This window comes from Modicisalibacter sp. 'Wilcox' (genome assembly GCF_010993675.1).
In the GTDB taxonomy this organism is placed as follows: Bacteria; Pseudomonadota; Gammaproteobacteria; order Pseudomonadales; family Halomonadaceae; genus Modicisalibacter; species Modicisalibacter tunisiensis.
Window position 1 is genome coordinate 1 of sequence record NZ_WNXF01000006.1, and the last position, 113,852, is coordinate 113,852.

A 113,852-nucleotide genomic window follows, 5' to 3' on the forward strand; every position below is an offset into this window, starting at 1 on the left:
CGCTGAGGTGCTCAAGAAATCCGTCGCCGGTCCGAGCACCCTTCAATAGCGTTGCACTTGGAACTTGAGACCGCCGATTCCGCAGTTCCAAATAATGGAATTTCCACGTGAATTGGTGGAGTTGCGGATATCTAGCCAAAGCCAGTCCTGCTGTCCCAGGATCAGCAAACGTATGCTCGCGGGCACGAGCCCTGAGCGATGAAGCTAAACCAGAATAAACATGCTGTAGATTCCAGTAGACGGGCCTCTGCGCTTCGTACCTTGCTGCTCTTTTCGATATGTCGTAATTCTTCACAGGAACTTCGACACCGTCTTTTAAGCGATTATAGGTTTCTTGCCAGAGCGAACACTTGACGAGCACTTCCAGTGGCGCATCGGTAGACAACGAATACCACCCTGGCTCTGTCGGGATATCTGCTTCCACCATCCACTGAGAGCTGGTGAAGTCGACCAAAACTTGCTTGTATGGTCCATCTAGATAATTCAGCAATCGTTCCATATCAAATCTAACGCCAGCAATAAACGGCGCCCTGACAAGGGCGCCCGGTGGAGGCCCATCGGGCCAGAACGAATTTAATCGCCTTGTTAAAGTAGTTCACGGTTTGCCCTGAATTTTAGACCACACTGCTGGCCCAAAAACGAACGCCAATGCAATGGTTACCATTGCGTGTACGATATGGCTCTGCGCGACAATTCCCAGCGCAATTAGAATGACAGCAAGGAACTGACTAACCATGAGCAAGATGACCAACCCACCAAGAGTTGGAAATAGATTTGGGTAGGTTTTATGGAGCCACATTCCTAGGCCGCCAATACCGAACAGAATCACCACCCCGAATAGTACGCTTGGATCACCGCCAACTCCGCCCCGCGCGTATGCATTACCGCTGAAGCCAACGACAAGAAGACCCAAAATGTTCGCCAAGTACATACTCAACGCCCCTGAGACTTTAACAGGTATTAGATAGCACGCTCGCTTTACCAATTGAATGAGCAGGCGCGTTCAACAATCTTATCTAGCCAACCTTCTTGCTCATAAGTTTTTGATTTTAAGAAACACTAAGAAAAGTTCGGCGCGTTATGCAGAATTCGCGTGCCTGCTGCTTTTGTCGGCTCAGTCACCTTGAACCAACACGATCCCCTGCCCCACTACCGCTTCCCCACGCTACCGCCAGGCGAAGCACTGAGCACTCCACCGTCTGTGTCATCAGGTTGTATCGGCAATCTCTAAACAGACTTAACCTATCGCGAATCAGCGCCGAGTGACATGGCGTTACACGAAAGACGTACACACAAGAACGCCCGCGCCGTCTGGCGGCGCGGGCGTGGGCTCAGCCGGTGGTGGGGCTTACGAGGGGAAGTTGAACTGGGCGCTTTCCTGGGCGCTGCGCCTGGGCCAGCGCTGGGAGATGGCCTTGCGCCGGGTGTAGAAGCGCACGGCGTCGGGGCCGTAGGCGTGCAGGTCGCCGAACAGCGAGTCCTTCCAGCCGCCGAAGCTGTGGAAGGCGACCGGCACCGGCAGCGGCACGTTGATGCCGACCATGCCGACTTCGATGGCGTCGGCGAAGCGGCGCCCGGCCTCGCCGTCGCGGGTGAACACGCAGGTGCCGTTGCCGTACTGGTGGGCGTTGATCAGGGCGATAGCCTCGTCGAAGCTCTCGACACGCACCACGCACAGCACCGGGCCGAAGATCTCGTCGCGGTAGATGCTCATGTCCGTCGTGACACGGTCGAACAGCGTGGCGCCGAGGAAGTATCCCGGCGAGCCGTCCACCAGCGGATGCTCGCGGCCGTCGACCACCAGCTCGGCACCAGCGGCGGCGCCCTGCTCGATGTAGCCGGCGACCTTGTCGCGCTGGCCGGCGTTGATCAGCGCGCCCATGTCGAGGCCCTTCTCGGTGCCCGCGCCGATCTTGAGTTCGCGGGCCTGAGGCGCCAGACGCTCGATCAGGGCGTCGGCGGTGGCATCACCCACGCACACGGCCACGGAGATCGCCATGCAGCGCTCGCCGGCACTGCCGAACGCCGCACCGATCAGCGTGTTGGCGGCGTTGTCGAGGTCGGCGTCGGGCAGGACCACGGCATGGTTCTTGGCGCCGCCGAGGGCCTGCACGCGCTTGCCCTGCCGGGTGCCGCCCTCGTAGATCTTGCGCGCCACGGGGGTGGAGCCGACGAACGACAGCGCCCGCACCTCGGGCGCCTCGATCAGCGCCTCGACGGCCTCGCGGTCACCGTGGACGACGCTGAACAGCCCGCGGGGCAGCCCGGCCTCGTCGAGCAGCTCGGCCATCTTCACGGCGGCCGAGGGCGCCTGTTCGGAGGGCTTCAGGATGAAGGCGTTGCCGCAGGCCAGCGCCATCGGGTACATCCACAGCGGCACCATGGCCGGGAAGTTGAACGGCGTGATGCCGGCGACGACACCCAGCGGCTGATGGTTGGACCAGGTGTCGATGGCCGGCCCGGCGTTGTGGGAGTACTCACCCTTGAGGAGTTCCGGCACGCCACAGGCGTACTCGACGTTCTCGATGCCGCGCTTGAGTTCGCCCATGGCGTCCTCGAGCACCTTGCCGTGCTCCTCGCTGATCAGCGCGCAGATCTCGTCGGCGTCGCGTTCGAGCAGGGTCTTGAAGCGATACATCACCTGAGCGCGCTTGGCCGGCGGCATGTCGCGCCAGGCGGGCTGGGCCTCGCGGGCGGCGTCGATGGCGCGCTGCACGGTGGCGGTGTCGGCCATCGACAGGCGGCGTACCGGCTCGGCGGTGGCCGGGTTGATCACGTCGATGGTGCGCTGGCCCGCCAGGCGCTCGCCGGCGATCCAGTGGTATACGTCTGTCATAGCGTCTCTTTTCTCGCGAATATGGTCGTCAGTCAGGGGTAGGGGCCTGGAACACCTTTCATAACCGGAGAACGGGATGGGCTTTCCCGGGGGCAAGCCTTCGCGAGGGCGCTGTAAACCCTTCCATGGGCGCTACCTTTGCTATCTGACCGCCATGGATGGCGGAAATGCCGGAATGGAAAGGAACACTTTCCGGCCATGGCAAAGGACCCTCGCTTCGCCTTGCCCCCGGCGCCCATCGTTCATTCCGAGCGTTTGGAAAGAATCTCTTAAAGCTCTCTTCCAAGCAGGGCTTCATCGAACGGATAGCGCGAGAGCTTTTCGATGCCGGTCTCGGTGACCAGCACTTCCTCCTCGAGCTTGACCCCGTCGGCGGCGCCGACCTCGCCGATGTAGCTCTCCACCGAGACCACCATGCCCGGCTCGAGGATGCCGTCCTTGGAGAAGCGGTCGAAGTCCATGTGGTGGGCGACCAGCGGCGTCTCGCCGTGCATGCCCACGCCATGGATGATCGACGGGTAGCGACGGTCGAGGAAGCGCTCGGGAATCTTCCAGGCGCGCTCGGCGATCTCGCGATAGCTCATGCCCGGCTTGAGGATCGCCATGTTGTGGTGGACCTGATCAAAGGCCATCCGGTAGAGGCTCTGCTGGTAGCCGGTGGGCCGGCCGGGGCCGACGTGGAAGGTCCGCGAGAAGTCGGAATAGTAGCCGTGGCAGCCTATGGTGTCGGTATCCAGCGCCACCAGCTCCCCGGCACGGATCACCCGGCTGCTGGCCTCGTTGAACCAGGGGTTGGTGCGCGGACCCGAAGACAACAGGCGCGTCTCGATGAACTCGCCGCCCTGCTCGATCACGTTGCCGTAGAGAATGGCGAACAGCTGGTTCTCGGTGACGCCCGGCTTGATCGCCGCTTCCACCTCGGCCACGGCGGCTTCGCTGCCGGCCATCGACTGGGCCAGGCAGGCGACCTCCTCGGGGGTCTTGATGCGCCGGCAGTGCAGGGTGTCCTGCATGCAGTCGAACACCTCGAGCCCCTGCGCCTCCAGCGAGCGCGCCAAGTTCAGCGCGCAGCGGTCCAGGCCGACCTTCTTGTTGCCCTTGCCGTGTGCCTCGATCAGCTCGGCGATCTCGACGCCGAAGGGGTCGGCGGAGAGGTTGTCGCGCTGGTTGACCGCCGACCACACCACCTTGGAGGTGCGCGACTCGTCGATGGTCTCGAGCCAGGTCGAGACGTGGGCGCTGCCGGGATATTCGAAGAGGATCACCGGCCCTTCCAGCGGCACGTAGATGTAGCGCGTGGAGTTGCGCAGGAAGTAGCCGAACATGTTGCGCGAGCCGGTGGCGTAGCGCTGGTTGTAGGGGTCGAACAGCACCACGGCGGCGTAGCCCTGCTCGGCCATCATGGCGCGCAGGCGCTGGAGGCGACCGGCCCGCAGCTGCTTGGGATCGAAGGCGGTGGGGATGCTGTCGCCGTTGGCCATCGGCGCGGAGGGAATGACCGGAATCTGATCCGGTTCACTGTCGGTCAGACGATCGGATTCGATGGAATTCATGAAAGAGTCCTTGCTGGGCCCGGCGTCCCGTGACGCCGGGCCATGACGTGACGGAGATTCAGTCGGCGAGGCTGTCGCTGCGCCGGGTGCGGCCTTCACCGAGCATGCGCTCGTGAACCGGTGCCATGCGGCCGAAGATGCGCCGGGCGCGTTCCGGCTGACCGATGAAGCCCGGCTCCTTGGCATAGGCGAAGATCACCGTGTGCCGCTCGCGCTGGCCCTCCACCGGGGTCACCCGGTGCAGCGAATAGCGGCCGAAGAAGATCTGCAGGTCGCCCGGTTTCAGGTCCAGCGACTTCAGGCGGCTGCGGTCACCGTCGAGTACTTCCTGCACACCCTCGAAGTTCTCGCCCTCGGGGCTGCGGATGCCGGGCGCGTACTCGAAGCGTCCGCCGCCTTCCGACTGACGGGTCATCATGGTGACGATGAACTCGTTGGTGTCGTAGTGCCACGGGTGCTGGCAGCCCTCGCGCAGCACGTTGACCACCAGGTCGGCGAGCGGGTCGGCGTACTGGTGGATCTCGTCGACGCCCACCACGGTGGCGATGAAGCGCTGGAAATCCGGGTGACGGTAGATCTGACGGATGATCGTCGAGTCATCGATGCGATCGCCGGCGACGAAGCCGTTGGTGCGATCGTCGAAGCGGTTGCGCGGATGCGAATCCGGCAGGCTCGGGTCGCCCGACGAGTTGTAGGGATTGGTCTCGTTCTGGTTGTAGTGCGCCTCGGGGGACAGGCGCTCCGTCTCGCGCTCGAGACGCGCCAGCGCCTCTTCCGGCACGAACCGCTCGAGGACGACGCAGCCATCCTCGGCAAGCTGCCGGCGGCAGGCATCGATCAGCGCCTGGCCGGCGTCGCCCGAGAGCTGGGTGATGGGGTAACGCTGAAGATCGACGATGCCCTGCAGGGCCGACGTGGTGTCCCCGGCTTCGGCGGCGTTGGCGTGCATGCGGTAAGCTCCTCTGGCCTTCGATAACGCCTGGACAGCCTAGAGCCGCCGACTCCATAATAAAAATGAATGATTAAGATAAGATTGATTTGGGAGCCTTATAGACCATGGATACCGACTTGCTGCGATCCTTCGTGACCGTGGCGGAATGCGAGGGGTTCAGTGCGGCGGGAAAGATCCTCTGCCGCACCCAGTCGGCGGTGAGTCTGCAGATCAAGCGCCTGGAAGACCGGATGGGCGAGAGCCTGTTCGAGCGGACCAGCCGCAGCGTGCTGCTGACCCCGGCCGGCGGGCGATTGCTGCCCTATGCGCGCCAGATGCTCAAGCTGGAGGACGAAGCCAAGCGCATGATGGGCGCCGACCGGCAGGGCGAGACGATCCGTCTGGGGATTTCCGAGGAGCAGGCCGGCGCCTACCTGCCCGAGCTGCTGCCGACCTTCGCCCGGGAGCACCCCGAGGTACGCCTCGAGCTCGTCTGCGACATCAGCGCCAGCCTGATCGAGCGCTTTCAGGAAGGGCTGCTCGACGTGGTGCTCGCGGTGCGCCACGGCCCCACGCATACCGGGGAGCTGCTGGGCCGGGAGCCGATGGTCTGGGCGGTGGCCGACTCCGTCGATCTGGCGGAGTGGACGCACCTGCCGCTGGCCCTCAATCCGGAAGGCTGCATCTTCCGGGCCCATGCCTTCGCCGCCCTGGGGCGGGCATCGCGCAGCTGGGACGTGCGCTACACCAGCCCCTCGCCCACCGGCGTCAACGTGGCGGTGCAGTCCGGGCTGGCGCTGACCGTGAAGACGCCGCGCAGCGTGCCGGCCGGCTGCCGTATCGTCGACGCCGGCGAGGGCCTGCCCGAGCTCGGCCATGTGGAGATAGAAATTCACCGCAGCCCCGGGCAGATGGGCGAAGCCTTCGACGCCTTCTGCACCGCGCTGAGCCGCACGGTCACCGAGACCGAGAGCGTGGAAAGCGCCGAGATCCTCGGCGAGTCGAGTGCGGCCTGTGCCGCCCTGCCCGGCACGGCAAGTACCGCACGCCGGTGATCGGCCGGCGATCCCGTCAGCCATCGCCCGCCAGCCGGGGAATCCCGGTCTCCGCGGCCCGTTCCAGATAGATCCGCAGCCAGGGGGTGAACGCCCGCGGATTCGCGGCCACCTCCTGCCTGAGGGCCGCCACATCGACCCAGCGGCATTCGGCGACCTCCGCGGGGTCCGGGGCGAGCGTCGCCGCCGGGTCCCAGTCCGCCGCAAAGACCTGCACATGCTCGTGCTCGATCAGCCCGCCGCTCACCTCGGCCCGGTAGTCGAGGCGGCCGGCAGGCGCCAGCACCAGCACCAGCCCCAGCTCCTCCTCGAGCCGGCGCGCGGCACAGGCCTCGACGGTTTCGCCCCAGTCGGGATGCGAGCAGCAGGCGTTGGCCCACTGCCCGGGCGAGTGATACTTGCCCGCGGCACGCCGCTGCAGCAGCGTCTCGCGCCCGCGAAAGACGAACACCGAGATCGCCAGGTGGCGGGTGCCCCGGCGGTGCGCCTCGAGCTTGCCGATGGGGCGAACGCACCCCAGGTCATCGAGGGCGGTAATGCGACGGTCGCTCACGAACTCTCTCCCGTTGGAACCCGGCGAGTATACCCGATGGCCCCGCCCCGTATCGCTGGATGACACGAATCGCGAACGCTAGGCTGAGACTGACAGGAGAATCACCATGCGCCACGACATCCGCTGCAAGCGTATCTACGCCGAGGCTGCTGACGACGACGGTGCCCGGGTACTGGTCGACCGCCTGTGGCCCCGCGGCAAGCGCCGCGACACCCTGGCGCTGACGCAGTGGTACCGGGATGCCTCGCCCTCCCCGGTGCTGCGTCGCCAGAAGCATCGCGGCGAGATCGACGACGACACCTTTGCCGGTCGCTATCGCGACGAGATCGACCGCGACCCGGACTGCCTGCTGCCGTTGATGCGCCTGGCCCGCCAGGGCCGCCTGACACTGCTGAGTGCGGCACGGGATCTGGAACACTCCCACGTGCCGGTGCTGCGCCAGGCGGTGCTGGATGCTCTGGACGCCGAGGATCGCGACTGCGAGGACCTGCCGGCGTCCGCGCCCTGCTACGCTACCTACAACGAACAGCGCGACTGACGCCGCCTCACCCAAAAGGCGACGGCGCCGAACTCGGCGCCGTCGTCATTACTGTCGCGGATAATATCGGACGCTTAGCCGATGCGCTCAAACACCGTGGCCACGCCCTGGCCCATGCCGATGCACATGGTCGCCAGGCCCAGCGAGGTGTCCTGCTGGCGCATCACGTTGAGCAGGGTGGTGCAGATGCGCGCCCCGGAGCAGCCCAGCGGATGGCCGAGGGCGATGGCCCCGCCGTGCAGGTTGACGGCGTCGTCGAGGCGGTCGATCAGCTTGAGATCCTTGAGCACCGGCAACGACTGGGCCGCGAAGGCCTCGTTGAGCTCGACGGTCTGGATGTCGTCGATCGTCAGGCCCGCCGCCTTGAGCGCCTTGTGGGTGGCCGGCACGGGGCCGTAGCCCATGATCGAGGCATCGCAGCCCGCCACGCCGGTGGAGCGCACGCGCGCCAGCGGCTCGACGCCCAGCGCCTGCGCCCGCTCGTAGCTCATCACCGCCAGCGCCGAGGCGCCCACGGAGAGCGCCGAGGAGGTACCGGCGGTCACCGTGCCGTTGCGCGGGTCGAACGCCGGCTTGAGCCTGGCCATGTCGTCCAGGTTGGCGTCTTCGCGCACCACTTCGTCGCGCTGCACCCGGCAGCGCCGCCCCCGGGCATCGTGCCCCTCGACGCCGATGATCTCGTTGTCGAAGTAGCCCTTCTCGTTGGCGAGCAGCGCCCGCTGGTGGGAGCGCACCCCGAAGCGATCCTGCTCCTCGCGGGTGATGCCGTGCATCTTGCCCAGCAGCTCGGCGGTCAGGCCCATCATCATCGCCGCCTTGGCGACATGCCGGCTGGCCCCGGGATTGATGTCGACGCCGTGCATCATCGACACGTGCTCCATGTGCTCGACGCCGCCGATGATGTAGAAATCGCCCATGCCCGCCCGGATGTTGGCGGCGGCGATATGCAGGGCGCTCATCGAGGAGCCGCATAGCCGGTTGATGGTCTGGCCCGGCACGGTGCGCGGCATGTCGGTAAGAATCGCCGCGTTGCGGGCGATGTTGTAGCCCTGCTCCAGGGTCTGGTTGACGCAGCCCCAGATCACGTCGTCCACGCTGGCCGGATCGAGCCGGTCGTTGCGGTCGAACAGGGCCTGCATCACCTCGGCGGACAGGGTCTCGGCGCGGACGTGACGGAAGGCCCCGTGCTTGGCCTTGGCCATGGCGGTACGAACGGCATCGACCACCACGATATCGCGAGGGTTCAAGGACATGATGACAACTCTCCTGAAAGTGGTGGTTCAGCGGGCGGCGGAGTCGCCGGTGGCCGGATAGAAACGTTCGCCATTGGCGGCCATCTCGCGCAGCCGCTCGGTGGGGCGATACAGCGCGCCGTGCTCCTCGGCGAGACGATCGGCCAGCACCACGAAGGCCTCCAGGCCCATGACGTCGATGTAGCGCAGCGCCCCGCCACGGAACGGCGGGAAACCGATGCCGTAGATCAGCGCCGTGTCGGCCTCGGCGGGCGTGCCGACGATGTCGTCCTCCAGACAGCGCACCGTCTCCAGGCACAGCGGCACCATCAGGTGCGCGATGATGGCCTCGTCATCCAGCTCGCGGGTGTCCTGAACGCTCTCGGCGACCAGGGCGCGCGCCTCCTCGTCGCGGACCTTGCGCGGCTTGCCCTTGCGGTCCTCCTCGTAGCGATAGAAGCCGCGCGAGTTCTTCTGGCCGAGGCGGCCGTCGTCGACCAGCCGTGCGACCACGGAGCCGTCCTGCTGGGCCATGCGATCGGGGAAGCCCTCGGCGAGCACCTCGGCCGCGTGCCGCGCGGTGTCGAGCCCTACTACATCGAGCAGGTACGCCGGCCCCATCGGCCAGCCGAAGCCCTCCATCACCTTGTCGACGTGCTCGTAGTCGGCGCCCTGCGCCAGCAGCCGCTCGAAGCCGCCGAAATAGGGGAACAGCACCCGGTTGACCAGAAAGCCCGGGCAATCATTGACCACGATCGGCGTCTTGCCCATGCGCCGGGCATAGGCCACCGTGGCGGCTACCGCCTCGTCGCCGGTGTGCTCGCCGCGGATCACCTCGACCAGCGGCATGCGATGCACCGGGTTGAAGAAGTGCATGCCGCAGAACTTCTCGGGGCGCTTCAGGGCCTTCGCCAGGCGCGAGATGGAGATGGTGGAGGTGTTGCTGGCCAGGATCGTGCCCTCGCCGACCGCCGCCTCGACCTCGCCGAGCACCGCCGTCTTCACGTCGGGGTTCTCGACCACCGCCTCGACCACCAGGTCCACCGTGCCGAAATCGCCGTAGGACAGCGTCGGGCGGATGCCGGTGAGGCGTTCCGCCATGGTCGCCGTATCCAGCTTGCCACGCTCGACCTGCTTGACGAACAGCTTGCGGGCTTCCTTGAGCCCCAGCTGAATCGCCTCCTCGCGGATGTCCTTCATCAGGATCGGCACGCCCTTCGACGCGCTCTGGTAGGCGATGCCGCCCCCCATGATCCCCGCGCCCAGCACCGCGGTGTGGTTCAGCTCGGGGGCCTGCTTCTCGTAGGCACCGGCCTTCTTCTTGACCTGCTGGTCGTTGAGGAACAGCCCCACCAGGTTGTAGCAGACATCGGTCAACGCCAGTTTCGCGAAGGCCTTCGCCTCGATGGCCTGGGCGCGCTCCCGGGACTCGCCGGCGCCCTTCTGGACCACCTTGACGGCCTCGACCGGCGCCGGATAGTGCCGCCCGGCCTTGCCGGCCACATAGCCCTTGGCCGTCTCGAAGGCCATCATCTGTTCGACGCCGTTGAGCCCCAGCGGGCCGGTCTTCATCGCCCGGCGCGCCTGGTGGTCGAGTTCGCCCCGCTTGGCGCGCTGCAGGATGTCGCGGGCGGCCTCCAGCAATTCCTCGGCGGGCAGCACGGCGTCCACCGCGCCGATGCGCAGTGCCTCGGCGGCCTTGTTCTGGGTACCGCCGGCGATCCACTCGATGGCATTGTCGGCACCCACCAGACGCGGCAGCCGCACGCATCCACCCCAGCCCGGCAGGATGCCCAGCCGGGTCTCGGGCAGGCCGACCTCGGCGCGCTCCGCCATGACCCGGAAGTCGGTGGTCAGGGTGATCTCGAAGCCGCCGCCCAGCGCCAGGCCGTTGATCGCCGAGACGGTGGGAAACGGCAAGTCCTCCAGACGGTTGAACAGCGCATGCACGGTCTGGTTCATCTCGACCAGATAGTCCTCGCCCTTGGCGAACAGGCCGTGAAACTCGGTGATGTCGGCACCGACGATGAAGGCGGACTTGGCGCTGGCCAGGATCAGGCCGGTCAGGTCCGTCGCCGCCTCGATGGCACCGACGGCGTCCTGCAGCTCGCCGATCACCCGGCTGGAAAGGGTGTTGACCGACTCGCCCTCCCGATCGAATGTCAGGGTGGCGATGCCGTCGCCATCCGTCGTCACCGATAACGCACTGCCTTGATAGAGCATGGACCGATCTCCGCGGTTGGAAGGAAAGGCATTCATACAAGCGTTTGAATACGTCCTAGCTTGGCGTACGCGCCGTGGCCGCGTCAAGCCTCGCCCGCCACACCGGCCCGAGCGTCGCCATCGAGCGACTCCCGGTGAGCGGGCACACCTGCTAGGATGCGCGCCTCATGCATCATGACTCGAATACACTGGCCCCGTCATGACCCCAGCCGCACCTTCACGTCTACTGCGCCTGCACCAGTTCACCGAACAGGCGGTGCGTCACCTGCGCCCCTATGCCTGGCTCTGGCCACCCATCGCCTTTCTGATCGGCGCGCTGAGTTTCTTTCTGGTCGATCGGCAGCAGTCCCTGGGAGCCTTCCTGGCGCTGGGACTGCTGCTGGCCTGGGTGCTGCTGCTGTCGGAAAGCCTCATCGGCCGGCTGCTGGCACGCCGAGGCTACCCGACCCTGCCCCGCGGCGTGACCACCTTCATCGCGCAGATGATTCATCAGGAGACATTGTTCTTCACCCTGCCCTTCCTGCTGGCCACCACGGTGTGGCGCAGTGGTCAGGCCCTGTTCACCCTCGCCATGGTCGGCTGCGGGGTGCTGTCGATCCTCGACCCGCTCTACTTTCGTCTCGCCGAGCGCCACCGCTGGCTGTATTTCGCCTTTCACGCCCTGTGTGTCTTTCTAGTGATCCTGGTGACGCTGCCCATCATGCTGCACCTGACCACCGGGGAAACGCTGCTGCTCGCCGTGCTGGCCACCATGGTGTTCAGCCTGCCGAGTCTGGTGCACCTGCTGCAGCCGCGCGGCCTGCTGCGCTGGCTGGCGATGCTGGGGCTGGCCATGCTGCTGGGCGCCGGCGCCTGGGCCGGACGTGCCTGGATCCCGCCGGCGACCCTGTGGATCACCGGCAGCGCCCTGTCTCCCGGTTTCGATGCCGGGCAGCGCCGCCCCGTGGAGTCCATGGCGCTGACCGAAGCCAACCTGCAGCAACGCGGGCTTTACGCCTACACCGCCATTCGCGCCCCGCGCGGGCTCCGCGAGAAGGTCTACCATGTCTGGCGTCATGAGGGAGAGATCATCGACCGCATTCCGCTGATCATTCACGGCGGCCGTGACGGGGGGTATCGCGCCTGGACCCACAAGCAGCACTTTCCCGAGGCGTCCGCCGGCCACTGGCGGATCGACGTGATGACCGCCACCGGGCAGCGCCTGGGGGTCATTCGCTTCTCGGTCGCCGAGGAGGCGCGCCGGGCCGACCGGGCCGACGGCCGTATCCGCTCCCCGGCAGGCGTGCCGGGGCTCGACCTGCGCCAGCTGATTCCCGGCGCGGACTGACACTGAATCGCTCCGGGGGGTTGCATTACCCGGCAGTACCCGGAAAATCAAGCATGAAATTAGCCTGCGAAACGACAACTCCAATGCCTGAAACTATCGGATTCAAGCTCACACGCCTGCCGCGCCTCTGGCGCGCCATTCTCGACGAACGGCTGGCGCCGCTGGATTTGACCCAGACGCGCTGGGTGACGCTCTACCATCTCTGGCAGATGGGTGACGGCCAGCCGCAGTGCGACCTGGCCCGCGCCATCGGCGTCGAGGCGCCCTCGCTGGTGCGCACGCTCGACCAGCTGGCCGAACAGGGGCTGGTCGAGCGCCGCCCGTCTCCCGAGGACCGCCGCACCAAGCAAGTCTTTCTCACGCAGCAGGCCACGCCGCTGCTGGAGCAGATCGACACCATCGTCACCCAGGCGCGTACCGAGATGCTGGCCGGCATCGCCCAGCAGGACCTGGAAGTCCTCGACGAACTGCTGACTCGCGTCGAAAGCAATGCCCTGCGCCTGCAGACCCGCAAGCCGGGCAGCGACGACTGCTGACACCCGCGCGGCCCGCCTCCCGGGGCCGCCGCTCTAGCACGGCGCGCCGGGCGGCCCCCGGCGCGCCTCATTGCCGGCCAGGGCATCACGCAGCGTGCCCAGCCGTGCATCGAGTGCCTCGAACGCCGTCGCCGTCTGCGATTCCCGCCACCACAGCCACAGGAAGTCGCGGGTCGACTCCAGCACCAGGGCATCCCCGGGCAGCTGCACCAGCACCGCCTCCAGCGCCACACGTTGCTCCTGCGTGAGCGGCCGCAGTGGCTCGATCCGCCAGCGCCAGCCCTCGGCGCACGGCTTGAGCGCCTCGCTGGCGTGGGAGTCCCGCACGGCGACACAGCGCGGCCCGGGAGTCGTCTGCGGATAGCGCCAGCGATAGGCGACCAGCCCCCCTTCCGGCTGGTGCAGCGGCGGCTTGCCGAAATGCACCGACACGCCCGCCTCGCGCGCCGCTTCGCGCAGCCCCACGAGGCGCCGCTCGCGCGGCGAGGGACGCAGCCACACCACCGGCGACAGCATCGCCAGCAGCGCCAGTCCCAGGACCAGCCAGAAGGTCATCGAAATCTCCTAAAACGTTGATATGGGTCGTTGTGAAGCACAAAACGACGCCGTAGAGTGAAGTCGACCATTCGTCGACAAGGGAGGGCTTCCCATGAGCAATGAATACCATCACGTCCTGGTGGCGGTGGACCTCACCAAGGATTCCCACAGGGTTCTCGAGCGCGCCATTCCCATCGCGCGCCGCAACAACGCCAAGCTGTCGGTGATTCACACCCTGGAGCCGCTGGGCTTCGCCTACGGCGGCGACATCCCCATGGACCTGACCAGCATCCAGGATCAGCTCGACGAGCACGCCAAGAGCCGCCTGGCCGAGGTCGCCGACCCCCATGACGTCCCCCGCGAGGATCAGCATGTGGTGGTGGGCATGCCGGACACCGAAATCCATCGCTTCTCCAAGGAGAACGAGGTCGACCTGATCGTGGTCGGCTCCCACGGCCGTCACGGCTTCGCGCTGCTGCTGGGCTCCACTTCCACCGGCGTTCTGCACGGCGCCGAGTGCGATGTGCTGGCCGTGCGCGTCGGCAAGGAAGGCGAGGATACCGAAGAGTGATCCTCGGGCCCCGGCGGCAGCCGCCGGGGCCGCCTCAGGATTCGCCGTCGGCCATCGCCTCGAGTTCCATCCAGCGTTCCATCGCCGCATCGAGTTCCGCCTGCTTGGCGGTCATCGCCTCCAGCGTCGCGGTCACCGCGGTCGCCTCCTGCTGATAGAACCCCGGGTCCCCCACCTTGGCTTCGAAGTCGGCAATGTCCGCTTCTAGCGCCTCGATGGTGGCCGGCAGCGCATCCAGCTCCCGTTGCAGCTTGTAGGACAGCTTGGCCGGGCGCCTTGCGGGGCGAGCGGGCGTCTCGGGTGCAGCGGCTTCGGTGGAAGGTACCGCCGCACTGGCGGGCCCGGCCGTACGTCGGGCGGTGTCGAAGACCCAGGGTGCCGGCGGCAACTTGCCGCCCTGGCGGATCCAGTCACTGTAGCCGCCGACATAGGCCCTGACCCGGCCGTCGCCCTCGAAAGCCAGCACGTCGGTGACCACGTTGTCCATGAATTCCCGGTCGTGGGAGACCAGCAGCAGCGTGCCCGGGAAGTCGAGCAGCAGCTCCTCGAGCAGCTCCAGCGTCTCGACGTCGAGATCGTTGGTCGGCTCGTCGAGCACCAGCACGTTGGCCGGCTGGGTGAACAGCTTGGCCAGCAGCAGCCGGTTGGACTCGCCGCCCGACAGCGCCTTGACCGGCTGGCGAGCGCGCTCGGGGGTGAACAGGAAGTCCTGCAGGTAGCTGATGACGTGGCGATCCTTGCCGCCGATCGTCACCCGATCGCGCCCCTGGGCGACGTTGTCGTAGACGCTCTTCTCGAGTTCGAGGCCGGCGCGCAGCTGGTCGAAGTACGCCACCTGCAGGTTGGTGCCCAGGCGTACCTGCCCCTCGGTGGGCTCGAGCTCGCCGAGCAGGATCTTGAGCAGCGTCGTCTTGCCGGCGCCGTTGCGCCCGATCAGCCCCACCCGGTCGCCGCGCTGGATCTCCAGGTTCAGGTCACGGATGATCCAGTCGTCGCCATAGCGCTGGCTGACGCCGGTCAGCTCGACGACCCGCTTGCCGCTGCGCTCGCCGGTGTCGACGCGAATCGTCGCCCGTCCCTGACGCTCGCGCCGCTCGGCGCGCTCCTGGCGCATCGCCTGAAGCGCGCGCACGCGCCCCTCGTTGCGGGTCCGGCGGGCCTTGATCCCCTGGCGGATCCAGGCTTCCTCCTGGGCCAGCTTCTTGTCGAATTCGGCGTTCTCGCGCGCCTCGACCTCCAGCTCGTGGGTCTTCTGCGCCTGATAGCGCGCATAGTCGCCCGGGTAGCGCCCCAGCCGCCCGCGATCGAGCTCGAGGATGGCGGTGGCCAGGCGCGACAGGAAGGCCCGGTCGTGGGTGATGAACAGCACGGCGCCCGGGAAGGCAGCCAGCTGTTCCTCGAGCCAGGTGATGGTGTCCAGGTCGAGGTGGTTGGTGGGCTCGTCGAGCAGCAGCAGGTCGGGTTCGGCGACCAGCGCCCGGGCCAGCGCCACGCGCCGACGCCAGCCGCCCGAGAGCTCGGACATGGGCGCGTCCTCGGGCAGGCCCAGGCGCGTCAGCACGGTGTCGATGCGCTGATGGAACGACCAGCCGTCGATCGACTCGAGCTCGGTCTGCAGCTGCGCCAGGCGTGCCATGTCCGGCTCGGCCGACTGCACCAGATGATGGTACTCGGCCAGCAACGCCCCGGCCCGGGGCAGCCCCTGGGCCACCACATCGAAGATCGTCTCGCCGCTGGCCGCGGGCAGGTCCTGGGCCAGCACGCCGACGCGCAGCCCGGGAGCTCGCCAGACCTGGCCGTCATCGGGAAGAATCTCGCCGCTGATCAGCTTGAGCAGGGTCGACTTGCCGGTGCCGTTGCGGCCGACCAGCGCCAGACGCTCGCCCTTTTCCAGGACCAGGTCGGCGCCGTCGAGCAGCACATGCGGCCCGTAGGCCAGATGCAACTGTTCCAGACGTAGCAGTGTCACGCACTACCTCACTTCGGGGGATGTCAGAAACGCCCAGTGTAACGCACCCGGCCCCCGCTGTGGCGGGACCGGCCATCGCGTTACAATGCGCGCCACAGTGACTCAAGGAGCGGCGCATGCCCGACACGCCCGATACCCGCGACGATTCTCCCCTGCCGGAAGCGCTGCGCTTTCAGGCCCCGGCCCCGCTGGTGGACATCGGCGCCAACCTCACCCACGACAGCTTCGGCCGCGACCGCGAGGCGGTGATCGAGCGCGCCCGGGCGGCCGGCGTCGAGACGCTGATCGTCACCGGCACCGACCTGCGCCACGCCCGCCAGGCGATCGAGCTCGCCGAGCATCACGCCGGGCTGTATGCCACCGCCGGCATTCACCCCCATGAAGCCAGCCAGTGGAACACCGAGCTGGCCGCGGGCTTCGCCGAGCTGCATCGGCATCCGGCGGTGGTCGCCGTGGGCGAATGCGGCCTCGACTTCAACCGCAACTTCTCGACCCCCGCCGAGCAGGAGCGCGCCTTCGAGGCCCAGCTCACCCTGGCCGCCGAGAACGGACTGCCGCTGTTTCTTCACGAACGCGATGCCGGGCGACGCATGCTCGAGATGCTCACCAGCTGGCGCGACGACATCCGCGATGCGGTGGTGCACTGCTTCACCGGCGAGCGCGAGGTGCTGCACGGCTACCTGGATCTCGACCTGCATGTGGGGCTGACCGGCTGGCTGTGCGACGAGCGGCGCGGCCATCACCTGCGCGAGCTGCTCGCCGACATCCCGCTGAACCGGCTGATGGTCGAGACCGACTGCCCCTACCTGCTGCCGCGCAACCTGCCGGCCAGGCCCCGGGCGCGCCGCCACGAACCGGCGCTGCTGCCGTGGATCGTCGCGGAGATCGCCCACTGGCGCGGCGACGCGGCAGCGACGGTCGCCCGCGAGACCACCGCCACCGCCCGCCGTTTCTTTCAGCTCGAGGAGAACGCCCGATGAGCGACTTTCCCGGCTTCATCGCCGTCGAGACCGGCGAGGAAGACGCCCTGCCGCTGGCCATCGCCTGGGCGCTGCCCGACGGCCAGATCAAGCATACCCTGATCCAGCCCGACGACGACTGGCTCGGCGAGGAGCTGGCCGCGCTCGGCGACTACAGCCTGGACGAGCTGCGCACCTTCGGGGTCAGCCCGCTCGACGTGCTCAAGGAGCTCGAGGGCGACCACTTCAGCGCCACGCTCTACACCACCGGCATCAGCGACGACGAGGCGGCGCTGTCACGGATTTTCGACACCTTCGGCGTCGACCCCTTCGTGGAGCTGGCGCCGGTGACGAGTCTCTACCCCGACCTGCAGCCGGGCGAATGGGAGCGGGCGCGCAATGACCTGTTCGGCGAACTCGGCCTCGAGCCGCTGCGCGCCGACCACGAGGTGCAGGTCATGCTCTATCTGCACCAGCGCCTGATCGACAGCGTCTCGTGAGCGGCGGCCGGGTTACCACCAGTGGAGCGGGTAGCGGCGGTGCCGCGCCAGGTTGTTGACCAGCACGGCGACACTCAGCATCAGCAGGCAGCCCACCCCGACCGGCACGAAGGCGTACTGCCAGGTCAGAGCATGCAACTGGCCCGAGCCGATCACCGCGATCAGCGCCGTGGCCCCGCCGGGCGGATGGAGGGTATGGGTGAGCTGCATGACCAGGATCGCGGTGGACACCGCCACCGCGCCGGCCAGCCAGGTGTCGCCCAGCCATTGCCAGCAGGCGACACCGATCAGCGCCGAGAGAACATTACCGCCCAGCACGTTGCGCGGCTGGGCCAGCGGGCTCTCGGGGGCGGCATAGAGCAATACCGAGGTAGCGCCGAACGAGCCGATCATCAGCAGCGGCTGTGCCGAAATCGAGTGCTCGCTGATCGCGCCCACCCCCGCCATGCCCAGGAAGGCGCCCAGCCAGGACCACAGCGCGTCGCGCCACGGCGGACGCGGCCTGACGGCCGGCGCGCCGCGCATCTTTCCCAGGTAGTATCGAACCATGCGGCTTTCGCTCCCTCGACGTGACAAAGCGCGCTATCTTGCCAAGCCGGGAGCATTCCCGGGAAATATCATTCGGTCATGGTGTTAGACCAACGTCTGACCGAGTCTCCCGGTCATGCCGGCACCCCCTCGAGCACCTCGCGACCGGCGGCGATGGCCGTCGCCAGATCGGCGCCCTGCCCGTAGCGAGCCTCCAGCGCCGCCCGGAAGCTCGCCGCGCGCCGCGCCAGCCCCTGCGCCTCGTAGCGTGCCGCCCGCGCCTCGACCCGCGCCCGAAAGGCGTCGCGGTCCACGGCCACGTCCCCGAGGTTGTCGACGCTGACGTGAAAGCGGCGTCGGCAGGCCCGGGTGAACAGCAGCTCGAGCGCCTGGGGCGCCACCTCCACGGCCTCGAAGTCGGCCTGCTGCTGGGCGTCGCGGCCGTCGGGCAGGTACCAGTAGCCGTAGTCCTCCAGGCGCCGGCGGCGCTCGCCGGCGATGCACCAGTGGCTGATCTCGTGCAGGGCACTGGCGAAGAAGCCCCGCGCGAAGATCACCCGATGCCAGGCACACTCGGCATCGGCGGGCAGGTAGAGGGGCTCGTCGCCGCCGCGGACCAGCCGGGTCCGGAAGGTCTCGGCGAACAGGCCGTCGAACACGGCGATGAGGTCCGCGACGGCGTGGGGGTGCAGGGGTTGGTCGCTCATGGCGGCGCATTATACGGCGCCCGGCGCGGCGCGAAAATGCGCGCCGCGCGGGCAGACATCCCGGCGCCGCTTGCCTAGACTGGCGGATTCGTTCCACCGACTCTTGCCCGGAGACAGGCTCGACATGGCACACCCGGCCCGGCATGCCCGCCGGCAATCCGCGCTTCAGGAGTCCCGCGACCTGCTGCGGCTGGCGCTGCCGATCTGCGGCGCCCAGCTGGCCCAGTCGGGCATGAGCGTGGCCGACGTGATCATGGCCGGCCGGGCCAGTGCCCGCGACCTGGCGGCGGTGTCGGTGGGCGCCAGCCTGTGGTTGCCGCTGATGCTGTTCATGACCGGCACGTTGATGGGCCTGACCCCGATCGTCGCCCAGCTGGTCGGCGCCGGCCGCCTGCCGGCGATTCGCGCGCCCGTGCACCAGACCCTGTGGCTGGCGCTGGTATCCGGCGTGCTGGCCAGTCTGGCTCTGGTGTTCGGCGTCGCGCCGGTGTTCACCCTGCTGGGCGTGCCCGAGGGGGTGGCGACCCTGTCCGCCGACTACCTGCGCATGGTCGCCATCGGCATGCCCGGCGTGGCGCTCTACCAGGCCCTGCGCGCCTTCGCCGACGGCATGAATCACACCCGGCCGACACTCTGGATCAGCCTGGCGGGCCTGGCCGCCAACATCCCCAGCAACTACGTGCTGATCTACGGCGGCGCCGGCATCGAGGCCGTGCTCGGCGGCGCCACCCCCGGCTGGCTGTCCGGCCTACCCGCACTCGGTGCCCGGGGATGCGGGCTGGCCACGGCCATCGCCATGTGGACGATGTGCCTGGCGATGTTCGCCTGCACGCGCCGCAGCCGGGTGCTCGCCCCGGTACGGCTGTGGCAGACGCTCTGCCCACCGCGGCGCCAGCCGCTGGCCGAGCTGCTCCGGGTCGGCGTGCCGATCGGCGTGGCGATCTTCGTCGAGGTCACGCTGTTCACCCTGATCGCGCTGCTGGTCGCCCGGCTCGGCGAGATCACGGTGGCCGCGCACCAGGTGGCGCTCAACTACACCTCGATCCTGTTCATGCTGCCGCTGTCGCTGGCCATGGCGCTGACGGTGCGCGTCGGCAACACCCTGGGACGCGGCGCGCCCGAGCGTGCCCGCTTCGTCGCCCTCGTGGGCCTGGGCGTCGGCCTCCTCGCGGCGCTGCTCAACGACCTGCTGATGTGGCTGACCGCCGGCCCGGTGGTCGCGCTCTACAGTCCCAATCCCGAGGTGCAGTCGCTGGCCCTGTCGCTGATCGGCCTGGCGCTGCTCTATCAGGTGTCGGACTGCCTGCAGGTGACGCTGGCCGGGGCGCTGCGCGGTTACAAGGACACCCGCATCATCATGGCCATCACGCTCGTCGCCTACTGGTTGGTGGGGCTGGGCGGCGGCTGGCTGCTGGCCACCGGGGCCTGGGCGGGACTCGCCCCGCTGGGGGTGCAGGGCTACTGGCTCGGCCTGATCGCCGGACTGAGCGTCGCCGCCGCTCTGCTGGGCTGGCGCCTGCACGTCATCAGCCGCCCGCCGCGTCGCGCCGAAGCGCATGGGCACTGAGCGCCGCCGGGCCTGGCGCCGGCCGGGCAGCGTGCTGGTCGGCCTGCTCATCATGGCGCTGAGCGGCTGCGGCGACCCGGCCGCCGAGCAACGCCTCGCCGCCTGGCAGGCCGGGCTCGCACAGGCGCTGGAGGTCCCGCCGCCGGCCACCCTCTCGCCGCCCAATATCGGTGCCTTTCCCGAGCGCGACGCCCGCCTGTTTCCCATCGCGGAGACGCGAGAGGGCCTGCTGGACGTCTACGCCCTGCGCCGCTGCGACATCGTCAAGCTGGTCGCCCGACGCAACAGCCAGCTGGGCAAGGTGGCACCCGCCAGCCAGCGCTGGCTCTACGAACTGACCCTCTGGCGACGCCTGCAGGCCTGCTGGAACAGCCCGGCCGCCCAGGCGCTCGCCGCCGAGGATCGCCAGCGGCTCGGCCGCCTGCTCGAACGCAAGACCCGCCAACTGCCGCGAGCCGGCTGGAACGCCCTGTTCGACGCCGAGGAATGGGTCGGCACCTTCTCGCGCGCCAGTTCGCCCCTGCCCCCCGATGCCGACCTGCGGGACGCCCTGGCCGCCCTGGCCTATCTGCGTCGGATGGTGGTACATCAGTTCGATCCCCGCTGGACGCCCACCTCGGCCCACCTGGAGGGCCACCTCAAGGCCCTCCGCCAGGCACCCTACACCGCCGAGGTCCTGCGTGGGCTGCTGCTGGCCACCCGCCGCCTCGAGGATCTGGACCGGCAGCTGGCACGGGCTGCCTGCTCGCCAGACAATGCCGCCGCCCTGAACGCGGCTCTGACCTCACCGGCGGTCCGGCGGGGGCAGGCCTATCTCGACCGCCTGGCCGAACAGGGGCGGCACTGGCTGACGGCGGTGAACGCCCTGCTCAATGCCTATCCGGTGACACGACCGGCCATCGCTCGCTATCGCCGACGCTGGCTGTCGCTCGACACCCTCGCCGCTCCCTGGCCACGGTTTCGCGATGCCCTCGAGCGCCACGCCGCACGAATCGCCACCCTGCGCCGGGACTGCGCCACACCCGGCGCCTCCGGCACGTTGACGGCCGACGGGGCTTAACTTTCGATGTCCGGCTGTGCTAATAGTGAAGCGTGGCCCAGGCCGACACATTGCCGCTGAGGAGGGTAGCCATGGGTATCCCGACGTCCCCCCGTTCCGCCCAGGTCATCGATCTGGACACCGCCCGCCACCGGCTGAGGGCCAGACGCCGGCTGATCCGCCTGGCGCCGGAGCTGGATGGCCTGGAAATGGTCTATCACCTGGCCTCGGACCCGGACACCCTGTACGGGATGCCGATTCTTGCCTGGGGGCTGCGCGAGGATGGCGAAGTGGTGGGCATGGTGCCCTGGATGGAAGCCCTGACCCCCTGCCATGAACTCGACGATCCCGAGCACGGCCATTTCGTCGGCTATCGCGACCCGGAAACCGAGGACATCTTCCTCTCCGCGCCCGAGCACAAGGTGCTCGAGCTCGAGCATGCCGCCGCCTACTTCGACTACGAGGACAGCACGGAAACCACCCTGCTCCAGCAGCTGCCCGAAACGCTGGGCACACACGCGCTGTGCCTCGACGACAGCCAGGCGAGCTGGCAGCTCAAGCTGGTGTTCGGCTGGCGGCTCTACAGCAACGGCGAGGTCGAGGCGCTGCTGGTCGACGAGAGCCGCGTGGAATCGACGCCCGTGGTGGCCGGCGATGCCTGCCTGTACGCCGGCCACAGCCGCCACGCGGTGGTGTACTTCTTCCAGCGGGCGATCGCCAACCGCATCCGCCAGGAGGACCCGGACACGCTGGAGGCGCTGGCCTGCATGGTCGGCCAGGACGGGTAGTCAGGCCCGCCTCATCCCCCCAGCCGAATGAAGTAGAGGTAGGTCTCGCCGCCGGTGTCCTGCGTTACCAGCTCGTGCCCGAGGAAATTGCAGAACTTGGGAATGTCGCGGGTGGTCGCCGGGTCGGTGGCGACCACCTTGAGGACCTCGCCGGGCTGCATGTCGCGCACCTTGTTGTGCATCAGCATGACCGGCTCGGGGCAGTAGAGCCCGCTGGTGTCGAGCTCGGCATCGAAATCGGGTGTTGCGTCCATCACTCCTCCATAGCGAACGACCGGGAACCCCGGCGGGTCAGTCCAGCCTGACATGCACCGTGACTTCCTCGCGGTCATGATAGAGCTGCTTGCAGGCGATCTCGGCCTGCACGCCGGCCCGTTCCAGCGACGCAGCCAGGCGTGACAGGCACCGCTCCACCTCGGCCCAGCGCTGCTTCATCGGCAGCTTGAGATTGAACACCGCCTCGTGGCACCAGCGCCGGATCAGCCAGCGTTCCACCATGTCGATCACCCGCATGGGCTTGTCGACGATATCACAGACCAGCCAGTCGAGCCGGTACGGCGGCTCCCAGGTGAAGCCGTCCTCGCGGAGATGCTCGACCAGGCCGGTGGCCATCAGATGGCGATCCATCGGCCCGTTATCGATGGCATAGGTGTGCATCCCGCGCCGCACCAGCTGATAGGTCCAGCCGCCCGGCGCCGCCCCCAGATCGGCCGCCTGCATGCCCTCATGCAGACGCTCCGGCCATTCATCGCGCGGCACGAAGACGTGCCAGGCCTCCTCGAGCTTCAGGGTCGAGCGGCTGGGCGCCTCCCGCGGGAAACGCAGGCGCCGGATGCCGCCGGGCTGCTCGCTGCGGTTGCCGGGAAAGCTCATCGCCACCTGGACCCGGTCACCGGCACTCCAGAACAGGTGCAGGCGCCGCCCCTGGGCCTTGCGGCGCAACGCGCCCCGCTTGCGCAGAGCGGCCTCGAGCGGGCGCTGCAGGGCCTTGGTCAACCCGGCCAGCGCCTTGGCCTCGTTGCTGTCGGGGGTTTCCTGCCACAGCGACTCGAAGCTCCAGCCGCTGGCCATCACCTGCTCGATGATCGGCGTCAGGCGATCCTCGCGGGACAGCGCCTCGAGCACCGGCAGCGCCACCAGCGACTGGCGCGCAAACACCAGCGCCTCCAGCGGCAACTGGCGATGCAGGGCGTTGGCCGGCTCTTCGTCGAGCGTCACGAAGCGCACCTGGGCAGCGCCCGGCTCGGCGACGGGATAACCCGCCCAGCCCAGGGCGGCGGCCTTGTCCTGAATCTCGGCACTCAGGTCCCGCTCGAAGCCGGCCCGGCAGTAGAAGAGCAGCTCGCGAGGCACGAGTTGCGCGGATTGTGTCATGTCATCTCCCCTGAAAGGCCCAGCAGTCTAGCGAGCCGCCCGGGCAGCGACAAGCCGCCCCCTCGTGCCGCCGGGACGGCTGGCGTACACTGGCCGCTTTTGCGCCACGAAACCCGGTCCCATGCTCGACAATATCCGCATCGTCCTCGTCCAGACCTTTCATCCCGGCAACATCGGCCAGGCGGCCCGCGCCATGAAGACCATGGGCCTGACGCAGCTGACGCTGGTCAACCCGCGTGCCTTCCCTGACGACGAGGCGACTCGCCTGGCCGCCGGGGCCGACGACGTGGTGGCCGCGGCGCGGGTCGTCGACAGCCTGGAAGCGGCGGTCGGCGACTGCGTGCAGGTCATCGGCGCCAGCGCCCGGCTGCGCAGCCTGCCGCTGCCCCACTACGACGAGCCCGATGCCATGGCCGGCGAGGTCATCGCGCACGCCGCCCAGGGGCCGGTGGCGCTGGTCTTCGGGCGCGAGCGCTTCGGCCTGACCAACGACGAGATTCGTCACTGCACGCATCAGGTCAGCATCCCCGCCAATCCCGACTACGGCGTGCTCAACCTGTCCCAGGCCGTGCAGGTGCTGGCCTACGACGTCTATCGCGCCTGGCGTCGGCAGGCGGGCCGCACGGCGCCGCAGCCCGGCCGCGGCCCCCTGCCCGACCAGGCCCAGCTGCAGCACTTCCACGCCCATCTCGAGCGGGTCATGAACGCCAGCGGCTTTCTCAACCAGCCCCATGCCCGTACCAGCGAGCACCTGCATGCCCTGTTCGCCCGGGCCCAACCCAGCCGCAAGGAGCTCTCGCTGCTGCGCGGCCTGCTGAGCGCCCTGGAGTCGCACCTGCCCGAGTCCCGCTGAGCGGCGCCCGACCCGCCAGCGCCCCACAAACAAAAACCGCGGCCCGAGGGCCGCGGTTTCGATCAGCACGCCGGAATGGCGTCAGGCGCTTAGTCCTGACCCATCTGCTGCTTGATCAGGTCGCCGATGGTGGTCGGACCACCGGTCTCGACTTCCTGCTCGCGCAGGCGGCTCATGTTGCGGCGGGTGTCCGCCTGGTCCTTGGCCTTGACCGACAGGTTGATCGCGCGGTTCTTGCGATCCACGCCGACGATCCGGGCTTCGACGCTGTCGCCTTCGTTGAGCACGTTACGTGCATCCTCGACGCGATCGGCGCTGATCTCGGAGGCCTTGAGGATGCCGATGACGTCGGTCGCCAGCTCCACGTGGGCTTCCTTGGCATCGACCTCGACGACGCGACCGGTGACGATCGAGCCCTTGTCGTTGACGGCCAGGAACTCGGAAACCGGATCGGTCTCGAGCTGCTTGATGCCCAGCGAGATGCGCTCACGCTCCGGGTCGATGGAGAGGATGACGGCTTCCGCCTCGTCGCCCTTCTTGAACTGGCGCACCGCTTCCTCGCCGGTCTCGGACCAGGAGATGTCGGACAGGTGAACCAGGCCGTCGATGCCGCCTTCCAGACCGATGAAGATACCGAAGTCGGTGATCGACTTGATGGTGCCGGAAACGCGGTCGCCCTTGTTGTAGCGCGCGTTGAAGTCTTCCCACGGGTTGGTGGTGCACTGCTTGATACCCAGGGAGATACGACGACGTTCCTCGTCGATATCCAGCACCATGACCTGAACTTCGTCGCCGACCTGAACGACCTTGGACGGATGGATGTTCTTGTTGGTCCAGTCCATCTCGGAGACGTGGACCAGACCCTCGACACCCTCTTCCAGCTCGGCGAAGCAGCCGTAGTCGGTGAGGTTGGTGACGCGGGCATTGACCTTGGTGCCTTCCGGGTAACGATCCTTGATGTTGACCCAGGGATCCTCGCCCAGCTGCTTGAGGCCCAGCGAGACGCGGTTGCGCTCGCGGTCGAACTTCAGCACCTTGACGTTGATCTCGTCGCCCACGGCCACGATCTCGGACGGGTGCTTGATGCGCTTCCACGCCATGTCGGTGATGTGCAGCAGGCCATCGACGCCGCCCAGGTCGACGAACGCACCGTAGTCGGTGAGGTTCTTGACGATACCCTGGATCTGCTGACCTTCCTGGAGGGTCGCCAGCAGGGCTTCACGCTCGGCGCTGTTCTCGGCTTCGAGAACGGCACGGCGGGAAACGACCACGTTGTTGCGCTTCGGGTCGAGCTTGATGACCTTGAAGTCGAGTTCCTTGTTCTCCAGGTGCGTGGTGTCGCGCACCGGACGGACGTCGACCAGGGAACCCGGCAGGAAGGCACGGATGGAGGACACGTCGACCGTGAAACCGCCCTTGACCTTGCCGTTGATCACGCCCTTGACGATCTCGTCCTTCTCGAAGGCCGCTTCCAGCTCTTTCCACGCTTCGGCGCGCTTGGCCTTCTCGCGGGACAGGCGGGTCTCGCCGAAACCGTCCTCGACGGCTTCCAGGGCGACCTTGACTTCGTCGCCGACGCCGATGGTCAGCTCGCCGTTCTCGTCGCGGAACTGGGCGGCGGGGATCTGTCCTTCGGATTTCAGACCGGCGTTGACGGTGATCCAGTCACCCTCGATGTCCACCACGGTCGCCATGACGATGGCACCGGGTTCCATGTTGATGTCTTGAAGTGACTGTTCGAACAGTTCAGCAAAGCTTTCGCTCATGAGCATCCTACGTGATCAACGTTGATGGCGGTTTTCGCCCTCTCCGCACCACCAGCGAGTGCGGGCCTTCTCTACATATCCCCGGGGACGTTGGCGCTGGTTCGACCTGGTCCGGCTCTCGGCATCACTCTCAGGTTGCCGGGCCACGTCATCACGTCGGGCCGGGGGCGCCGGAAGCGTTATCGCATCGGGACGTCAAAGCTGGGACACGAGGCCCCGATCTTCAATCAGCCGCAGAATGTGATCCACCACATCCGGTATCGTCAGCTCGGTGGTGTCCAGCTCGACGGCGTCGTGCGCCGGTCTCAGCGGGGCCACACTGCGCTGCATGTCGCGCGCGTCCCGAGCCTGAATCTCTTCCAAAAGACTCGATAGACTAGCATCCACTCCCGCATCCTGCAACTGACGGTAGCGCCGTCGCGCCCGTTCCTCCGCGGAGGCGGTGAGGAAGATCTTGAGCGGCGCCTCGGGAAAGACCACCGTGCCCATGTCGCGCCCGTCGGCCACCAGCCCCGGAGCCTGGCGGAACTCGCGCTGGCGCGCCAGCAGCGCCTCGCGCACCGCGGGCACCGCCGCCACGCGCGAGGCGTTCTCGCCCATGGTCTCGGTACGGATCGCCCGGGTGACGTCCTCGCCCTCGAGCAGCACCCGGGCCTCGCCCGCCTCGGCGAGAAAGGCCACGTCCAGGGCCGCCGCCAGTTGCGCCAGCCCGACGGCATCGTCGAGCGCCACCCCGTGCTTGAGCGCGGCCTGCGCGGTCAGCCGGTACAGGGCACCGGAATCCAGCAGGTGCCAGCCCAGACGCGCGGCGACCAGCCGGCTCACCGTGCCCTTGCCGGCCCCGCCGGGCCCGTCGATGGCCAGCACCGCCACCAGAGACCCGTCCGCCGTCATGACGCCTCCTCCTCGAGCGTCAGGCCGACCCGACGCGCCAGGTCGACGAAGCCGGGGAAGGAGGTCGCGACGTTCTTGCAGTCGTCGATGACGATCGGCTCGCGGGCCCGCAACGCGGCGATGGCGAAGGCCATGGCGATGCGGTGGTCGCCGAGGCTGTCGATGCGCCCGCCGCCGTAGCTCGGCCCCTCGCCGCCCTGCCCGTCGCGGCGACCGACGATGTCGATGCCGTCCTCGTGCAGAGTGTTCTCGACGCCCAGCACGGAAAGGCCGTCGGCCATGGCCGCCAGCCGGTCGGACTCCTTGACCCGCAGCTCGGCGGCGCCGCGCAGCCGCGTCACGCCCTCGGCGCTGGCGGCAGCGATGAACAGCGCCGGGAACTCGTCGATGGCCAGCGGGACCTGATCCTCGGGGATCGTGATGCCCTTGAGCGGGGTGTAGCGCACCCGAAGGTCGGCCACCGGTTCACCGCCCACCTCGTGCTCGTTGTCGATGCGGATATCCGCGCCCATCGCCTGGAGGATGTTGATCACGCCGATCCGCGTCGGGTTGATGCCGACATGCTCGAGCGTCAGGTCGGCGCCCGGCGTGATCGCCGCCGCCACCAGGAAGAAGGTCGCCGAGGAGATGTCGGCGGGCACATCGATCGGCGCCGCCGTCAGCCGGCCGCCGCCCTCGAGCCAGGCCAGGTCGCCGTCGCGGTGCACCGGGTAGCCGAAGCCGCTGAGCATGCGTTCGGTATGGTCGCGGGTCGGCGCCGGCTCGCGCACCCGCGTGGTGCCCTCGGCATAGAGCCCGGCCAGCAGCAGGCAGGACTTCACCTGGGCGCTGGCCATCGGCATGGCGTAGTCGATGCCCTTCAGGCGCTGCCCGCCGCGGATGGTCAGCGGCGGCCGCCCGCCCTCGGCGGTCTCGATCACCGCACCCATCTCGCGCAGCGGATCGGCGACGCGGCCCATCGGGCGCTTGGTCAGCGACTCGTCGCCGGTCAGTTCGGTGTCGAAGGCCTGGCCGGCCAGCAGTCCGGCGAACAGCCGCATGGCGGTCCCCGCGTTGCCGACGTAGAGCGGCCCGGCGGGCGCCTTGAGGCCATGCAGGCCGACGCCGTGAATGGTCACCCGGCCCTGATGCGGCCCCTCGATGGCCACGCCCATCTCGCGGAAGGCCTGCAGGGTGGCCAGGCTGTCCTCGCCTTCCAGGAAGCCCGAGACCTCGGTGACCCCGTCGGCGAGTGCGCCGAGCATGATCGAGCGGTGCGAGATCGACTTGTCCCCGGGCACTCGGATCGTGCCACGGACGCCGCCGCCGGGGCTGACCCGGTAACGGATATTGCGTTGTTCCATCGCCTGATATCTCGTCTTGTTCAATAGCGTGTCGAAATAGTGTCGGGCATGGCTGGCCCGGTCCAGCGTCGCCAGCATGGCATCGTCGTCGCCCGTGACGATCGCCCGTCGCAGGCGGGCCACCCCCGCCTCGAAGTCGTCCAGCGCGGCGATCACCGCCTCCTTGTTGGCGGTGAAGATGTCGCGCCACATCACCGGGTCGCTGCCGGCGATGCGCGTGAAGTCGCGAAAGCCGCCCGCCGCGTAGCGGAAGATCTCGAGGCGTTCATCCTGGCGCGCCAGGGTGTCGACCAGCGAGAAGGCCAGCAGATGCGGCAGATGGCTGGTACGCGCCAGCACCTGATCATGGCGTTCGATCGCCATGTCCACCACCTCGGCGCCGCAGGCCTGCCACATGGCCCGCACCTGCGCCAGGGCCGCGGGGTCGCTGTCCGCCCCGGGGGTCAGGATCACCTTGTGGCGGCGATAGAGATCGGGATTGGCCGCCGCCACGCCGCTCTTCTCGGACCCGGCGATCGGGTGCCCCGGAATGAAGCGCGCCGGCAGCGCACCGAACACCCGCTCGGCGGCGGCGCGGATCGCCAGCTTGGTGCTGCCCACGTCGGTGATCACCTGACCGTCGAGCAGCGGCGCCAGGCGTGCCAGCACCGACTCCATCGCCAGCACCGGCACGGCCAGCACGACGAGCTGGCTGTCGGCGACCCAGTCCGCCAGCTCGGTGCCGCCGGCATCGATCACCCCGAGCGCCAGTCCGCGGGCGATCTCGTCCGGGTCCCGGTCACAGGCCACGACACGGCCGGCAAAGCCGCCGGCCTTGAGCGCCGCGGCCAGCGAGCCGCCGATCATCCCCAGCCCGACGATCAGTACCCGGGGCGCCTGCGCGTCCGTCATCTACAGCACACCCTGCGGATAGGAGCCCAGCACCTTCATTTCCGCCGAGCGCAGGCTGACCTCATCGAGCACCGCGGCCACTTCCGGCTGGTCGACATGCCCCTTGAAGTCGATGAAGAACACGTAGTTCCACACCCCGGAGCGGGATGGCCGGGTCTCCAGCCGCGTCAGGTCGATCTGGTGACGATGGAACGGCTCGAGCAGGTCGTGCAGCGCGCCGGGCTGGTTGCGCATCGCCACCACCAGCGAGGTCTTGTCGTCGCCGCACATCGGCACCGACTCGTGGCCGATGATCAGAAAGCGCGTGGAATTGTCGGGACGGTCCTCGATCTTCTCGGCGATCTTCTCCAGCTCGTAGAGCTTGGCGGCCATGTCGCCGGCGATGGCCGCGCTGTGCCATTCGCTCTTGATCAGCCGCGCCGCCTCGGCGTTGGAGGACACCGGCACCCGCTCGGCATGCGGATAGTGGGCATCGAGCCACTTGCGGCACTGGGCGAACGACTGCGGGTGCGAGTAGATCCGCGAGATCTTGTCGCGGCGCGTGGTGCTCGCCACCAGCAGGTGATGGTGGATGCGCAGCACCACCTCGCCGCAGATGTGCATCGACGAGTCCATGAAGGAGTCGAGGGTATGGTTGACCACCCCCTCGGTGGAGTTCTCCACCGGCACCACGCCGTAGTTGACGGCACCGGCCTCGACCTCGCGGAACACCTCGTCGATCGCCGCCATCGGCAGGCTCACGGCGCTCTCGCCGAAGTGCTTGAGGGCCGCCTGCTGGGTGAAGGTGCCCTCGGGACCGAGATAGGCCACCTTGACCGGCTGCTCCAGCGCCAGGCAGGCCGACATGATCTCGCGGAACAGCCGCCCCACCTCCTCGGCGTCCAGCGGCCCCTGGTTGAGCGCCATGATGCGGCGCAGCACCTGGGACTCGCGCTCCGGCCGGTAGAACACCGCCCCGGCATCCTCGGCCAGCTTGACCCGCGCCACCTGCTGGGCACACTCGGCTCGCTCGCTGATCAGGCGCAGGATCTCGCCGTCGATCTGGTCGATGCGTTGGCGCAGTTCATCGAGATTGATCGGTATGTCGCTCATGTGCTCCCCCGCACTCAACCGTGACGCCGTTCGAAGTCGGCCATGAAGTCCACCAGCGCATCCACCGCCGCCTCGGGGACGGCGTTGTAGAGACTGGCCCGCATGCCGCCGACGCTGCGATGCCCCTTGAGGTTGAGCAGCCCCGCTGTCTCGGCCTCGCGCAGAAAGTCGCCGTTGAGCGCATCATCGGCCAGCACGAACGGCACGTTCATCCGCGAGCGATTGCGCGGCGCGATCGGATTGCTGTAGAAGCCGCTGGCGTCGATGGCGCCGTAGAGCGTCTCGGCCTTGCGCGCATTGATGGCATCCATCGCCGCCAGGCCACCGATGTCCTGCTTGAGCCACTCGAACACCAGACCCGCCAGGTACCAGGCGTAGGTCGGCGGCGTGTTGTACATCGAGCCGTGCTCCGCCATGACCCGGTAGTTGAACATGGTCGGGGTATCGGGCCGTGCGCGGTCGAGCAGGTCGTCGCGCACGATGACCAGCGTCAGCCCGGCCGGGCCGATGTTCTTCTGGGCGCCGGCGTAGATGACCCCGAAGCGCGAGACATCCAGCGGCGCCGAGAGGATCGACGAGGACATGTCGCAGACCAGCGGCACCTCGACCTCGGGGATGTAGTCGAAGGCCAGGCCGCCGATGGTCTCGTTGTCGGTGTAGTGCAGGTAGGCGGCGTCCGATGACAGCGCGATGGCCTCGGGGCGCGGCACCTCGCGCAGGCCGTTGTCCTCGCTCGACGCGGCGATGTGCGCGCCGGCGACGTGACGAGCCTCGGCGATCGCCTTCTTGCCCCAGATGCCGGTGTACAGATAGTTGGGCGTGCCGCCGCGGCCCAGCAGGTTGTAGGGGACCATGGCGAACTGCGAGGAGGCGCCGCCCTGCAGGAACAGCACCCGGTAGTTGTCGGGGATCGCCAGCAGCTCGCGCAGGGTGGCCTCGGCGGCCTCGGCGATCGCCGTGAAGTCGGCGCTGCGATGGCTCATCTCCATCACCGACAGGCCACGACCGTGATAGTCGAGCAGCTCTTCCTGGGCGCGTTGCAGAACCGGGGTCGGCAGCGCGGCCGGCCCGGCACAGAAGTTGTAAAGGCGTGTCATCAGCGTTGCGTCTCACAAGTCCGTGAAAGACGACCGCCGTGATCGCGGCGGTCGCGGGGGATCAGGCGCTCACTCGGCGTCATCCGGGGTGCCCGGCGCGGCCGCGTCGGATGCGGTTTCATCGCCTGACTCGGCCGCACCGTCCTCGGCCATCTCGTCGACGCCCTCCTCCTCGTCGCTGGGCTCGTCGACGCGTACCGTCTTGACCAGCGACTCGGCCTCGCCCAGACGAATCAGCATCACGCCCTGGGTGTTGCGCGAGGTCACCGAGACCTCCTCGACCCGGGTACGCACCAGGGTGCCGCGATCGGTGATCAGCATCATCTCGTCGCTGCCGTGCACCTGGATGGCCGAGACCAGGTCGCCGTTGCGGTTGCTGGTCTGCATGGCGATGACCCCCTGGCCGCCGCGACCGCGCAGCGGAAACTCCTCCAGCCGGGTGCGCTTGCCGTAGCCGTGCTCGGAGGCGGTGAGGATATAGGCCTGCTCCGCTTCGGTCGCCGCCGCGGCATCGCCGGCACCCGTGTCTTCGGCAGCGGCCTCCTCGCTGTCGATCCGGGTCGAACGCGGAATGATCAGGCTGATCACCTCGGCGTCGTCGGCCAGGCGCATGCCACGCACGCCGCGGGCGGTGCGCCCCATGGCCCGCACGTCGCCCTCGTCGAAGCGGATCGCCTTGCCGTTGGAGGACAGCAGCATGACGTGATCCGAGCCGCCGGTGATGGACGCGCCGACCAGGCGATCGCCCTCGTCGAGGTCGATGGCGATCAGGCCGACGCTGCGCGGCCGCGAGAACTGCTCGAGCGAAGTGCGCTTGACGGTGCCCCGGGCGGTGGCGAAGAAGATGTAGCTGTCCTCGCGGTACTCGCGCACCGGCAGCATGGCGTTGATCGCCTCGTCGTCGTCCAGCGGCAGCAGGTTGACCAGCGGCTTGCCCCGCGAGCCGCGGCTGGCGGCGGGAATCTCGTAGACCTTCAGCCAGTAGACCTTGCCCTTGTTGGAGAACAGCAGCACGGTGTCGTGGGTCGAGGCCACCAGCAGGTGCTCGATGACGTCCTCGTTCTTCATGCTGGTCGCCGACTTGCCGCGGCCGCCGCGGCGCTGGGCCCGGTAGTCGCTGATCGGCTGGCTCTTGGCATAGCCCGAGCGCGAGATGGTGACCACCATGTCCTCTTCGCTGATCAGGTCCTCGATGGTCAGGTCGAGCCGGCTGGTCTGGATCTCGGTCTTGCGCGCATCGCCGTACTGATCGCGCACGGCGCTCAGCTCCTCGCGAATCACCTCCAGCAGGCGATCCGCGGAGGCCAGGATGGCGGACAGCTCGGCGATCCGCTCGAGAATGCCCGAGTATTCGTTGAGCAGCTTCTCGGTCTCGAGCCCGGTCAGGCGATGCAGGCGCAACTCGAGGATCGCCTGGGCCTGGGCCGGCGACAGGCGATACTCGCTGCGATCGACGGACAGCCCGAAGCCTTCCTCCAGTGCCTCGGGGCGACAGGACTCGGCCCCCGCGCGGGACAGCATGTCGAGCACCTGCCCCGGCCGCCAGGAGCGCTCGATCAGCTTGTCCTTGGCCTCGGCCGCCGACGGCGACGCCTTGATCAGCTCGATCACCTTGTCGATGTTGGAAATCGCGACCGTCAGGCCCTCGAGGATATGGCCCCGCTCGCGGGCCTTCTTGAGCTCGAACAGCGTGCGCCGGGTGACCACCTCGCGGCGGTGGCGCACGAAGGCCTCGAGCATTTCCTTGAGGTTGAGCGTCTTGGGCTGGCCGTTGTCCAGCGCCACCATGTTGATGCCGAACACCGTCTCGAGCTGGGTGTGGGCGAACAGGTTGTTGACCACCACCTCGCCGGACTCGCCGCGCTTGACCTCGATCACCACGCGCAGGCCTTCCTTGTCGGATTCGTCGCGCAGCTCGGCGATGCCCTCGATGCGCTTGTCCTTGACCAGCTCGGCGATCTTCTCGATCAGTCGCGCCTTGTTGACCTGATAGGGCAGCTCGGTGATGACGATGTGGTCGCGACCGCTCTTGTCGTCATGCTCGATGGTGTGGCGCGCCCGCACGTAGATGCGCCCGCGACCGGTGCGGTAGGCGTCGAGGATGCCGGCCCGGCCGTTGATGATGCCGCTGGTGGGGAAGTCCGGCCCCGGAATGTACTCCATCAGGTCGTCGACCGAGAGCGTGTAGTCGTCGATCAGCGCCAGGCAGCCGTCGACCACCTCTCTCATGTTGTGGGGCGGGATGTTGGTGGCCATGCCCACCGCGATGCCCGAGCCGCCGTTGACCAGCAGGTTGGGCACCCGGGTCGGCAGCACGTCGGGGATGCGCTCGGTGCCGTCGTAGTTGTCGACCCAGTCGACGGTGTCCTTCTCCAGGTCGGCGAGCAGCTCGTGGGCGAGCCGCGCCATGCGCACCTCGGTGTAACGCATCGCCGCCGCGCTGTCGCCGTCGATCGAGCCGAAGTTGCCCTGGCCGTCGACCAGCACGTAGCGCATCGAGAAGTCCTGGGCCATGCGCACGATGGTGTCGTAGACCGCGCTGTCGCCGTGCGGGTGGTACTTACCGATGACATCGCCGACCACACGGGCGGACTTCTTGTACGGCTTGTTCCAGTCATTGCCCAGCTCGTGCATGGCATACAGCACACGCCGGTGAACGGGCTTGAGCCCGTCGCGCACGTCAGGCAGTGCACGACCGATGATCACGCTCATCGCGTAATCGAGATACGACTGCTTGAGCTCGTCCTCGATATTGACTGGCAGAATCTCTCTGGCGATGTCACCCATGTATCGTCAAATCCTTTGCACTGCGACTGATGAACGCTGGCCGGACAGCCAGCAAGCGGTCCCCGTGACCCGACGGACCGCGGAGCCCCCGGCGAGCCGATGGACGCCGATAATCGAGCGATTATACCATCCGCCCCGCCGTTAAGCAGCGGCGGATCAGGCGCGATCGGCCGCCGGACTCAGCACGTAGGGCGTCAGGGTGTCGCGCAGTTCGCCCTCGATGGCCATGGCGCGCCCGGTATGGGTGTCGAGCAGCACGAAGGTGAAGTCGGCATCGGCGATGCGCTTGCCGTCGGCAACGCGATTGATCTCCTGATGGATGATCGCGCTGCGATGATTGAGCCCGGCCAGCGAGGTGAGCACCTCGAGCTCGTCATGAATCACCGCGGCCCGGCGGTAGTTGATGTTGAGGTTGACCGCCACGGCCGCCAGCCCCCGATTGAACAGCTCGGCCAGGTCGAACTGCTGCTCGAAATAGGCCCAGCGCCCCTCCTCGAGAAATTCCAGGTAACGCGCATTGTTGACATGGGCGTACCCGTCGAGATGAAAGCCGCGCACGCGAAGGGTCGAACGAGCGATACGGTTATCCATGAGTCGGCAATCCTTGAGCATCAAAAAAGAGAAATGCTCTCGATTCTAGTCAGCCCCACACCGGGGAACAAACGGTAGTTTGAAACTGGCGACAAGTGCTTGCTGCATTCGACGTCGCCGCGCGACGACTGGTACCTGCCAGGTCAATTCGCCATAATGTGTCTCCTTTGCAACGGGACGACGCCATGTGGTTCAAGCACTTGCACCTGTATCGCCTGCACGACGCGCCGTCGCTGACCGCCGATGACCTGCTGGCGGCCCTCGATGAGCAGGCCTTTCGCCCGCTCGGCGAGAGCGAAGCCAAACGCCTGGGCTGGCAGGCGCCGGCCGGCCAGGGGGGATCCCGCCGCCTGCATGAACTCCAGGGGCAGCGCCTTCTGACCGTGGCCCGCCAGGAGCGCCTGCTGCCCGCCTCGGTGGTGCGCGAGGCCGTCGAGAGCCGCGCTGCCGAGCGCGAGGCCGCCGAGGGCCGGCCGCTGCGCCGTCCGGAAAAGCAAGCGCTCAAGGAGCAGGTCTACGAGGAGTTCCTGCCGCGCGCCTTCGTGCGCACCCAGCGCATCGACCTGTGGTGGGACACCCGCAACGCCCTGATCGGCGTCAACGCCTCGAGCCGGGCCCGCGCCGAGGATGCCCTCGACCTGCTGCGCCAGACGCTGGGCTCGCTCAAGGTCACGCCGCTGGCCACGAAGGTGACGCCGACCCGCGCCATGACCGAATGGCTCTCGCAGCCCAGCGCCCGGCCCGCCGGGCTGGAGCTCGGCGACCAGGTGGAACTCAAGTCGACCACCGGCGACGACAGCGTGCTGCGCGGCCGTCAGGTCGACCTGGACGGCGACGACATCCAGACCGCGCTGGACAGCGGCCGCCAGGCCACCCGGCTGGCCTTCACCATTCAGGACGCCGTGTCGCTGGTGCTGCACGACGACCTGGCGCTGAAGTCGCTGCGCTTCGCCGACGCGGTCCTCGACGAAGCCGCCGACAACGAGACCGGCGACGACCCGGAGCTGCGCCTGGAAACCGACTTCCTGCTGATGAGCCAGGTCCTGGCCCGCTCCATCGAACAACTCATCGACTGGCTGGGCGGCGAAGCCTCCCCGGCTGCACCGACACCATGACACAACTGCTTTCCCCCGACGCCTTCGAAAAGATTCGCCCCTACCACGACGACGAGGTCGCCGGCGTGCTCGACCGCCTGGCCCACGACCGGGAGTTCCTCGACGCCATCACCCGCTACCGGCTGCCCCGCCTGTCGCGCCATGCGCCCTGGCTCGCCCGCCGGCTGGCCGCCTTCGCCCTGCAGCGGCAGATGCGCGGCGTGGCCAGCGTCGCCGACTTCCAGTCCCACATCGCCGCCTACATGCGGCGCATGCTGGCCACCACCACCGATGCCTTCACCGTCGAGGGCATCGACAAGCTCGACCCCGAGCGGGCCTACCTGTTCATCGGCAACCACCGCGACATCGCCCTCGACCCGGCCTTCGTCAACTACGCGCTCTACCAGGCCGGGCGCAACACCGTGCGCATCGCCATCGGCGACAACCTGCTGCAGAAGCCCTTCGTCACCGACCTGATGCGCCTCAACAAGAGCTTCATCGTGCCGCGCAGCGCCAAGGGCAAGCGCGCCATGCTCGCCGCCTACCAGACCCTGTCGAGCTATATCCGTCATTCGATCACCGTCGACAACCATCCGGTCTGGCTGGCCCAGCGCGAGGGCCGCGCCAAGGACGGCATCGACCGCGCCGACAGCGCCATCGTCAAGATGCTGACCATGGCCCGCCGCCAGGAAGACAAGCACGCCGACTTCGCCGAGGCGATCCGCGAGCTGCGCCTGGTGCCGGTGTCAATCAGCTACGAGTACGACCCCTGCGACCTGCAGAAGGCCCGCGAGCTGCACGCAGTGCACACCGAAGGCCGCTACGAGAAGGTCGAGTTCGAGGATATCCGCTCCATCGTCGCCGGCATCACCGGCTACAAGGGACGCATCAAGCTGACCTTCGGCACCCCGCTGGAAGGCGGCTTTGCCACCCCCGACGCGGTGGCCGAGGAGATCGACCGCCAGGTGCTGGCGGGCTACCACCTGTTCCCCAGCCACTATCTGGCGCTCGAGGCCAGCGGCCTGGCCCCGGACCTCGTGGATCTCAGCGAGGTCACCGCGGCCGACCGCCAGCGCTTCGAGGCCCGCCTGGCGACAGTGCCGGAGCACCTGCGGGCGTGGTGGCTGGCGCAGTACGCCAACCCGGTGCTCAATCGCGCCGGCAGAATCGAGGCGGAATAGCGCCGGGCTGCGGGCTGCGGGCTGCGGGCTGCGGGCTGCGGGCTGCGGGCTGCGGGCTGCGGGCTGCGGGCTGCGGCAGATTTTAGCTCGTAGCTCGCCGCCCGCGACTCGCCGCTTATTTCCGCCAGAACATCGGCGTCAACAGCACCAGCACCGTCAGGATCTCCAGCCGCCCCATCAGCATGCCCACACACAGCAGCCACTTCGCCGCGTCGGGCAGCGTGGAGAAGTTGCCCGCCGGGCCGATGATCTCGCCCAGCCCCGGGCCGACGTTGGCCACCGCGGTGGCCGCCCCCGACAGCGCCGTGACCAGGTCGAGCCCCAGCATCGACAGCCCCAGCGCCAGCCCGGCCACGGTCAGGAAGAAGAAGAAGGAAAACGCCACCACGCCACGCCCGATCTCATCGCTGAGGATGCTGTCGTTGTAGCGCTGGGCGAACACCCCGTTGCTGTGAATCAGGAAACGCAGCTGGTTGCGCAGCATCAGCAGCGCAATCTGGAAGCGGAAGATCTTCATGCCGCCGCTGGTGGAACCGCTGCAGCCGCCGACGAACGTCAGGTAGAAGAACGCCACGATTGCCAGCGCGCCCCACTGGGTGTAATCGTCGGACGCGTACCCGGTGGTGGTCACCACCGAGACGACATTGAACGTCACCTGGCTCAGCGACTCGAAGACCGGCAGCCCACCGAGCACGCGATAGGCGGTCAGCACGCCGATCGCCAGCGCCAGCAGCACCAGCATGCCGCGCACCTGCTGGTCGCGCCACAGCACGCCCGGCGTGCCGCGCATCGCGCGGATGTAGAGCACGAACGGCAAGGCGCCGCTGAGCATGAACAGCGAGCCCAGCCACAGCAGCACCGGCTGGTGGGCATAGGCGCTGAAGGAGGCGTCGGAATTGGCGAAGCCGCCGGTGGACAGCGAGGTCATCGCCAGCACCACCGCATCCAGCGGCAGCATGCCCGCCAGCCAGTAGCACAGGGTGGCCAGTGCCGTCAGGCCCAGGTAGATGCTCATGGTGGCCTTGGCGATGCCGTCGGTGCGCGGCATCACCTTGTCGGACCAGTCCGAGGACTCGGTATGGAACAGCCGCATGCCGCCGACCTTGAGGAACGGCAGAATGGCGATCGCCATGACGATGATGCCGATGCCGCCCAGCCACTGCATCATGCCCCGCCACAGCTTGAGCCCGTCGGAGAGGCGCTCGATGCCCACCAGGATGGTCGACCCCGTGGTGGTGATCGCCGACACAGACTCGAAGACGGCATCGGTGAACGACAGCTGCGGCGCCCCCAGCACCAGCGGCAGGCTGGCGAAGCCGCTCACCGTCAGCCAGCTCAGGGTGGTCAGAACGAACATCTGGCGCGGCTTGAGGGCGATGGGCACATGGCGGGTCAGCAGCAGCACGCTTGCCACCGTCGCCAGCACGATCGCCATCGACAGCGCGAAGGCGTGGGCATCCGGGTCCCCCTCGGCCAGCAGCACCAGCCACGGCAGGATCATGAAGGCGGCCAGCACCAGCCACAGCACGGCCAGTACCTTGAAGACCGGTGCCCACGAGCTGAGCGACAGCCGCGGCATCACGAGTGAAGCCATTGCGTTCGTTCCCTTGCGTCCCTGTATGCGGGCGAGGACTATAACGTACAACTGAACTCGCTTCCCGGAAAACACCGCATGACACAAGCCTTTACTCGCGCCGAAGAGACCCGTCTCGCCCATCGCGTCACCATCATCGGCGCCGTCCTGGACACCCTGCTGGGCATCGCCAAGATCCTCGTCGGGCTCGCCGTGGGCTCCGCCGCGCTGGTCGCCGACGGCATCCACTCCTTCTCCGACCTGCTGACCGACGTCTTCGTGGTCGTCGCCACCCACTTCGGCCGCCAGGAGCCCGATCACAACCACCCCTACGGCCACGGCCGCATCGAGACCCTCGGCACCCTGCTGCTGGGCAGCGTGCTGCTGTTCGTCGCCGGCGGCATCGCCTGGGCCAGCCTCAGCCGGCTGCTGGCCGGCACCCCGGTGCCCCCGGCCGGCCCCTGGGCCATCGGCCTGGCGGTGGTCGCCCTGCTCGGCAAGGAGTGGATCTTCCGCTATACCCTGAAGGCGGCACGGCGCATCCGTTCGCGCCTGCTCGAGGCCAACGCCTGGCATTCACGCAGCGATGCCCTGTCCACGGTGGCGGTGCTGGTCGGCCTGATCGGCAGCGAGCTGGGCGCCGGCTGGCTGGACGCGGTCGCCGCGGTGGTGGTCGGCCTGCTGGTGGGCAAGATCGGCGTCGAGCTGCTTTGGGAGGCGGGCCGCGAGCTGGTCGACACCGCCCTGCCCGAGGCGGACCAGCGGCGCATGCGCGAGCTGGCCATGGCGGTGCCCGGCGTGCGCGACGTGCACCAGCTGCGCACCCGTACCGTTGCCGAGCAGGTGCTGCTCGACCTGCACCTGGTGGTGGCGCCGCGGCTGACCGTCTCCGAGGCCCACGAGATCGGCAACCAGGTCTGCCGCGAGCTGTATGCCGCCTTTCCGCGGCTGGAGGACATCACCTTCCACGTCGACCCCGAGGACGACTCCCACGACGCCCGTCCCGATGCCGACGACGGCCTGCCGCTGCGCGCCGACGTGGAGGACGCCCTGGAACAGGCCTGGGGGCGGCTGGACTGCTGGCAGTCCCGCGTGGCGCTGGACCTGCACTACCTGGACAACCGCATCGACGTCTCGCTGTATATCGACGAGCGCCTCGCGCCCCACGACCTGAACCACCAGGCCGAGCGCCTGCGCCATGCCGGCGAGACCCTGCCCTGGCTGGGCCAGCTTCGCGTGTGGCGCGGGCCGGGGCGCGCCTGAGTCTGCGCTCGCTTCAATGTGCAGATTAGCGGCAGCATCACTCGGGCTTCGCCGGCGGTAGGTCTCCAGGGGCGCTATGAACCCCTCCCTGGGCGCTACTTTGGCCATCCATGGCCAAAAACCCCCTCTCGACCTACCGCCGGGCGCCCTCGTCATCGCCAACCGCGATTGTCCTGGAGCCACTCACTCTGGCCTGACGCATCGCCTGGCTCGTGGTATCTTGCGCGGTAACGTTATCCGTCGACGGGGAGAAAACCGCCATGGCCAGCTCGGAAATGCAGAAAGTCCGTGTCATCAACGAACTGCGGGATTTCATCAAGAAGCTGCTGCAGGATCCGGCGATCCTCGAGCAATCGCTCGCCGTGGCCCGCCAGCGCCTGGATCAGGACAGCGGCCCGGCGGCCCTGGCGCAGATCGCCAACGAGATCAGCGACACCACCAGCATCCATATACCGGACGATCCGGAGTCTTATTCGGAAGCGGACAAGCTGTTCCTGGAGTTGCTGAAGGAAGTGGTGAGTGAGGAGAAGGCACTTTATTAATATTAAAACTTATGGGCTGCTCGAAATTCTAAGCAGCCCATAAGGATTTTTTTCAATTTTAAGGCTTAAAGGGTCGGATCAGAGCAGTTATTTGGAATTGCCTGTTCCGGAATATTGGCAGTGGTACAAGTCCAGACTCCGTCAGCATCACGCGTAAGAGTTACTGTTGAATTGGCCGGCAAAACAGACTCGCCATCAAAAGTAAAAGTTAAAGTCCCAGCACCAGTATCTGCATCAGTTACATTCGCCGCCACCGTACCCAGAGAACTTGCACCCGACTGCATTCCAAGATCGGTCACAGCCGTAATCGTATCTGAAGAAAATATAGCTGCATCGTAAGGGGTTTGTAACGACCTGATGGTCGAGTAGCCAGCTGAAGCTTCTGACCGTTCAACATAATTTTGGTACTGGGGAACAGCAATCGCTGCTAAAACCCCAATAATCGCTACAACAACCAGCAACTCGATCAGCGTAAAACCGCCCTGCCCCCGGGCCGTCCGGGTCATCGTCTTCATCATTTCCAGCTCCCTCGAATCCATGCGTACCGTGTCGGCCCGTTGCCGACGCCCTCCGACGCTATCACAGCCCGGAAGGCCTCGTGGACCCTCGCGCGTCAACGCGGCATGAGGCAAAGGCCCCGCTCACCTTGACAATCGTCATGCGCGCGGTGGCAGGCCTGCACCACCGGCGTTGAAATAGACTACATTATTTTACACCAGAAACGCCCTGCCGAGAGTACCGTATTTCATGGTGGCTCGGGTCGGCATCCTGGCTGATCGGTGCCCCACGCAGGAACGCGACCGCAACGAGAGGCAGAACGCCCGACGCCATGTCTTCCTACCAGCCCCCCTACGCCCCCGATACCGATGACACGCCGCCAGCATCGACGGACGATGCGCCGGTAGCCGGCTCGCCTCTGGCCCGCGCCTCGGCGGGGCATTCGGACGGGCTGCGCGGCCTGTCCCGGCGGCTGATCGCCGAGGGGCGGGTCAGCGAGGCGGCGATGCACCAGGCGGAGGAAGAGGCCCGGGCCAATGAAACCTCGCTGCTCAAGCACATCATCGATACCGGCCTGGTCACCGCCCGGGATGCCACCCAGGCGGCCGCCCGCGAGTACGGGCTGCCGGTGGTCGACCTCAACGCCCTGCGCCGCGACCGCTTCCCGCCGTCGCGGGGCATGCCGGAAAACGTCCTGCGCCGGCATCACATCCTGCCGCTGATGCGGGTCGAGCACCGTCTCACCGTGGCGGTGCCCTTCCCCTCTACCCTGGCCGCCCTGGACGAGCTGCAGTTCGCCACCGGGCTGTCGGTGGACGGCGTGCTGGCCCCCATCGACCAGCTCGAGCCCGCCGTCGAGAACTACCTGGCCCAGGGCAACGCCGACAGCATGCTCGAGGCGCTGGACGATGCCACCGGCCTCGACGAGCTCGAGGCCGAGGCGATTCCGCTCGACGAGGAGCCCACCCTCGACGCCAGCACCGCCGGCGACGATGCCCCGGTGGTCAGGTACGTCAACAAGATCCTGCTCGACGCCATCCGCCGCGGCGCCTCGGACATCCACTTCGAGCCCTACGAGAGCACCTACCGGATTCGCTATCGCATCGACGGCATGCTGCTCGAGGTCGCCCAGCCGCCCTTCAACCTGCGTACGCGCATCGCCGCGCGCCTGAAGATCATGGCGCGGCTGGACATCTCCGAGCGCCGGCTGCCCCAGGACGGCGCCATCAAGCTGCGCCTGTCGCGCAACCGCTCGATCGACTTCCGCGTCAACTCGCTGCCCACCGTCTACGGCGAGAAGATCGTCCTGCGCCTGCTGGACCCCACCTCGGCGAAGCTGGGCATCGACGCCCTGGGCTTCACGCCCGAGCAGCGGGCGATGTACGAGAGCGCGCTGGCCGCCCCCCAGGGCATGATCCTGGTCACCGGCCCCACCGGCAGCGGCAAGACGGTGACGCTCTACACTGGGCTCAACCAGCTCAATACCGCCGAGCGCAACATCTCCACCGCCGAGGACCCGGTCGAGATCAAGCTGCCGGGGGTCAACCAGGTCAACGTGCTGCCCCGGATCGGCCTGGACTTCGCCACCGCCCTGCGCGCCTTCCTGCGCCAGGACCCGGACGTGATCATGGTCGGCGAGATCCGCGACCTGGAAACCGCGGAGGTCGCCGTCAAGGCTGCGCAGACCGGCCACCTGGTGCTGTCGACGCTGCACACCAACTCCGCCGCCGAGACCCTGACCCGGCTGCGCAACATGGGGCTGGCCCCCTACAATATCGCCAGCTCGGTCTCGCTGATCATCGCCCAGCGGCTGGCCCGCAAGCTCTGCCGCCACTGCCGCGAGCCCGCGGACATTCCCCGGCAGGTGCTGATCGAGGCCGGCTTCACCGAGGACGAGATCGCCGGCGCCCGGCTCTATCGGCCGGTGGGCTGCCAGCAGTGCACGCTGGGCTACAGTGGCCGGATCGGGATCTACGAGGTGGTCCCGGTCGACGACGAGATCGACCGCCTGATCCTGGCCGAGGCCAGCGCCATGGACATCGCCGCCGTCGCTCGCCGGCAGGGTTACCCGGACCTGCGGCACAGTGGCCTGCGCAAGGTGCTCGACGGCACCACCAGCCTCGAGGAGATCAGCCGCGTCACCAAGGATTGACAGACAGGAATTGCAAAACAGTCCCCGCAGAGGGATGACGAATGGCCGCCACGGCGGCCCTGACGGTACGCAACGCAAGTCGCCCCCCGGGACGCAGGGAACCAGCCATGGCCACGACAACGACGTACGGCTCTCGCCGTGACAAATCGCGCAAGGGACGCAAGCCGCACGAGCGCACCCCCCTCTACCGGTGGCGCTGGACCGGCAAGAACAACAAGGGCAAGAAGGTCGACGGCGAACTGGTCGCCGGCCATCGCGGCGAGGTCGAACGCGAACTGGCCCGACAGGGCATCATCGTCAAGACCATCCGCCGCAAGAGCAGCCTGTTCGGCGGCGTGGGGCGCATCAAGCCGCGGGACGTGATGCTCTTCTCGCGCCAGATGGCGACCATGATCCGCGCCGGCGTGCCGGTGCTGCAGGCGTTCAGCGTGGTCATCGAAAGCCTCAAGAACCCGGCGATGCGCAACCTGGTGCAGAAGCTGGCCGACGACGTGGCGGCCGGCTCGAGCTTCTCGGACGCGCTGCGCCAGTACCCGCGCCATTTCGACCGCCTGTTCACCAACATGGTGGAGGCCGGCGAGCAGTCCGGGTCGCTGGACCGCATGCTCGACCGGGTCGCCACCTACCAGGAGAAGGTCGAGTCCCTCAAGGCCCGGGTGCGCAAGGCGCTCTACTATCCCACGGCGGTCATCGCCGTGGGCATCGGCGTCACCGCGTTGCTGCTGATCAAGGTGGTGCCCCAGTTCGAGAGCCTGTTCCGCGGCTTCGGCGCCGAGCTGCCGGCGATGACCCGCATGACCATTTCGCTGTCCGAGCTGGCCCAGACGTACTGGCTGCCCGGGCTGGGCGCCCTGCTGGGGGCGGGCGTCATCGCGCGGCTGGCCGCCCGGCGCTCGCCGGCCTTCGCCTACCGGCTGCACGCGCTGGCGCTGCGCCTGCCGGTGGTCGGCGACATCCTCGACAAGTCCGCCGTGGCGCGTTTCTCGCGCACCCTGGCGACCACCTTCGCCGCCGGCGTGCCGCTGGTGGAGTCGCTGGAGACCGCCGCCGGCGCCACCGGCAACCAGGTCTACGAGCGCGCCGTGCTGCGCATCCGCGACGACGTCTCCAACGGCCAGCAGCTGCACTTCGCCATGCGCAACACCCGCCGCTTCCCGACCATGGCGGTGCAGATGGTCAGCATCGGCGAGGAAGCCGGCTCGGTGGACACCATGCTCAACAAGGTGGCCGACTTCTACGAGGAAGAGGTCGACAACAAGGTCGACGCCCTGACCTCGCTGCTCGAACCCTTCATCATCGTGGTGCTGGGGGTGCTGGTCGGCGGACTGGTGGTGTCGATGTATCTGCCGATCTTCGAGCTGGGCAACGCCATATGAGTGGGAATCGCTGCGCTCGGCCATGCTTTGTTAAAAGCCAGCTCGAGCGCGAGTCCGATTAGAATGCCATCATGTAGCGCTGCCAGACTCGCGTGCGAGCCCGGTCGGCTGCCTCGATGAAGGTCGCCCTGTCTCGTCGTCGCTCGTGACGCACCTCGACTGCTGCCATGCCAGAAAAGCGCGGCTGTGGTACCGTCTGGCGCCGATACTCGCCGACCATTACAGGAGTCTCCCTTGCCCGCCGATTTTCCGCCTCTGCTGTTGTGGCCGCTGGTCGCGGTGCTGGGCCTGTGCCTGGGGTCGTTCGTCAACGTGGTGATCGCCCGGCTGCCGCCGATGCTGATGCGCCAGTGGCACGAGGAGGCCTGCGCGGCCCTGGATCGCGACCCCGACCCGGAGGTGGCGAAACTGCCGCCCCTCAACCTGTGGCGCCCGGGCTCGCACTGCCCGCGCTGCGGAACCGCCATCGCCTGGCACGACAACATTCCGCTGCTGGGCTATCTCAAGCGGCGCGGGCGCTGCGCCCACTGCCGGCTGCCGATCAGCCTGCGTTACCCGCTGGTGGAGCTGGCCGGGGGGGCGCTGGCCGTGGCCGTGGCGGCGATTCACGGGGTCGACCCGGCCGGGCTGGCCCTGCTGGGCGCCTGCCTGACCCTGCTCGCGCTGGCGGTGATCGACCTGCGCACCCAGCTGCTGCCGGACGTGCTGACCCTGCCGCTGCTGTGGGCGGGGCTGCTCTACCAGCTGCTGTTCCAGCCGCTGATGCTCGGCGATGCGGTGCTCGGCGCCATGTTCGGCTACGGCGTTCTCTGGCTCTTCTACTGGGGCTTCAAGCTGCTTACCGGCAAGGAAGGCATGGGCTACGGCGACTTCAAGCTGCTCGCCGCGCTGGGTGCCTGGCTGGGTTGGCAGGCCCTGCCGCTGCTGCTGATCCTGTCCGCCGGAGCGGGGGCGGTGGTCGGCATCCTCGCCCAGCTCGCCGTGCCGCGGCTGCGCGGCCAGCCGATGCCGTTCGGCCCCTTCCTGGCGCTGGCCGGCTGGATCGCCCTGCTCTTCGGTGCCCCGCTGCTGGCCGCCTATCAGGCGTTGCTGCTGACGTGATATCCCTTTCCGCCTTCAAAGGGTGTTTACAGGAGGTCCACGACATGACTCCGCCACTGACCATCGGCGTGACCGGCGGCATCGGCGCCGGCAAGAGCGCCGTGGCCAACGCCTTCGCCGCCCTCGGCATTCCCTGGGTGGACGCCGACCACGTGGCCCGCGAGATCGTCGAGCCCGGCGAGCCGGCGCTGGCCGAGATCGCCGAGCACTTCGGCCCCGAGGTACTCGACGCCGAGGGGCGCCTCGACCGTCGGGCCCTGCGCGCCATCGTGTTCGACGCGCCCGACGAGCGTGCCTGGCTGGAGTCCGTGACCCATCCGCGGATCCGCGAACGCCTGCTGACGCATCTGGAACGCCTGCGGGCCGGCGGCGCGCCCTACCACCTGCTGGTCTCGCCGCTGCTGTTCGAGTCCGGCCAGGCGCGCCTCGCCGACCGCTGCCTGGTGGTGGACGTGCCGGAAACCGTGCAGGTCGCCCGCACCACCGCCCGCGACGACGTGGACGAGGCCCAGGCCCGCGCCGTCATCGCCGCGCAGATGCCACGCGCCGAGCGTCTGGCCAGGGCCGACGATGTCATCGACAATCAGGGGGATCACGAGGCGCTCGCGCGCCGGGTGGCGGAACTCGACGCCCGCTACCGGGCGCTGGCCGCCTCTGTCTCCACCGACCAAGGATCACCATGAGCGACGACACCCGCAACCCGACCCGGCAACGCCCCTTGGAAGTGGCCTGCCCGCAGTGCCGGACCCGTGTGGTCTGGTCCACGGACAACCCCTACCGGCCGTTCTGCTCCAAGCGCTGCCGGCTGCTCGACCTCGGCGCCTGGGCCGACGAATCCCACCGCATCGCCGGCGAACCGGCGATGGACGAGGCCGACCTCGATGCCGTGATCGACCGGCTGGAGCGCGGCGGACAGCAATGAAGAAGGGGATGCACCAGGCATCCCCTCGTCGGCGCCGCTCGCCCCTTGTCAGATCACGAACAGGTCCATGAACTCATGCACCGGCGTGGCCTCCAGCTGCGCCTGGTCCTTGCACAGGCCGAAGATCCGCTCGCAGCGCCCGGCCGGGAAGCGCGTGGCCAGGTTGGCCTGGAACTTGGCCTCGAGCAGCGGGATGCCCTCCGCGCGGCGGCGTCGATGGCCCACCGGATACTCCACTTCCACCTTGTCGGTCTTGCTGCCGTCGCTGAAGAACACCTGCACCGCGTTGGCGATGGAGCGCTTGTCGGCCTCCAGATACTCGCGGGTATAGCGAGGGTCTTCCTCGATCACCATCTTGCCGCGCAGCTCGTCGATGATCGGGTGCGCCTCGTGGAAGGCGTCCTCGTAGTGCTCGGCGGTCAGCGACCCGAACGCCAGCGGCACCGCGGTCATGTACTGCAGGCAGTGGTCGCGGTCGGCGGGGTTCGCAAGGTGCCCTTCCTTGGAGATGATGCGAATCGCCGACTCGTGGGTGGTGATGACGATCCGCTCGATCTCGTCGAGGCGATCCCTCACCTCGGGGTGCAGCCGCACCGCCGCCTCGCAGGCGGTCTGGGAGTGGAACTCGGCGGGGAAGGAGATCTTGAACAGGATGTTCTCCATCACGTAGGTGGCGTAGTCCTGGGGCACGTTGAAGCGGCGCTGGTCTTCCGGCTTGAGCGCCTGGTCCTTGTTGGTCTTGGAGAACAGCACGTCGTAGAACCCCCACTGCGGCGCGGACAGCACCCCGGGAATGCCCATCTCGCCACGCAGGGCGATATCCGCCAGACGCACCGCCCGCGAGGTGGCATCCCCCGCCGCCCAGGACTTGCGCGAACCGGCGTTGGGCGCATGGCGGTAGGTGCGCAGGCTCTGGCCGTCGACGAAGGCATGCGACAGCGCCGAGAGCAGCTGTTCGCGATCGGCGCCCATCAGCTTGGCGACCACCGCGGTGGAGGCCACCTTGACCAGCACCACGTGATCCAGACCCACGCGGTTGAAGGAGTTCTCCAGCGCCAGCACGCCCTGGATCTCGTGGGCCATGATCATCGCCTCAAGCACCTCGCGCATGGTCAGCGGCGCCTTGCCGCGGGCGACACGCTGCTGCGAGAGGTGATCGGCGACGGCGAGGATGCCGCCCAGATTGTCGGAGGGGTGGCCCCACTCGGCGGCCAGCCAGGTGTCGTTGTAGTCCAGCCAGCGGATGATCGCGCCGATGTCCCAGGCGGCCTTGGCCGGATCGAGGCGGAACGAGGTACCCGGCACGCGGGCGCCGTGCGGCACCACCGTGCCCTCGACGAGCGGGCCCAGGTGCTTGGTGCACTCGGGAAAGCGCAGGGCCAGCAGGCCGCAGCCCAGGGTATCCATCAGGCAGTTGCGGGCGGTATCCAGAGCCTCGGTGCTGTCGATCCGGTAGCCGAGCACGTAATCGGCAATCTGCTGGAGTTCGGCGTCGTAGTCCGGACGCTGGTTCTGTTCAACGTTGGCGCTCATCGTGGTTCCTTGATGTAGAGGGGGCGAAGCCGCATTGGAATTCGTTTCCAAACTCTCGGAATGACGGGCGCCGGGGGCCAAGGCAAAGCGAGGGTCCTTTGCCATGGATGGCAAAGGTAGCGCCCAGGGAGGGGTTTACAGCGCCCTCGCGAAGCCTTGCCGCCGGGAAAGCCCATCTCCTCTGCCGGTTGAGGGGGGCGCTTATTGACGCTGCTCGATCGGCAACCATTCCTGCTTGTCCGGCCCGGTGTAGTCGGCGCTGGGACGGATGATGCGGTTGTTCTCGCGCTGCTCGAAGACGTGCGCGCACCAGCCGGTCAGCCGCGAACAGACGAAGATCGGCGTGAACAGCTTGGTGGGGATGCCCATGAAGTGATAGGCGCTGGCGTGGAAGAAGTCGGCGTTGCAGAACAGCTTCTTCTCGCGCCACATGACCGCCTCGACTCGCTCGGAGACGGGATACAGCCGGGTGTCGCCGACGTCCTCGGCCAGCCGCTTCGACCAGTGCTTGATGATGGCGTTGCGCGGGTCGGACTCGCGGTAGATGGCGTGCCCGAAGCCCATGATCTTCTCCTTGCGCTCGAGCATGCCGAGAATCTCGCGCTCGGCCTCGTCGGGGCTCTGCCAGTCCTCGATCATCGCCATGGCCGCCTCGTTGGCGCCGCCGTGCAGCGGCCCGCGCAGCGAGCCGATGGCCCCGGTCACGCAGCTGTGGATGTCCGACAGCGTCGAGGCGCAGACCCGCGCGGTGAAGGTCGAGGCGTTGAACTCGTGCTCGGCGTAGAGGATCAGCGAGACGTTCATCACCCGGGCGTGCAGCTCGGAGGCCGGCTTGCCGTGCAGCAGGTGCAGGAAGTGCCCGCCCACCGACTCGTCGTCGGTTTCGGTGTCGATGCGCACCCCGTCGTGGGAGTAGCGGTACCAGTAGTTGATGATCGACGGGAAGGCCGCCAGCATGCGGTCGCTCCGGTCCTGCTGCTCGTCGAAGCTCTCCTCGGTCTCGAGGTTGCCGAGCATCGAGCAGCCGGTGCGCATCACGTCCATCGGATGGGCGTCGGCGGGAATCTGCTCGAGCACCGTCTTGAGCGCATCGGGCAGGCCGCGCAGCCCCTTGAGCCGGGTAACGTAGGCGTCGAGCTCGGCCTGATTGGGCAGCTTGCCCTTGAGCAGCAGGTAGGCGACCTCCTCGAAGCGGGCATGCTCGGCCAGGTCGTGAATATCGTAGCCGCGATAGGTCAGCCCCGAGCCGCTCTTGCCCACGGTGCAAAGCGCCGTGCTGCCGGCGCTCTGGCCGCGCAGGCCGGCGGTGTTGGACGCAGTCTCTGCCATGACGTGTCTCCTTGCCTTGTTATGCTGTCAGCCTCTTTACACAATCCCTGCCCGGGCGCCGGATATGTCCGGCAACCGCCCGGGGCAGCGCTTAGCGATCCTTGTCGAACAGCTCATCGAGCTTGCGCTCGAAGGCGTGGTAATCGAGGAAGTCGTAGAGTTCATCGCGGGTCTGCATCAGCTCGACCACGTCGTGCTGGTGGCCCTGCTCGTGGATGCTGCGATAGACCTTGAGCGCCGCGGCGTTCATGGCGCGGAACGCCGAGAGCGGGTACAGCACCATCCGGCAGCCCACCTCGCCCAGCTCCTGCTGGGTGAACAGCGGCGTGGCGCCGAATTCGGTGATGTTGGCGAGAATCGGGGCGTCGACCCCTTCACAGAAGGCGCGGTAATCCTCGAGGGAATGCACGGCCTCGGCGAAGATCGCGTCGGCGCCGGCCTCGATGCAGGCATTGGCGCGGTCGACGGCCGCCTCGAGCCCTTCCTTCTGGAAGGCATCGGTACGGGCGATCAGGTAGAACTCCGGATCCAGGCGCGCATCGGCGGCGGCCTTGATGCGGTCGACCATCTCCTGCCTAGAGACGATCGCCTTGTTGGGGCGGTGCCCGCAGCGCTTCTGGGCCACCTGGTCCTCGAGATGGACCGCAGCAACGCCGGCTCGACCCATCTCGCGGATGGTGCGGGCGATGTTGAAGGCCCCGCCCCAGCCGGTGTCGATATCCACCAGCAGCGGCACGTCGGTGGCGGCGGTGATGCGCCGGGCGTCCTCGACCACGTCGTTCATGGTGGTCATGCCCAGGTCGGGCAGGCCGAAGGAGGCGTTGGCCACGCCGCCGCCGGACAGGTAGATCGCCGAATGGCCGACCTTTTCCGCCATCAGCGCGGAATAGGCATTGATGGTGCCGACGATGGGCAACGGGCGCTGCGCGTCGAGGGCGGCGCGAAAGCGCGCCCCGGGGGTGAGTCGGGTCATGGTGTCTTCCTCTGGAGGGGGGGCACGGGCGGTTGTTCGGCTTCCTGCTCGAGCACGGCGGCGTAGCGCTTGGCCACGTTCTCGCGGGAGGCGCTGACATGGCGGCGCATCAGCAGCTCGGCGAGCTCCTCGTCGCCCGCCTCGATGGCGTCGACGATGCGATGGTGCTCGACGAAGGCCCGCCGCGGGCGCGCGCCACTGGCACTGAACTGGGTGCGATACAGCCGCACCAGGTAGTAGAGGTCGTCGCAGAGCAGGGTCATCAGCATGCGGTTGTGGCTGCCCTGGACGATGCGATAGTGGAAGTCGAGATCGCCCTCGCGCTGGTAGTAGGCCTCGCCGCGGGACAGGTCCGACTGGCGCTCGTGAAACGCCAGCACCTCGCGCAGCCCGGCGATCTCCTCGGCGGTCATGTGGCGCGCCGCCAGCCGCGCGGCCATGCTTTCCATGGCCTCGCGCACATCGAACAGCTCGAGCAGCTCGCGCATCGTGAGCTTGACCACGCGCGCGCCGACGTGGGGGACGCGCTCGATGAGCCGATGGGTCTCGAGCCGGCGCATCGCCTCGCGCAGCGGCCCTCGCGAAATGCCGTAGGTCTTGGCCAGGCCCGGCTCGGTGATCTTGGTGCCGGGTGCCAGTTCGCCGCGCACTATGGCATCCTGCAGCTGGTTGAATACGCGCTCGGCGAGGGTGCGAACTTCGGGAACGGGAGTGTCCTGCATGTCATGCTCGCCATTGTCGACAATCTGGATTGTCTTGCACTCTAGTCAGCCCGTCGATAAGCGTCAACACTCCGATGGCTTCAACGCGTTATACCTTTGGTGGGCAGCCCGCCCGATGGAGGACACGCTCATTGTCGACAATAATCGCATTGCGTGTTCAACGACGCCACGACCCACCGCCTGATAGAATACGCCCCTTCCCACGCCAGACCGCCGCGCATGACCGACCGACTCGACATCACCCCGCTGCCCTATCACGGCACCCCCATGGCCCGCTTCGCCGCACTGCGCCACCGGCCCGGCGCGGTGCTGCTGGACAGCGGCAGGCCCGAGGCCCCGAGCGGGCGCTTCGACATCCTGGCCAGCGACCCGCTGACCACGCTGAGCGTGGATGCCGCGGGTCGGGTCACGGCGGATGACGGCAGCCCCCTGCCCGAGAGTCCCTTCGCCGCCCAGCAGGCACTGCTGGAACGCCTGCCGAACGAGGTGCCCGACAGCGAGCTGCCCTTCCTCGGCGGCCTGATCGGCTACTGGAGCTATGATCTGAACCGCCACCTCGCCCCTCTCGAGGGCCGCGCCCGCCCTGTTACCGACCTGCCGTTGAGCCGCGTGGGCCTCTACGACTGGGCGATCATCGAGGACCATCAGCAGCACCGCGCCTGGCTGGTGGCCGGCGCCACGCGCCGCGCCCAGGTTCTCGACTGGCTCACCCGGGCGTCCCCGGACGCGGCGCCGTTCGCTCTCGACGCGCCCTTCGCCGCCGAACTCGACCGCGACGCCTACGGCGAGCGCTTCCGCCGCGTGCAGGCCTACATTCGCGCCGGGGACTGCTACCAGATCAACCTGGCCCAGCGCTTCAGCGCGCCCTTCCGCGGCAGCCTGTGGGACGCCTACCAGCGCCTGCGCCGGGCCACGCCCACGCCCTTCGGCGGCTTCCTGGCCTGGGACGACAAGGCCGTGCTGTCGGTCTCGCCGGAACGCTTCATCGCCGTGCGCGACGGCCGGGTCGAGACGCGGCCCATCAAGGGCACGCGGCCGCGGGGCGCCACGCCCGAGGCGGATCGTCGGGAGGCCGAGGCGCTCACCGGCAGTCTCAAGGATCGCGCCGAGAACGTCATGATCGTCGACCTGCTGCGCAACGACCTGGGCCGGGTCTGCCGGCCGGGCAGCGTGCGGGTCCCGCAGCTGTGCGGGCTGGAGAGCTACGCCAACGTGCACCATCTGGTCAGCGTGGTCCGGGGCGAACTGGCCGCCGGCCGGTCGGCGCTCGACCTGCTGGCCGCCGCCTTCCCCGGCGGTTCGATCACCGGCGCCCCCAAGATTCGCGCCATGCAGATCATCGACGAACTCGAGCCCGGCCAGCGCAGCGTCTACTGCGGCAGTCTCGGCTACGTGGACGTGCGCGGCCACATGGATACCTCGATCGCCATCCGCACGGTGGTGGCCGACGGCGATCGGCTGCACATCTGGGGCGGCGGCGGGCTGGTCGCGGACTCCGACGAGGAAGCCGAGTATCAGGAAACCCTGGCCAAGATCACCCGCCTGATGGAGGCCCTCGACGCATGATCGGCCCGCGGAGCGCCCCGTCATGAGAGCCACTTCGCCGAGCGCCAGTGCCGATACGCACGACAGCGTCGCGCGCTACCACGCGCGGCGGCGTCGCCAGCGGCGCCTGCTGGCCGGCATGGCCGGGCTGACGCTGCTCGCCCTGCTGGTGGAAGTGGCCACCGGGCCCGGCGGCTACCCGCTCGACGACGTGCTGAGCGCGCTGCTGACCCCGGACCGGGCCGTGCCCACGCTGCGCGCCATCGTCTGGGAGGTGCGCCTGCCGGTGGCGCTGATGGCGGTGCTGACCGGGGCCAGCCTGGCCATGGCCGGCGCCGAGATGCAGACGCTGCTCAACAATCCGCTGGCCGATCCCTTCACGCTGGGTATCGCCTCCGCCGCCAGCGTCGGCGCCGCGCTGAGCCTGGTGCTGGGCGTGCAACTGGTGCCGCTGGTGGGCCCCTGGCTGATCGCCGGCAACGCCTTCCTGATGGCCATGGCCGCGGCCCTGACCCTGTGGGCCGTCAACCGCTGGCGCGGCGTCGGCGTCCAGGGGCTGGTGCTGCTGGGCATCGCCATCATGTTCTTCTTCAACGCCCTGCTGGGGCTGCTGCAGTTCGTCGCTTCCGCCGAGGCCTTGCAGCAGCTGACCTTCTGGTCGCTGGGCAGCCTGAGCCGTGCCGACTGGCCCGCGGTGGCGCTGGTCGCCGTGGTGCTTGCGGTCTGCGGCATCGGCTTCGCGCGCGGACGCTGGCAGCTCACCGCCCTCGGCCTGGGCGAGGCCCATGCCCACTCGCTGGGCATCGATACCCAGACGCTGCGCCTGCGCGCCCTGCTGGGCGCCTCGCTGCTGGCCGCGGCCACGGTGGCCTGCGTCGGCACCATCGGCTTCGTCGGCCTGGTCGGCCCGCATATCGCCCGGCTGCTGGTGGGCGAGGACCAGCGGGTGTTCCTGCCCATGGCGACCCTGTGCGGGGCCTTGCTGATGAGTGTCACCGCGACGCTGGCCAAGTCCGTGGTCCCCGGCCTGGTGATACCAATCGGCCTCATCACGGCGCTGATCGGCCTGCCGTTCTTCGTCTCGCTGATCCTGCGCAGCCGCACGGAGCCCTGGGGATGAGCCTGCACGTCGACGCCCTGCACTGTCGGCGCGACGGCCGTCCGGTGCTCGACGGCGCCGGCCCGCTCGAGGCCCGTGGCGGCGAGATCACCGCCCTGATCGGCCCCAACGGCGCCGGCAAGTCCACGCTTCTGCGCAGTATCGCCGGTCAACAGCCGGTCAGTGGCGATATCCGGCTCGACGGCACCTCGTTGCGCCACCAGCCGCTGGCTCGCCTTGCCCGCTACCTCTATTACCTGCCACCGAACACCGCGACCACCAGCCGCCTGCCGGTGTTCGAGACCCTGCTGCTGGCCCTGCGCACCCGAGGTTATCCCGCCGACGCCCCCGCGACCCTCGAGCGCATCCGGGCCATGCTGCATCAGCTCGAACTCGACGCACTGGCCGAGCGCCCGCTGGCCCAGCTGTCTACCGGGCAGCGCCAGCGCGTGGCCGTTGCCCAGGCACTGATCCGCGCACCCCGGCTGCTGCTGCTCGACGAACCCACCAGCGCACTGGATCTGCATCACCAGCTGCGCGTGCTCGACGACCTGCGCCGGCGCGCCAGGCAACAGGGCCAGGTCATCATCATCGCGCTGCACGATCTAAGCCTCGCCGCCCGCTTCGCCGACCGCCTCTGGGTGCTCGACCAGGGGCGGCTGGTAGCCCAGGGTGAACCCGGCGAGGTACTCACCGCCGAGCTACTGCGGCGTGTCTATGCCATCGAGGCCGAGGTGGACACGCGCGGCCCGAACGGCGCGCGCATCACGCCGCTGGCGGCCACCCGGCGAGACGACGTTCGGGGCGATACGCGCTGACGCCAAGACCGGCGCCGTGGTGCGCGGCGGCCTCTTAGCGCCAAATCATCTAAATGGGTGGTTCATACTGAAATTTACGCTATATAAGCATCGAACCAAACATTATTGGGGCGGCCTGTAGCGGCTTTGCTACCGTAGACGCATTTCACGGATTCACGCCCTTCGAGGAGCGCCGCATGACCCTGGATATCGACGCCGTCAACCGAGAACTCGGCCATGACCCCGAGGCCCTGACCCGCTGGGCGCTGGAGCTCGACAAGCGCGCCATCTGCACCACCAACTTCCGACCCTTCGAGGCGGTGATCCTGCATCTGGCGACGCGCTTTCAGCCCGACATCCCGGTGGTATGGATGGACTCCGGCTACAACACCGAGGCCACCTACCGGTTCGCCGACGAACTCGCCCAACGCCTGTCGCTGAACCTGACGATCTATCACCCGCGCCGCTCGCGGGCGCATCGCGAGGCGGTGGACGGCCCCCTGCCGGGAATCGACGACCCGCGCCATGCCGCCTTCACCGAGGAGGTCAAGCTCGAGCCCTTCAACCGCGCCCTGCGCGAGATGGCCCCCGAGGTGTGGCTGACCGCCCTGCGTGCCGAGGACACCGCCCAGCGCGCCCGGATGCAGCCCGTCTCGCTCAACGCCGACGGCCTGATCAAGGTCGCGCCGGTACTGCACTGGACCGCGAAGGACATGTACCAGTACCTGCAGCGCTTCGACCTGCCCAACAACTTCGACTACTTCGACCCCACCAAGGTCGAGGAGAAGCGCGAGTGCGGCCTGCATCTGCAGCACTGACCGATCGCCTGCCCTGAACGACGGAACCCCGCCATGCGCGGGGTTCTCTGCATTCGAGACTCGTCACTCGCCGGGCGTCAGCGTACCGGCAGCTCGAGCCCCTCGAACAGCGCCCGCTCGTGGCGCGGTCCGGCGGCCAGCGCGGCGTCGACCCGGTCGCGGTCGAGATGCGGGGCGAAACGCTGAATGAAGTCGTACATGTAGCCGCGCATGAAGGTGCCGCGACGAATGCCGATCTTGGTGGTCGAGCTCTCGAACAGGTGCCCGGCGTCCAGCGGCACCAGATCGGTGTCGGTCTGCGGGTCCACCGCCATGTGGGCGACGATGCCCACGCCCAGGCCCAGGCGTACGTAGGTCTTGATGACGTCGGCATCGGCGGCGGTGAGCACCACATTGGGGGTGAGCCCCCGGGCGCGGAAGGCCTCGTCGAGCTGCGAGCGGCCGGTGAAGCCGAACACGTAGGTCACCAGCGGGTACTCCGCCAGGCGCTCCAGGGTCAGCTCGCCCAGCTTGGCCAGCGGGTGGTCCTCGGGCACCAGCACGCAGCGATTCCAGCGGTAGCACGGCAGCAGCACCAGGTCGTTGAACAGCTCCAGCGACTCGGTGCAGATCGCGAAATCGGCCTGCCCCGTGCTCACCATCTGGGCGATCTGCTTGGGCGTGCCCTGCTGCATGTGCAGCGCCACGTCGGGGTACTTGCGGGTGAACTCGCTGATCAACGGCGGCAGCGCGTAGCGGGCCTGGGTATGGGTGGTGGCGATCGACAGGCTGCCGCGGCGCTCGTCGCTGTGTTCCTGGGCGACTTCCTTGATATTGTCGACGGTACGCAGCACCTCGCCGGCCAGCTCGATGATCGACTCGCCGGCCGGCGTCACCCGCGTCAGGTGCTTGCCGCTGCGCGCGAAGATCTCCACACCCAGTTCGTCCTCCAGCAGGCGGATCTGCTTGGAAATGCCCGGCTGGGAGGTGAACAGGCTCTGGGCGGTGGCCGAGACGTTGAGGTTGTGCCGGGTGACTTCCCAGATGTAGCGAAGCTGCTGCAGTTTCATGCGCGTGCGACTCCTGACCGCCGCCCGCTATTGCCTTGACATCGACAAGGGAATAATGGGCAGCCTATCAATTACCTAATAGAATATAGGGAGCATCATAGACGCCCGCGCCGACAGCGGCAAGCGATCGCGACCGCGGCGTGCCTGCCGATAGACCGCTCCTATCAAAGGGCTGAACCCAGCGTATTTGCCAGCGGGAGGCTCCAAGGCTACCATCGACCGACTACGCTAGAGTCAGCGCAAGCAATCTGGAGATTCACATGGCTAATAACGTCGATGTCACCACCGCCAACTTCGAGCAGGAGGTGCTGAAGGCCGACAAGCCCGTCCTGCTGAAGTTCTGGGCGCCCTGGTGCGGCCCCTGCAAGATGATGGCGCCGGTGGTCGAGGAAGTCGCCGACGAGAAGGCCGATACCCTCAAGGTCGTCAGCGTCAATGTCGACGATGCGCCGGACATTGCCGCCGAGCATGGCGTGCGCGGCGTACCGACCGTGATGCTGTTCAAGTCCGGCGCCAAGGTCGCCTCGTTGGTCGGCGCCCAATCGAAGTCGCAGCTGGTTCAGTTCATCGATCAGAACGCCTGATCACAACGAGCGCTCGCGTCTCGTAACGCCGCCCCATCCAGCCATGGGGCGGCGTTTTCGTATCCCCGTATCGCGTCAATACTCCCGGCGTCCGCCCAGCATTCTCGCCAGCCAGCGTGTCTCGGGATGACTGTTGAGGGCGATCTTCAGCGTCATGGTCAGCGGCACCGCGAGCAGCATTCCCACCGGCCCCAGGATCCACCCCCATACTACCAGCGACAGAAAGGCCACCAAGGTCGAAAGCCCCAGGGTATGGCCCATCACCCGTGGCTCGATGAGATTGCCGATCACGAAGTTGATGACCAGATAGGCCAGCGCCAGCACACTCGCCTTCGCCAGACCGCCGTCGGGCATCACCAGGGTCAGCATCACGGCCGGCACCGCCGCCAGGGCCGAACCGATGTTGGGAATGTAGTTGAGACTGAACGCCAGCGTTCCCCACAGCAGCGGGAACTGCACCCCCAGCAGCAGGCAGGCGAGATAGATCAGTGCCCCGGTGACCAGGCTGATGACCGTCTTGATCGCCAGGTAGCACTTGAGATTGTGACTGAATTCATTGAAACGGCGCAGACTCGGCACCGGATTGTCGAGCGACTCGGCAACCTTCTCGCGAAAGTCCAGGGTCTCGAAGAGCATGAAGATCACCAGCAGGATGATCAGCACGCTCTGCGACAGCAGGTTGCCGATACCGCCGAGGAACGTCGGCACCATCTGCGTCGCAGTCGTGGGGTCCAGCCACTCCGACATGCGCCGCGGCTGGATGTAGACGCCCATGTTGCTCAACCAGTTGAGCACCGTGAGATAGTGCTTGCGCAGTTGGTCCTCGAGCTGGGGCAACGCTTCCATGAAGGTCGTGAAGCTGCTGGCCAGCAGAGTGCCCAACAGGGTGAAGAAGAGGCAGAGGATCAGCAACGTCAGCAACACCGAGAGACGCCGGCTCACGCCCAGGCGATACAGCCAGTGAACCGGGGCCGTGCAGATCACCGCGATGAACAGCGACAGCAGCAGCGGTACCAACAGATCGGCGCCGAGCTTCATGCCCCCGATGATGACCACCAACGCCGCCAGGGTCAGAATCAGGTTGAGGGGGATGTCGCGCTTTTTTGGGTCAACGTCGTGGTCCATGCTGGCCATCCTGGCAGTTGCGGTGCGCCCATGATGGCGTCATCGCCGTCGGACCACAATCGCCCGACACGACAGCCCCACGCCGGCATCAAACGGCGTGGGGCGATAGCGCAGTGTCACTCGAGGCGACGCTTACTCAGATCGCGAAGCCGCGTGCGAAGTCATCCTCGTCCAGTGCCATCAGCGACTCGCCGCCGGCGCGAATCATCGCCGCATGCGCGCGAGTCCGCGGCAGCAGGCGCTGATAGTAAAAGTCGGCGGTCGCCCGCTTGGCGCGATAGAAGGCCGCGTCCTCGGTGCCCTCCGCCAGCGCCCGCTCGGCGGTCGCCACGGCGCGCGCCCACAGGTAGGCCAGGGTGACATAGCCGGAATAGAGCAGGTAGTCGACACTCGCCGCGCCCACCTCCTCGCGGTCGTTCATCGCCTTCATGCCCACCGCCAGGGTCAGCTCGCCCCATTCGGCATTGAGACGCGCCAGCGGCTCGATGAAGGGCTCGAGTTCCGCGTTCTCGGCGTTCGCCTGGCAGAACTTGTGAATCTCCCGGGTGAAGAGCTTGAGCGTCTCGCCCTGGTTCATCAGCACCTTGCGGCCCAGCAGATCGAGTGCCTGGATGCCGGTGGTGCCTTCATAGAGACGGGTGATGCGGGCATCGCGGACGAACTGCTCCATCCCCCACTCCTGGATGAAGCCATGGCCGCCGAAGACCTGCAGCCCCTCGTTGGTCGCCTCGAAGCCCAGCTCGGTGAGGAAGGCCTTGACGATCGGCGTCAACAGACCGAGCAGCGTCTCGGCGCGGTCGCGCTCCTCGGCATCCGCGGCATGGCCGGCGATGTCGACCAGCTGGCCGGTGTACATCACCAGCAGGCGACCGCCCTCGGCCAGGGCCTTCTGGGTCAGGAGCATGCGCCGGACATCGGGGTGCACGATGATCGGGTCCGCCGGTTTGTCGGCGGCCCTGGTTCCGGACAACGCACGCATCTGCAGACGTTCACGCGCGTAGGCCAGCGAGTTCTGGTAGCTCGCCTCCATCAGCCCCAGCCCCTGGATGCCCACGCCGATGCGCGCCTCGTTCATCATGGTGAACATGCACGCCAGGCCCTTGTGCGGCGGCCCCACCAGATAGCCCCTCGCATCATCGAAGTTCATCACGCAGGTGGCGTTGCCGTGAATCCCCATCTTGTGCTCGAGCGAGCCGCAGCTCACACCATTGCGCTCGCCCGGGTTGCCGTCGGCGTCGGGCAAATACTTGGGCACCACGAACAGTGAGATGCCGCGGGAGCCCTCGGGGGCATCGGGCAGCTTGGCCAGTACCAGATGCACGATATTCTCGGCCAGGTCGTGCTCGCCGGCGGAGATGAAGATCTTGGTGCCGGTAATCCGGTAACCATCGTCGCCCTCGGGAACGGCGCGGCTCTTGATCAGCCCCAGATCGGTCCCGCAGTGCGGTTCGGTCAGGCACATGGTCCCCGTCCACACGCCTTCGACCAGCTTGCTCAGGTAAGTGGCCTTCTGCGCCTCGGTGCCGTGATGGCGCAGCGCATCCGCCGCACCGTGGGACAGCCCCGGATACATGCCCCAGGCCAGGTTGCTCGAGCAGATCATCTCCGACAGGGCGAGACCCAGCGATGCCGGCAGCCCCTGGCCGCCGTGCTCGACCGCCGCGGACAGCCCCGGCCAGCCCCCCTCGACGTACCGGGCGTAGGCGTCCTTGAAGCCCCGCGGCGTCTTCACCTCGCCGCCTTCCAGCCGACAGCCTTCCTGATCCCCGCTCTGGTTCAGCGGCAACAGTACCTCGCGGGCAAAGCGCCCACCCTCCTCGAGAATCGCCGCGACGATATCGGGCGTCGCCTCCTCGCCGCCGGGCAGACGCGCATAGTGGCCGGGGTAATCGAGCACCTCGTTCATGACGAAGCGCAGGTCGCGCAGCGGGGCCTGATAATCGGGCATCCTGGGCTCTCCTCGAATGACTGGGTAACGACCGTACAGCGGCCGCACTAAAACAGTCGTTTGAAACTAGAGCTGCACCTGCACAAAGTCAAGCGTTCGTTTCAATTTCGGGAAGCATCGTTTCCGCAAGCAACATGACGGAATCAGCTCATGCGGATGCCGCCGTCGAGCCGAATCGTCTCGCCGTTGAGCATGACGTTGGTGATGCCCTGCTCCACCAGCGCCGCATACTCCGCGGCGCGCCCCAGCCGTTTGGGAAACGGCACCGCCGCCGACAGCGAGGCCACCGCGTCATCGGGGATGCCCTGCATCATCGGCGTCTCGAACACGCCCGGGGCGATGCTCAGCACGCGCACGCCGTAGCGCGACAGCTCGCGTGCCAGCGGCAGGGTCATCCCCGCCACGCCGGCCTTGGAGGCACTGTAGGCCGCCTGCCCCACCTGACCGTCGAAGGCGGCGATCGACGCCGTGGTGATCACCACACCACGCTCGCCGTCCTCGCCCTCGGGCGCGTTGCGGGCCATGGCCGCCGCCGCCAGCCGCACGACGTTGAAGGTGCCGGTCAGGTTGATCGCCACCGTGCGCGCGAAGTCATCCAGCGAGCCCGGATTGCCGTCCCGGTCGAGCAGCTTGGCGACGCTGACCACCCCCGCACAGTGCACGAGCCCGTGCAGCCCGCCCCGGGCCACGGCCCGGTCCACCGCCGCCTGCATGGCCGCCGCATCGAGGATGTCACCGCACACCGCCTCGGCACGCGCGCCGAGCGAGGCCGCCCGATCGTTCACCGCCTCGCTGCGGTCGCTCATCACCACCCGGGCGCCACCCGCCACCAGCCGTTCGGCGGTGGCCGCGCCCAGCCCGGACGCCGCACCGGTCACCAGGAACTGCCGGTCACGTATCTGCATCGCCGCTCTCCCCTGTGGCCCTGAACCTGTCGCCCTGAGAATGAAGCTAGCCCGGGATGGCCCGCCCGTCACTCGCGCGTGATCATGGCCACCAGCGCCCGCGCCAGATCTTCCGAGGTGCGCCCGCCCTCGCCGACCGTGTCCAAGGGGTTGTACCAGCGTACCGTCCAGTTGAGTGCCCCCAGCACGAAACGGCGCACCAGAAAGGCATCCCCCGTGACGATCCCGGCGGCGATCGCCTCGTCGATCACCTGCTCCCAGAGCCGTTCGTAGGCATCACGCAGCGGCACCAGCCGCTCCCGCGAGGCCGCATCGAGACGCCGCCACTCGTAGAGGGCGGCCACATGCGCGTTGCGATCGCTGAGCAGGGTTTCCAGGTGGGCGCGGGCCATGGCATGCAGGCGTGCCCGCGGCCGGGGGTCGGCCTCCGCCAGTTCCCGCCGGGCGATGGCCAGAGCCCGTTGCGTGCCCTCCTCGATCACCGCACAGAGGATCTCCTGCTTGTCACGGAAGTGATGGAACAGGCTGCCGGACTTGATGCCCATCGCCTGGGCCAGCATGCGCACCGTGGTGCGATCGAAGCCCGTCTCGACGAAAAGACGAGCCGCGATGCCGACCAGCTCCTTGCGGCGCGGCGAGGCGTTTTCTAGAGTCATTCCTGAACGAGCGCTTGCTTGGTTTCGTCCGAGCAAACCACAGGGGCCGAAGCGGGTCAACGCGCGGCACCCTGCCCCAACCCGCCGCCCAGCCTCGGAGACCGCCCATGAACGCCGCAGACGAGATCGTCATCCTCTCGGGAGCCAGAACCCCCATGGGCAGCCTGCTGGGGAGCCTGTCAAGCATCAGTGCCCCGGAACTGGGCGCCGTCGCCGTGCGCGGTGCCATCGAGCGCGCCGGGGTCGAGCCCGGCGAGATCGACGAGGGCCTGATGGGCTGCGTGCTGCCTGCCGGGCTCGGCCAGGGGCCGGCGCGTCAGGCCCTGCGCCGCGCGGGCGTGCCCGACGCCTGCGGGGCGACCACCGTCAACAAGCTGTGCGGCTCGGGCATGAAGGCGGCCATGCTGGCCCACGACCTCCTGCGCGCCGGCAGCGGCTCGCTGGTGGTCGCCGGGGGCATGGAGTCGATGTCCAACGCCCCGCACCTGCTGCCCGGCGCCCGCGCCGGCTACCGGCTGGGCCACGGTGCGCTCAAGGATCACCTGTTCCTCGACGGCCTGGAGGATGCCGAGAGCGGCCGGCTGATGGGCGCCTTCGCCCAGCAGGTGGCCGATGACCGCGGCTACTCCCGCGAGCGCATGGACGACTTCGCCATCGCTTCCCTGGAGCGCGCCATGGCCGCCGACCGGCATGGCGAACTCGCCGACGAGATCGTGCCGGTGAGCGTGACCTCCCGGCAGGGAACGAGCCGGGTCGAGCAGGACGAGCAGCCCTTCAGTGCCAAGCTGGAGCGCATTCGTTCCTTGCGACCGGCCTTCGGCGAACACGGGACCATCACCGCCGCCAATGCCAGCTCCATCTCGGACGGTGCCTCGGCACTGCTGCTCGCCCGTCGCGATGCCGCCGAGGCGCGCGGCCTGACACCCCAGGCGCGGATACTCGGCCACGCCACGCATTCCCGCCACCCGAGCGAGTTTACCCTGGCGCCCGTCGGCGCCGTCGGCAAGCTGCTCGAGCGACTCGACTGGCACGTCGACGACGTCGACCTCTTCGAAATCAACGAGGCCTTCGCGGTGGTGACGCTGATCGCCATGGACGAACTGAACCTGCCCCACGAGCGAGTCAATGTGTTCGGCGGTGCCTGCGCCCAGGGCCATCCGATCGGCTCGAGCGGCTCGCGGATCCTCGTCACGCTGCTCAACGCCCTGCGCCGGCGCGGCGGCCGGCGGGGCATCGCCAGCCTGTGCATCGGCGGCGGCGAGGCCACCGCCGTGGCCATCGAACGGCTCGACTGAGCCGCCGCTCAGTGGCCCGGATGCGCGAACTCGACCGGCCGGCGCAGACAGAACACCGGGATGCCGGCCGCCGCCACCGCCTCGACCAGCCGGTCGGCCATGCCGGGCTCGAGCACGAACATCACCTCCTCCGGGCGATCGGCCAGCTCGAAGAAGTGTGCCGAATGGCGATGCCCGTCCTCGCCCGCGCTCATCTCGCCGGCGCGCCGCGTCAGCCGAGTGATACCCAGCCCGTGCGCCTCGTCGATCACCGCCTCCAGCGCCGAACGGCCGTGATGACGACGCGACTCCGGCGCCATGAAGATCACCTCGAATCCCTGCTGCCAGGCTGTCATCGTATTGCCCCCGCCAGGTTGCGCATCAGTTGAAAGGTCGCCATGCCCACGGCAGTCATGGCCAGCGAACCGCCGACATGCAGCACGATGCCGGTCAGCGCCAGGCTCCAGCGCCCGCCCTGCAGGGCGGAAAGCATCTCCGCGGAAAAGGTCGAGAAGGTGGTCAGCGCGCCGAGAAAGCCGGTGACCACGAAGAGCCGCCATTCCGGCGCCAGCGGCAGCTGGCCGAACAACGCGATGGCCACGCCGATCAGCCAGGCACCGAGCCAGTTGGCCACCAGGGTGCCGGGCGGCAGCGAGGGAAACAGTGCATTGAGCCACAGGCCGAGCAGCCAGCGCAGGTTGGCCCCCAGCGCCGCGCCACTGCCGATGGCGATGATCGATAACCACATGAGGAAGGACCCTGTCCTGTTGCCGAACATAATCAAGAACGCGAGACGCACAGGATCAGAACGCACGACGCCTGCTGCGCCACCCGGGCGCCTCGCAGGCATCATTAACCGTGAGTACGGTGGTTTGGCGGGCCGGAAACACCGTGCCGCCGGGAGGCATGCCATCTCCCGGGCGATAGGTTTAGCATGCCCTCCCGCGAGGGTTCAAGGCCTGCCGCGGGCAGGCTTGCGATCAGCCGTAACGGCCGGTGATGTAGTCCTCGGTCTTCCTGATGTGTGGATTGGAGAACATCACCCGCGTATCGTTGTACTCGATCAGCTCGCCAAGATGGAAGAACGCTGTGTAGTCCGCAACGCGGGCGGCCTGCTGCATGTTATGCGTGACCGTGACGATGGTGAACTGCTGCTTGAGCTTGTCCATCAGGTCTTCGATGGTCGCCGTCGAGATCGGATCGAGCGCCGAAGTCGGTTCATCCATCAGGATCACGTCGGGTTGCACGGCAATCGCCCGGGCGATACACAGACGCTGCTGCTGACCGCCCGAGAGCGAGGTGCCCGGCTGGTGCAGCTTGTCCTTGACCTCGTTCCATAGCCCAGCGTCTCGCAGTGCGCGCTCGACCAGCTCGTCCTGTTCGGCCTTGCGCCCAACCAGATCATGCATGCGCGGCGCGTAGGCGATATTCTCGTAGATCGACTTTGGGAACGGGTTGGGCTTCTGAAAGACCATGCCCACCCTGCGGCGCAGGGCCACCTCGTCCATCTTTGTCTCGTTGACATCGCGGCCGTCCATCTCCACCAGCCCCTGGATGCGCACGCTCTTGATCAGGTCATTCATGCGGTTGAGGCAACGCAGGAAGGTCGACTTGCCACAGCCCGAGGGGCCGATCAGCGCAGTGACGTTCTTCTGATAGATGTCGATGTTGATGTTCTTCAGCGCCTGATGCTCGCCGTACCAGAGATTGAGATCGCGCACGCGAATGCTCAACTCGTGGTTAGCCTCCTTGTTGCGATTGACCGGCTCGCCCGGCTGCCCCGCCTGGGGTGCGTGAGTCCTTGTGGAATCGCCCGTTGGCACGTCGATGGCCTGCCCCTTCGCCTGGGTAGTCTGTTCGTTGAGCATGAATCGTGTCCTCGAGATAGTCGCCGGCTTACCAGCGACGTTCGAATTTCTTGCGCAGCAACACTGCAGTGGCATTGAGCGTGATCAGCACCGCGAGGAGGACCAGAATGCCGCCGGCGGTCTTCTCGACGAAGGCGGGGCTCGGGTCGCCCGCCCACGTGAAGACTTGCGCCGGCATCACCGTGGCGGCGTTGGTAAACGAGGCCGAGACATCGGGAATGAAGGCCACCATACCGACAATGATCAGTGGTGCGGTCTCGCCCATCGCCTGGGCCATGCCGATGATCGACCCGGTCAGGATGCCCGGCAGCGACAGCGGCAGGACATGATCGCGCACTACCTGCCAGCGTGAACAGCCCACACCGAAGGCGGCCTGGCGGATGCCATCCGGCACACTGCGTAGCGCCGTGCGGGTGGCGATGATGATCACCGGCAGCGTCATCAACGCCAGCGTCAGGCCACCCACCAGCGGCGAGGAGCGCGGCACGCCGAAGAAGTTGATGTAGACCGCCAGCCCCAGAAGACCGAAGAGAATCGACGGGACCGCGGCCAGGTTGTTGATGTTGATCTCGATGATCTGGGTAAGATGGTTGTCGGGTGCGAACTCCTCGAGATAGACCGCGGTCATCACTCCGACCGGGAAACACACAGCCATGGTCACGATCAGCGTCATCACCGTGCCCATCGCTGCCGCGGCGATCCCCGCCATTTCGGGCATCCGCGAGTCACCTGTGGTGAAGAAGGTAGTATTGAAGCGCAGCTCGGCACGCCCCTGCTCGACCAGTCGATCGACGACGCGCTTCTCCTTGGGACGAAGTTCCGAATTGTGCCCCTTTAGATACTGATCGACAGTGCTGTCGGCGATCACCCACTCCATACGCTGCGTGCCGAGCAGCTCTGGATTTTCTTCCATCCGTGATGGAATCAGGCGCAGGTAGCCACGGCTGACCAGCGAGCGCACGTCGTCGCCCACCGCCGCAGGCGGAATCTCCCGGGCCTGCTCACTGTAGTTCACCTCGATCTGAATCTGGGCCTGCTGGAAGGCGGGCAGCCCCTTGACCAGCATGTCGCCAATGAACACCACCAGGAAGGCCGCAGCGAGGATCAGCGCGCCCATCGACATCCGCTTGAGGTTGGCCGAGCGCCGATGTCGCCGCCTGAGCTGGGCGGTGATCTCGTCGAAGGATTGGCTCATGAGTGTAACGAACCTCGTCGTATCACAGAGTGTTGGTGCGGTACTTTTCGCGGAAGCGGCGAATCATCAGTACCGACACCATGTTGAGGGCCAAGGTGACCACAAACAGCACCAGCCCCAGGGCAAAGGCGGACAATGTCTCGGCGCTTTCGAACTCCTGGTCGCCGGTCAACGCAGCGACGATACGCACGGTCACCGTGGTCATGTCTTCGAGCGGGTTGGCGGTCAGGTTGGGACGCATGCCGGCAGCCATCACCACGATCATCGTCTCCCCCAGCGCACGGGAGACGGCGAGCAGCGAGGCCGAGATGATGCCCGGCAGCGACGCGGGCAGCACCACACTCTTGATAGTCTCGCTCTTGGTCATGCCCAGCGCCAGTGAACCCTCGCGCATGCTGTCGGGAACCGCGTTGATCACGTCATCGGACAGCGACGAGATGAAGGGAATGATCATGATCCCCATCACCACACCCGGCGCAAGGGCGTTATTGTAGGAAGCATCGAGGCCGAAGAAGCCGGCGAAGTCGACGATGATCGGCGCCACGGTGATCGCCGCAAAGAAGCCATAGACCACCGTGGGGATGCCGGCCAGCACCTCCAGCACCGGCTTTGCCAGGGTACGGATCCGCGGCGGCGCGAATTCGGCCATGTAGATTGCCGCGAGCAGCCCGACCGGTATCGCCACGAGCATGGCGATCAACGAAATAATGAAAGTGCCTACGAACAGCGGCACCGAGCCGAACTGGGCAACGCTCTCCACCTCGCCGCCGCGTCCGGCCGCGGCGAGGAAACTATCGCCCGGCGCCCAGGTGGTGCCGGTGAGGAAATCCCAGAGGCTCTGCATCTGGAAGAAGCGGATCGCTTCGGAAATGATCGACAACAGGATGCCGAAGGTAGTCACGATCGACACCAGGGCTGCACAGGCCAGCGCCAGGCGAATCACCCGCTCGATGGCCTGACGAGCGTGAAAATCGGGACGCACCTGCATGACCCCGACGAACAGCCCAATGGCGGCAATCACCAGGCTTGCGGCAAGCAGGTAGGGCGTGGGTATCTCAGCACCCAGCAGCAGCATGACGAAGGCACCGACGGCCCCCACCAGAATGGCCGGGCCGGCCGTGGCCAGCACCGAAAACCAGGCGTACTGATCGGGCTGGGCATACATCGCCACCCCTGCCTGGCGCGTGCGCAAAGCCTTGGCGCGCGCCACGACGAATGCGATCAGGCCGAGCACCGCCAGCACCGCACAGAACGTCAGTAAAGTCAGGTTGGACAGCATAATCGGTCTCTTGCTACGGACCCCGCCCCGTCAGCCCCGGAACCAAATGACACTTGGCCCCGGGCCTCGAGGGCCTTTCGGTATGCAAACGGGCCGACGACTCTCGTCGCCGGCCTCGCTTCTCATGGGCGACGCTGACTTACTTGAGGTCGGCCAGTTCGAGCTTCTCGTGGTTCTTTACCTGCTGGCGCTGCATCTTGCGCATGTCTTCCGGCAGCGGGATCAGACCCAGCCCCTTGAGGTAACCCATCGGCCCGATCATCTTCTCGCTCATGAACAGGTTAGCGTACTCGTACATCGCCGGCACGCTGTCGGCGTGCTGGTTCTTGATGTAGAAGAACAGCGAACGCGACACCGGATAATCGCCAGAGCTGATCGTCTCGGGCGTGGGCTCGACACCGTCGATGCTGGCACCAGTCAGGGTGTCGGAATTCTCTTCCAGATAAGAGTAACCGAAAATGCCGAAGGCATCGGTATCCTCGGCCAGACGCTGAACGATCAGGTTGTCGTTCTCTCCAGCGTCGATGTAGGCACCATCCGAGCGGATGTCAGTGTAGGCCTTGCCACCGTAGGCCTTCATGTCTTCAGAGGCGGCTTCCATCACCAGTTCCTCGAAGGCATCGCGGGTCCCGGAAGTGGTGGGCGGTCCATAGACGGAGATCTCGCGATCCGGCAGCGACGGATCAATGTCGCTCCACTTCTTGTAGGGGTTGGCAACGAGCTTGCCATCCTGCGGCACCTTGGCGGCAAGCGCCAGGAAGATCTGCTTACGAGTCAGGTTGATCGGGTCGTTGTCGCTCGATTCGGCGAAGGCAATACCGTCATAGCCGATAGTCGCCTCGGTGATATCGGTGACCCCGTTCTTCTTGCAGCGCTCGAACTCGGAGACCTTCATGGGTCGAGAGGCGTTGGTGATGTCCGGAGTGTCCTCACCGACACCGGCGCAGAACAGCTTCAAACCGCCACCAGAGCCAGTGGATTCGATAACCGGCGTTTGGTAGTCGGTGGTCGCTCCGAACTCTTCCACGACATAGCTGGCAAACGGGTAGACCGTGCTCGAGCCGACGATGCGAAGCTGCTCACGGGCCTGGGCGACACCGACTACGCCCATCACGGCGGCGGCAACGGCAGTGGTCTTCAGGATGCGGTTCATGCGGGTAACTCCTGTCGATGAGAGTGTTCAACCTTCTCTCTGCACAAGATGCCGCAGGAAGATGACAGCTTCGTGACAGCCAACGGACGTGGAACGCCTGTCCGGGAAGCCAGCATCGTTCACTCCCATCCGCGGGGCGAAACGCAAGGCCAGCGGGCTCTTCAGTGCAGCGAGGACCGGGCGGCGCCTCCAGCCCCAGGGTGGCGCCTCCAGCCCCATGAAAGCAGCCAGGTCGGGAGCGTGACAGATCATCACGGTCAAGGAAAGGCCGGACACAGATCGCGCCGCCCCCTGACTCGCTGAGCGTCATGGCGATGCCGGTGCCTGCCGCAGGGCATGGCCAGACAGTACGCGCACTCCGACGTTGCCGATCACCGAGGCACCGACCATGGTCAGCACCATGGGCCAGGCACTGGGAATCTGGAAGGCCCCCACCAGCACCCCGGCCAGCGCGCCGCAGGAGAACTGGATGCTGCCCTGCATGGCCGTCGCCGTGGCGCTCATGTGTGGAAAGTGATCGAGCATTGACGACATGGCGTTGGGACCGATCAGCCCCTGCATGCCGACAAACACCACCAGCAAAGGTACCACCGAGTAGAGTGAATCCCAGCCGAGCGCGAAGACCGCCAGCAGGACGATGCCCATGACCAACTGAATCGCCAGCCCCCAGAGCAGATTGTTCTGTGGCGAGAAATAGCGCAGCAGGCGAATATTGACGCGATTGGACGCCGACATCACCAGGATGTTGGCGCCGAAGACGAAGGGATAGGCCGCCGGTGACAGATCGAAATACTCCATGTAGAGAAACGGCGACCCGGTGATGAAGGCGAACATTCCGGCGAAGGACATCGACACCGCACAGATGTAGCCCATCGCCTCGCGGTGGGCGAGTACGCTGCGATAGTTGCCGAGCACTTGCACGAAGTTCGGCGCATCCGGGTCACGGCCATGGGTCTCCGGCAGGTAGCGGTGCAACAACCACAGCACGAAGCCCGCATAGCCGGCGAGGAAGGCGAAGATCAGCCACCAGTCCGCCAGGTAGAGCAGCGCACTACCCAGTGCCGGCGCCACCAAGGGTGCCAGCATCAAAATCATCACCATGGTCGACAGAACCTTGGCCGCCTCGCGTCCACTGAAGCAGTCGCGCACGATCGCCGCCGAGTTGACCACCGATGCCCCACCCCCCAGTGCCTGAAGGAAACGCAGCGCCCAGAGCATCTCCAGCGAATTCACTTGGGTGATCGCAAGGCTGGTCAGCAGAAAGACCACCACTCCGCCGAGCAGCACCGGGCGCCGCCCCAGCCGGTCCGACAGCGGCCCGAAGATCAACTGGCCCAGGGCGAAGCCGAACAGGAACAGGCTCACCGACAGCTCGGTCAGATGCACGCTGGCATCGACGGTCCTCGCCAGCGCCGGAATGGCGGGAAGGTAGGCATCGATCGCCAGCGGCGCAATGGCGGTATTGGCCGCCACCAGCAGGGCAATCCGTCGTGGGGTGATCGGCGACATACGTTTCCTTACGTCGGTAGTCAATCGGGTCGGGCGCACATCATAGCAGGCCCGGACGATTGTCAGGGCGATGCTGCCATATTAGCCAAACTGCAACACATCCCTGCTAGAACCGACCCGATGCCGCACCCAGAGCGGCACGAAAAGAAATCGAATCATCGCAAGGGTCATTCATGAAAACTCTCGATAATCTGTCCGTCCGCGCGACCTGGACGGCCGTGCTGGCCGTCTTCAGCCTCATGGTGCTGAGCGTCGGCGCTCTGGGCCTGTACGCTAATCACTACAGCCGCCAGACCTTCGGCACGCTCGATCAGATTCATGTCGAGCAATCCTCCGCGCTGGACCGGGCCTATATCGACATGCTGCGCGCCCGGGTGGCGATGGATCGTGCCGCCGCCCTTCTCGCCAAACCCTCCTTCGATCGCCCGGGGCCAGTCATCGAACAAGCCAAGACCCTACTCACCGGTGCCAGCCAGGCCTTCGAACACTTTCAGTCCATCCCACCGCAGCCCGGTCAGGCCAAGGCGACCGAGGCGCTCGCCAAACGTTTCCAGTCGCTGCTCAATACCGGCCTCTCCCTGCAGTTGATGAGCCTCGAGGACAGCGACGTCAGCGGTTATCAGTCGGGGCGCTCGCGGGTCAGCGCGATGAGCCAGGCATTCATGGCCAGCGCCGATGACTTTTTCACGACCTCGCGCCAGCGCGGCAACGCCCTGGTCAGTGCCTTCAACGCCATGAGTGTGCTGCTCGACATCGCCATCGCCGGCGCCCTGCTCGTCAGCCTGGTGCTGGGCGGTCTGATGCTGTTCTGGGTGGCCCGTCACGTGACCCGCCCACTGCGCGACCTGCTGGTACACTTCGCGCAGATGCGCGACGGCGATCTTTCCCATCCCGTCGGGGCACGCGGGACCAATGAGATCGGCCGGCTTTTCCTGGGACTCGAGGAGCTGCGACACAACCTGGCGTCGACGGTGAATGGCGTCCGTAACAGCGGCGAGGCGGTGCATGCACGGGTTCGTGACCTCGCCCAGGGAAACGCCGAGCTCTCCGACGACACCGAATGTCAGGCGACCTCGCTGGAAGAGACCGCCACCAGCCTCGATCAGTTGACCACGACTGTCGCCCACAACGCCGACAATGCCAACCGTGCCAGCGACCTGGCCGCCAACACGGCGCACCAGGCGTACGATGGCGGCCGGGTCATGGACGAAATGACCAACACCATGCGCGGTATCGAGGAGGGCTCCCGACGAGTCGGCGAGATCGTCACGCTGATCGACACCATCGCCTTTCAGACCAACATTCTAGCCCTCAACGCCTCGGTGGAAGCGGCCCGGGCCGGCTCACAAGGGCGCGGCTTCGCGGTGGTTGCCGGCGAGGTCCGCAATCTCGCGGGGCGCTCGGCGACCGCTGCCAGCCAGGTTCGCGAACTGATCGATGACTCCGACCAGCGTGTCGAAGCCGGGGTACAACTCGCCGGCCGCGCCGGCCGGACCATGCAGGCGATCGTCGAGGCCATCGGGCAGGTCAGCGAACTTGTCGGCGAGATCGCCAATGCCTCACACGAGCAGAGCCGCGGCCTCGAGCAGGTCAACACCGCGGTCGCCGAGATGGAAAGCGTAACCCTGGGCAATCGGCGCCGCGCCCTGCAGGCCAGCGAGATCGCCCGGACCCTGCAGAGCGATGCGGACCGGCTGCGCGACAGCGTGGCCCGCTTTCGACTTGCCCCCGACTCGACCGCAGCCGATTCGGGGGCTGACATGGACTCCGCCACGACCGTTTTCGCCAGTGCCGCCACTAGACGCCCTGGCGACGAGGCCACATCAGATATAGCGGTCCTGTCAGACGCTTCAGGATCCGCGAGCCAACCAACGCTGGCATGTGACGACGAGGCACAACCGGCCCCCGTCTGATACCCCGCTCCTACACGGCATCGCACCGGATTCAAGGCGGGAAACAAGAAACCGGACTGTCAACAACGAAGAACGAAGCGGTTGCACTGACGATGTCAGCGGTCAGGATAAGACAGAACTGGCCGCTCAGCCGGTGGGCGAGTTCTGCTGCTGCGTCTCGAGCAGCTCGACGAGCGGCTTGAACTCCTCGCGATTGTGCTCGTTCATGCGCATCAGGATGCGATGGGCCTCCAGGATGCGCTGCTGCAGGCCGGACTCGTCCGCCTCCACTGCCGGCAGGTCGTTGAGCCCGCCCGGCTCGGCGATGGGCGCATTGACCAGGGTGAAGTAGCGCGAGAAGCCCATGACGTCGAGCATGCGGCGCACATCGGGGTGGTCGACGACGATGGTCGGCGGATGACTCAGCCGCCCCTTCACCGCCAGCGCCACCTTGGCCAGAAAGCCCAGGGCCGTCGAATCGACGTTGGTCGCCTCGCGCAGGTCCACGATCACCGCCGTCAGCCCCGGCATGTTGGCGAGACGCTGCGCCTCGTTGTCGAGCGTCGCGCAGAGTGTCAGGCGCACGTCGCCGCACAGCTTGAGCACGAACACGCCGGCGTCGAATGCCGCCTTCAGCCGTCCGTCATTGCTTGTCATGGTCGAAACCGCTCAGCGTCATGATGGTCAGGTCGTCGGGGAGCTCTTCCTGGTGGTCGACATCCGTGTCATCCCGGGCCACGTTCAGCCCGGCCCGCAGCCCCTCGATGTCGTCACTCGCCGCGACGCGCCGCTTGAGTTCGTCGAGCCGGGCGCTGAGTGTCTCGCCGGGCAGGCACTCGAGCACACCGTCCGAACACAGCCAGAGGCGGAAGTTCGCGGGCAGGTCAAGCCGATAGGTGGGGTAGGCAAGGCCCGGAAACAAGCCCACCGGCATGCCCTCCCCCTCGAGTACCGTGATCCCGTCATCGTCCTTGAGCAGCGGCATCGGCAGCTGGGCGCCCAGCGAGTAGTGCAGGCAGCGCTCGGTCCGATCCAGCACGCCGACGAACAGCGTCACATGCTTGCCGATCCCGGTGTCCAGCAGCTCGTGGTTGAGGCGCGCCAGCCAGCTGGCCGGCAGGGCCTCGGGCGACTCGCCGTGCCACTCCTGCAGCCAGCGGTTGCACAGGTACTTCAACAGCACCGTGACGAAGGCCGACGATGCCCCGTGCCCCGACACATCGGCGAAATAGAAGGCACTGTAGCGCGCATCGAAGCGCAGAAAATCCAGAAAGTCGCCCGACAGATACAGCGACGGCTCCAGCCAGTAGTCGCAGCGCACGCCGTTGAGCACGAGCGGGGTGGGCGGCAGCATCTTGCGCTGGACATGGCCGCCCGCCTGCTGATCCAGGCGCAGCATGGCCAGATGCGTCTCGAGATTCTCGTTGAGCTCGACCAGCCGCGCCCGATCCCGGGCATGGGCCTCGGCCAGCCGCTGGTGCTCCACGGCCCGAGCCACCAGGCGACGCAGCACGTCACCGTGACGCAGCGGCTCGACGAGGTAGTCGACCAGCCCCGAGTCCACGGCGTGGAGCAGTTCGTCGTCGAGGCGCGACTCGGTCACCACCACCGTGGGGTGGCGCCTGGCCAGCGCCGTCCACTGCCGGCTGGGCACCGCGCGGACATGCGCGACGACCAGTTCGACACTCTCGGGCAGGTCCTCGAGACGCTCGGCCGCGGCCACGGCCAGGTGCCCCTTGCCGAGAGCCTCGGCCAGCGCATCCCGGTCATCACCCGGCAGGTCGAGCAGGCCAATCAAAGTGCGCGGTTTGTCCATGGGTCGGACTCTTACTCGGCGAAATCACCGGATTCGAAATCGAAGTCGTCGGTCGCGAACGGATCCTTGCCGGTCTCGCCATCGTTGACCTCGAAGCGTCGCCGCTGCAGGTACGTATCACGCAGGAAACTGTAGCGGTCACCCTGAATCAGCGCCTCCTCGTCCAGCACGCTGGCCCGGTAGTTGATCACGTCGAGCGCGCGGATCCCGTAGCGGGTGCTGTCCTCCTCGACATAAGTCACGGGGTCGACATACCAGTCCGCCGGCAGGCCACCGGCATGGCGCAGGGTGCGTCCGCCCAGCAGCGGCAGCACCACGTAGGGTCCCTCGCCGACCCCCCACGCCGCCAGGGTCTGGCCGAAGTCCTCCTCGTGCTCGGTCAGCCCGAAGTCGGTCGCCGGGTCGAGAAAACCGGCCAGCCCCAGGGTGGTGTTCATCAGAAAGCGCCCGGAGGCGACCCCGGCATTGCCCCACTTCCACTGCAGCGCGCTGTTGAGGATGGTGCTCACCTCTCCCAGATTGGAGAAGAAGTTGCCGACCCCCTTCTGCACCGGCTGCGGCGTGATGAAGTTGTAGCCCTGCGCCGCCGGCTTGATCGCATAGCGATCCAGCACCTGGTTGAAGGCGAAGACCTTGCGGTTGAACCCTTCCCAGGGGTCCTGCGGGTTGGCGGCGACGTTGCCCTGGCTGGCACAGCCGGCCAGCATCAGTCCCGCTGCCACCCCCAGCATGCCCTTGCCCCATTGTGTCATTCGTTCACCTTGCGTGCGTCTATCTTACGTAATATCACACTGCCGGCACTGTATCCGGCTCCGAAGGAACACACCACCCCCAGCGCGCCATCCGGGAGGTCGTCGTGATGGCGATGCAGGGCGATGATCGACCCGGCCGAGCTGGTGTTGGCGTAGCGGTCGAGGATCACCGGCGCCTCCTCGGGCGCCGGCTCGCGGCCCAGCACGCGACGGGCGATCAGCGCATTCATGTGTCGATTGGCCTGATGCAGCCACAGCCGAGAGAGGGCCTCGCCGCTTATCCCGAGCGACGCCAGGTGCGAGGCGATCAGCTCGGCGACCATCGGGCAAACCTCCTTGAAGACGCGCTTGCCCTCCTGGACGAACAGCTTGTCCGCCGCCAGCGGGTCGCTGTCGGTGACCCGGTTGAGAAAGCCGGCATTGTTGCGGATGGCATTGGAGTAGCGGGTCATCAGCCGGGTGCCGAGGATGGCGAAGCGCGTCGGCGACACGGCGACGCTATCAGCCTCGACCACCACGGCGGTGGCGGCATCACCGAAGATAAAGTGGCTGTCACGGTCGCGAAAGTTGAGGTGCGCCGAGCAGATCTCGGGATTGACCACCAGCGCGCGCTGCACGCCGGTGCTGCGCACGGCATTGGCCGCGGCATCGATGGCGAAGGTTGCCGAACTGCAGGCCACGTTCATGTCGTAGGCATGCCCCCCGGCCCCCAGCGCCGCCTGCAGCTCCACCGCGACGGCGGGATAGGCCCGCTCGAGGTTGGAGCAGGCGACGATCACCAGCTCGATGTCCTCGCCGGCGACCCGCGCCCGGTCCAGCGCCTCGCGCGCCGCCGCCAGGCCCATCTCGGCCTGGTGAGAAAGGGCCTCGTCACCGCGCTCGGGCAGTTTCGGCCGCATTCGCGCGGGGTCGAGGATACCCTCGGCATCCATTACGTGGCGGCTGTGAATGCCCGATGCCTTGACGATGAACTCGCTGCTCGAATGCGCCAGCGGTTCGCGTTCACCGCGGGCGATGGCCTCGGCATGATGCTCGTTCTCGCCGTCCACCCAGGCGTTGAAGGCCGCCACCAGGGCGTCGTTGCCGATGGCATGCGGCGGCGTGTAGAGCCCGGTACCGGTAATCACGACTTGTGTCATTGTGGTCTCCTCGCGACGGCACTGCGCCGCTCTGGAAGCACCCGCTCAGCCCGGGCGCTTTCCGGTGATCTCGGCCCAGTGACGCTCGAGCCGCTTGACGGATACCGGCATGCGCGTACCCAGCTGCTGGGCGAACAGCGACACGCGCAGCTCCTCGATCCACCAGCGAAACTCGAGCAGCGCCGGGTCCTCGTGGCCGCCGCGCCGCTCGGCCTCGCGGCGCTGGGTCAGGCGCGATTCGAAATCCTGGACCTCCTGCATCAGCATCTGGTCACGCATGCGCTCCCGCGGCGCCTTCTCCAGACGGATGGCGGCCGCTTCCATGTAGCGCGGATACTCGGCGATCCACTCCCCCGCTTCGCTGATGAAGCCGGGATGCACCAGCCGCTGCAGCTGCGCCTTGAGGTCGTTGTAGACCAGCGCCAGGGACAGGCTGAGATTGCCCTTCATCGCCTTGGTCACCGCCAGATGGCCCTCCAGCGCCCGCTGGACGATCGGCAGCAGCGACTCGCCGTACGCCACCAGGCCGGCACGGCGTTCGTCGATCCGCGCCGCCAGCGCCTCCCGGGAGCGCGGCAGCGGATCGACGGCGATCTCGTGCAGGAAGACGGCCTCCACCACATCGTCGACGAACTGGCGCTTGCTGCCGACCTTGGCGAACAGCAGCGCGCAGCGCTCGATCCCCGGCAGCTGGCGCAGGGCCTTGACCTGATTCGGCAGGCGCTGCATGGCCAGGCGCTTGACGCCCTGCCGGTGCGCCTCGCGGGCCTTGTCGGGGTGCTCGAACAGCTCGACGGCCAGCGCCGCGTCGCGGCGCTCGACCAGCGCCGGGTAGGCCGCGACCCGGATGCCCGCCTGGGTGGTGGTGCGCGACTCGGCCAGCGGCGTCTCGGGCAGATCCTCCAGCGTCTCCGCGGTGTCGCCGGCGACATCCAGCGCCCGGGCGCCGGCCGTCGCCGCCTCGGCGAAGCGCTTCTCGAGGGCCGGCAGGTCCCGACCCTGCCCCAGCACCCGCCCTTCGTGGTCGACCACGCGCAGGTTCATGATCAGGTGCGGCTCGAGCTGATCGGTCCGCCAGTCGTCGGGAGCCAGGCGCAGGCCGGTCTTGACGCGCAGGAACTCACCGAGCGCCTCGGTCAGCGGGATGTCGTCGGGCGTCAGCGACTCCAGTGCCGCATCGACCCAGTCGGGAATCGGCACCACCTGGCGGCGCACCGACTTGGGCAGCGACTTGAGCAGCGCGATGCACTTCTCGCGAAGCAGCCCCGGCACCAGCCATTCCAGCCGATGGCAGGGAAGCTGCGAGAGCATCGCCGCCGGGACGGTCAGCGTCACCCCATCGTCCTCGGCCCCCGGTGCGAAGTGATAGCCGAGCGGGTAACTGACCCCGCCCAGCGTCAGGGTGTCCGGATACTGCGCGGCATTGACCTCATCGGCTTCCCGCGCCATCAGCGCGGCCTTGTCGAGCTTGAGCACGTTCGGGTCGTCCCGCTCCGCCTGGCGCCGCCAGTGCTCGAAGCCCTTGCCGTTGACGATGTCCTCCGGCAGCCGCTGATCGTAGAAATCGAACAGCGTTTCCTCATCGACAAGGATATCACGCTTTCGCGCCCTGGCCTCCAGATCCTCGACCTCGTCGATCAGCGCCCGATTGTGGGCGAAGAACGCGGCCCCGGTGCGATACTCCCCCTCGACCAGAGCCCGGCGGATGAACAGCTCGCGGGCCTGCGCCGGGGCGATGGGGCCGTAATGCACCTTGCGCCGGTTGACGATCGGCAGCCCGAACAGCGTGACCTGCTCGAAGGCCACCACCTGGGCGCGCTTCATCTCCCAGTGCGGTTCGCTGTAGTGGCGCTTGACCAGGTGGCCGGCCAGCGGCTCGATCCACTCCGGCTGGATGCGGGCGACATCGCGGGCGAACAGCCGCGAGGTCTCGACCAGCTCGCCGGCCATCACCCACTTGGGCGACTTCCTGGCCAGCCCCGAGCCGGGGTGGATCACGAACTTGCGGTTGCGCGCGCCGAGGTACTCGCGATTCTCGACGAGCTGGCCGAGGTTCGACAGCAGCCCGGCGAGCAGCGCCTGGTGAATCGTCGCATAGGCATGGCGGTGGGCCTCGCGGTCCACCCCGGCCTCATCGCCCGGCACGCGTGCCGGCAGCTGGCCGGCGGCCGGCACGCTGATGTCCATGTCACGCAGCAGCTGGCGCAGCTGGCGGAAGGTGTCGTGCCACTCGCGCAGGCGCAGGTAGCTCAGGTAATTGTCGCGGCACCAGCGACGCAGCCGGTTGCCGGAAAGCGACTCGCGGGCCGCCTCGAAGCCGTGCCACAGGTTGAGCCAGGCGATGAAATCCGAATCCACATCGTTCCACTGCTGGTGCTTCTGATCGGCGGCCTGGCGCTTGTCCGCCGGGCGCTCGCGCGGGTCCTGGATCGCCAGGGCGCTGACCACCACCAGCACGTCACGCAGGCACGCCTGCTCGGCGCCGGCCAGCACCATGCGTGCCAGGCGCGGATCGATCGGCAGGCGGGCCAGGCGGCGGCCCATCCGGGTCAGGCGGTTATTCGTATCGACCGCGCCGAGCTCGAAGAGCAGCCGGAACCCGTCCTTGATGAAGCGGGAGTCCGGGGCGTCGACGAAGGGAAACGCCTCGATGTCGCCCAGCTTGAGCGACAGCATCGACAGGATCACCGAGGCCAGGTTGGTGCGCTGGATCTCCGGCTCGGTGTAGGCGGGGCGCCCGAGGTAGTCCTCCTCGCTGTACAGGCGGATGCACACGCCCTCGGCGATACGCCCGCAGCGCCCCTTGCGCTGGTCGGCGCTGGCCTGGCTGACCGGCTCGACGGGCAGGCGCTGTACCTTGGCACGGTAGCTGTAGCGGCTGATGCGCACCAGCCCCGGGTCGATCACGTAACGAATGCCGGGCACGGTCAGCGAGGTCTCGGCCACGTTGGTGGCGAGCACGATGCGCCGCCCGGTGTGGGGCTGGAAGACCCGGTTCTGCTCGGCATTGGACAGCCGCGCGTAGAGCGGCAGGATCTCGGTGCCCCGCAGGTCGGCGCGGCGCAGGGTGTCGGCGGTCTCGCGGATCTCGCGCTCGCCGGGCAGGAAGATCAGCACGTCGCGCGGGCCGCTGTACCAGCGCTGCTCGCGCTCGACGGCCTCGATCTCCTCCACCGCGTGCAGGATGCCCTCCTGCAGGGTGCGATCCTCCTCGTCGTCCTCCTCGCGTACCAGCGGGCGATAGCGCACCTCGACCGGGTAGGTGCGCCCGGAAACCTGCACCACCGGCGCCGGCGTGCCGTCGTCGCGGGCGAAATGCCGGGCGAAGCGATCGACGTCGATGGTCGCCGAGGTGATGATGATCTTCAGATCGGGCCGCCGCGCGGTCAGCCGCTTGAGGTAGCCGAGCAGGAAGTCGATGTTGAGGCTGCGTTCGTGCGCCTCGTCGATGATGATCGCCTCGTAGCGGGACAGGTCCGGGTCGTGCTGCGTCTCGGCCAGCAGGATGCCGTCGGTCATCAGCTTGACCAGGGTCGACTCGTTGGTCTGGTCGGTGAAGCGCACCTGGTAGCCGACCTGCTCGCCCAGCGGCACCGCCAGCTCCTCGGCCAGTCGCGAGGCCACCGAGCGCGCTGCCAGCCGCCGCGGCTGGGTGTGGCCGATCAGCCCGCGCCGCCCCAGCCCCAGCTCCAGGCACAGCTTGGGCAGCTGGGTGGTCTTGCCCGAGCCGGTCTCGCCGGCCACCACCACCACCGGATGCTCGCGCAGCGCCGCCAGGATATCCTCGCGCTTCTCCGCCACCGGCAGCGCGGGAGGATAGTCCAGCGTCACCGGCAGCGCGCGACGCCGTTCCAGCCGCGCCCGGGACTCGGCCAGCCGGGCATCGATCTCGCGCAGGGCGCGGTCGATCGGCTTGCCGTCACGGGCGCGCCGGGTCAGCCCCTCGAGGCGCCGGCCCAGGCGGTGGGCATCGCTGAGCAGCGCACCGTCCAGCGCGCGCTGGCGGGTGATCAGGGCCTGTTCACGGGAGAGTGCGGGGTCGGAGGTGGTGGTACTCAAGGCAACCTCATCGAGTGGATCACGACGCGACTTGCCCCGAGAAACCTCGGGGCAAGCCAGTCATTATATCCCTCACGGTCGGGGATGTCCGGGGTCAATCGACAATCCGGCACCCCACCGCCTGGCAGGCCGCCATGGAGCCCAGGCAGTTTTCCACCCGTGTGAAGCCGTGACGCTTCAGCAGGGAGGCGGCGACCGCCGCCCGCTTGCCGCTGCCGCAGAAGGTCACGATCGGCTTGTCCCGCGGCAGCTCATCCAGCCGGTCGGGCAGATAACCGAGATAGACGTGCGTGGCATCGGGCAGGTGGCCGGCCTGGTACTCGTCGATCGCCCGCACGTCGAGCAGCACGAACTCATCACCCTGGGCGTAGCGCTGCTTGAGCGTCGCGGCCGAGACGGTGGGCACCACGCCGTAGTCGGCGCCACTCGCCTCCCAGGCCGTCATGCCCGGCGTCAGATAGGCCTCGACCCGGTCGTAGCCCAGCCGATACAGCTCGCGCAGCGCCTCCTCGACATCGGCGTCGTCATCCAGGACCAGCCCCAGCGGCGTCTCGTGGTCGACCAGCCAGCCGATGTAGCCCGGCGCAACCGCCGTGGGCATGGACAGGCTGCCGGGGATGTGCGCCCCGCAGAACGCCTCGGGCGTGCGCAGGTCGAGCACCGTCATGCCGTCGTCACGGCGCTCGGCGAAGGCGCCGGGCGGCAGGGCGCGCGGCCGCGGCAGCGCATCGGGCTCGACGCCCCGGTCGTTGAGCGTCTCCATGCGCCGGAAATACGGCGGCTGGTAATGGTGCTCCTGGCTCTTGGCGCGAATGAACGCCTCCCGCTCGAGCTGCAGCCGGGGATTGAAGCGTCGCTCGTAGCCCAGGGTGGAGAACTCGCGATCGGCCATGCCGCTGCCGCACACCGACCCCGCCCCATGCGCGGGATAGACCTGGACTCCATCGCCCAGCGGCAGCAGCTTGTCGAAGAGACTGTCGTAGAGCTTTTCCGCCATCTCCTCGCGACGATCCGGGTAGAAGTCGGTGCGACCCACATCGCCGATGAACAGCGTATCTCCCGTGAACACCGCGACCGGCGTGTCAGCGAAGTTCGTGTCGGCCAGGGCCAGGGAAATGCTGTCGAAGGTGTGACCCGGGGTCTCCAGCACCGTGAGCCGGGCCTTGCCGATAGCGAAGCACTCGCCGTCGGCGACCGGCCGGGCATGCTCCACCTGGCCGCCCCGGCCGTGGAAGACCTCGGCCCCGGTCACGGTGGCGAGGCTGCGCGAGCCCACCACGTAATCCTCGTTGCGGTGGGTCTCGAAGACATGGGTGATGTTGGCACCTTCCTGCCGGGCCACCCGAAGATAGACATCGATGTCCCGGCGGGGGTCGATCACCGCGGCCGCATTGCCGTCGATCACCATGTACGACAGATGGGCCACGCCTTCTGACTTGATCGTCTCGATACGCATCGGTCACTCCTTGACTCGTCGCCGGGGGCGGACATCACCCCCACCCTGTCGACACTGGTGGCATCGAGGCACGGTTTCAATACCGTCGCGAGCGGCCCTCAGGTAGGCGCCGCGCGCTCGTCGTCATCGCGCAGCCGGCGGCGCAGCACCTTGCCGACGTTGGTCTTGGGCAACTCGTCGCGAAACTCGATGAACCGGGGCACCTTGTAGGCGGTGAGCTCCCGCTTGCACCAGGTGCGCAGCGTCTCGGCATCGAGCGTTTCCCCGCGCGCGACCACGAACAGCTTGATCGCCTCGCCCGTGGCGTCGTCGGGGACGCCGACCGCCGCCACCTCGATCACCTCGGGATGGCCGGCGACCACATCCTCGATCTCGTTGGGATAGACGTTGAAACCGGAGACGATGATCATGTCCTTCTTGCGATCGACGATGCGGATATAGCCGTCCTCCTGCAACACGGCGATATCCCCGGTGCGCACCCAGCCCTGTGCATCCAGGGTACGCGCGGTGTCCTCCGGTCGATTCCAGTAGCCCTTCATCACCTGCGGCCCCTGCACGCACAGCTCGCCGGGCTCGCCGCGCGGCAGGCTGACGCCGTCGGGGTCGATCACCTTGACCGCGGTGCCCGGTACCGGCTTGCCGATCGTGCCCAGCTGGATGGCCGCCGGCGGGTTGAAGGAGACGATCGGCGAGGTCTCGGTCATGCCGTAGCCCTCGGCCACCGGGCAGCCGGTGACCGCCTCCCAGCGCTGGGCGACCGCCCGGGTCAGCGCCATGCCGCCGGAGATGGTCAGCTTGAGCTCGGAGAAGTCCAGGGCACGGAAATCCTCGCGCTGGCACAGCGCATTGAACAGCGTGTTGAGGCCGACGAAGCCGGTGAAGGGCTGCGACTTGAGCGTCCTGACGAAGCCGGCGATGTCCCGCGGGTTGGGAATCAGCACGCTGTGGTTGCCGGTCTCCATCATGAACAGGCAATTCACCGTGAAGGTGTAGATATGGTAGACGGGCAGCGGTGCGATGACCGTCTCGCACCCCTCGCCCAGCACATCGCTGATCACCGCGCGCGCCTGAAGCATGTTCGCCACCAGGTTGCCGTGGGTCAGCATGGTGCCCTTGGCGGTGCCGGTGGTGCCGCCGGTGTACTGCAGGGCGGCAATGTCGTCGCGCCGGCGCGCCACCGGCCGGTGCGACTGCCGCGCGCCGCGGCCCAGCACATCGCGCAACGTCAGGGCATCCGGCAGATGGTAGCGCGGTACCAGCTTCTTGACGTGCCGCACGGCCAGATTGATCAGCGGCCGCCGCGGAAAGCCGTGCAGGTCGCCCAGCTGGGTCACGACCACGTGGCGGATCTCGGTATCGGCGAGGATGGACTCGAGCTTGGCGGCCATGTTGGCGAGGATGACGATCCCCCGGGCACCGGAATCGGTGAACTGATGGCGCATCTCGCGCTCGGTATAGAGCGGGTTGGTGTTGACCACCACCAGCCCCGCTCGCAGCGCGCCGAACACCGCCACCGGAAACTGCAGCACGTTGGGCAGCTGGATGGCGATGCGGTCCCCCGGCGCCAGGTCCGTCTCGTGCTGGAGCCAGGCGGCGAAGTCGGCCGAGAGGCGATCGAGCTCGCGATAGCTCAGGGTTCGGCCCATGCAACTAAAGGCCGGCCGCTCGGCGAAGCGCGTCACCGAGGCAGCGAAGACATCATTGATCGACGCGTAGTCGTCCTCGCCTTCCAGGGGCGGGCCGGCAAGGACGAAGTCGTTGGCGTGCTGACTCATGGGCGGGTCTCCGCAGGTTCGCTCGACATCGGTCGATACGCTGTCTTGTTGTCGCGACCACCTTAGCGCAGGGTTGACACGCTGTAAAACGACCGATTGAAACTAGCGTTCCACCCCGCAATCTTCCGGGGCATTCGCCGTGGCCGGCCCGTCACTCGCATAACGGGCGACGATCTCGCCGTCACGCCACACCACCAGCTCCCCCGGCTGCATGCGCACCCAGTCCTCGTTGGCGGTAAGCGGCTCGGTGGCCATCACCGACACCACGTCGTGAGGCGTGGTGTGCTCGGCGAAGTCGACGGTCATCTCGGCATCACTGAGCTGGGCGCGGCCGAACGGCGCCCGGCGGGTGATATGCGCCAGCTTGGTCGAACAGTAGCCGAACAGGTAGCGGCCGTCCGAGAGCAGCAGGTTGAACACGCCCAGCGCCCGGAGCTGTTCGCACAAAGCGTGCAGGGTCGCCCAGAGCATCTCGGGATCGCCGGGCGGGTGCGGAAAGCGCCGGCGCAGTTCGCCGAGCAGCCAGCAGAAGGCATGTTCGCTGTCGGTGCCGCCCACCGGCTGATAGAACGCCAGCGGCAGGCCTTCCCAGCCCGCCAGCTGCCCGTTGTGGGCATAGCACCAGGGGCGCCCCCACATCTCGCGGGTGAAGGGGTGGGTGTTGGCCAGGTGCACGCCGCCGACGTTGGCCTGGCGGATGTGGCTGATCACCACCCGGGACTTGATCGGGTAGTCGCAGATCAGCCGCGCGATGGGCGAATCCACCGACGGGTGCGGGTCGCGAAAGTCGCGATACCCCCCTTCCTCGTAGAAGGCGATGCCCCAGCCGTCACGATGCGGTCCGGTGCCGCCGCCGCGCTGCAGGAACCCGGCGAAGCTGAAGCAGATGTCGGTGGGCACATTGGCACTCATGCCCAGCAGTTCACACATGGGGTTCCTCCCGCTTGGCCGGACGCCGCCGCGAGCGCCCGCGACGCCATCCATACACGCCCAGCACCAGAATCAGCAACACTACACCCCACACGCCCCAGGCCAGGGGGTCGTCGCGACGCTCGTGCAGATAGCGCCGCAGCCGGGGCGGCACCGCCTGCCACAGCCCCCGGGCCTCGTCGGGCAGCCCCGCCAGCCAGGCGCTGACCGCGCTCGTCGGCCCACCGGCCGCACCGGCAGTGTCCTCGTCGGCCGTGGCCGACTCCGACGCCAGGGCCTCGGCCTGCCCCGGCGGCCGGTCGAGGCTGACGCCATCGAGTCGGGTGGAGGCCCCGGGATTGAGACGGATCACCGGCAGGGTGACGTGGCGAGTGCGCCCGTCCAGGGTCATGTCCGCCGTCACCGTCAGCGGCACGGACACATCGGCGTCCAGCGCCGGCAAGTCGATGCGCCAGCTCGCCGCCCCGGTCTCGACCACCGGCAGGGAATCGCCCTGAAGCGCTGCCGACAGCTGCGTGTTGTCGACATTCAGCCGCGGGTGCTCGGCACGCAGCAGGACGCGCCTGTCACTCTCGGCAAGCCGCGCATGAATCGGCGGCAGGACATTGACCGCCTGACGGCGCTCGCGCACCAGGGTGTCGTTGCGGGCCACCACCACCAGCCGGGCGTTGCCGGTCACCTGCGGTGGCGGCAGTGCCCCGCGGTAATGATCGCCCTCGGCGGCCAGGGCCACCGACTGGCGCAGCGTGCCATCGATGTCGCGCAACTCGGCGCGCAGCGCCAGGGGCGACGCGAGCGCGGCCCCGTCCGGCGTGGTCACGCGGGCCTCGATGGGCGTCTCGAAGCCCTGATAGAGGGTCGCCGGCAGCGGCCCGGTCCGCAGCGCCAGCGGGGAGTCGACGCTCACCCGGCTGTCGGGGCCGACCGGCCCTTCGATGCGCCATTCGCCGGCATCCGGCGACGGCACATGAATGATGTCGAAACGCGGCTGATGCTGCCAACGGATCGTGTCGGGGTGCACCTCGACCGAGTAACGCTGCCCGTCCGGCGCGACCAGCGTCGGCGCCGGTGCCTCGGGGTCATGGAACAGCAGCGCCGAGAACCCCTCGACCGTGCTGTCGATCGGGAAGCGCCCCCGCGCCAGGGGCACCTGATCCCGCGGGAAGATGCGCTCGACGACGTCCATCAGGGCGCGCAGCAGCGCATCGGGATCCTCGGCCACCGCCGCCAGGCCACCGGTCCGGCGGGCCAGCGTCTCGAGCAGGTCGCGGTCGACGTGGGAGGAGAAGGCGATGGCGTCCACCACGACACCCTCGTCATGAAGCCTCGGGGCGAGCTCCTCGATCAGCCGCCGCCGCGAGGCGGCATCGCGCGCCGCCTTGTCCGCGCCGCCGGGAATGTCGACCATGCCGTCGGTCAGCAGGATCACGTGACGCGGCCCTGACGCCGGGGCGGCAGAGGCCGCCCGACGAATGGCCGCCTCGATGTCGGTATACTGCTGATCCGCGACCAGCGCCGGCTTCAGGGCCAGCGCCTGCTGGCGCCAGGCCTCATCGACCGCCGCCGGCGGCAGCGGGTTGTCGACCTCGCTGCCGAAGGTCCAGAGACCGCCCCGCGCCCCCGAGGGCAGCAGCCCCGCGAACAGCTCCAGGGCACTGCCGCTCAGCCGTTCGGGGTCGTTGTGCTTCATGCTGCCGGAGACATCGAAGACCAGCCGGACATCGGCCTTTCCGGGCGGCGGCGACGCGGGCTCGGCCTGTGCCGACGCGCTCAGCAGCGCCACCGCCAGCGATACCGCCATCAACCATTGCATGCGCCGTCCTCAGCCGACCACCGGCTCCTGGCGGGCCTGCGGCACGTCGCTGCTGCCGCCTCCCGGACGGTTGCCGTCGTCCTCGGGACGCCGCTGCCGACGCCGGAACCAGATCGCCAGCACGGCCCCGGCCGCGGCGCCCAGCGCACAGCCCAGCAGCACCAGCGGCAGGGCCTGGCCCAGCGCCGCCTGGTCCTTCTGCAGGAAGGCGATCCCCGCTACCACGACCGACGGCGCCATGCCATGATAGGTCGACGCCTTGTCCAGCAGAGGCAGCGTGAAGCTGCTGGGCATCCAGATCAGGCCGGCGACCAGACCGGTGATCGCGAACCGCGGCAGGCGTGGCAGCCAGCGTATCGACAGATAGCCGGCACCCAGCACCACCAGCGACAATGCCACGTAGCTCAGCCACAGCAACGGCATCGAGTCGGAAATCAGCATCGTCTCACCTTACGTCCTGAATACATTGTTTTCTCATGGTACACCGCGTCCAATGAAAGCACAGCCGCTCTCCTCTCACGCCGGGCCGTCACCGGCCGTCACCTACCGCCGCCCCGAGGATCCGCACTGGCACTGGCTCGAACAGCGCGACGACCCGACCGTGCGCGACTTTCTCGAGGCCGCCAACCGACAAAGCGACGCCTGGTTCGCCCCCCTCGAGCCGCTGGTCGAGACCCTCTACGAAGGCCACCTGGCACGGCGCGAACTGGCGGTGAGCGGCCTGCGCACGCCGCTGGAGCGCTACACCTACTGGAGCGAGACCGCCGCCGAGGCGGACTATCCGGTCTGGTGGCGCCACCCCAACGGCGACGCCGAGCACCCGGAGCGCCTGCTCGATCTCGAGGCCCGGGCCGGCGACCGGCATTTCCTGGAGCTCGGCGACCTGGCGATCTCGCCCGACGAGACCTGCCTGGCCTGGACCGAGGACACCCGCGGTGACGAGTATTTCGACCTCTTCGTGCGCGATCTGCCCGCGGGCGAGCCGCGTCGCGTGCTCGAAGGCATCGGCCCGGACCTGGTGTGGGCCGAGGACAACCGGACCCTGCTGTTCACGCGCTACGATGCCACCCAGCGCCCGGCCAGCGTCTGGCGGCTGGACCTCCGGGCGGGCGACGCCGAGCCGGTCTGCCTGTTCGAGGAGGCCGACGTGGAGTTCTGGGTGGGACTGGGCAAGACCCGCTCGAAGCGCTGGCTGGTGCTCGAGACCGCCTCCAAGGACACCGCCGAGTGCCACCTGATCCCCGCCGACGCCCCGGCGACCGCGCCGCGCTGCGTGCGCGCCCGGGAACCGGGGGTGGAATACGCTCTCGACCATCGCCCGGGCGGCTTCTACGTGCTGCACAACCGCCAGGCGCCGCATTTCCGCCTCGACGTGGCCGACGAGGCCGACCCCGGGCAGTGGCGCCCCCTGCTCGCCCATCGCGACCACCACACCCTGGAAGGCGTCGATGCCTTCGACTGGGGGCTGGTGATCACCGAGCGCGACCACGACGCGGCCCAGGTCCACCTGCGCATTCTCGCCCTCGACGGCCTCGCCACGCCCCGCGAGGATCACCGGCTGGCGTTGCCCGACACCCCCTGCAGCCTGGCGCTGGGCGACACCCCCGACTTCCGCGCCCGACGGCTGCGCGTGCGCGAGGAATCCTTCACGCTGCCGGTGCGCTGGGTCGAGCACGACCTCGACCACGGCACGCAGCGCCTGCTCAAGGCCCAGCCGGTGCACGGCGACCTGCAGCCCGGGCAGCTCCAGTGCCGGCGCCTCTGGGCCACCGGCCACGACGGCGAGCGCATCCCGGTATCGGTGGTGGCGCGCGCCGATCGCTGGGCCGAGGGCCCGATGCCCACCCTGCTCTATGGCTACGGCGCCTACGGTGAGGTGCTCGACCCGTGGTTCTCGATCGCTCGGCTGGAACTGCTGGCGCGGGGCGTGGCCTTCGCCGTGGCCCACGTGCGCGGCGGCGGGGATCGCGGCGAGCCCTGGTACCTGGCCGGCAAGCTCGAGCACAAGGCCAACAGCTTCCGCGACTTCCTCGCCGCCCGCGAGGCCCTGGTGGAGCACGGTGTCGCCGACGCCGAGCGCATTGCCGCCTATGGCGCCAGCGCCGGCGGCCTGCTGGTCGGCGCCAGCCTCAATCTCGACCCCGGGGCCTTCTGCGCGGCGGTGCTCGACGTGCCGTTCGTCGACGTGCTGCGGACCATGGAAAACCCCGACCTGCCGCTGACCACGGCGGAGTACGGCGAATGGGGCAACCCGGAGGAACCGGCGGCGCGCCGGCGCATCAAGGCCTACTCGCCGCTCGACAACCTCTCGGAGCAGGCCTATCCGGCCATCTTCCTGCAGGGCAGCTGGCACGATTCGCGGGTCCCCTACTGGGAACCCGCCAAGCTCTATGCCCGCCTGGGCGAGATGGCCGCCCGCCGCGATGCCGACGCGCGCCGCCCCCTGCTGCTGCGCACCGACATGACCTCGGGCCACGGCGGCGCCTCGGGACGCTTCAAGGCCTGGCACGACAATGCCCGACAGGACGCCTTCCTGCTCCGGGCGCTGGGGCTCGCCGAGACGGAGTCGACGACGGAGTGAGCCAGGGATGGAGCCACCTGCCCCGCACGCCGTGCGGGGCTCGGGCGAGGCGATGCGGACGCGGCTACTCGGGCCGGGGCGCGTCGTCCTCGGGGGAGAGGATGGCGATGATGCGGTCTTCCCACTCGGCTTCGGGCACCTCCGCCTCGGACACCGCATAACCGGTGACGCTGATCCCGGCGCGGCGCACGCTGTCCGGGTCGCCGGAGACCAGCGGGTGCCAGTCGGCCAGCCCGCGCCCCTCGTACAGACGCCGGTAGGCGCAGGACTCGGGCAGCCAGCGAAACGCGGCGATGCGCTCCAGGGTCAGCGGCACGCAGCCGGGCACGCGCTCGCTGCGGTGGGGATAGTCGCTGCAGCAGCCGTTCGGGATGTCGAGCAGCTGACAGGCCACATCGAGCGTCGCGATGTCGCCGCTCTCCTCGTCCTCGAGCTTGAGCAGGCAGCAGCGCGCACAGCCGTCGCACAGCGCCTCCCACTCCTCGCGATCGAGGGCCTCGAGCGGATAGCGCTCCCAGAAGCGTTCGCGCATCAGTAACGCGCCTCGGTCGGCGCCCGGTACAGATCGAGCAGGTACTCGTCCCGGGCCGGCGGCATCTGCAGGTAGAACCCCTGCTCGGCGATGGTCTCGATCACCCGCGCGGCATCCGCCCGGGCCAGCTTGCGCTTGCCGTCGAGCAGCAGCGTCATCACCGGCTGCGGCGTGCCGAAGCGCTCGAGCAGGGCCTCCGGCACCGGCTCCAGGCCACGCCGCTTGTCGATGTACAGATACATTTCGTCCCTGCGCGGGCTGCGCAGGATTTCACACAGGACTCGCTCCATGGCTCTCACTCTTCTACCGGCGTATCGATCGTTTCCAGCGCCTGTGCCAGCTCGGCTCCCAGCAGCTCGCCGCGCCAGCCACCGGGCAGCGCCAATGGCTCGCCGGCGAGATCGGCGGCCACCAGCGCCTCCAGGTCCCGGCGCCGAGCCAGTACCTCCGGCGCGATGCCCAGGGTCTCGGCCGTCTGCGCGACGACGCGCTTGAGCGCCTTGAAGCGTCGCTTGAACGGGCCGCCGAGCGGCGACGGCAGGGCCGCCGGCAGCGCCGACGTCTCGAGGCCAGCCGCGTCCTTCACCAGGGCCAGCAGCGTCTCGCCCTCGCGCTTGACCAGACTCGGCTTGACCCCTTCCACCGCCGCCAGCTCATAGCGGTTGGCGGGCATGGCCTCGGCGATGGCGAACAGGATCCTGTCGCTCGCCAGCCAGTTGCGCGGCAGGTCACGCCGCCGCGCCTCGGCCTCGCGCCAGGCGGTCAGGCGCTGGTAGGCGGCGATCGCGCGCGGCGCCAGCCGCCACAGCTGGCGATGCCGGCGATACCACTCGCCATCGCTTGCCGCGCTGCGCCCCGCCTGCTCGACAAGGCCGCGGCAGTCGGCTTCGAGCCAGGTCAGGCGCTCATGCGCGACCAGCACCTCGCGCTGGGCGGCCCAGACCCGCGGCAGGTAGATCACGTCCAGCGCCGCATAGCGACGCTGCGCCTCGGACAGCGGGCGCGCCAGCCAGTCGGAGCGCGTCTCGTCCTTGGGCAGGGCGTCGCCGGTCCACTGCTCGACCAGCCGCTGGTAGCCCATGGCCGGATCCTCGGAAAGCAGCGACTGGGCCACCTGGGTATCGATCAGCGGCTGGACGGTCACGCCGGCCCAGTGGCGAAGCACTTCCAGATCCTCGCTGCTGGCATGCATCAGCTTGAGCGGCCCGGTCTCGCCCAGCAGCTCCCGGACGGCGGGCGTCGCCGACACCGCCACGGGGTCGATCAGGTAGGCGACATCGCCCCGCGACAGCTGAATCAGCGCCGGCACGGGATGAAAGCTGGTCTCGCGGAAGAACTCGGTGTCCACGGCCACGCAGGCGGCATCCGCCAGCTGCGTGCAGACGGCATCGAGGGCATCGGGCGTGTCTATCCAGTGATGGATCGGTTCCAGGGGCATGTAGAGTCTCGGGTTGCAAAGACAGGGGGCTCACTCGCCGTTGAACGGCAGTCGCCCGTTGAAGGCGCGGCTCAGGGTTCCACCGTCGACGTACTCCAGCTCGCCACCCATGGGCACGCCATAGGCGAGACGTGACAGGGTCAGCCCTCGCTCGCGGATCTGCTCGGCGATGTAGTGCGCGGTCGCCTCACCTTCCACCGTGGGATTGGTGGCCAGGATGATTTCCGTGATCCCGCCCTCGTCGAGCCGCTGCTCGAGCTGGTCGAGACCGATGTCCTCGGGGCCGATGCCGTCGAGCGGCGAGAGATGGCCATGCAGCACGAAGTAGTGGCCGCGATAGCCCCCGGCGTCCTCGATGGCCAGCATGTCGGCCGGCGACTCCACCACGCACAGCAGCGCGGCATCGCGCCGCGTGCTGCGACACAGCTCGCAGACCGGTTCCTCGGTCAGCGTCCGGCAGCGGCGACAGTAGCCGACCTGTTCCAGCGCCTCGCCGAGCACCGCCACCAGCCGACGGCCGCCCTCGCGGTCACGCTCGAGCAGGTGCAGCGCCATGCGCTGGGCGGTGCGCGGCCCCACGCCGGGCAGTACCCGCAATGCCTCCAGCAGGCGATCGACCAGTGGCGAAAAGCTCATGACACTCCTTGGCTCGGGGCGCGCCGGCACGACACGACGGTAACGGGACGCCCGCGTCGGAGGGCGCCGGGAAGGCGCCGCCACCCCGCGGGCGACGGCCGGGAACCGCGGTTCAGAACGGCATCTTGAAGCCCGGCGGCAGGTTCAGCCCTTCGGTGGCTTCCTCCATCCGGGCGCGAGAGGTGCTTTCCACCTTGCGCACCGCGTCATTGACCGCGGCGGCCAGCAGGTCCTCGAGCATCTCCTTGTCTTCCTCGAGCAGGCTGGGGTCGATGTCCACCTTGCTGACATCGTGGCGGCCGTTCATGGTCACGCGGATCATCCCGGCACCGGCCTCCCCGGTGACTTCGGCGCGGGCGATCTCCTCCTGCACCTTCTGCATCTTTTCCTGCATTTCCTGGGCCTGCTTCATCAGGTTGCCCATTCCGCCATTGAACATAAGTCACCTCGATCGTGATGGCTTGCCGGCCGCAAGCCGGCAAGAAAGTCAGTCGGACGCCGCCTGGGGCGACACGCTCTGCTCGATCAGGCGCGCGCCGAAGGCCTGCTCGAGTTCCTGGATATGCGGGTCGTCGCGCAGGGCTTCAACCGCCTGGGCATGGCGCTGTCGTGTCTCGCGCTCGCTGCGCGCCTGGGGAGTCTCGAGCTCCGCCGGCAGTTCACCGGGCTCGATGACCACCCGGCGCTCGATGCCGGCCTCGGCCAGTGCCCGGCGGATACGCTCGATGTGGACATCGGCCAGCAGCATCGCGTGCCGGGCATCGAGGCGCAGCTGCAGTCGCTCGCCGTCATCCGCCTCGACCACGCAGTGCGCCGCCAGGTTGCGGGTCAACCCGGTCAGGGCCAGCGTCTCGAAGCGGTCCAGCCATCGCGCATGATTCAGTCGCCCCGCGGCCTCGTCCGGCACGTCGTCCGCTTCGAAAGCGGCTGCCGGGGTGACCGGCTCAGAAACGGACGGCGCCGCAGGTGACGGGGGAGCCTCGTTCGCCGCCACATCCGGTTCCGGTTCCGGTTCCAGGACAGCCTCGCTCCAGGGCGGCGGCGGTGCCTGCGGCGCCGCGGGAGCCTCGGCCGCCGAGGGCACTTCCTCGGCGGCGGCCTCGTCGGGAACGGCCTCCGGGACATCCGCCGCCGACGCCTCGGGCGGTGGCACCCCGTCGGCCGGGGCCGATGTCACCGCCTCGCCCCCGGTGGTTGCCGCCTCCTGCGGGGACGTGCCACCGCGCAGCGGCAGCGGCGTCTGCGGCGGCTTTGGCACGCCCTGGGGGCGGAAGGCCAGCATGCGCAGCAGGGTCATCTCCAGCGCCGTGCGCGGCTCCGGTGCACTGTCCATGTCGGCCCGCCCCTGCAGGCCGATCTGGTAGTAGAGCTGGACATCCTCGGCGGTGAAGCGCGCGGCAAGCGCCAGCAACTCGTCACGGTCACCATGACCGTTGTCGAGAGCCTCGGGGACCATCTGGGCGATCGCCAGGCGATGGAAGACGCCGGTCAGGTCATCCAGCACCCCGGCGAAGTCGGGCCCCTGCTCGGCCAGCGACGCCACCTCGCCGAGCACCCGGGCGGCATCCACCTCGGCCAGCGCCTCGGCCAGCGCCAGCAAATGGCGGTGGTCGAGGGTGCCGAGCATCGCCGCCACGTCGGCCCGACGCAGCTGGCCCTGGCCAAAGGCGATGGCCTGATCGGTCAGGCTCATGGCGTCACGCATCGAGCCTTCGGCGGCCTTGCCCAGCAGCCACAGGGCCGGCGTCTCGTAGCTCACCGATTCGGCCTGCAGCACGCGCTCGAGATGCTCGACGATGCGCTCGGGGGGCATGTTCTTGAGCGAAAACTGCAGGCAGCGCGACAGCACGGTCACCGGCAGCTTCTGCGGGTCGGTGGTCGCCAGCAGGAACTTGACGTGGGGCGGCGGCTCCTCGAGCGTCTTGAGCAGCGCATTGAAGCTGTGGGTCGAGAGCATGTGCACCTCGTCGATGAGGTACACCTTGTAGCGCCCCTGAGTGGGCGCGTACTGCACGTTGTCCAGCAGCTCGCGGGTGTCCTCGACCTTGGTGCGCGAGGCCGCGTCCACCTCGATCAGGTCGACGAAGCGGCCCTCGTCGATGTCGCGGCAGGTATTGCAGACGCCGCACGGCGACGAGGTCACCCCGCTCTCGCAGTTGAGGCACTTGGCGAGAATCCGCGCCAAAGTGGTCTTGCCGACGCCGCGCGTGCCGGTGAACAGGTAGGCGTGATGCAGACGCCCCTGATCGAGCGCATTGATCAGCGCCCGCTGAACGTGTTCCTGCCCGACCAGTTCATGGAAGGTGCGCGGCCGCCACTTGCGGGCCAGTACCTGATAGCTCATGCAGCGCGGAGGTCCTTGCGGCTGGAAACCGGGCCAGCCCAGGGCGACCCGTTGAGAATGCGTGACATGGCTTCATTCTAGCGATTCGCGACAGGGGCGGAAAGCCGCCCGACACGCCTGAGTGGCCCCGCCGGGGGGTCAGCCGCCCCGGCGCTGCCGGTCGAGCCAGCCGCCGCACTGGGTGCCGACCCCGGACCAGTCGTCACCGAGCCGGCACACGAACAGCACATCGTGATTGTCGATCAACTGCATCAGCGTGCGACGCAGCTCGGTGGCATCCTGCTCGGTACGGACCAGGCACTGGCCGTCCATGGCCCAGCAGTGATCGTGGGCTTCCAGATGGTCGTAGAACGCCCGGTACTCACTGGCCTGATAAAGGTCGTAGCTGATGGAAAATATGCCCATTAGGTCAACCTGCGTACAAAAATGGGAAATTTCATGACGCAATTTTTACGAAGCTTTGACAGCGTCGTGGGCACGATAGCATTCGAGGGGGCAGGGTCAATGCCTGGAAGCCGAGGCCTGGCGGTTCATTCGGCGTCTCGGAAATGATGCCCACAGGCGTGAACGCGGGCCGCCGAAAGACGAAGGGCACAACGGGAGGCGGCCCCGCCAGCCACATCCCGGCACACGCATCCACCACTACCGTTGCTCCCTTCCGGGCCTGGCGGAGTTCGCGGCTTCGCGTTGCGGGAGGACCGACAGGGCCACCACAATGGGATCGACGTTGATGCGCCGATGCATTCGAGGCTAACTTGTTGAAAGCGAAATTGTTTCGCCGCGCTTGCCTCGAGCGCCGCAGCACTATAACAGTGCCGCCCCGGCCCCGCAAGCCCGGAAACGGACATTCATGGGTGCCGGGGTATACGGCAAATTTCGTCTAGGCTGAGTAGAAGTCACGAACGCGACACACTGGTCAAGGAGAACGCATCATGAAAAAGAACCCCGACAAGGGCTACGTCGCCCTGCTCGGCTGGAGCCTCAACGCCGTCGAGGCTGCCGAGAACTTCGACCGGCGTTACGTGGTGGTCGCACCGGACTGGGCCGAGGATTACTGCAAGAAGCACGACATCCCCTATGTGCCCTGGAACTTCGAACGCCTCAACGACCGCTCCCTGGAGATCGCCGAGACACTCAAGGAGATGGGCGTCGACGTGGCGATCCCGCTGTTCGAGGAAACCGTGGAATGGGCCGGCGCCATCAACTCGGTACTGCTCGACAATCCGCGCCTCTACGGCCAGGCCCTGCTGCTGCGCGACAAGGCGTTGATGAAGCGGCGCGCTCAGCTCGGCGGCATCCGCGTGGGCATCTTCGAGGAAGCCCACGACAAGGAGGATGTCATTCGCTTTCTCAAGCGCGTCAACCAGACCCTGCTCAAGCTCGACGGGGACCCCAACGATCCGATCCACCTCAAGGCCTTCGACAAGGCCGGCTGCCTGGGCCACCGCGTGATCCGCACGCCGGACGAAGTCGACACGATTCCCGAGGAGGAGTTCCCGGTACTGATGGAGTCGCACCTGGATGGCTGGGAGTTCGCCGTCGAGGCCTGGATCCACAACGGCAAGATCGCCTTCCTCAACATTTCCGAGTACGTGACCCTGGGCTATTCGGTGTTCGTGCCGGCGACCCCGGAACTCGAGAAATACCGGCCACAGATCACCGCGCAGATCGAGAAGCTGATCAAGGCCTTCGATATCGATTTCGGCCTCATTCATCCCGAGTACTTCGTCACCAGCGATGGCGAGATGTACTTCGGCGAGGTGGCCTACCGCCCGCCCGGCTTCAAGGTCTTCGAGCTGCTCGAGCGCGCCTACGGCTTCAACGCCTATCAGGCAACCATCCTGGTCTTCGATCCCAAGACCACCGAGGACGAGGTCAAGGCCTTCTTCCCGAAGGAAGTGGTCGATGCCAAGGGCCATGCCGGCTGCTTCGGGGTCTACCCGCGCCGCCGCGTGGTGAGCCGCCTGGAGATCCCCGAGGAGACCGAGGATCACCCCTATTTCGAGTCCCATGAACTGACCGCGCCGCTGGAAGAAACCGTGACCAAGCGCACGGCCTTCGGCACCCACTGGGGGCTGGTCTATTTCTTCGGTGAGGATCCCCACACCATGCGCGATCTGCTCAAGCATCAGGAAGAGCTCGACTTCTATGTATAATCGCGGCACATCCTCGGGGACAAGGAGCCCGTGTGACGACTCATAATGGTGACCGGACCACCGACGCCGGCAGGCTGGACGGCCTGCTGGCCAAGCTGGACGAGGCGACCGCGATACTCGCCGATGCACGGGACTTCGCCAAGCCGGGCAAGGCCAGACGGGTCTACGACACGGCACGGCGCGTGATGCTGCTCGACGGTGGCTGCGCGGCCATCGAGGCGCGGGCGCAGGCGCTTGAAGAGGCGGGGGCCTTCAACGGTTCCGACTGGGCCCACCCGCAGATCCTGATCCCCTCGCTGACGCCGCATTCGCTCAAGAGCGGCGACCCCGACACCGTGGTGCTCGAGGCACTCAGCGAACTCCGGCTGCTGGCGGTCGCGCGCAGCGCCTACGAGCATCCGCTGATCTCCGCCGAGCAGGCGCACCACTACCTGACCCAGGTCCTGGCGATCAACCTCGAGCTGCTGTTCACGGCGCCCAGCGAGGCGGAACGCGAGACCCAGGGGCGGCTGGCGCTGATGACCCGGCAGCTGTTCAGCCACCTGGCCGAGAGCATCGGCTACGAGCACGTCATCGACCAGCTGATCGACGAGATCTGGCGCATCCTCCAGCAGCGTCCCATCCAGGTCGATCCCGTCAAGCGGATGGTGACCCAGATCGCCATCTGCCGGGCCAACCCCGAGATCGATCTCGGCGCCAGCGGTCAGGGCGCCGATCGCCTGGTCAGCAGCCTGTTCGGCCCCACTCAGGCCTGCCGCGAGGACCCGGGACTCGCGGTCTATGGCGAACGCCTCCAGTCGATGGACGCCGGCGCCCTGCAGTACGAGGCCACCGGTTTCGCCCGGGCGATGCACGACACGGGCCTGGTGTCGGCCTACCACCCGGTACTGCTGCGTCACCTGCTCGATCACGGCGATCACCTGCTCGCCGAGGCCCTGGGGCTGTCATCGACCGGCCGCGACTGCCTGCTGTGCTACCGACAGCTGGTTCAGGCGCTGATCGAGGAAGGCGTGCATCCCGACACCCCGCAGGCGGTCTACGGCCTCGCCCTGACGCTGGAACGCGGCATCCTCTACCAGCCACCGGTGGCCCCGGCGCTGTGGCGCCAGATCGGCCTGCCGCTGACAGCGTGGTCGCAGGAGCGGCTGCGCCTCGCCTACGCCGACGCGGCCACGCCCCGGGCACGCCTGATCGAGGGGGTGCTGTGCATGCTGGGGCTGCCGCTGGGCGTCGGCCAGGGCAACAACCCCACCTGCCAGTCGGCGCGCGCGCTGTCGATGTGGGCCTACAACGACCCCGACTACCTGCTGCAGATGGTCGCCTGGGCGGCCCGCGACGACGAGATCATCATGCACTTCGAGGGCCAGCCGATCTCGTCGATGGCAAGCCTTTCCGGCGTGGCCACCACTCTGCCCATGGACCTCGATCCGGTGTCGCTGCTGGTGGTACCGCATCTCGACCGCATCTACGCCGAGATGGGCCGGCGCTGCATCGGCCGCGAGGGCGATCCGCACCGCTGGGTCAACCCGGAATTCCACGGCTGGTGGGCTGGCCGCGGCTTTCGCATCAACGTCGATGTCGAGACCGGTCAGCTCGAGGCGCTCGAGGACTTCCTGCGCCACTTCTACGCCAGCTACCACCCCTACTACAACGGCAACCAGCCGCTGATCCACCCGCAACCGGCGGGCATCGCGGTGACCGACAGCGCGGCGCGCTTCATCGGCTGGCATGCCATCACCCTGCTGCGCGTCAACCTCGACCCGCAGGACGTGATGCGCGCCTACTTCTTCAACCCCAACAACGACAGCGGCCAGGACTGGGGCGACGGCATCAAGGTCAGTACCGCCGGCAACGGCGAGCGCTTCGGCGAGGCCTCGCTGCCCTTCGAGCAGTTCGCCTCGCGCCTCTACATCTTCCACTACGACCCGCTGGAGCGCGGCGAGCTGGCCGACATCACCCAGGAGGAACTCGACCGCGTGATCGGCCATATCCATCGCAGCTGGGGCGCCGACCGGCTTCCCGCCAGCGGGCTCCAGGCGCACGCCGGCTCCTCCTGACCCCACCCTGCCCTCCACGGGCTTTCGCACGAGCGCCACAACGCAAGATCCCCACCGGCATGGCCGGCGGGGATCTCTTGACCCGGTCTGGCCGGGCGCTCAGTCCGGCTGCGCGCCCGCCTTCATCCGGCGCCGCAGGATCGGCCCGACGATCACCGGCAGCACCAGCCCGGCGATGGCGATCGCCCACAGGGTGATCGACAGCGGGCTGCTCCAAAGGACCATCCAGTCGCCGTCGGAAATCTGCATCGCGTGGCGCAGGTTCTTCTCCATCTCCGGACCCAGCAGCATGCCCAGGATCACCGGTACCAGCGGGATCTCCAGCTTGCGCAGGAAATAGCCGGCCACGCCGAACGCCACCATGAAGTACAAATCCACGGGCGAGTGGCTGATCGAGTAGATGCCCACGAAGGCGACCATGGTCACCATCGGCAGCAGGTACATCGGCGGCACCGAGAGCAGCTTGACGAACACCCCGACCAGCGGAATGTTGAGCACCAGCAGCAGGAAGTTGCCGATCAGCAGTGCCGCGATCACCCCCCACACCACGTCGGCGTTCTGGGTGAACATCAGCGGCCCGGGGGTGATGTTGAAGGAGATCAGCATCGCCAGCAGCACCGCGGTGGTGCCACTGCCCGGCACGCCCAGCGTCAGCATGGGCACCAGGGCCCCGCTCGAGGCGCCGTTGTTGCCGGCCTCCGGGGCGGCCACACCGCGCGAGTCGCCCTCGCCGAAACGGTTCTTGCTGCCCAGGATCTTCTTCTCCAGCGTATAGCTGATGAAGCTGCCCAGCGAGGCGCCGGCCCCCGGCAGGACCCCGGAGATGAAGCCGATCACGCCGCCGCGAAAGGCAGTCGGCAGGATCTCGCGAATGTCCTTCCACTTCAGCGAGAGCTTGTTGACCCGGATCATCTCGCGGCCGGCCCCGGCCTTCTCCTCGATGAACACCAGCAGTTCGGAGACCGCGAACAGGCCGACGATGGCGATGATGAAGTCGACCCCCTCGTAGAGCTCCAGGGTCCCGAAGGTGAAACGCTGCACACCGGTCGACAGGTCGATGCCCACGGTGGCGATCATCAGCCCCAGCGCCGCGGCGAGAATGGTCTTGACCGGGTTCTTGCCGGTGATGCCGCCCAGGGTGGCGAAGGCCAGCACGAACAACGCGAAGTATTCGGCCGCACCGAAGGTCAGCGCGAACCTGGCCAGCAACGGCGCCAGCAGGATAAGACCCACGGTGGCGATCAGGCTGCCCATGAACGAGGCCACCGCGGAGATCGCCAGCGCCTCGGCCGCCTTGCCCTGACGGGCCATCGGATAGCCGTCAAGACAGGTCATCATCGCCGGTTCGTCACCGGGGATGTTGAGCAGAATCGACGAGATGCGCCCACCGTACATCGCCCCGGCGTAGACCGCAGTGAGCATGATCAGCGCGGTTTCCGGGCGCAGCCCCAGGGTGAACGCCAGCGGGATCAGGATCGCCACGCCATTGGCCGGACCCAGCCCGGGCAGCGCGCCGATCAGGGTTCCCAGAAAGGCCCCCATCAGCGCGAACATCAGATTGTGCGGCGCCAGCGCGACGCCGAAGCCGTCGATCAGGTAATTGAGGGTATCCATCAGTGTCCCTCCATGAAGGCCAGCACACCCCAGGGCAGCGGCAGCTCAAGCAGGTAATTGAACAGCGCGAAGACCACGATGCCGCCGATCAGGCCACTCAGGTAGGCGCGCAGCGGCGGCGCCCCCATGCGCCAGCACAGGGTGCCGATCGCCAGCATGGTGGCGACGATGAAGCCCACCGGCTCGAGAATCAGGGTGTAGGCGATCAGCACCGCCACCGCGATCAGCATCTCCAGGGCCGTGCGCCCCTTCGGCCAGGGATTGCCGGGGTCGGGCCGCACGATCAGGTAGAGACTGCAGGCCGCCAGCACCACGGCGAGAATCGTCGGGAAGGTCCTGGGCCCGACGGCCTCGCCGCCGCCGAACGGCTCGGAAAACTGCTGGGCGCCCCAGCCGTACGCGACGGCCAGGGCGAGCATCAGCAGACCGAAGACACGGTCGTTGAGACGCAACATTACTTGATCAGCCCGATTTCTTTGGACAGTGCCTGGATGTCATCGATCTGGGTCTTGACGTACTGCTCGAACTGGCCCTGCCCCGGGTGGAACGGCATCAGGCCGTTCTTCTTCATGACGTCCTTCCACTCGTCGCTCTTGTAGAGCGTGTCGACGGCGTCGACCCAGTACTGCCTGGCGTCGTCGGAAATCTTGCCCGGCATGTAGAAGCCGCGCCAGTTGGCGCCGATGGCGTCGATGCCCTGTTCCTTGGCGGTGGGAATGTCCGAGAACTTGCCCGGCAGACGCTGGTCGGCCAGCACCGCGAGGATGCGCAGATCACCGGATTCCATGAAGCCCTGGGCCTCGGAGATGTCACCGGTGAAGGCATCGACATGGCCACCCACCACCTGGGTCATCGCCTCGCCGCCGTTGTTGTACGACAGGTAGGGAATCTTCGGCAGGTTGTCGACGCCGGCCTTGTTGGCGGCGATCAGCACCTTGAGATGATCCCAGCCGCCATTGGCGCTGCCACCGGCGAACTTGACCGCCTTGGGATTCTTCTTCAGCGCGTCCATCAGCGCCGGAAGATCCTTGTACTTGGAGTCCTTGGCCACGGCGATGACGCCGTAGTCGGCCCCCACGGCGCCGATCCAGTTGACGTCGTCGGCACTCATGCCCGGGAACTGCCCCTGGGCGAGACGCGTGGTGGTGGCGGTGGACGCCGCGACCAGCAGCTGGTCATCGTCGGAGCGCTTGCTGACGGTATGCGCGTAGGCCACGCCGCCCCCGGCACCCGCCATGTTGATGGTCTGCACGCTGCCCGGGACCAGATCGAGATCCTCGAGCACCTTGCCCACGCTGCGACAGGTGAAGTCCCAGCCGCCGCCCGGGTCGGCCGGCGCGATGCAGTCCACCTTGCCGGAGGGCTGGAAGGCCATGGCCAGGCCGGCGCTGAGCGTCAGCGATGCCGCGGCGAGAAACTTGAGAGGCGTTCTCATCGACATTGTTATCGTCCCCTATGAACGGTGTATTGGATTCAGCCTGAACGGCTTGCAGAAACCTGACGCCTGCCTTACAATTCTGTAAGGAAGAATATCGTTCTACAGAATGGAAAGCTAGGGTTCCTGAGCGCGGGCGTCAACGCCTGCGCCCAAGGTTGCGACCAAAGTTGAATGCGACCGCAACGCCGGTCATGGAGATAAAGGGCCCGTCATGGCACAGGATCGCGTCGAGGCCGTGGAACGCGCGCTGACGATCCTCGAGGTTTTCGATAACGCTCAGGAACGCTTCTCGCTCGCCGAGCTGGCCACGGCCACCGGGTTCTACAAGAGCACGCTGCTGCGTCTGCTGGGCTCCCTGGAACGTTTCGACTATGTCCAGCGCGACCGCGACGGGCGCTACCGGCTGGGGCACTCCCCCGTGCGCCTGGCCCGGCGCCACCTGCCGCAGCGCCGCCTGGAGGCCTGGATTCGCCCCGCCCTGGAGGCACTGGCGGAGGACAGCGGCGAGACGGCGTCGCTGCTGGCCGTGGAAGGCCGCCACGCCGAGTGCCGGCTGGTGGCCCTGGCCGACAGCGCCCTGCGCCATGACCTGCGTCCCGGCACACGCTGGCGCACGCCCGAGCCCGACTCGCCGGCGCTGGCCTTCGCCGGAGGCTGCATGATCTGCCGCCCGCTGGCCGAGTCGCCCACCGTGGATCTGCCCCTGTGGCTGGCGCTTTCCGGCCCGGCGGGCCGCCTGGATGCCGCCGACGCCGCGAGTCGACTCGACGCCGCCGTCAATGCCCTGGCGCGCCGGCCGCTGGACGGCCCGACTCACGACCCGGAGGCCACGCCATGAAACTGCTGCTGGTGGAGGACGACACCCTGCTGGCGGAAACGCTGCAGGATGCCCTGGGGCTGGCCGGCTACTCCGTCGGCTGCCTCGCCGACGGCAACGAGGCCCGCGAGCGGCTCGCCGGCCGGCACGACTTCGCGCTGATCCTGCTCGATCTCAACCTGCCCGGCTGCAGCGGGCTCGAGGTGCTGGCCACATTGCGTGGCCACGATGCCGACACGCCGGTGCTGATCCTCACCGCCCGGGGCGCCATCGAGGACCGGGTACGCGGCCTGGACCTGGGCGCCGACGACTACCTGGCCAAGCCGTTCGCCCTGGACGAGCTAGAGGCCCGCGTGCGAGCCCTGCTGCGCCGCCGCCACCCCTCCGGCGCCCATCTTCAGGTCGGTCCGCTGGCGTTCGACGGCCTGGCCCAGCGCTTCACCCTCGACGATGAACCGCTCAACCTGCCGCCACGCGAACAGCGCCTGCTGGGCTGCCTGATGCGCCACGCCGGCGAGCCGGTCGACAAGGCCCAGCTCGCCGGGGAGGCCTTTGCCGGCGAAAGCCTCGGCGACAACGCCATCGAGGTCTACGTCCACCGCCTGCGGCGCCGCCTGGCCGACAGCGGCGTCGAGCTGCGCACGGTGCGGGGCCTGGGCTACCTGCTGGCCACCCCGTGAGCGCCACCCACAGCCTCTACCGGCGCCTGGCCACCTGGCTGCTGCTGCCGCTGCTGGGGCTGGGCGCGCTGATGCTCGTTCAGGCCTACCTGAGCGCCCGCGACGCCGCCGACCGGGCCTTCGATCGGCTGCTCGAGGCCTCGTCGCTGGCCATCGCCGAACAGGTCAAGTGGCAGGACGACCAGCTCTGGCTCGACCTGCCGCCGGCGGCGCTGGCCATGCTCGCCACCGACGCCCAGGAACGGGTCTTCTACGCCCTCTACGACGACCGCGACAACTTCATCACCGGTAACGCCCGGCTGCCCGGGCTGACGACAGCGGACGACACGGCGTTGCACTACGGCGATATCCGCTGGCACGGCATGGCCCTGCGTCTCGGCGTGCGCGCCTCCCGTCTGGAGGGCTGGAGCCAGCGCGAGCGCTTCGAGGTACGCGTCGCGCATACCCGCGAGGGGCGCGACCGGCTCGCCCTGTCGCTGTTCGCCGGCAGCCTGGGCCGGATCGCGATCATGGCCCTGCTCGCGGTGGCCGTGGTACTGCTGGCGGTCCGCGCCGCCCTGGCTCCGCTGACCCGCCTGCGCCGGGCGATTCGCGGGCGCGATCCGCGCACCCTGGCACCGCTGGCGCTGGAGCTGCCCCGCGAGCTGGCCGAACTGCGCGAGACCCTCAACGACCTGCTGGCCCGCATGCGCCGCGTGCGCGCCAATCAGGAGCGCTTCATCGGCGACGCCTCGCACCAGCTGCGCACCCCGCTGGCCGGGCTGTCGGCGCGCGCCGAGCTGGCCCTGCGCCAGCCCGACCCCGCCAGCTGGCGTTCGGCCCTGGAGACCATCCAGGCCTCCAGTGCCCGCACCGCCCGGCTGGCGGTCCAGCTGTTGTCGTTGACCCGGCTCAACAACCCCGAAGCCACGCCGGTGGCCTCGATGCTGGATCTGGTCGCCGTGGCACGCAACGCCACCCGGGATGCCTTCGCCGCCTGCCACCGCGCCGGCATTGCGCTCGAGCTCGACGCGCCCGATGACGCCATCCCCCTGACCGGCATCGACTGGCAGCTGGAAGAAGCCCTCAACAACCTGATCGACAATGCCCGCCGCTACGGCGCGCGCCACATCACCGTGCGCGTGCAGGCCGACCCGCCCCGTCTTCAGGTCGAGGATGACGGCCCCGGCATCCCCGCCGAGAAGCGTCTGCTGATGCTGCGCCCTTTCCATCGGGGCGCCGAAACCGGCGAGGGCTCCGGGCTCGGGCTGGCCATCGTCGACAGCATCGCCCGTGGGCACGGCGCCCGCCTGACCCTCGATGAGGGCCGACACGGGCCGGGTCTGTGCGTGTCCATGACGTTTCAGGGAGATCGCGCATGAGCCTCGTCACCGCTCTGCTGGCCACCGTGCTGCTGGTGCTCTCGCCGATCGAGGTCGCTCTCGCCCAGTCGCGGCTCGATTACCCCGCGCGGGCCGGCGGTCCCGGCGAGACGCTGGTCATCAACGGCGCGCTGGATACCCCGCTGATCGCCCCGCTGCTCGAGAACTTTCATCATCGCAATCCGGATCTCGCCCTGCGCTACAACAACCTGACCACCCTGGCGATCTACCGCGACTTTCTCGACGATGACGCCACGCCACGCCCCGATGTGGTGCTGTCCTCGGCGATGCCCTGGCAGTACCGTCTGGCCAACGACGGCCACGCCCAGCCACTGGCCAGCGAGGCGGCACGACGCTGGCCGGCCTGGGCCCGCTGGCGCCATGAGCTGTTCGCCTTCACCTTCGAGCCGGTGGTGATCGTCTATCGCCGCGAACTCGCCGAGCGCTTCGGCGCCGTGACCAGTCACGCCGACCTGGTGGACCTGTTGACCGGGCATCGCCGGGCGCTGCGCGGGCGCGTGGTCACCTACGACCCGGCCACCAGCGGTGCCGGTTATACCTATGCCATCGAGGAAGCGCGGCTGTCGCCGCGCTACTGGGAACTGGTGAACGCGCTGGGCGGCGTCGACACCGTGCTCGCCGGCACCACGCGCGAGATGCTGGAGGGACTGGCCGACGGACGCTACCTGATCGGCTACAACCTGCTGGGCAGTTACGCCCGGGACTTCGTTCGCGAGCATCCCGAGCTGGAGATCGCCGTCCCGGACGACTACGCCCTGGTCACCCAGCGACTCGCCTTCATCCCCCGGGACGCGCCCCACCCGATGGCGGCGCGTCGCTTTCTCGACTACCTGCTCGGCGAGGCCGGCCAGCGCACCATCAGCGAGCTGACCACCCTGGGCGCCATTCACCCCGCGCTGGACGGCCCCGGCACCGCCAACGCGCTGCGCCAGCGGCTCGGCGATGCCCTGCGGCCGATCCGCCTCGGTCCCGGCCTGCTGGCGACCCTCGACCGCCTCAAGCGCGAGGCCCTGCTGACGCGCTGGACACGCGAGTTCCAGCGCGGCACGATCGCCGCCGACACCCGAGACGAGACTCCGCCATGATGCGACTCGACCTGTTGCTGGTCGCCCGGGGCCTGGCGCGTTCGCGCACCCGGGCCCAGCGCCTGATCCGCCACGGCCGCGTCAGTACCGCCGATGCCCCCGGGCGGGCGCTGACCCGGCCCGGCGAAAAGTGGCCCGAGGACACCGCCTTCACGATCACCGACGATCCCGAGGAGCGCTACGTGTCCCGGGCAGGCCTCAAGCTGGAGGCCCTGCTCGACACGTTGTCGCTGGACCTGGGCGACTGCCTGGTGCTGGATGTGGGCCAGTCCACCGGCGGCTTCACCGACTGCGCACTGCGCCGCGGCGCGCGCCACGTGATCGGCGTCGAGGTGGGTCACGAGCAGCTCGATGCCGCCCTGCGCGAGGATCCGCGCGTCACCTGCCTCGAGGGGCTCAACGCCCGGGCCATGAGCGGCGACCCGCGCCTGCTGGAGGCGCTCGCGGCCCATGATTCGCGCTGCCCGCGGGTGGCGGTGATGGATGTCTCCTTCATCTCGCAGACGCGGATCCTGCCCGAGCTCGCCCGCGTGCTGCCGTCGGGCGCGCATCTGCTGTCGCTGGTCAAGCCGCAGTTCGAGGTCGGACCCGGCCGGGTCGATGCCCGCGGCATCGTCACCGACCCCGCGCTGCATGCCGAGGTCGAGGCCGGGATTCGCGCCTGTGCCGCCGAGCACGGCTTTCGCGTCGACACCTGGCGGGAGAGCCCGATCCGCGGCGGCGACGGCAACCGCGAGTTCCTGCTCCACGCCCGGCGCGCCTGAACGGCGCCGGGTGCTCCCCCTCAGCGCTCGGCGTCCCCCGCCTCGATACCCGCCGCCCCGGGGTCGCCCTGCTGCGGCTCGGGCGCCGCTCCCGGTATCACGGCGCGGCTCTCGACCCGTGCCTCGGCGCCGTCGGCACGATGCAGCCAGACCTCCAGCTGGTTGAAGGCGATCTCGATGCCGTGCTCGGCGAACAGCTCGCCGACCCGCCCGTTGATCTCGTCGGTGGCCAGCAGGCGATCCCCCAGGGTGTTGACGAAGATGCGCAGCTCGAAGTCCAGGGTGCTCGCCCCGTAGGTCATGAAGAACACCTGCGGCTCGGGATCGCCCAGCACCCGCGGGTTCTCGTCGGCGGCCCGGCGCAGCAGCTCGTGAACACGCCGATGATCGGAGCCGTAGGCCACGCCGAAGGTCAGCACCACCCGGGTGACGGTGTCCGACAGCGACCAGTTGATCAGCTGGTCGGTGACGAAGGTCTTGTTGGGGATGATGATCTCCTTGCGATCGAAGTCGGTCACGGTGGTGGCACGGATGCGGATGCGGCTGACGGTGCCATGCAGGTTGCCCAGCGTGATGGTGTCGCCGATGCGCACCGGCCGCTCGAAGAGGATGATCAGCCCCGAGATGAAGTTGGCGAAGATCTCCTGCAGACCGAACCCCAGCCCCACGCCGAGCGCGGCGACCAGCCACTGCAGCTTGTCCCAGGAAACGCCCAGCGTGCCCAGCGAGGCCACCACCCCGGTGCCGACGATGGCATAGGAGAGCAGCGAGGAGATCGCATAGGCGCTGCCCTGCTTGAGCGACAGCCGCGACAGCACCATCACTTCCAGCAGGCCGGGCAGGTTGCGCGCCATGACGAAGGTCAGCACCAGGGTAAATAGCCCTACCAGCAGGTCGGCCACGGTGATCGGCGTGGTGGTCAGCGCATCGCCCTGGCCCTGCTCGGTGGTCCAGACCGCCACGTGATCCAGGTAGGCCAGCGCGGTGAGCAGATCGGCCCAGACCAGATAGAGCACCAGCGTGAAGCCGAGAAACAGGATCAGCTTGGAGAGCCGCAGCGACTGCTGGTTGACCTGGTCGAGATCCAGCGGCGGTTCTTCCACGACCTCCACGCCACCCTCGGCACCCTCCTGCACCTGGGCCCGGCGACGGGCCACCGCCCGCCGGTAGGCCAGGCGCCGTGCGGCCACCGCCAGCCCCCGCACCACGGCCGCCTCGACCAGGATCCAGGCGCCCAGGATATACAGGCTGATCACGAAGCGGTTGATCAGCTGCAGGGCGGTATATTCGTAGCCCATCACGATCAGGCCGCCGAGCACCAGGCTGACGGCCGCCAGCCCCAGCCCGAGCAGCAGACGAAACACCTTGGTGCCGAAGAACGGCACATGGGCGAGAATCAGCCGGGCGATCACCCAGCTCATCGCCACCAGCCCGGCCAGCAGCACCAGCAGCGCCACGGGACGGCTTTCCAGCGACAGGCCGCCCTCCTGCGCCAGGGTGCTGACCACCAGCACCGGCATCAGTGCGGCGCCCAGCCACCACAGCAGCCAGCGCAGGCGCGCGGCGTACTTCGCCGGCCAGTGAAAGTGCCGGATGGCCACGCCGTCGTTGACCAGCAGCCGTCGCGCCAGCTCGATCACGCCCCAGGCCAGCGCCACATGCAGACAGGCCCAGCCCAGCAGGGCCCGCGCACCGTCGCCGCCCAGGATCAGCGCCGCCCCCAGCCCGGCCAGCCCCAGCGGCCAGTGGGTCGCCAGCAGGGCGTTGAGGCCGATGGCACGCGGGGTATGCATCTGGGTATCGCGCTTGAGCCGACCGATCTCGTCGTTGAGCTGGCGCAGGGAGCGCTTGATCTGGCGGCGGCGCAGGACCAGGGCACCGGCCAGCAGTATCGGCACCAGCCCCCAGCCGGCAGCGGCCTTCAGCGGGCCGGCCAGGGCATGGCCGATCTGGCGCCACGCCTCCGGGGCGAGGCTCTCGGTCACGCTGGCCGGCAGATGACGCAGCCAGTCCAGGCCCAGCGGGCTGCGGTTGGCCACCCAGAACAGCTGCTCCTCGATGGTCTTGCGCAACCCGCGGGTGATGGAGACCAGCTGCTGCTGGTTGAGCTGCAGGTCGATGGCGGCGGTCAGCAGCTCCCCGTCGGCCTGCTCCAGCTCGTCGACCAGGTCGCGTCGCGACTGGTAGAGCTGCTCCAGAGACTTCAGCAGCGCGGGGGACGGGTCGACCCCGGCCGCCTCGAGTCGCTGGCGCGCCAGGGCGGGGATGTCGCGCAGGGCATCGCGCTGGCGGCTCAGCTCGAACTGCGCCAGCCGGATGTCCGCGATCTGCTCCTGCAGCCCCTCCATGGCATCGATGTCGGGCAGCTCGCGGCGCTGCTCGCGCAGGATTCGCGACAGCAGCAGGCTGCCGCGGATCGCCTCGATCTGCTCGGTCAGGGTACGCTGCACCTGCCGTACTCGATCCAGCTGGGTGCGCACCCGAACGCCCTTGCGCTCGTAGGTGTGCCGCCGGTCGATGGCATCGAGCAGCGACTGACTGAGCTCGCGATTGCGGGACTGGGCCTTGACCACCACCGGATGGCCGGCGGCGATCAGCGGGTCGCGGCTGGCCGCTTCGGTCACCGCCGCCTCGAGCTGCTGACGGCGACGCTGGTCGAGTACCGCCTGCTGCAGGTTGAGCCGTGCCTCGACGCTGTCGATACGCTGCCTCAGGGCATCACGCCGACGCTCCGCCAGCGAGTTGAGGCGGGTATTGGTGGCCAGCTGGCGGCGGTTCAGGGCCAGCTGGCTCTCGGCCAGCTGCAGCTGCGCCTGGGTGAGCCAGGCCTGCGGACTGTCCTCGGCGGCGGTCTGGTTATCGCGCGCCATGCGCAGCTTCTCGATCCTGTCCAGCGCCTCGGAAATTGTCTTCTGCGCCCGCTCGGGCAGCGTCTGAGTCTCGATCAGTCGGGAATTGGTGTCGGCCAGCCGGTTCTGCAGGGTCTGCAGTTCGTCCAGGGTCTGGGCGACATCCGCCTCCAGCTTCTCCTGGGAGAGCTTTTCCAGCTGCGAGGTGGCCGGCAGCGCCTGGCGCTCGCTGTCGCGGGCCTCTCGCTCCAGCCGATCGATTTCCTGAGGCGCCTGCTCGAGGCGCTTCTCGAGCGCAGCGCGCTCCTTCTCGACCGATTTTATCTTGTCGAGCGTGGTCAACACCGAGCGCAGCACCTCCATGGTGCCCTGCTGGCCCGAGTCGGGCTTGTCGACCGCCTCCAGGGTCTGCAGCTGCTGCTCGACGGTATCACGCTCCGGCAGCTGGACATCGTCCTGCGCCAGGGCCGCCAGACTCACCAGCCAGCTCGTCAGGATCACCCAGAAAAGTGCACTCCGCCACCACCTGCTCACGCCTGTCTCTCCTCTGACCGGCCACCTCGCCGCTGAGATTGTGCGGGGCGGCCACCCCCTTGGCAATCCGCCGGAATTGACTTGGCGGCCCGGCGTGGTAGAAACGGACCTTTGATGGTTCCCACAGGACGTAACTTATGGCCTTGTCGACCGCGTCGAGAGCACTATCACCGCTGTTGCTCTCGCTGACACTCGGCCTGCCGCTGATGGCTCTTGCCCAGGATAATCCAGCGACGGACCCCGCCACCGAGGCAGCGCTCGAACAGGCGCAGAATCGCCGTGCTCTGGAACGTGATTCCAATCGCAACCCGCTGGCGATCACCGTCTATCACCGCAACTATCTGCTGCCCTGGACCCACAACGCCAACCCCAATCAGAAGGACTTCGATGCCATCACCAACGAGGCCAACGCCGACAACGCCGAGGTCAAGTTCCAGCTGAGCCTGAAGATCAGCGTGCTCGACGACATCTTCGGCAACAACGGGGACCTGTACTTCGCCTATACCCAGCGCAGCTGGTGGCAGGCCTACAACTCCGATGCCTCGGCGCCCTTCCGCGAGACCAACTACGAGCCGGAGGCCTTTCTCAGCTTCGACAACGACCTGTCCTTCCTGGGCTGGACCAACACCCTCAACCGGATCGGCTTCGCGCACCAGTCCAATGGCCGTTCGCAGCCGCTGTCGCGCAGCTGGAACCGGGTCTATGCCGACCTGCTGTTCCAGCGCGGCGAATGGGCACTGAGTGTCGCGCCCCACTGGCGGGTCCCGGAAAGCCGTGCCAACGACGACAACCCCGATCTGGAAAACTACATCGGCTACGGCGACATCACCCTGGTCCGCGCCTTCGGCGACCAGGAGGTGTCGATGATGGTGCGCGGCAACCCCGGCAAGCAGCACTACGGGGTCCAGCTCGACTACTCGTTCCCGCTGGCCGGCAAGATTCGCGGCTATATCCAGTACTACGACGGCTACGGGGAAAGTCTGATCGACTATGACAATGACGTTCAGCGCCTGGGGCTTGGCTTCAGCCTCAATACCTTCCTCGCCGGGATCCCGGGAAGTCGTTGAACCGACAGGACACGCTGCTATGATGAGAGCGTCATTCATCGTCAAAGGAAGACACGACCATGGCCATGCATCCCACCGGGCATCACGATAACGAGGCCAGCACGGCCCAGCTGAAGGAAGACCTGCAGCACCTGTCCCGCACCGTCGAGGAACTCGTCGCCGCGACGGCCGAGGACTCGCGCAGCAACGTCAAGGAACTGCGTGACCGCGCCCAGCAACGGCTGCATGATACGCGCGCCCGCCTCGAGGCACGCGGCGAGAAGCTCTATCACGACACCCGGGACGGCATGCTCGATGGCGCCGACGCCTGCGATCGCTATGTCCGCGAGAACCCCTGGACCAGCATCGGCATCGGTACGGCAGTGGGCGTGGTCGTCGGCCTGCTGCTCGGACGTCGCTGATGTCGGAGAGCCAGGGACCGGCAGAACGCGTCATCGACGCCGCCCGACGCCTGATCGGCAACCTGGTCGCCACCGGCGAGACGCGCCTGCGTCTCGCGGTGCTCGAACTCGAGCTCGAGCGCGACCGGCTGCTGACCATACTGCTGCTGGTCGGCGCCAGCCTGATTCTCTTCCTGTTCGGCGTCGGCATGCTGTTGCTGCTGGTCGTCGTGCTGTACTGGGAGGACCATCGCCTGCTGGCAATCTCTCTCTGCGCGGCTGTCCTGCTGCTGCTCGCCGCCGGGCTGGCACTTCGGGCAAGGCGGCTGGCCAGACAGCGCCGGTTGATGGAATCCACACTGCATCATCTCGCCCAGGATCGTCAGGCACTGGAGCCGTCCCGTGACGCATCGTGAACGACTGGCCTATCGCGAGCGGCTCGACGCGCAGATTCTCCAGCAGCGCCTGGACATGGGCATGGCCCTGCGCGACTGGCGCGAGGCCACGGCCCCGATCGATCACGGCTGGCAGAAGCTGATGCGCTGGCGCGCGCCCACCCTTGCCGCCCTGGGGCTGGTGTCGTGGCGAACCCTGCGCCGCCCGCGCTCGGCCGGGCGGCTCACCCGCCGCCTCATGACCGGCCTGCTGCTGGCCAATCGTCTGCGTGCCGTCTACCGCTCGCTGCACCGCCACTGAACGGCATCACTCGGCGCTCCACACCGCTTCTGTACACGCCCCCTCGCATGACCGCCTGCGGCACCGGCCCGGCCGGCGCCGCAGGCATCACGCTCCTTCATCGCGCATAGAACGCACGCATCGCCTGCATCGCCTGGCGCACGGCCGGCGAGATCGTCTCCTCCAGGGGGTTCAGCTGCCGATCCACCACCCGCCAGCTGCCGGCGGTGTTGATCACGGTGATGCGATCGTCCTCGATCACGGCATTGTCCAGGTAGCTGCTGGCCATGACCCAGTCATGATCCAGCCCCGGCTTCAGCAGGTCCTGGCCCTGGGCATAGTCGCCGACCGGGTTCGTGCAGCCCAGCGCATGGCGCATCAGCATGGGCACCACGTCCAGATGGCTGGTGGTGCCGCGATGCTCGCCCGGGGTCACGCCGGGGCCGTGAACGATCATCGGCACCTGCGTCTGGGGCGAGGCGAAATGGCTGTTGTGGCCCCAGTAGTTGCGACCGAAGTCATTGAACGACTCGCCATGATCGCCGGTGATCACCACCAGGGTATTCCGCCACTCGCCGTGGCGCTTCAGGTCCTCGATCACGCGACCGATGCGCTGGTCCACGTTGTAGACGGCATTGCGGTGCAGGTTGAAATAGGGCTCGGGATCGGTATCCGGCCCCAGATCCAGGTAGTTCATGCTGGAGGCCGAGGGCTGATAGGGGGTCTCGCCACCCTTCGGCACGCTGTAGCCGTGCGGTGCATCGTAGAAGACCATGCCGAACCAGGGGCGGTCGTCCCCGCTGTCGCGGCGCCGGGCCTGCCAGTCGAGCCATTCCCGGGTCAGCAGCCGATCCCGCTCGGCGGGGGTGTCGCCGTCGGGCGAGTCGCGCAGGTCGGTCACGGAGGAGAAGATCGAGCGGTCGAAGCCGACGCTGTCGAGGCTCGCCGAGGCGAAGATGCCGAGCCGATAATCATTGGCCTGCAACTGCTCGAGCAGCAGCGACGGCGTCTGGGAATTCTGCAGCCGATGATAGTAGTTGCCGGTCAGGCTGTAGAACAGGCTCATGACCCCGGTGCGGGTGCTGTTGCCGCCGCTGTAGTGGTTCATGAAACGCCGTGAATCGCCCTTCAGCTCGCGCACCATGACCGGCGTGTTGCGCGGTCCGTACTCGTCGTGGCGCCAGGTGTCGACCAGCACCAGCAGCACGTTGGGCGGCGTGTCTCCCGGGCTGCACTGCAGCGGCGCCTTCGGCCAGTCGATGTCGTCGGGCGCATCGTGGGTGATGTCGGCCCGTGCCGCGCGCATGGCGCGCGGGTCGAGCCAGCCGTGGGCCTCCATGAAGCTCTTGGCCGTGGCCGGGAACAGCAGGGGAAAGATATTGACCTGCTGGGTCACGCTGCGCTGGTAGCGCGCATCGGCAACGATGTGGATGGCGTGACTGGCCACCAGCGCCAGCAGCAGCACGCTACAGCCCCGCCACAAGGGCAGCCGACGCACCCGCTCGCTGCCCAGCAGCCGCCAGGCCAGCCAGGCCTCGGCCAGCCATACGCCGAGCGATACCCCGGCGACGACCAGCCAGGTCGAGGTCGTGAAGCTGAAGATTTCGCCGTTCTTGTCATTGAGAAACAGCGACACCATGAAGTGATTGATATGAAAGCGATACTGGGCGAACACCACGGTGTCCACCAGCATCAGGCACAGCCCGGCCATGGCCAGCAGGCTGGCCGGCAGCCACAGCACGCGCCGCGGCAGGATCAGCGCCAGCACAGCCAGGGGCAGCCACGCCAGCAGGGCCAGGAAGCCGAAGTGACCGACCCAGGTCACGATGAGGTAGGCGATGCCCAGCGGGTCGTGCGGAACCTCGAGAAACGGTGTGTAACGCAGCGCGATCAGCCACACGGCGACCAGGTTGACCAGCGCAAAGGCCAGCGAACCCCGCAGCCGCTGCCGTAGGGAAGAAAGACGTGTCGAGTTCATGGACCTGCAACAGCAATGACGTGAAGGGGCGCCAGTATGGCACGTTCAGCCACGCCTGCGCAGGTCTCCCCTGCCCGTGTCAGACGTCCCGCGCCAGGCGAAAGCCGGTAAAGGCCCAGCGTGCCGGCGGCGGGAAGAAATTGCGATAACTGGCCCGCACATGCGCCTGCGGCGTAACACAGGCACCGCCACGCAGCACCATCTGCCCCGACATGAACTTGCCGTTGTACTCGCCCAGGCTCCCGGGCGCGGTGCGAAAACCGGGATAGGGGCGATAGGCACTGCCGGTCCATTCCCAGACATCACCGAACAGCTGACCCGGCCCCTCTCCCGGCGCTGCCGCGGCCACCGGCTGCAGATGGTCGGATTCGGCCAGATTGCCCGCCGGCGCCGCGTCACGGGCGGCAACCTCCCATTCGGCTTCGTCGGGCAACCGCGCCCCGGCCCAGCGAGCATAGGCGTCTGCCTCGAAGAAGCTCACATGACAGACCGGCGCCTCGAGATCCACCGGCCTGAGCCCGCCGAGTGTAATGTGATGCCAGACCCCGCCCTCACGGAACCAGTAAAGCGGTGCCTGCCATCCGGCGTCGTTGACCTGCTGCCAGCCATCGGCGAGCCAGTGGTCGGGGCGGCGGTAGCCGCCATCCTCGATAAAGGCCAGGAACTCGCCATTGGTGACCGGCCTCGCGGCGAGCTCGAAGGCCTCGAGAAAGCGCCGGTGACGAGGGCGTTCGTTGTCGAACGAGAACCCGGTGTCCGTGTCCGCCACGCCGATCACCTGCACCCCGGCCGGGTAGGCATGCCAGGCGAGCGGCGCCGCCTCGACCGAGGGCGGCGGTGCCAGATCGCCACGGTAGGCCGGATTCAGCGGATTCTGGGCGAGAATGTGCTTGATATCCATGAGCAGCAGTTCCTGATGCTGCTGTTCATGGTGCAAGCCCAGTTCAATACGTTCGCGGATGGTGTCGACATGCTCGGCCGGCGGTGCCTGCAGCAGCCGCTCCATGGCCTGGTCCACATGAGCGCGATAACGGTATATTTCCGCCACGGTAGGGCGTGAAATCACCCCGCGCCGCGGGCGTGGGAACGGCTGGCCATGCGTCTCGTAGTAGGAATTGAACAGGCGGTCGTAGGCCAGGTCGAAGGGCCGGTAGCCGTTCAGGAACGGGATCAGCAGGAACGTCTCGAAAAACCAGCTGACATGCGCCAGATGCCACTTGGGCGGGCTGACGTCGGGCATGCTCTGGACGACGTAGTCTTCGGCATGCAACGGTGCACAGATCGTCTCGCTGGCCAGGCGCGTCTTTCGATAGCGCGGCCCCCACGCGCCGGCCAGGTCGCAGGGGGCGTCATCGACGTGCGACATGAAGGAAGAGGACATGCTGCGGCTCCTGAAAATTCCGGTGTCATCCTTGGCTGCTCGTCCTCAGCGTAGGCAGCCATGCCGGACCTTCAAGGCTCTCTTGTCATTTCACAGGGCTTTTACAACGCCAGGCCACAGGCGACGCCCGAC

Annotated in this window: 102 protein-coding genes, 1 other RNA gene and 1 riboswitch (1 of these 104 running past the window's edge); of the genes, 39 read left to right on the forward strand and 64 right to left on the reverse strand. The window is 67.7% G+C overall.

The window, feature by feature from the left end; all coding sequences use genetic code 11:
* The 5 genes from G7A98_RS16600 to G7A98_RS07085 all read right to left on the reverse strand — a co-directional run.
* Positions 1-499: hypothetical protein (locus tag G7A98_RS16600; RefSeq protein ID WP_205596235.1), on the reverse strand; the 499-nt coding region annotated here is incomplete at its 3' end.
* Positions 500-595: 96 nt separating this feature from the next.
* Positions 596-931 (reverse strand): hypothetical protein, encoded by a 336-nt coding sequence (locus G7A98_RS07070; protein ID WP_163648894.1) that lies wholly within the window; start codon positions 929-931, stop codon positions 596-598.
* A gap of 417 nt (positions 932-1,348) precedes the next feature.
* On the reverse strand, positions 1,349-2,836 hold the full coding sequence (locus G7A98_RS07075; protein ID WP_163648895.1) for a CoA-acylating methylmalonate-semialdehyde dehydrogenase: 1,488 nt from the start codon (positions 2,834-2,836) through the stop codon (positions 1,349-1,351).
* Between the two features lie 269 nt (positions 2,837-3,105).
* The gene (locus G7A98_RS07080; protein ID WP_163648897.1) at positions 3,106-4,389 is read right to left on the reverse strand and encodes a Xaa-Pro peptidase family protein; all 1,284 of its coding nucleotides are present in this window, start codon (positions 4,387-4,389) and stop codon (positions 3,106-3,108) included.
* A 58-nt stretch (positions 4,390-4,447) separates the two neighbouring features.
* Positions 4,448-5,338, reverse strand: a complete 891-nt coding sequence (locus G7A98_RS07085) for a hypothetical protein (RefSeq protein WP_163648899.1) — start codon at positions 5,336-5,338, stop codon at positions 4,448-4,450.
* Positions 5,339-5,457: 119 nt separating this feature from the next.
* On the opposite strand from G7A98_RS07085, the gene G7A98_RS07090 reads away from it, so the two are divergent.
* Entirely contained in the window at positions 5,458-6,375 is a 918-nt protein-coding gene (locus tag G7A98_RS07090; RefSeq protein WP_240464696.1) for a LysR substrate-binding domain-containing protein, read from the forward strand.
* A 16-nt stretch (positions 6,376-6,391) separates the two neighbouring features.
* Here the strand turns inward: G7A98_RS07090 and idi are convergent, their stop codons facing one another.
* Positions 6,392-6,928, reverse strand: a complete 537-nt coding sequence (gene idi / locus G7A98_RS07095) for an isopentenyl-diphosphate Delta-isomerase (RefSeq protein WP_205596236.1) — start codon at positions 6,926-6,928, stop codon at positions 6,392-6,394.
* 106 nt (positions 6,929-7,034) lie between these two features.
* On the opposite strand from idi, the gene G7A98_RS07100 reads away from it, so the two are divergent.
* On the forward strand, positions 7,035-7,466 hold the full coding sequence (locus tag G7A98_RS07100; protein ID WP_163648903.1) for a DUF488 family protein: 432 nt from the start codon (positions 7,035-7,037) through the stop codon (positions 7,464-7,466).
* 74 nt (positions 7,467-7,540) lie between these two features.
* On the opposite strand, the gene fadA is transcribed toward G7A98_RS07100, so the two are convergent.
* Entirely contained in the window at positions 7,541-8,722 is a 1,182-nt protein-coding gene (gene fadA / locus G7A98_RS07105; RefSeq protein ID WP_205596240.1) for an acetyl-CoA C-acyltransferase FadA, read from the reverse strand.
* Positions 8,723-8,746: 24 nt separating this feature from the next.
* Positions 8,747-10,921 carry a fatty acid oxidation complex subunit alpha FadB gene (gene fadB, locus G7A98_RS07110; RefSeq protein ID WP_163648907.1) on the reverse strand — a complete coding sequence of 725 codons (2,175 nt, stop codon included), beginning with the start codon at positions 10,919-10,921 and terminating at the stop codon, positions 8,747-8,749.
* Positions 10,922-11,120: 199 nt separating this feature from the next.
* On the opposite strand from fadB, the gene G7A98_RS07115 reads away from it, so the two are divergent.
* Together G7A98_RS07115 and slyA are read left to right on the forward strand one after the other, a co-directional pair.
* A complete protein-coding gene (locus G7A98_RS07115) occupies positions 11,121-12,248 on the forward strand; it encodes a DUF5924 family protein (RefSeq protein WP_163648909.1) in 1,128 nt (375 codons plus the stop codon).
* A gap of 83 nt (positions 12,249-12,331) precedes the next feature.
* Positions 12,332-12,784 carry a transcriptional regulator SlyA gene (slyA, locus tag G7A98_RS07120; protein WP_163648916.1) on the forward strand — a complete coding sequence of 151 codons (453 nt, stop codon included), beginning with the start codon at positions 12,332-12,334 and terminating at the stop codon, positions 12,782-12,784.
* Positions 12,785-12,817: 33 nt separating this feature from the next.
* Here the strand turns inward: slyA and G7A98_RS07125 are convergent, their stop codons facing one another.
* Positions 12,818-13,339, reverse strand: coding sequence for a preprotein translocase subunit YajC (locus G7A98_RS07125; RefSeq protein WP_163648918.1), 522 nt, complete (start codon positions 13,337-13,339; stop codon positions 12,818-12,820).
* A gap of 94 nt (positions 13,340-13,433) precedes the next feature.
* Here G7A98_RS07125 and G7A98_RS07130 point away from each other — a divergent pair, with 94 nt between their 5' ends.
* The gene (locus G7A98_RS07130; protein WP_163648920.1) at positions 13,434-13,892 is read left to right on the forward strand and encodes a universal stress protein; all 459 of its coding nucleotides are present in this window, start codon (positions 13,434-13,436) and stop codon (positions 13,890-13,892) included.
* A gap of 34 nt (positions 13,893-13,926) precedes the next feature.
* On the opposite strand, the gene G7A98_RS07135 is transcribed toward G7A98_RS07130, so the two are convergent.
* Positions 13,927-15,861 carry an ATP-binding cassette domain-containing protein gene (locus tag G7A98_RS07135; protein WP_163648922.1) on the reverse strand — a complete coding sequence of 645 codons (1,935 nt, stop codon included), beginning with the start codon at positions 15,859-15,861 and terminating at the stop codon, positions 13,927-13,929.
* Positions 15,862-15,977: 116 nt separating this feature from the next.
* Between G7A98_RS07135 and G7A98_RS07140 the strand changes: the two genes are divergently transcribed.
* Both G7A98_RS07140 and G7A98_RS07145 read left to right on the forward strand, forming a co-directional pair.
* A complete protein-coding gene (locus tag G7A98_RS07140) occupies positions 15,978-16,841 on the forward strand; it encodes a TatD family hydrolase (RefSeq protein WP_163648923.1) in 864 nt (287 codons plus the stop codon).
* Positions 16,838-17,320: a hypothetical protein gene (locus tag G7A98_RS07145; RefSeq protein WP_163648925.1), complete on the forward strand. Its 483-nt coding sequence runs from the start codon at positions 16,838-16,840 to the stop codon at positions 17,318-17,320. Before G7A98_RS07140 ends, G7A98_RS07145 begins: the two co-directional genes overlap by 4 nt.
* Positions 17,321-17,332: 12 nt before the next feature.
* Here G7A98_RS07145 and G7A98_RS07150 read toward each other — a convergent pair whose 3' ends face one another.
* Together G7A98_RS07150 and G7A98_RS07155 are read right to left on the reverse strand one after the other, a co-directional pair.
* Entirely contained in the window at positions 17,333-17,869 is a 537-nt protein-coding gene (locus G7A98_RS07150; protein WP_163648933.1) for an HPP family protein, read from the reverse strand.
* Between the two features lie 113 nt (positions 17,870-17,982).
* On the reverse strand, positions 17,983-18,555 hold the full coding sequence (locus tag G7A98_RS07155; RefSeq protein WP_163648935.1) for an elongation factor P hydroxylase: 573 nt from the start codon (positions 18,553-18,555) through the stop codon (positions 17,983-17,985).
* Between the two features lie 124 nt (positions 18,556-18,679).
* Here G7A98_RS07155 and G7A98_RS07160 point away from each other — a divergent pair, with 124 nt between their 5' ends.
* From G7A98_RS07160 to G7A98_RS07170, 3 genes are all read left to right on the forward strand, one after another.
* Positions 18,680-20,122, forward strand: a complete 1,443-nt coding sequence (locus G7A98_RS07160; RefSeq protein ID WP_163648937.1) for an MATE family efflux transporter — start codon at positions 18,680-18,682, stop codon at positions 20,120-20,122.
* Positions 20,112-21,182 (forward strand): DUF3080 family protein, encoded by a 1,071-nt coding sequence (locus tag G7A98_RS07165; protein ID WP_240464697.1) that lies wholly within the window; start codon positions 20,112-20,114, stop codon positions 21,180-21,182. Before G7A98_RS07160 ends, G7A98_RS07165 begins: the two co-directional genes overlap by 11 nt.
* 71 nt (positions 21,183-21,253) lie before the next feature.
* Positions 21,254-21,949, forward strand: coding sequence for a hypothetical protein (locus G7A98_RS07170; RefSeq protein ID WP_163648939.1), 696 nt, complete (start codon positions 21,254-21,256; stop codon positions 21,947-21,949).
* 11 nt (positions 21,950-21,960) lie between these two features.
* Here G7A98_RS07170 and tusA read toward each other — a convergent pair whose 3' ends face one another.
* On the reverse strand, positions 21,961-22,203 hold the full coding sequence (gene tusA, locus G7A98_RS07175) for a sulfurtransferase TusA (RefSeq protein WP_163648941.1): 243 nt from the start codon (positions 22,201-22,203) through the stop codon (positions 21,961-21,963).
* A 37-nt stretch (positions 22,204-22,240) separates the two neighbouring features.
* Positions 22,241-23,323, reverse strand: a complete 1,083-nt coding sequence (rlmM, locus tag G7A98_RS07180) for a 23S rRNA (cytidine(2498)-2'-O)-methyltransferase RlmM (RefSeq protein ID WP_163648943.1) — start codon at positions 23,321-23,323, stop codon at positions 22,241-22,243.
* Between the two features lie 121 nt (positions 23,324-23,444).
* Here rlmM and G7A98_RS07185 point away from each other — a divergent pair, with 121 nt between their 5' ends.
* Complete coding sequence (locus G7A98_RS07185) at positions 23,445-24,176, forward strand: RNA methyltransferase (protein WP_163648945.1); 732 nt, start codon at positions 23,445-23,447, stop codon at positions 24,174-24,176.
* Between the two features lie 89 nt (positions 24,177-24,265).
* Here the strand turns inward: G7A98_RS07185 and rpsA are convergent, their stop codons facing one another.
* The 7 genes from rpsA to G7A98_RS07220 form a co-directional block, all read right to left on the reverse strand.
* Positions 24,266-25,942: a 30S ribosomal protein S1 gene (gene rpsA, locus G7A98_RS07190; RefSeq protein WP_163648947.1), complete on the reverse strand. Its 1,677-nt coding sequence runs from the start codon at positions 25,940-25,942 to the stop codon at positions 24,266-24,268.
* 195 nt (positions 25,943-26,137) lie between these two features.
* Positions 26,138-26,836: a (d)CMP kinase gene (gene cmk / locus G7A98_RS07195; RefSeq protein WP_163648949.1), complete on the reverse strand. Its 699-nt coding sequence runs from the start codon at positions 26,834-26,836 to the stop codon at positions 26,138-26,140.
* Positions 26,833-29,070 (reverse strand): bifunctional prephenate dehydrogenase/3-phosphoshikimate 1-carboxyvinyltransferase, encoded by a 2,238-nt coding sequence (locus G7A98_RS07200; RefSeq protein WP_163648951.1) that lies wholly within the window; start codon positions 29,068-29,070, stop codon positions 26,833-26,835. The genes cmk and G7A98_RS07200 overlap by 4 nt, the downstream gene beginning before the upstream one ends.
* A complete protein-coding gene (gene pheA, locus G7A98_RS07205) occupies positions 29,071-30,162 on the reverse strand; it encodes a prephenate dehydratase (protein ID WP_163648953.1) in 1,092 nt (363 codons plus the stop codon).
* A 14-nt stretch (positions 30,163-30,176) separates the two neighbouring features.
* Positions 30,177-31,259 (reverse strand): 3-phosphoserine/phosphohydroxythreonine transaminase, encoded by a 1,083-nt coding sequence (gene serC / locus G7A98_RS07210; RefSeq protein ID WP_163648955.1) that lies wholly within the window; start codon positions 31,257-31,259, stop codon positions 30,177-30,179.
* Positions 31,260-31,328: 69 nt separating this feature from the next.
* The gene (gene gyrA, locus G7A98_RS07215; protein WP_163648957.1) at positions 31,329-34,046 is read right to left on the reverse strand and encodes a DNA gyrase subunit A; all 2,718 of its coding nucleotides are present in this window, start codon (positions 34,044-34,046) and stop codon (positions 31,329-31,331) included.
* A gap of 156 nt (positions 34,047-34,202) precedes the next feature.
* Positions 34,203-34,637, reverse strand: a complete 435-nt coding sequence (locus tag G7A98_RS07220) for a thioesterase family protein (protein WP_163648959.1) — start codon at positions 34,635-34,637, stop codon at positions 34,203-34,205.
* 185 nt (positions 34,638-34,822) lie between these two features.
* Between G7A98_RS07220 and G7A98_RS07225 the strand changes: the two genes are divergently transcribed.
* Both G7A98_RS07225 and G7A98_RS07230 read left to right on the forward strand, forming a co-directional pair.
* The gene (locus G7A98_RS07225; protein ID WP_163648961.1) at positions 34,823-35,752 is read left to right on the forward strand and encodes a recombination-associated protein RdgC; all 930 of its coding nucleotides are present in this window, start codon (positions 34,823-34,825) and stop codon (positions 35,750-35,752) included.
* Complete coding sequence (locus G7A98_RS07230) at positions 35,749-36,912, forward strand: 1-acyl-sn-glycerol-3-phosphate acyltransferase (RefSeq protein ID WP_163648962.1); 1,164 nt, start codon at positions 35,749-35,751, stop codon at positions 36,910-36,912. The genes G7A98_RS07225 and G7A98_RS07230 overlap by 4 nt, the downstream gene beginning before the upstream one ends.
* A gap of 115 nt (positions 36,913-37,027) precedes the next feature.
* Here G7A98_RS07230 and G7A98_RS07235 read toward each other — a convergent pair whose 3' ends face one another.
* Complete coding sequence (locus G7A98_RS07235; RefSeq protein ID WP_163648963.1) at positions 37,028-38,506, reverse strand: TrkH family potassium uptake protein; 1,479 nt, start codon at positions 38,504-38,506, stop codon at positions 37,028-37,030.
* 78 nt (positions 38,507-38,584) lie between these two features.
* On the opposite strand from G7A98_RS07235, the gene G7A98_RS07240 reads away from it, so the two are divergent.
* Positions 38,585-39,748 carry a cation diffusion facilitator family transporter gene (locus G7A98_RS07240; protein ID WP_163648964.1) on the forward strand — a complete coding sequence of 388 codons (1,164 nt, stop codon included), beginning with the start codon at positions 38,585-38,587 and terminating at the stop codon, positions 39,746-39,748.
* Positions 39,749-40,008: 260 nt separating this feature from the next.
* Complete coding sequence (locus tag G7A98_RS07245; protein WP_163648965.1) at positions 40,009-40,290, forward strand: hypothetical protein; 282 nt, start codon at positions 40,009-40,011, stop codon at positions 40,288-40,290.
* Positions 40,291-40,355: 65 nt separating this feature from the next.
* Here G7A98_RS07245 and G7A98_RS16810 read toward each other — a convergent pair whose 3' ends face one another.
* Positions 40,356-40,808 carry a pilin gene (locus G7A98_RS16810; protein ID WP_276207483.1) on the reverse strand — a complete coding sequence of 151 codons (453 nt, stop codon included), beginning with the start codon at positions 40,806-40,808 and terminating at the stop codon, positions 40,356-40,358.
* Between the two features lie 311 nt (positions 40,809-41,119).
* Here G7A98_RS16810 and pilB point away from each other — a divergent pair, with 311 nt between their 5' ends.
* The 5 genes from pilB (at position 41,120) to yacG (ending at position 46,339) form a co-directional block, all read left to right on the forward strand.
* On the forward strand, positions 41,120-42,940 hold the full coding sequence (gene pilB / locus G7A98_RS07255; protein ID WP_163648966.1) for a type IV-A pilus assembly ATPase PilB: 1,821 nt from the start codon (positions 41,120-41,122) through the stop codon (positions 42,938-42,940).
* A gap of 107 nt (positions 42,941-43,047) precedes the next feature.
* On the forward strand, positions 43,048-44,316 hold the full coding sequence (locus tag G7A98_RS07260) for a type II secretion system F family protein (protein WP_163648967.1): 1,269 nt from the start codon (positions 43,048-43,050) through the stop codon (positions 44,314-44,316).
* 234 nt (positions 44,317-44,550) lie between these two features.
* Positions 44,551-45,417 carry an A24 family peptidase gene (locus G7A98_RS07265; RefSeq protein WP_240464698.1) on the forward strand — a complete coding sequence of 289 codons (867 nt, stop codon included), beginning with the start codon at positions 44,551-44,553 and terminating at the stop codon, positions 45,415-45,417.
* A gap of 44 nt (positions 45,418-45,461) precedes the next feature.
* The gene (gene coaE, locus G7A98_RS07270; RefSeq protein WP_163648968.1) at positions 45,462-46,100 is read left to right on the forward strand and encodes a dephospho-CoA kinase; all 639 of its coding nucleotides are present in this window, start codon (positions 45,462-45,464) and stop codon (positions 46,098-46,100) included.
* Positions 46,097-46,339 carry a DNA gyrase inhibitor YacG gene (yacG, locus tag G7A98_RS07275; protein ID WP_163648969.1) on the forward strand — a complete coding sequence of 81 codons (243 nt, stop codon included), beginning with the start codon at positions 46,097-46,099 and terminating at the stop codon, positions 46,337-46,339. Before coaE ends, yacG begins: the two co-directional genes overlap by 4 nt.
* A 48-nt stretch (positions 46,340-46,387) precedes the next feature.
* Here yacG and prpD read toward each other — a convergent pair whose 3' ends face one another.
* The 4 genes from prpD to G7A98_RS07295 all read right to left on the reverse strand — a co-directional run bounded on the left by prpD (position 46,388) and on the right by G7A98_RS07295 (position 50,896).
* Positions 46,388-47,872 (reverse strand): 2-methylcitrate dehydratase, encoded by a 1,485-nt coding sequence (prpD, locus tag G7A98_RS07280; RefSeq protein ID WP_163648970.1) that lies wholly within the window; start codon positions 47,870-47,872, stop codon positions 46,388-46,390.
* Positions 47,873-48,073: 201 nt separating this feature from the next.
* On the reverse strand, positions 48,074-49,201 hold the full coding sequence (prpC, locus tag G7A98_RS07285) for a 2-methylcitrate synthase (RefSeq protein WP_163648971.1): 1,128 nt from the start codon (positions 49,199-49,201) through the stop codon (positions 48,074-48,076).
* Between the two features lie 91 nt (positions 49,202-49,292).
* Positions 49,293-50,174, reverse strand: a complete 882-nt coding sequence (prpB, locus tag G7A98_RS07290) for a methylisocitrate lyase (RefSeq protein WP_163648972.1) — start codon at positions 50,172-50,174, stop codon at positions 49,293-49,295.
* Positions 50,171-50,896: a GntR family transcriptional regulator gene (locus G7A98_RS07295; RefSeq protein WP_163648973.1), complete on the reverse strand. Its 726-nt coding sequence runs from the start codon at positions 50,894-50,896 to the stop codon at positions 50,171-50,173. Before G7A98_RS07295 ends, prpB begins: the two co-directional genes overlap by 4 nt.
* A 219-nt stretch (positions 50,897-51,115) precedes the next feature.
* Between G7A98_RS07295 and pabB the strand changes: the two genes are divergently transcribed.
* From pabB to G7A98_RS07315, 4 genes are all read left to right on the forward strand, one after another.
* A complete protein-coding gene (pabB, locus tag G7A98_RS07300; RefSeq protein WP_163648974.1) occupies positions 51,116-52,462 on the forward strand; it encodes an aminodeoxychorismate synthase component I in 1,347 nt (448 codons plus the stop codon).
* Between the two features lie 22 nt (positions 52,463-52,484).
* Positions 52,485-53,561, forward strand: coding sequence for an iron ABC transporter permease (locus G7A98_RS07305; RefSeq protein ID WP_163648975.1), 1,077 nt, complete (start codon positions 52,485-52,487; stop codon positions 53,559-53,561).
* Positions 53,558-54,358 (forward strand): ABC transporter ATP-binding protein, encoded by an 801-nt coding sequence (locus G7A98_RS07310; RefSeq protein ID WP_163648976.1) that lies wholly within the window; start codon positions 53,558-53,560, stop codon positions 54,356-54,358. Before G7A98_RS07305 ends, G7A98_RS07310 begins: the two co-directional genes overlap by 4 nt.
* A 176-nt stretch (positions 54,359-54,534) precedes the next feature.
* A complete protein-coding gene (locus G7A98_RS07315; RefSeq protein ID WP_163648978.1) occupies positions 54,535-55,155 on the forward strand; it encodes a phosphoadenosine phosphosulfate reductase family protein in 621 nt (206 codons plus the stop codon).
* A 77-nt stretch (positions 55,156-55,232) separates the two neighbouring features.
* Here G7A98_RS07315 and cysB read toward each other — a convergent pair whose 3' ends face one another.
* Entirely contained in the window at positions 55,233-56,204 is a 972-nt protein-coding gene (gene cysB / locus G7A98_RS07320; protein WP_163648980.1) for an HTH-type transcriptional regulator CysB, read from the reverse strand.
* A gap of 260 nt (positions 56,205-56,464) precedes the next feature.
* Here cysB and trxA point away from each other — a divergent pair, with 260 nt between their 5' ends.
* Positions 56,465-56,788, forward strand: a complete 324-nt coding sequence (gene trxA, locus G7A98_RS07325; protein ID WP_163648981.1) for a thioredoxin — start codon at positions 56,465-56,467, stop codon at positions 56,786-56,788.
* 75 nt (positions 56,789-56,863) lie between these two features.
* On the opposite strand, the gene G7A98_RS07330 is transcribed toward trxA, so the two are convergent.
* The 4 genes from G7A98_RS07330 to G7A98_RS07345 form a co-directional block, all read right to left on the reverse strand.
* Positions 56,864-57,913: an AI-2E family transporter gene (locus G7A98_RS07330; protein ID WP_224421284.1), complete on the reverse strand. Its 1,050-nt coding sequence runs from the start codon at positions 57,911-57,913 to the stop codon at positions 56,864-56,866.
* A gap of 136 nt (positions 57,914-58,049) precedes the next feature.
* Positions 58,050-59,861 (reverse strand): acyl-CoA dehydrogenase C-terminal domain-containing protein, encoded by a 1,812-nt coding sequence (locus G7A98_RS07335; protein WP_163648983.1) that lies wholly within the window; start codon positions 59,859-59,861, stop codon positions 58,050-58,052.
* 143 nt (positions 59,862-60,004) lie between these two features.
* A complete protein-coding gene (locus tag G7A98_RS07340) occupies positions 60,005-60,766 on the reverse strand; it encodes an SDR family NAD(P)-dependent oxidoreductase (RefSeq protein WP_163648984.1) in 762 nt (253 codons plus the stop codon).
* Positions 60,767-60,834: 68 nt separating this feature from the next.
* Positions 60,835-61,422: a TetR/AcrR family transcriptional regulator gene (locus G7A98_RS07345; RefSeq protein WP_163648985.1), complete on the reverse strand. Its 588-nt coding sequence runs from the start codon at positions 61,420-61,422 to the stop codon at positions 60,835-60,837.
* A 107-nt stretch (positions 61,423-61,529) separates the two neighbouring features.
* Between G7A98_RS07345 and G7A98_RS07350 the strand changes: the two genes are divergently transcribed.
* Positions 61,530-62,717 (forward strand): acetyl-CoA C-acyltransferase, encoded by a 1,188-nt coding sequence (locus G7A98_RS07350; RefSeq protein ID WP_163648986.1) that lies wholly within the window; start codon positions 61,530-61,532, stop codon positions 62,715-62,717.
* 8 nt (positions 62,718-62,725) lie between these two features.
* Here the strand turns inward: G7A98_RS07350 and G7A98_RS07355 are convergent, their stop codons facing one another.
* The 7 genes from G7A98_RS07355 to G7A98_RS07385 form a co-directional block, all read right to left on the reverse strand.
* Positions 62,726-63,052, reverse strand: a complete 327-nt coding sequence (locus G7A98_RS07355; protein WP_163648987.1) for a DUF190 domain-containing protein — start codon at positions 63,050-63,052, stop codon at positions 62,726-62,728.
* Positions 63,049-63,444 (reverse strand): fluoride efflux transporter CrcB, encoded by a 396-nt coding sequence (gene crcB / locus G7A98_RS07360; RefSeq protein ID WP_163648988.1) that lies wholly within the window; start codon positions 63,442-63,444, stop codon positions 63,049-63,051. Before crcB ends, G7A98_RS07355 begins: the two co-directional genes overlap by 4 nt.
* Before the next feature lie 88 nt (positions 63,445-63,532).
* A riboswitch (Fluoride riboswitch) is annotated at positions 63,533-63,622 on the reverse strand.
* 54 nt (positions 63,623-63,676) lie between these two features.
* Positions 63,677-64,564 carry a phosphate ABC transporter ATP-binding protein PstB gene (gene pstB, locus G7A98_RS07365; RefSeq protein ID WP_224414635.1) on the reverse strand — a complete coding sequence of 296 codons (888 nt, stop codon included), beginning with the start codon at positions 64,562-64,564 and terminating at the stop codon, positions 63,677-63,679.
* A gap of 28 nt (positions 64,565-64,592) precedes the next feature.
* Complete coding sequence (gene pstA / locus G7A98_RS07370; protein WP_163648989.1) at positions 64,593-65,759, reverse strand: phosphate ABC transporter permease PstA; 1,167 nt, start codon at positions 65,757-65,759, stop codon at positions 64,593-64,595.
* A gap of 22 nt (positions 65,760-65,781) precedes the next feature.
* Positions 65,782-67,038 carry a phosphate ABC transporter permease subunit PstC gene (gene pstC / locus G7A98_RS07375; protein WP_163648990.1) on the reverse strand — a complete coding sequence of 419 codons (1,257 nt, stop codon included), beginning with the start codon at positions 67,036-67,038 and terminating at the stop codon, positions 65,782-65,784.
* Positions 67,039-67,177: 139 nt separating this feature from the next.
* Complete coding sequence (locus tag G7A98_RS07380) at positions 67,178-68,191, reverse strand: PstS family phosphate ABC transporter substrate-binding protein (RefSeq protein WP_163648991.1); 1,014 nt, start codon at positions 68,189-68,191, stop codon at positions 67,178-67,180.
* Positions 68,192-68,497: 306 nt separating this feature from the next.
* Positions 68,498-69,700: a Bcr/CflA family multidrug efflux MFS transporter gene (locus tag G7A98_RS07385; protein ID WP_163648992.1), complete on the reverse strand. Its 1,203-nt coding sequence runs from the start codon at positions 69,698-69,700 to the stop codon at positions 68,498-68,500.
* A 173-nt stretch (positions 69,701-69,873) separates the two neighbouring features.
* Between G7A98_RS07385 and G7A98_RS07390 the strand changes: the two genes are divergently transcribed.
* Positions 69,874-71,613 carry a methyl-accepting chemotaxis protein gene (locus G7A98_RS07390; protein WP_163648993.1) on the forward strand — a complete coding sequence of 580 codons (1,740 nt, stop codon included), beginning with the start codon at positions 69,874-69,876 and terminating at the stop codon, positions 71,611-71,613.
* 126 nt (positions 71,614-71,739) lie between these two features.
* On the opposite strand, the gene G7A98_RS07395 is transcribed toward G7A98_RS07390, so the two are convergent.
* From G7A98_RS07395 to G7A98_RS07440, 10 genes are all read right to left on the reverse strand, one after another.
* Positions 71,740-72,249: an STAS domain-containing protein gene (locus tag G7A98_RS07395; RefSeq protein WP_163648994.1), complete on the reverse strand. Its 510-nt coding sequence runs from the start codon at positions 72,247-72,249 to the stop codon at positions 71,740-71,742.
* On the reverse strand, positions 72,236-73,408 hold the full coding sequence (locus G7A98_RS07400) for a PP2C family protein-serine/threonine phosphatase (protein ID WP_163648995.1): 1,173 nt from the start codon (positions 73,406-73,408) through the stop codon (positions 72,236-72,238). The genes G7A98_RS07395 and G7A98_RS07400 overlap by 14 nt, the downstream gene beginning before the upstream one ends.
* Before the next feature lie 11 nt (positions 73,409-73,419).
* Complete coding sequence (locus G7A98_RS07405; protein WP_163648996.1) at positions 73,420-74,160, reverse strand: VacJ family lipoprotein; 741 nt, start codon at positions 74,158-74,160, stop codon at positions 73,420-73,422.
* On the reverse strand, positions 74,157-75,299 hold the full coding sequence (locus G7A98_RS07410) for a beta-ketoacyl-ACP synthase III (protein WP_163648997.1): 1,143 nt from the start codon (positions 75,297-75,299) through the stop codon (positions 74,157-74,159). The genes G7A98_RS07405 and G7A98_RS07410 overlap by 4 nt, the downstream gene beginning before the upstream one ends.
* 45 nt (positions 75,300-75,344) lie before the next feature.
* Entirely contained in the window at positions 75,345-79,313 is a 3,969-nt protein-coding gene (gene hrpA, locus G7A98_RS07415; protein ID WP_240464705.1) for an ATP-dependent RNA helicase HrpA, read from the reverse strand.
* 139 nt (positions 79,314-79,452) lie between these two features.
* Entirely contained in the window at positions 79,453-80,814 is a 1,362-nt protein-coding gene (locus G7A98_RS07420; protein ID WP_163648999.1) for an MBL fold metallo-hydrolase, read from the reverse strand.
* A 98-nt stretch (positions 80,815-80,912) separates the two neighbouring features.
* Entirely contained in the window at positions 80,913-82,589 is a 1,677-nt protein-coding gene (locus G7A98_RS07425) for an AMP-binding protein (RefSeq protein ID WP_163649000.1), read from the reverse strand.
* Positions 82,590-82,691: 102 nt separating this feature from the next.
* Positions 82,692-83,519 (reverse strand): class II glutamine amidotransferase, encoded by an 828-nt coding sequence (locus tag G7A98_RS07430; RefSeq protein WP_163649001.1) that lies wholly within the window; start codon positions 83,517-83,519, stop codon positions 82,692-82,694.
* Complete coding sequence (locus tag G7A98_RS07435; protein ID WP_163649002.1) at positions 83,512-85,332, reverse strand: vWA domain-containing protein; 1,821 nt, start codon at positions 85,330-85,332, stop codon at positions 83,512-83,514. Before G7A98_RS07435 ends, G7A98_RS07430 begins: the two co-directional genes overlap by 8 nt.
* Positions 85,333-85,341: 9 nt before the next feature.
* On the reverse strand, positions 85,342-85,773 hold the full coding sequence (locus G7A98_RS07440; RefSeq protein WP_163649003.1) for a hypothetical protein: 432 nt from the start codon (positions 85,771-85,773) through the stop codon (positions 85,342-85,344).
* Positions 85,774-85,825: 52 nt separating this feature from the next.
* Here G7A98_RS07440 and G7A98_RS07445 point away from each other — a divergent pair, with 52 nt between their 5' ends.
* Positions 85,826-87,913 (forward strand): prolyl oligopeptidase family serine peptidase, encoded by a 2,088-nt coding sequence (locus tag G7A98_RS07445; protein ID WP_163649004.1) that lies wholly within the window; start codon positions 85,826-85,828, stop codon positions 87,911-87,913.
* A 64-nt stretch (positions 87,914-87,977) separates the two neighbouring features.
* Here the strand turns inward: G7A98_RS07445 and G7A98_RS07450 are convergent, their stop codons facing one another.
* The 8 genes from G7A98_RS07450 to ffs form a co-directional block, all read right to left on the reverse strand.
* Complete coding sequence (locus G7A98_RS07450; protein WP_163649005.1) at positions 87,978-88,445, reverse strand: YcgN family cysteine cluster protein; 468 nt, start codon at positions 88,443-88,445, stop codon at positions 87,978-87,980.
* Positions 88,445-88,735, reverse strand: coding sequence for a YcgL domain-containing protein (locus tag G7A98_RS07455; protein WP_163649006.1), 291 nt, complete (start codon positions 88,733-88,735; stop codon positions 88,445-88,447). The genes G7A98_RS07450 and G7A98_RS07455 overlap by 1 nt, the downstream gene beginning before the upstream one ends.
* A gap of 5 nt (positions 88,736-88,740) precedes the next feature.
* Positions 88,741-89,883 carry a ribonuclease D gene (gene rnd / locus G7A98_RS07460; RefSeq protein WP_163649007.1) on the reverse strand — a complete coding sequence of 381 codons (1,143 nt, stop codon included), beginning with the start codon at positions 89,881-89,883 and terminating at the stop codon, positions 88,741-88,743.
* A 30-nt stretch (positions 89,884-89,913) separates the two neighbouring features.
* On the reverse strand, positions 89,914-90,519 hold the full coding sequence (gene recR / locus G7A98_RS07465) for a recombination mediator RecR (protein ID WP_163649008.1): 606 nt from the start codon (positions 90,517-90,519) through the stop codon (positions 89,914-89,916).
* 112 nt (positions 90,520-90,631) lie between these two features.
* Positions 90,632-90,958, reverse strand: a complete 327-nt coding sequence (locus tag G7A98_RS07470; RefSeq protein ID WP_163649009.1) for a YbaB/EbfC family nucleoid-associated protein — start codon at positions 90,956-90,958, stop codon at positions 90,632-90,634.
* Positions 90,959-91,006: 48 nt separating this feature from the next.
* Positions 91,007-92,863: a DNA polymerase III subunit gamma/tau gene (gene dnaX / locus G7A98_RS07475; RefSeq protein WP_163649010.1), complete on the reverse strand. Its 1,857-nt coding sequence runs from the start codon at positions 92,861-92,863 to the stop codon at positions 91,007-91,009.
* A 138-nt stretch (positions 92,864-93,001) separates the two neighbouring features.
* Complete coding sequence (locus G7A98_RS07480; protein WP_163649011.1) at positions 93,002-93,268, reverse strand: hypothetical protein; 267 nt, start codon at positions 93,266-93,268, stop codon at positions 93,002-93,004.
* Positions 93,269-93,470: 202 nt separating this feature from the next.
* Positions 93,471-93,567: signal recognition particle sRNA small type (ffs, locus tag G7A98_RS07485), an RNA gene on the reverse strand.
* A 228-nt stretch (positions 93,568-93,795) separates the two neighbouring features.
* Here ffs and G7A98_RS07490 point away from each other — a divergent pair.
* Complete coding sequence (locus G7A98_RS07490; protein ID WP_163649012.1) at positions 93,796-95,019, forward strand: carboxylate--amine ligase; 1,224 nt, start codon at positions 93,796-93,798, stop codon at positions 95,017-95,019.
* A gap of 32 nt (positions 95,020-95,051) precedes the next feature.
* Complete coding sequence (locus G7A98_RS07495; protein ID WP_163649013.1) at positions 95,052-97,076, forward strand: hypothetical protein; 2,025 nt, start codon at positions 95,052-95,054, stop codon at positions 97,074-97,076.
* Between the two features lie 99 nt (positions 97,077-97,175).
* Here the strand turns inward: G7A98_RS07495 and G7A98_RS07500 are convergent, their stop codons facing one another.
* Genes G7A98_RS07500 through G7A98_RS07510 form a run of 3 tightly spaced genes read right to left on the reverse strand, consistent with a single transcriptional unit; the run spans position 97,176 to position 100,131 of the window.
* On the reverse strand, positions 97,176-98,690 hold the full coding sequence (locus G7A98_RS07500) for a tripartite tricarboxylate transporter permease (RefSeq protein ID WP_163649014.1): 1,515 nt from the start codon (positions 98,688-98,690) through the stop codon (positions 97,176-97,178).
* Complete coding sequence (locus G7A98_RS07505) at positions 98,690-99,142, reverse strand: tripartite tricarboxylate transporter TctB family protein (protein WP_205596241.1); 453 nt, start codon at positions 99,140-99,142, stop codon at positions 98,690-98,692. Before G7A98_RS07505 ends, G7A98_RS07500 begins: the two co-directional genes overlap by 1 nt.
* Positions 99,143-99,144: 2 nt before the next feature.
* A complete protein-coding gene (locus tag G7A98_RS07510) occupies positions 99,145-100,131 on the reverse strand; it encodes a tripartite tricarboxylate transporter substrate-binding protein (protein WP_163649016.1) in 987 nt (328 codons plus the stop codon).
* A gap of 208 nt (positions 100,132-100,339) precedes the next feature.
* Between G7A98_RS07510 and G7A98_RS07515 the strand changes: the two genes are divergently transcribed.
* From G7A98_RS07515 to G7A98_RS07535, 5 genes are read left to right on the forward strand one after another with little or no spacing between them, the layout of a single operon-like run.
* On the forward strand, positions 100,340-100,966 hold the full coding sequence (locus tag G7A98_RS07515; RefSeq protein WP_163649017.1) for a helix-turn-helix domain-containing protein: 627 nt from the start codon (positions 100,340-100,342) through the stop codon (positions 100,964-100,966).
* Positions 100,963-101,625 carry a response regulator transcription factor gene (locus G7A98_RS07520; protein ID WP_163649018.1) on the forward strand — a complete coding sequence of 221 codons (663 nt, stop codon included), beginning with the start codon at positions 100,963-100,965 and terminating at the stop codon, positions 101,623-101,625. The genes G7A98_RS07515 and G7A98_RS07520 overlap by 4 nt, the downstream gene beginning before the upstream one ends.
* Positions 101,622-102,986, forward strand: a complete 1,365-nt coding sequence (locus G7A98_RS07525) for a sensor histidine kinase (RefSeq protein ID WP_163649019.1) — start codon at positions 101,622-101,624, stop codon at positions 102,984-102,986. Before G7A98_RS07520 ends, G7A98_RS07525 begins: the two co-directional genes overlap by 4 nt.
* The gene (locus G7A98_RS07530; protein WP_163649020.1) at positions 102,983-104,092 is read left to right on the forward strand and encodes an ABC transporter substrate-binding protein; all 1,110 of its coding nucleotides are present in this window, start codon (positions 102,983-102,985) and stop codon (positions 104,090-104,092) included. The genes G7A98_RS07525 and G7A98_RS07530 overlap by 4 nt, the downstream gene beginning before the upstream one ends.
* Positions 104,089-104,856 carry a TlyA family RNA methyltransferase gene (locus G7A98_RS07535; RefSeq protein ID WP_163649021.1) on the forward strand — a complete coding sequence of 256 codons (768 nt, stop codon included), beginning with the start codon at positions 104,089-104,091 and terminating at the stop codon, positions 104,854-104,856. Before G7A98_RS07530 ends, G7A98_RS07535 begins: the two co-directional genes overlap by 4 nt.
* 20 nt (positions 104,857-104,876) lie before the next feature.
* Here G7A98_RS07535 and mscK read toward each other — a convergent pair whose 3' ends face one another.
* On the reverse strand, positions 104,877-108,239 hold the full coding sequence (mscK, locus tag G7A98_RS07540) for a mechanosensitive channel MscK (RefSeq protein WP_163649022.1): 3,363 nt from the start codon (positions 108,237-108,239) through the stop codon (positions 104,877-104,879).
* 137 nt (positions 108,240-108,376) lie between these two features.
* Here mscK and G7A98_RS07545 point away from each other — a divergent pair, with 137 nt between their 5' ends.
* Genes G7A98_RS07545 through G7A98_RS07560 form a run of 4 tightly spaced genes read left to right on the forward strand, consistent with a single transcriptional unit; the run spans position 108,377 to position 110,382 of the window.
* Positions 108,377-109,306: a phospholipase A gene (locus tag G7A98_RS07545; protein WP_163649023.1), complete on the forward strand. Its 930-nt coding sequence runs from the start codon at positions 108,377-108,379 to the stop codon at positions 109,304-109,306.
* Between the two features lie 59 nt (positions 109,307-109,365).
* Entirely contained in the window at positions 109,366-109,707 is a 342-nt protein-coding gene (locus G7A98_RS07550) for a DUF883 family protein (RefSeq protein WP_163649024.1), read from the forward strand.
* The gene (locus G7A98_RS07555) at positions 109,707-110,102 is read left to right on the forward strand and encodes a phage holin family protein (RefSeq protein WP_163649025.1); all 396 of its coding nucleotides are present in this window, start codon (positions 109,707-109,709) and stop codon (positions 110,100-110,102) included. Before G7A98_RS07550 ends, G7A98_RS07555 begins: the two co-directional genes overlap by 1 nt.
* The gene (locus tag G7A98_RS07560) at positions 110,089-110,382 is read left to right on the forward strand and encodes a YqjK-like family protein (RefSeq protein ID WP_163649026.1); all 294 of its coding nucleotides are present in this window, start codon (positions 110,089-110,091) and stop codon (positions 110,380-110,382) included. The genes G7A98_RS07555 and G7A98_RS07560 overlap by 14 nt, the downstream gene beginning before the upstream one ends.
* Positions 110,383-110,479: 97 nt before the next feature.
* On the opposite strand, the gene G7A98_RS07565 is transcribed toward G7A98_RS07560, so the two are convergent.
* The 3 genes from G7A98_RS07565 to G7A98_RS07575 all read right to left on the reverse strand — a co-directional run.
* Complete coding sequence (locus G7A98_RS07565; protein WP_163649028.1) at positions 110,480-112,339, reverse strand: DUF3413 domain-containing protein; 1,860 nt, start codon at positions 112,337-112,339, stop codon at positions 110,480-110,482.
* Between the two features lie 79 nt (positions 112,340-112,418).
* Complete coding sequence (egtB, locus tag G7A98_RS07570) at positions 112,419-113,720, reverse strand: ergothioneine biosynthesis protein EgtB (RefSeq protein ID WP_240464699.1); 1,302 nt, start codon at positions 113,718-113,720, stop codon at positions 112,419-112,421.
* Between the two features lie 101 nt (positions 113,721-113,821).
* Positions 113,822-113,852, reverse strand: partial view of an NAD(P)/FAD-dependent oxidoreductase gene (locus tag G7A98_RS07575; protein WP_163649030.1) — the 3' end only. 1,151 nt of this gene lie beyond the right edge of the window; the window shows 31 of its 1,182 coding nt (coding positions 1,152-1,182); its start codon lies beyond the right edge, outside the window; it ends in the stop codon at positions 113,822-113,824.

Bases quoted from the DNA above. Each gene is read 5' to 3' on its own strand.
- G7A98_RS07070 (WP_163648894.1), bottom strand. From the start codon at position 931: ATGTACTTGGCGAACATTTTGGGTCTTCTTGTCGTTGGCTTCAGCGGT.
- G7A98_RS07075 (WP_163648895.1), bottom strand. From the start codon at position 2,836: ATGACAGACGTATACCACTGGATCGCCGGCGAGCGCCTGGCGGGCCAG.
- G7A98_RS07080 (WP_163648897.1), bottom strand. From the start codon at position 4,389: ATGAATTCCATCGAATCCGATCGTCTGACCGACAGTGAACCGGATCAG.
- G7A98_RS07085 (WP_163648899.1), bottom strand. From the start codon at position 5,338: ATGCACGCCAACGCCGCCGAAGCCGGGGACACCACGTCGGCCCTGCAG.
- G7A98_RS07100 (WP_163648903.1), top strand. From the start codon at position 7,035: ATGCGCCACGACATCCGCTGCAAGCGTATCTACGCCGAGGCTGCTGAC.
- fadB (WP_163648907.1), bottom strand. From the start codon at position 10,921: ATGCTCTATCAAGGCAGTGCGTTATCGGTGACGACGGATGGCGACGGC.
- G7A98_RS07115 (WP_163648909.1), top strand. From the start codon at position 11,121: ATGACCCCAGCCGCACCTTCACGTCTACTGCGCCTGCACCAGTTCACC.
- slyA (WP_163648916.1), top strand. From the start codon at position 12,332: ATGCCTGAAACTATCGGATTCAAGCTCACACGCCTGCCGCGCCTCTGG.
- G7A98_RS07125 (WP_163648918.1), bottom strand. From the start codon at position 13,339: ATGACCTTCTGGCTGGTCCTGGGACTGGCGCTGCTGGCGATGCTGTCG.
- G7A98_RS07130 (WP_163648920.1), top strand. From the start codon at position 13,434: ATGAGCAATGAATACCATCACGTCCTGGTGGCGGTGGACCTCACCAAG.
- G7A98_RS07140 (WP_163648923.1), top strand. From the start codon at position 15,978: ATGCCCGACACGCCCGATACCCGCGACGATTCTCCCCTGCCGGAAGCG.
- G7A98_RS07145 (WP_163648925.1), top strand. From the start codon at position 16,838: ATGAGCGACTTTCCCGGCTTCATCGCCGTCGAGACCGGCGAGGAAGAC.
- G7A98_RS07150 (WP_163648933.1), bottom strand. From the start codon at position 17,869: ATGGTTCGATACTACCTGGGAAAGATGCGCGGCGCGCCGGCCGTCAGG.
- G7A98_RS07155 (WP_163648935.1), bottom strand. From the start codon at position 18,555: ATGAGCGACCAACCCCTGCACCCCCACGCCGTCGCGGACCTCATCGCC.
- G7A98_RS07160 (WP_163648937.1), top strand. From the start codon at position 18,680: ATGGCACACCCGGCCCGGCATGCCCGCCGGCAATCCGCGCTTCAGGAG.
- G7A98_RS07165 (WP_240464697.1), top strand. From the start codon at position 20,112: ATGGGCACTGAGCGCCGCCGGGCCTGGCGCCGGCCGGGCAGCGTGCTG.
- G7A98_RS07170 (WP_163648939.1), top strand. From the start codon at position 21,254: ATGGGTATCCCGACGTCCCCCCGTTCCGCCCAGGTCATCGATCTGGAC.
- tusA (WP_163648941.1), bottom strand. From the start codon at position 22,203: ATGGACGCAACACCCGATTTCGATGCCGAGCTCGACACCAGCGGGCTC.
- rlmM (WP_163648943.1), bottom strand. From the start codon at position 23,323: ATGACACAATCCGCGCAACTCGTGCCTCGCGAGCTGCTCTTCTACTGC.
- G7A98_RS07185 (WP_163648945.1), top strand. From the start codon at position 23,445: ATGCTCGACAATATCCGCATCGTCCTCGTCCAGACCTTTCATCCCGGC.
- rpsA (WP_163648947.1), bottom strand. From the start codon at position 25,942: ATGAGCGAAAGCTTTGCTGAACTGTTCGAACAGTCACTTCAAGACATC.
- cmk (WP_163648949.1), bottom strand. From the start codon at position 26,836: ATGACGGCGGACGGGTCTCTGGTGGCGGTGCTGGCCATCGACGGGCCC.
- G7A98_RS07200 (WP_163648951.1), bottom strand. From the start codon at position 29,070: ATGACGGACGCGCAGGCGCCCCGGGTACTGATCGTCGGGCTGGGGATG.
- pheA (WP_163648953.1), bottom strand. From the start codon at position 30,162: ATGAGCGACATACCGATCAATCTCGATGAACTGCGCCAACGCATCGAC.
- serC (WP_163648955.1), bottom strand. From the start codon at position 31,259: ATGACACGCCTTTACAACTTCTGTGCCGGGCCGGCCGCGCTGCCGACC.
- gyrA (WP_163648957.1), bottom strand. From the start codon at position 34,046: ATGGGTGACATCGCCAGAGAGATTCTGCCAGTCAATATCGAGGACGAG.
- G7A98_RS07220 (WP_163648959.1), bottom strand. From the start codon at position 34,637: ATGGATAACCGTATCGCTCGTTCGACCCTTCGCGTGCGCGGCTTTCAT.
- G7A98_RS07225 (WP_163648961.1), top strand. From the start codon at position 34,823: ATGTGGTTCAAGCACTTGCACCTGTATCGCCTGCACGACGCGCCGTCG.
- G7A98_RS07230 (WP_163648962.1), top strand. From the start codon at position 35,749: ATGACACAACTGCTTTCCCCCGACGCCTTCGAAAAGATTCGCCCCTAC.
- G7A98_RS07235 (WP_163648963.1), bottom strand. From the start codon at position 38,506: ATGGCTTCACTCGTGATGCCGCGGCTGTCGCTCAGCTCGTGGGCACCG.
- G7A98_RS07240 (WP_163648964.1), top strand. From the start codon at position 38,585: ATGACACAAGCCTTTACTCGCGCCGAAGAGACCCGTCTCGCCCATCGC.
- G7A98_RS07245 (WP_163648965.1), top strand. From the start codon at position 40,009: ATGGCCAGCTCGGAAATGCAGAAAGTCCGTGTCATCAACGAACTGCGG.
- G7A98_RS16810 (WP_276207483.1), bottom strand. From the start codon at position 40,808: ATGATGAAGACGATGACCCGGACGGCCCGGGGGCAGGGCGGTTTTACG.
- pilB (WP_163648966.1), top strand. From the start codon at position 41,120: ATGTCTTCCTACCAGCCCCCCTACGCCCCCGATACCGATGACACGCCG.
- G7A98_RS07260 (WP_163648967.1), top strand. From the start codon at position 43,048: ATGGCCACGACAACGACGTACGGCTCTCGCCGTGACAAATCGCGCAAG.
- coaE (WP_163648968.1), top strand. From the start codon at position 45,462: ATGACTCCGCCACTGACCATCGGCGTGACCGGCGGCATCGGCGCCGGC.
- yacG (WP_163648969.1), top strand. From the start codon at position 46,097: ATGAGCGACGACACCCGCAACCCGACCCGGCAACGCCCCTTGGAAGTG.
- prpD (WP_163648970.1), bottom strand. From the start codon at position 47,872: ATGAGCGCCAACGTTGAACAGAACCAGCGTCCGGACTACGACGCCGAA.
- prpC (WP_163648971.1), bottom strand. From the start codon at position 49,201: ATGGCAGAGACTGCGTCCAACACCGCCGGCCTGCGCGGCCAGAGCGCC.
- prpB (WP_163648972.1), bottom strand. From the start codon at position 50,174: ATGACCCGACTCACCCCCGGGGCGCGCTTTCGCGCCGCCCTCGACGCG.
- G7A98_RS07295 (WP_163648973.1), bottom strand. From the start codon at position 50,896: ATGCAGGACACTCCCGTTCCCGAAGTTCGCACCCTCGCCGAGCGCGTA.
- pabB (WP_163648974.1), top strand. From the start codon at position 51,116: ATGACCGACCGACTCGACATCACCCCGCTGCCCTATCACGGCACCCCC.
- G7A98_RS07305 (WP_163648975.1), top strand. From the start codon at position 52,485: ATGAGAGCCACTTCGCCGAGCGCCAGTGCCGATACGCACGACAGCGTC.
- G7A98_RS07310 (WP_163648976.1), top strand. From the start codon at position 53,558: ATGAGCCTGCACGTCGACGCCCTGCACTGTCGGCGCGACGGCCGTCCG.
- G7A98_RS07315 (WP_163648978.1), top strand. From the start codon at position 54,535: ATGACCCTGGATATCGACGCCGTCAACCGAGAACTCGGCCATGACCCC.
- cysB (WP_163648980.1), bottom strand. From the start codon at position 56,204: ATGAAACTGCAGCAGCTTCGCTACATCTGGGAAGTCACCCGGCACAAC.
- trxA (WP_163648981.1), top strand. From the start codon at position 56,465: ATGGCTAATAACGTCGATGTCACCACCGCCAACTTCGAGCAGGAGGTG.
- G7A98_RS07330 (WP_224421284.1), bottom strand. From the start codon at position 57,913: ATGGACCACGACGTTGACCCAAAAAAGCGCGACATCCCCCTCAACCTG.
- G7A98_RS07335 (WP_163648983.1), bottom strand. From the start codon at position 59,861: ATGCCCGATTATCAGGCCCCGCTGCGCGACCTGCGCTTCGTCATGAAC.
- G7A98_RS07340 (WP_163648984.1), bottom strand. From the start codon at position 60,766: ATGCAGATACGTGACCGGCAGTTCCTGGTGACCGGTGCGGCGTCCGGG.
- G7A98_RS07345 (WP_163648985.1), bottom strand. From the start codon at position 61,422: ATGACTCTAGAAAACGCCTCGCCGCGCCGCAAGGAGCTGGTCGGCATC.
- G7A98_RS07350 (WP_163648986.1), top strand. From the start codon at position 61,530: ATGAACGCCGCAGACGAGATCGTCATCCTCTCGGGAGCCAGAACCCCC.
- G7A98_RS07355 (WP_163648987.1), bottom strand. From the start codon at position 63,052: ATGACAGCCTGGCAGCAGGGATTCGAGGTGATCTTCATGGCGCCGGAG.
- crcB (WP_163648988.1), bottom strand. From the start codon at position 63,444: ATGTGGTTATCGATCATCGCCATCGGCAGTGGCGCGGCGCTGGGGGCC.
- pstB (WP_224414635.1), bottom strand. From the start codon at position 64,564: ATGCTCAACGAACAGACTACCCAGGCGAAGGGGCAGGCCATCGACGTG.
- pstA (WP_163648989.1), bottom strand. From the start codon at position 65,759: ATGAGCCAATCCTTCGACGAGATCACCGCCCAGCTCAGGCGGCGACAT.
- pstC (WP_163648990.1), bottom strand. From the start codon at position 67,038: ATGCTGTCCAACCTGACTTTACTGACGTTCTGTGCGGTGCTGGCGGTG.
- G7A98_RS07380 (WP_163648991.1), bottom strand. From the start codon at position 68,191: ATGAACCGCATCCTGAAGACCACTGCCGTTGCCGCCGCCGTGATGGGC.
- G7A98_RS07385 (WP_163648992.1), bottom strand. From the start codon at position 69,700: ATGTCGCCGATCACCCCACGACGGATTGCCCTGCTGGTGGCGGCCAAT.
- G7A98_RS07390 (WP_163648993.1), top strand. From the start codon at position 69,874: ATGAAAACTCTCGATAATCTGTCCGTCCGCGCGACCTGGACGGCCGTG.
- G7A98_RS07395 (WP_163648994.1), bottom strand. From the start codon at position 72,249: ATGACAAGCAATGACGGACGGCTGAAGGCGGCATTCGACGCCGGCGTG.
- G7A98_RS07400 (WP_163648995.1), bottom strand. From the start codon at position 73,408: ATGGACAAACCGCGCACTTTGATTGGCCTGCTCGACCTGCCGGGTGAT.
- G7A98_RS07405 (WP_163648996.1), bottom strand. From the start codon at position 74,160: ATGACACAATGGGGCAAGGGCATGCTGGGGGTGGCAGCGGGACTGATG.
- G7A98_RS07410 (WP_163648997.1), bottom strand. From the start codon at position 75,299: ATGACACAAGTCGTGATTACCGGTACCGGGCTCTACACGCCGCCGCAT.
- G7A98_RS07420 (WP_163648999.1), bottom strand. From the start codon at position 80,814: ATGCGTATCGAGACGATCAAGTCAGAAGGCGTGGCCCATCTGTCGTAC.
- G7A98_RS07425 (WP_163649000.1), bottom strand. From the start codon at position 82,589: ATGAGTCAGCACGCCAACGACTTCGTCCTTGCCGGCCCGCCCCTGGAA.
- G7A98_RS07430 (WP_163649001.1), bottom strand. From the start codon at position 83,519: ATGTGTGAACTGCTGGGCATGAGTGCCAATGTGCCCACCGACATCTGC.
- G7A98_RS07435 (WP_163649002.1), bottom strand. From the start codon at position 85,332: ATGCAATGGTTGATGGCGGTATCGCTGGCGGTGGCGCTGCTGAGCGCG.
- G7A98_RS07440 (WP_163649003.1), bottom strand. From the start codon at position 85,773: ATGCTGATTTCCGACTCGATGCCGTTGCTGTGGCTGAGCTACGTGGCA.
- G7A98_RS07445 (WP_163649004.1), top strand. From the start codon at position 85,826: ATGAAAGCACAGCCGCTCTCCTCTCACGCCGGGCCGTCACCGGCCGTC.
- G7A98_RS07450 (WP_163649005.1), bottom strand. From the start codon at position 88,445: ATGCGCGAACGCTTCTGGGAGCGCTATCCGCTCGAGGCCCTCGATCGC.
- G7A98_RS07455 (WP_163649006.1), bottom strand. From the start codon at position 88,735: ATGGAGCGAGTCCTGTGTGAAATCCTGCGCAGCCCGCGCAGGGACGAA.
- rnd (WP_163649007.1), bottom strand. From the start codon at position 89,883: ATGCCCCTGGAACCGATCCATCACTGGATAGACACGCCCGATGCCCTC.
- recR (WP_163649008.1), bottom strand. From the start codon at position 90,519: ATGAGCTTTTCGCCACTGGTCGATCGCCTGCTGGAGGCATTGCGGGTA.
- G7A98_RS07470 (WP_163649009.1), bottom strand. From the start codon at position 90,958: ATGTTCAATGGCGGAATGGGCAACCTGATGAAGCAGGCCCAGGAAATG.
- dnaX (WP_163649010.1), bottom strand. From the start codon at position 92,863: ATGAGCTATCAGGTACTGGCCCGCAAGTGGCGGCCGCGCACCTTCCAT.
- G7A98_RS07480 (WP_163649011.1), bottom strand. From the start codon at position 93,268: ATGGGCATATTTTCCATCAGCTACGACCTTTATCAGGCCAGTGAGTAC.
- G7A98_RS07490 (WP_163649012.1), top strand. From the start codon at position 93,796: ATGAAAAAGAACCCCGACAAGGGCTACGTCGCCCTGCTCGGCTGGAGC.
- G7A98_RS07500 (WP_163649014.1), bottom strand. From the start codon at position 98,690: ATGGATACCCTCAATTACCTGATCGACGGCTTCGGCGTCGCGCTGGCG.
- G7A98_RS07510 (WP_163649016.1), bottom strand. From the start codon at position 100,131: ATGTCGATGAGAACGCCTCTCAAGTTTCTCGCCGCGGCATCGCTGACG.
- G7A98_RS07515 (WP_163649017.1), top strand. From the start codon at position 100,340: ATGGCACAGGATCGCGTCGAGGCCGTGGAACGCGCGCTGACGATCCTC.
- G7A98_RS07520 (WP_163649018.1), top strand. From the start codon at position 100,963: ATGAAACTGCTGCTGGTGGAGGACGACACCCTGCTGGCGGAAACGCTG.
- G7A98_RS07530 (WP_163649020.1), top strand. From the start codon at position 102,983: ATGAGCCTCGTCACCGCTCTGCTGGCCACCGTGCTGCTGGTGCTCTCG.
- G7A98_RS07535 (WP_163649021.1), top strand. From the start codon at position 104,089: ATGATGCGACTCGACCTGTTGCTGGTCGCCCGGGGCCTGGCGCGTTCG.
- G7A98_RS07545 (WP_163649023.1), top strand. From the start codon at position 108,377: ATGGCCTTGTCGACCGCGTCGAGAGCACTATCACCGCTGTTGCTCTCG.
- G7A98_RS07550 (WP_163649024.1), top strand. From the start codon at position 109,366: ATGGCCATGCATCCCACCGGGCATCACGATAACGAGGCCAGCACGGCC.
- G7A98_RS07555 (WP_163649025.1), top strand. From the start codon at position 109,707: ATGTCGGAGAGCCAGGGACCGGCAGAACGCGTCATCGACGCCGCCCGA.
- G7A98_RS07565 (WP_163649028.1), bottom strand. From the start codon at position 112,339: ATGAACTCGACACGTCTTTCTTCCCTACGGCAGCGGCTGCGGGGTTCG.
- egtB (WP_240464699.1), bottom strand. From the start codon at position 113,720: ATGTCCTCTTCCTTCATGTCGCACGTCGATGACGCCCCCTGCGACCTG.